Annotated in this window: 103 protein-coding genes and 1 pseudogene (2 of these 104 only partly in view); 46 read left to right on the top strand and 58 right to left on the bottom strand. The window is 67.3% G+C overall.

Annotation, left to right across the window (positions count from 1 at the left end; all coding sequences use genetic code 11):
- The 3 genes from OYT95_RS18865 to OYT95_RS18855 all read right to left on the bottom strand — a co-directional run.
- Nucleotides 1-264, bottom strand: partial view of a hypothetical protein gene (locus OYT95_RS18865; protein WP_235214572.1) — the start only. It extends 405 nt beyond the left edge of the window; only the first 264 of its 669 coding nucleotides appear in the window; its start codon is at nt 262-264; the stop codon falls past the left edge of the window.
- A gap of 71 nt (nt 265-335) precedes the next feature.
- Nucleotides 336-1,178 carry a glycoprotein gene (locus OYT95_RS18860; protein ID WP_268792192.1) on the bottom strand — a complete coding sequence of 281 codons (843 nt, stop codon included), beginning with the start codon at nt 1,176-1,178 and terminating at the stop codon, nt 336-338.
- A 300-nt stretch (nt 1,179-1,478) separates the two neighbouring features.
- Nucleotides 1,479-2,501 (bottom strand): FAD-dependent oxidoreductase, encoded by a 1,023-nt coding sequence (locus OYT95_RS18855; RefSeq protein ID WP_128640497.1) that lies wholly within the window; start codon nt 2,499-2,501, stop codon nt 1,479-1,481.
- A gap of 54 nt (nt 2,502-2,555) precedes the next feature.
- Here OYT95_RS18855 and OYT95_RS18850 point away from each other — a divergent pair, with 54 nt between their 5' ends.
- The 5 genes from OYT95_RS18850 (at nt 2,556) to OYT95_RS18830 (ending at nt 11,021) form a co-directional block, all read left to right on the top strand.
- Entirely contained in the window at nt 2,556-3,104 is a 549-nt protein-coding gene (locus OYT95_RS18850) for a TetR/AcrR family transcriptional regulator (protein WP_037240392.1), read from the top strand.
- A gap of 306 nt (nt 3,105-3,410) precedes the next feature.
- Nucleotides 3,411-8,009: a glutamate synthase large subunit gene (gene gltB, locus OYT95_RS18845; RefSeq protein WP_037240391.1), complete on the top strand. Its 4,599-nt coding sequence runs from the start codon at nt 3,411-3,413 to the stop codon at nt 8,007-8,009.
- Nucleotides 8,002-9,453 carry a glutamate synthase subunit beta gene (locus OYT95_RS18840; RefSeq protein ID WP_037240390.1) on the top strand — a complete coding sequence of 484 codons (1,452 nt, stop codon included), beginning with the start codon at nt 8,002-8,004 and terminating at the stop codon, nt 9,451-9,453. Before gltB ends, OYT95_RS18840 begins: the two co-directional genes overlap by 8 nt.
- A 181-nt stretch (nt 9,454-9,634) precedes the next feature.
- On the top strand, nt 9,635-10,549 hold the full coding sequence (locus OYT95_RS18835) for a cutinase family protein (RefSeq protein ID WP_037206801.1): 915 nt from the start codon (nt 9,635-9,637) through the stop codon (nt 10,547-10,549).
- A 22-nt stretch (nt 10,550-10,571) separates the two neighbouring features.
- The gene (locus tag OYT95_RS18830) at nt 10,572-11,021 is read left to right on the top strand and encodes an acyl-CoA thioesterase (protein ID WP_081792663.1); all 450 of its coding nucleotides are present in this window, start codon (nt 10,572-10,574) and stop codon (nt 11,019-11,021) included.
- A gap of 32 nt (nt 11,022-11,053) precedes the next feature.
- On the opposite strand, the gene OYT95_RS18825 is transcribed toward OYT95_RS18830, so the two are convergent.
- A complete protein-coding gene (locus OYT95_RS18825) occupies nt 11,054-11,719 on the bottom strand; it encodes a TetR/AcrR family transcriptional regulator (RefSeq protein ID WP_268792191.1) in 666 nt (221 codons plus the stop codon).
- Nucleotides 11,720-11,835: 116 nt separating this feature from the next.
- On the opposite strand from OYT95_RS18825, the gene OYT95_RS18820 reads away from it, so the two are divergent.
- A complete protein-coding gene (locus tag OYT95_RS18820; protein WP_268792190.1) occupies nt 11,836-12,279 on the top strand; it encodes a hypothetical protein in 444 nt (147 codons plus the stop codon).
- A 1-nt stretch (nt 12,280) separates the two neighbouring features.
- Nucleotides 12,281-13,120 carry an SDR family oxidoreductase gene (locus OYT95_RS18815; RefSeq protein WP_268792189.1) on the top strand — a complete coding sequence of 280 codons (840 nt, stop codon included), beginning with the start codon at nt 12,281-12,283 and terminating at the stop codon, nt 13,118-13,120.
- Between the two features lie 9 nt (nt 13,121-13,129).
- Here the strand turns inward: OYT95_RS18815 and OYT95_RS18810 are convergent, their stop codons facing one another.
- The gene (locus OYT95_RS18810; RefSeq protein WP_268792188.1) at nt 13,130-14,038 is read right to left on the bottom strand and encodes an SDR family NAD(P)-dependent oxidoreductase; all 909 of its coding nucleotides are present in this window, start codon (nt 14,036-14,038) and stop codon (nt 13,130-13,132) included.
- A gap of 31 nt (nt 14,039-14,069) precedes the next feature.
- Between OYT95_RS18810 and OYT95_RS18805 the strand changes: the two genes are divergently transcribed.
- The 5 genes from OYT95_RS18805 to OYT95_RS18785 all read left to right on the top strand — a co-directional run bounded on the left by OYT95_RS18805 (nt 14,070) and on the right by OYT95_RS18785 (nt 18,594).
- The gene (locus tag OYT95_RS18805; RefSeq protein ID WP_328286551.1) at nt 14,070-14,567 is read left to right on the top strand and encodes a hypothetical protein; all 498 of its coding nucleotides are present in this window, start codon (nt 14,070-14,072) and stop codon (nt 14,565-14,567) included.
- Between the two features lie 61 nt (nt 14,568-14,628).
- Nucleotides 14,629-14,922, top strand: coding sequence for a putative quinol monooxygenase (locus tag OYT95_RS18800; protein WP_005249047.1), 294 nt, complete (start codon nt 14,629-14,631; stop codon nt 14,920-14,922).
- Nucleotides 14,923-14,933: 11 nt separating this feature from the next.
- Nucleotides 14,934-15,629: a dienelactone hydrolase family protein gene (locus OYT95_RS18795; RefSeq protein ID WP_037240384.1), complete on the top strand. Its 696-nt coding sequence runs from the start codon at nt 14,934-14,936 to the stop codon at nt 15,627-15,629.
- 188 nt (nt 15,630-15,817) lie between these two features.
- A complete protein-coding gene (locus OYT95_RS18790; RefSeq protein WP_268792186.1) occupies nt 15,818-17,302 on the top strand; it encodes an Hsp70 family protein in 1,485 nt (494 codons plus the stop codon).
- A 71-nt stretch (nt 17,303-17,373) separates the two neighbouring features.
- On the top strand, nt 17,374-18,594 hold the full coding sequence (locus tag OYT95_RS18785) for an Hsp70 family protein (RefSeq protein WP_112301364.1): 1,221 nt from the start codon (nt 17,374-17,376) through the stop codon (nt 18,592-18,594).
- Here OYT95_RS18785 and OYT95_RS18780 read toward each other — a convergent pair.
- A complete protein-coding gene (locus OYT95_RS18780; RefSeq protein WP_037240382.1) occupies nt 18,591-18,968 on the bottom strand; it encodes a winged helix-turn-helix transcriptional regulator in 378 nt (125 codons plus the stop codon). The two genes, OYT95_RS18785 and OYT95_RS18780, sit on opposite strands and share 4 nt — an antisense overlap.
- Before the next feature lie 140 nt (nt 18,969-19,108).
- Here OYT95_RS18780 and OYT95_RS18775 point away from each other — a divergent pair, with 140 nt between their 5' ends.
- Complete coding sequence (locus OYT95_RS18775; protein WP_268792185.1) at nt 19,109-20,005, top strand: NAD(P)-dependent oxidoreductase; 897 nt, start codon at nt 19,109-19,111, stop codon at nt 20,003-20,005.
- Nucleotides 20,002-20,826 carry an NAD(P)-dependent oxidoreductase gene (locus OYT95_RS18770; RefSeq protein WP_112301366.1) on the top strand — a complete coding sequence of 275 codons (825 nt, stop codon included), beginning with the start codon at nt 20,002-20,004 and terminating at the stop codon, nt 20,824-20,826. Before OYT95_RS18775 ends, OYT95_RS18770 begins: the two co-directional genes overlap by 4 nt.
- On the opposite strand, the gene OYT95_RS18765 is transcribed toward OYT95_RS18770, so the two are convergent.
- From OYT95_RS18765 to lysX, 4 genes are read right to left on the bottom strand one after another with little or no spacing between them, the layout of a single operon-like run.
- Entirely contained in the window at nt 20,804-21,403 is a 600-nt protein-coding gene (locus OYT95_RS18765) for a histidine phosphatase family protein (RefSeq protein WP_112301367.1), read from the bottom strand. The two genes, OYT95_RS18770 and OYT95_RS18765, sit on opposite strands and share 23 nt — an antisense overlap.
- Nucleotides 21,404-21,408: 5 nt before the next feature.
- A complete protein-coding gene (locus OYT95_RS18760; protein ID WP_112301368.1) occupies nt 21,409-22,227 on the bottom strand; it encodes an alpha/beta fold hydrolase in 819 nt (272 codons plus the stop codon).
- A 14-nt stretch (nt 22,228-22,241) separates the two neighbouring features.
- Nucleotides 22,242-22,922: a DUF998 domain-containing protein gene (locus OYT95_RS18755; RefSeq protein ID WP_112301369.1), complete on the bottom strand. Its 681-nt coding sequence runs from the start codon at nt 22,920-22,922 to the stop codon at nt 22,242-22,244.
- Nucleotides 22,919-26,263, bottom strand: coding sequence for a bifunctional lysylphosphatidylglycerol synthetase/lysine--tRNA ligase LysX (lysX, locus tag OYT95_RS18750; RefSeq protein WP_268792184.1), 3,345 nt, complete (start codon nt 26,261-26,263; stop codon nt 22,919-22,921). Before lysX ends, OYT95_RS18755 begins: the two co-directional genes overlap by 4 nt.
- A 110-nt stretch (nt 26,264-26,373) precedes the next feature.
- Here lysX and OYT95_RS18745 point away from each other — a divergent pair, with 110 nt between their 5' ends.
- A complete protein-coding gene (locus OYT95_RS18745; RefSeq protein ID WP_005263380.1) occupies nt 26,374-26,601 on the top strand; it encodes an RNA-binding S4 domain-containing protein in 228 nt (75 codons plus the stop codon).
- Here OYT95_RS18745 and OYT95_RS18740 read toward each other — a convergent pair.
- From OYT95_RS18740 to rraA, 4 genes and pseudogenes are all read right to left on the bottom strand, one after another.
- Nucleotides 26,592-27,947, bottom strand: coding sequence for a dipeptidase (locus OYT95_RS18740; protein WP_268792183.1), 1,356 nt, complete (start codon nt 27,945-27,947; stop codon nt 26,592-26,594). The two genes, OYT95_RS18745 and OYT95_RS18740, sit on opposite strands and share 10 nt — an antisense overlap.
- 21 nt (nt 27,948-27,968) lie before the next feature.
- On the bottom strand, nt 27,969-28,463 hold the full coding sequence (locus OYT95_RS18735; RefSeq protein ID WP_268792182.1) for a hypothetical protein: 495 nt from the start codon (nt 28,461-28,463) through the stop codon (nt 27,969-27,971).
- Nucleotides 28,460-29,927, bottom strand: a pseudogene (locus OYT95_RS18730) (APC family permease). The gene OYT95_RS18735 and the pseudogene OYT95_RS18730 overlap by 4 nt, the downstream one beginning before the upstream one ends.
- 131 nt (nt 29,928-30,058) lie before the next feature.
- Nucleotides 30,059-30,529 (bottom strand): ribonuclease E activity regulator RraA, encoded by a 471-nt coding sequence (gene rraA / locus OYT95_RS18725; protein ID WP_268792181.1) that lies wholly within the window; start codon nt 30,527-30,529, stop codon nt 30,059-30,061.
- 41 nt (nt 30,530-30,570) lie between these two features.
- On the opposite strand from rraA, the gene OYT95_RS18720 reads away from it, so the two are divergent.
- Together OYT95_RS18720 and OYT95_RS18715 are read left to right on the top strand one after the other, a co-directional pair.
- Nucleotides 30,571-31,416, top strand: coding sequence for an SDR family oxidoreductase (locus OYT95_RS18720; protein WP_268792180.1), 846 nt, complete (start codon nt 30,571-30,573; stop codon nt 31,414-31,416).
- Between the two features lie 36 nt (nt 31,417-31,452).
- Nucleotides 31,453-32,130 carry a TetR/AcrR family transcriptional regulator gene (locus OYT95_RS18715; RefSeq protein ID WP_268792179.1) on the top strand — a complete coding sequence of 226 codons (678 nt, stop codon included), beginning with the start codon at nt 31,453-31,455 and terminating at the stop codon, nt 32,128-32,130.
- Nucleotides 32,131-32,160: 30 nt separating this feature from the next.
- On the opposite strand, the gene OYT95_RS18710 is transcribed toward OYT95_RS18715, so the two are convergent.
- Both OYT95_RS18710 and OYT95_RS18705 read right to left on the bottom strand, forming a co-directional pair.
- Nucleotides 32,161-32,565, bottom strand: coding sequence for a hypothetical protein (locus OYT95_RS18710; protein WP_112301375.1), 405 nt, complete (start codon nt 32,563-32,565; stop codon nt 32,161-32,163).
- Nucleotides 32,566-32,699: 134 nt separating this feature from the next.
- A complete protein-coding gene (locus OYT95_RS18705) occupies nt 32,700-33,605 on the bottom strand; it encodes an oxygenase MpaB family protein (protein ID WP_268792178.1) in 906 nt (301 codons plus the stop codon).
- Between the two features lie 115 nt (nt 33,606-33,720).
- On the opposite strand from OYT95_RS18705, the gene OYT95_RS18700 reads away from it, so the two are divergent.
- A complete protein-coding gene (locus OYT95_RS18700; RefSeq protein WP_268792177.1) occupies nt 33,721-34,626 on the top strand; it encodes an IclR family transcriptional regulator in 906 nt (301 codons plus the stop codon).
- A 39-nt stretch (nt 34,627-34,665) separates the two neighbouring features.
- Here OYT95_RS18700 and OYT95_RS18695 read toward each other — a convergent pair whose 3' ends face one another.
- The 7 genes from OYT95_RS18695 to OYT95_RS18665 all read right to left on the bottom strand — a co-directional run bounded on the left by OYT95_RS18695 (nt 34,666) and on the right by OYT95_RS18665 (nt 43,004).
- Nucleotides 34,666-36,444: an acetyl/propionyl/methylcrotonyl-CoA carboxylase subunit alpha gene (locus OYT95_RS18695; protein WP_268792176.1), complete on the bottom strand. Its 1,779-nt coding sequence runs from the start codon at nt 36,442-36,444 to the stop codon at nt 34,666-34,668.
- 26 nt (nt 36,445-36,470) lie between these two features.
- Nucleotides 36,471-36,743 (bottom strand): acyl-CoA carboxylase epsilon subunit, encoded by a 273-nt coding sequence (locus OYT95_RS18690; RefSeq protein ID WP_268792175.1) that lies wholly within the window; start codon nt 36,741-36,743, stop codon nt 36,471-36,473.
- The gene (locus OYT95_RS18685) at nt 36,740-38,362 is read right to left on the bottom strand and encodes an acyl-CoA carboxylase subunit beta (RefSeq protein WP_268792174.1); all 1,623 of its coding nucleotides are present in this window, start codon (nt 38,360-38,362) and stop codon (nt 36,740-36,742) included. The genes OYT95_RS18690 and OYT95_RS18685 overlap by 4 nt, the downstream gene beginning before the upstream one ends.
- A gap of 168 nt (nt 38,363-38,530) precedes the next feature.
- Nucleotides 38,531-38,920, bottom strand: a complete 390-nt coding sequence (locus OYT95_RS18680) for a DUF5313 family protein (protein WP_037238102.1) — start codon at nt 38,918-38,920, stop codon at nt 38,531-38,533.
- A 71-nt stretch (nt 38,921-38,991) separates the two neighbouring features.
- Entirely contained in the window at nt 38,992-39,753 is a 762-nt protein-coding gene (locus OYT95_RS18675; RefSeq protein ID WP_037238104.1) for a MerR family transcriptional regulator, read from the bottom strand.
- Nucleotides 39,754-39,792: 39 nt separating this feature from the next.
- On the bottom strand, nt 39,793-41,643 hold the full coding sequence (locus tag OYT95_RS18670; RefSeq protein WP_268792173.1) for an AMP-dependent synthetase/ligase: 1,851 nt from the start codon (nt 41,641-41,643) through the stop codon (nt 39,793-39,795).
- A 50-nt stretch (nt 41,644-41,693) separates the two neighbouring features.
- Nucleotides 41,694-43,004, bottom strand: a complete 1,311-nt coding sequence (locus OYT95_RS18665; protein WP_268792172.1) for an MFS transporter — start codon at nt 43,002-43,004, stop codon at nt 41,694-41,696.
- Nucleotides 43,005-43,075: 71 nt separating this feature from the next.
- Here OYT95_RS18665 and OYT95_RS18660 point away from each other — a divergent pair, with 71 nt between their 5' ends.
- Entirely contained in the window at nt 43,076-44,068 is a 993-nt protein-coding gene (locus tag OYT95_RS18660) for a GlxA family transcriptional regulator (protein WP_268792171.1), read from the top strand.
- On the opposite strand, the gene OYT95_RS18655 is transcribed toward OYT95_RS18660, so the two are convergent.
- Both OYT95_RS18655 and OYT95_RS18650 read right to left on the bottom strand, forming a co-directional pair.
- Nucleotides 44,046-45,446 (bottom strand): hypothetical protein, encoded by a 1,401-nt coding sequence (locus tag OYT95_RS18655; RefSeq protein WP_128640478.1) that lies wholly within the window; start codon nt 45,444-45,446, stop codon nt 44,046-44,048. The two genes, OYT95_RS18660 and OYT95_RS18655, sit on opposite strands and share 23 nt — an antisense overlap.
- 6 nt (nt 45,447-45,452) lie before the next feature.
- Nucleotides 45,453-45,851 (bottom strand): DUF7144 family membrane protein, encoded by a 399-nt coding sequence (locus OYT95_RS18650; RefSeq protein ID WP_037238113.1) that lies wholly within the window; start codon nt 45,849-45,851, stop codon nt 45,453-45,455.
- Between the two features lie 165 nt (nt 45,852-46,016).
- Between OYT95_RS18650 and OYT95_RS18645 the strand changes: the two genes are divergently transcribed.
- The gene (locus OYT95_RS18645) at nt 46,017-46,424 is read left to right on the top strand and encodes a DUF7144 family membrane protein (RefSeq protein WP_268792170.1); all 408 of its coding nucleotides are present in this window, start codon (nt 46,017-46,019) and stop codon (nt 46,422-46,424) included.
- Nucleotides 46,425-46,450: 26 nt separating this feature from the next.
- Here OYT95_RS18645 and OYT95_RS18640 read toward each other — a convergent pair whose 3' ends face one another.
- Nucleotides 46,451-47,059: a potassium channel family protein gene (locus tag OYT95_RS18640; protein ID WP_081792573.1), complete on the bottom strand. Its 609-nt coding sequence runs from the start codon at nt 47,057-47,059 to the stop codon at nt 46,451-46,453.
- 161 nt (nt 47,060-47,220) lie between these two features.
- Nucleotides 47,221-48,003 (bottom strand): MBL fold metallo-hydrolase, encoded by a 783-nt coding sequence (locus OYT95_RS18635; protein WP_268792169.1) that lies wholly within the window; start codon nt 48,001-48,003, stop codon nt 47,221-47,223.
- Between the two features lie 34 nt (nt 48,004-48,037).
- Between OYT95_RS18635 and OYT95_RS18630 the strand changes: the two genes are divergently transcribed.
- The gene (locus OYT95_RS18630) at nt 48,038-50,068 is read left to right on the top strand and encodes a phage holin family protein (RefSeq protein ID WP_268792252.1); all 2,031 of its coding nucleotides are present in this window, start codon (nt 48,038-48,040) and stop codon (nt 50,066-50,068) included.
- A 132-nt stretch (nt 50,069-50,200) separates the two neighbouring features.
- Nucleotides 50,201-51,550, top strand: a complete 1,350-nt coding sequence (locus OYT95_RS18625) for a diacylglycerol/lipid kinase family protein (protein ID WP_268792168.1) — start codon at nt 50,201-50,203, stop codon at nt 51,548-51,550.
- A 10-nt stretch (nt 51,551-51,560) separates the two neighbouring features.
- Here OYT95_RS18625 and OYT95_RS18620 read toward each other — a convergent pair whose 3' ends face one another.
- From OYT95_RS18620 to OYT95_RS18605, 4 genes are read right to left on the bottom strand one after another with little or no spacing between them, the layout of a single operon-like run.
- On the bottom strand, nt 51,561-53,276 hold the full coding sequence (locus OYT95_RS18620) for a SulP family inorganic anion transporter (RefSeq protein WP_268792167.1): 1,716 nt from the start codon (nt 53,274-53,276) through the stop codon (nt 51,561-51,563).
- A 10-nt stretch (nt 53,277-53,286) separates the two neighbouring features.
- Nucleotides 53,287-56,040 carry a cation-translocating P-type ATPase gene (locus OYT95_RS18615; protein ID WP_268792166.1) on the bottom strand — a complete coding sequence of 918 codons (2,754 nt, stop codon included), beginning with the start codon at nt 56,038-56,040 and terminating at the stop codon, nt 53,287-53,289.
- A 30-nt stretch (nt 56,041-56,070) separates the two neighbouring features.
- On the bottom strand, nt 56,071-56,913 hold the full coding sequence (gene ppk2 / locus OYT95_RS18610) for a polyphosphate kinase 2 (RefSeq protein ID WP_037238121.1): 843 nt from the start codon (nt 56,911-56,913) through the stop codon (nt 56,071-56,073).
- Nucleotides 56,914-56,938: 25 nt separating this feature from the next.
- Nucleotides 56,939-57,337 (bottom strand): DUF7144 family membrane protein, encoded by a 399-nt coding sequence (locus OYT95_RS18605; RefSeq protein ID WP_037238123.1) that lies wholly within the window; start codon nt 57,335-57,337, stop codon nt 56,939-56,941.
- Nucleotides 57,338-57,556: 219 nt separating this feature from the next.
- Here OYT95_RS18605 and OYT95_RS18600 point away from each other — a divergent pair, with 219 nt between their 5' ends.
- From OYT95_RS18600 to OYT95_RS18555, 10 genes are all read left to right on the top strand, one after another.
- Nucleotides 57,557-57,772, top strand: coding sequence for a three-helix bundle dimerization domain-containing protein (locus OYT95_RS18600; protein WP_037238125.1), 216 nt, complete (start codon nt 57,557-57,559; stop codon nt 57,770-57,772).
- A 90-nt stretch (nt 57,773-57,862) separates the two neighbouring features.
- A complete protein-coding gene (locus OYT95_RS18595; protein ID WP_037238127.1) occupies nt 57,863-58,312 on the top strand; it encodes a DUF6325 family protein in 450 nt (149 codons plus the stop codon).
- Nucleotides 58,313-58,375: 63 nt separating this feature from the next.
- The gene (locus OYT95_RS18590) at nt 58,376-58,753 is read left to right on the top strand and encodes an SHOCT domain-containing protein (RefSeq protein WP_037238129.1); all 378 of its coding nucleotides are present in this window, start codon (nt 58,376-58,378) and stop codon (nt 58,751-58,753) included.
- Between the two features lie 563 nt (nt 58,754-59,316).
- Nucleotides 59,317-62,001, top strand: a complete 2,685-nt coding sequence (locus OYT95_RS18585; RefSeq protein WP_245973402.1) for a LuxR C-terminal-related transcriptional regulator — start codon at nt 59,317-59,319, stop codon at nt 61,999-62,001.
- Between the two features lie 91 nt (nt 62,002-62,092).
- On the top strand, nt 62,093-62,317 hold the full coding sequence (locus OYT95_RS18580; RefSeq protein WP_112301390.1) for a hypothetical protein: 225 nt from the start codon (nt 62,093-62,095) through the stop codon (nt 62,315-62,317).
- A gap of 82 nt (nt 62,318-62,399) precedes the next feature.
- On the top strand, nt 62,400-63,947 hold the full coding sequence (locus OYT95_RS18575; protein WP_245973401.1) for a DUF1254 domain-containing protein: 1,548 nt from the start codon (nt 62,400-62,402) through the stop codon (nt 63,945-63,947).
- Between the two features lie 98 nt (nt 63,948-64,045).
- The gene (locus OYT95_RS18570) at nt 64,046-65,299 is read left to right on the top strand and encodes a cation:proton antiporter (RefSeq protein ID WP_112301392.1); all 1,254 of its coding nucleotides are present in this window, start codon (nt 64,046-64,048) and stop codon (nt 65,297-65,299) included.
- A 56-nt stretch (nt 65,300-65,355) separates the two neighbouring features.
- A complete protein-coding gene (locus OYT95_RS18565) occupies nt 65,356-66,312 on the top strand; it encodes an SCO6745 family protein (RefSeq protein WP_009476839.1) in 957 nt (318 codons plus the stop codon).
- A 47-nt stretch (nt 66,313-66,359) separates the two neighbouring features.
- Nucleotides 66,360-67,907, top strand: coding sequence for a DUF1254 domain-containing protein (locus OYT95_RS18560; RefSeq protein WP_268792165.1), 1,548 nt, complete (start codon nt 66,360-66,362; stop codon nt 67,905-67,907).
- 170 nt (nt 67,908-68,077) lie between these two features.
- Nucleotides 68,078-68,497 (top strand): potassium channel family protein, encoded by a 420-nt coding sequence (locus OYT95_RS18555; RefSeq protein ID WP_157174040.1) that lies wholly within the window; start codon nt 68,078-68,080, stop codon nt 68,495-68,497.
- Between the two features lie 72 nt (nt 68,498-68,569).
- On the opposite strand, the gene OYT95_RS18550 is transcribed toward OYT95_RS18555, so the two are convergent.
- The 4 genes from OYT95_RS18550 to OYT95_RS18535 form a co-directional block, all read right to left on the bottom strand.
- Entirely contained in the window at nt 68,570-69,100 is a 531-nt protein-coding gene (locus OYT95_RS18550) for a DUF1269 domain-containing protein (RefSeq protein WP_009476842.1), read from the bottom strand.
- Nucleotides 69,101-69,342: 242 nt separating this feature from the next.
- The gene (locus OYT95_RS18545; RefSeq protein ID WP_112301394.1) at nt 69,343-70,419 is read right to left on the bottom strand and encodes a 3-hydroxyacyl-CoA dehydrogenase; all 1,077 of its coding nucleotides are present in this window, start codon (nt 70,417-70,419) and stop codon (nt 69,343-69,345) included.
- A 55-nt stretch (nt 70,420-70,474) separates the two neighbouring features.
- Entirely contained in the window at nt 70,475-71,407 is a 933-nt protein-coding gene (locus tag OYT95_RS18540; RefSeq protein WP_112301704.1) for an alpha/beta hydrolase, read from the bottom strand.
- A 14-nt stretch (nt 71,408-71,421) separates the two neighbouring features.
- On the bottom strand, nt 71,422-72,891 hold the full coding sequence (locus tag OYT95_RS18535) for a flavin-containing monooxygenase (RefSeq protein WP_268792251.1): 1,470 nt from the start codon (nt 72,889-72,891) through the stop codon (nt 71,422-71,424).
- A gap of 159 nt (nt 72,892-73,050) precedes the next feature.
- Between OYT95_RS18535 and OYT95_RS18530 the strand changes: the two genes are divergently transcribed.
- Both OYT95_RS18530 and OYT95_RS18525 read left to right on the top strand, forming a co-directional pair.
- A complete protein-coding gene (locus tag OYT95_RS18530) occupies nt 73,051-74,298 on the top strand; it encodes a PucR family transcriptional regulator (protein WP_268792164.1) in 1,248 nt (415 codons plus the stop codon).
- Nucleotides 74,299-74,474: 176 nt separating this feature from the next.
- The gene (locus OYT95_RS18525) at nt 74,475-76,190 is read left to right on the top strand and encodes an alpha/beta hydrolase (RefSeq protein ID WP_268792163.1); all 1,716 of its coding nucleotides are present in this window, start codon (nt 74,475-74,477) and stop codon (nt 76,188-76,190) included.
- Between the two features lie 19 nt (nt 76,191-76,209).
- Here OYT95_RS18525 and OYT95_RS18520 read toward each other — a convergent pair whose 3' ends face one another.
- The 11 genes from OYT95_RS18520 to OYT95_RS18470 form a co-directional block, all read right to left on the bottom strand.
- Nucleotides 76,210-77,040 (bottom strand): alpha/beta fold hydrolase, encoded by an 831-nt coding sequence (locus OYT95_RS18520; RefSeq protein ID WP_112301398.1) that lies wholly within the window; start codon nt 77,038-77,040, stop codon nt 76,210-76,212.
- A complete protein-coding gene (locus OYT95_RS18515; protein ID WP_112301399.1) occupies nt 77,037-77,483 on the bottom strand; it encodes a MaoC family dehydratase in 447 nt (148 codons plus the stop codon). Before OYT95_RS18515 ends, OYT95_RS18520 begins: the two co-directional genes overlap by 4 nt.
- Before the next feature lie 35 nt (nt 77,484-77,518).
- On the bottom strand, nt 77,519-79,216 hold the full coding sequence (locus tag OYT95_RS18510) for a PHA/PHB synthase family protein (RefSeq protein ID WP_268792162.1): 1,698 nt from the start codon (nt 79,214-79,216) through the stop codon (nt 77,519-77,521).
- A 16-nt stretch (nt 79,217-79,232) separates the two neighbouring features.
- A complete protein-coding gene (locus tag OYT95_RS18505) occupies nt 79,233-80,804 on the bottom strand; it encodes a long-chain-fatty-acid--CoA ligase (protein WP_268792161.1) in 1,572 nt (523 codons plus the stop codon).
- Between the two features lie 36 nt (nt 80,805-80,840).
- Entirely contained in the window at nt 80,841-81,488 is a 648-nt protein-coding gene (locus OYT95_RS18500; RefSeq protein ID WP_112301402.1) for a CoA transferase subunit B, read from the bottom strand.
- A gap of 1 nt (nt 81,489) precedes the next feature.
- The gene (locus OYT95_RS18495; RefSeq protein WP_268792160.1) at nt 81,490-82,248 is read right to left on the bottom strand and encodes a CoA transferase subunit A; all 759 of its coding nucleotides are present in this window, start codon (nt 82,246-82,248) and stop codon (nt 81,490-81,492) included.
- Entirely contained in the window at nt 82,245-82,847 is a 603-nt protein-coding gene (locus OYT95_RS18490; protein WP_112301403.1) for an RBBP9/YdeN family alpha/beta hydrolase, read from the bottom strand. Before OYT95_RS18490 ends, OYT95_RS18495 begins: the two co-directional genes overlap by 4 nt.
- 28 nt (nt 82,848-82,875) lie before the next feature.
- Nucleotides 82,876-84,207, bottom strand: a complete 1,332-nt coding sequence (locus OYT95_RS18485; protein WP_037238143.1) for an MFS transporter — start codon at nt 84,205-84,207, stop codon at nt 82,876-82,878.
- A 122-nt stretch (nt 84,208-84,329) separates the two neighbouring features.
- Nucleotides 84,330-85,382: a 3-keto-5-aminohexanoate cleavage protein gene (locus OYT95_RS18480; RefSeq protein WP_009476856.1), complete on the bottom strand. Its 1,053-nt coding sequence runs from the start codon at nt 85,380-85,382 to the stop codon at nt 84,330-84,332.
- Nucleotides 85,383-85,432: 50 nt separating this feature from the next.
- Nucleotides 85,433-86,347 carry a TauD/TfdA dioxygenase family protein gene (locus OYT95_RS18475; RefSeq protein ID WP_037238144.1) on the bottom strand — a complete coding sequence of 305 codons (915 nt, stop codon included), beginning with the start codon at nt 86,345-86,347 and terminating at the stop codon, nt 85,433-85,435.
- 38 nt (nt 86,348-86,385) lie between these two features.
- The gene (locus OYT95_RS18470) at nt 86,386-87,360 is read right to left on the bottom strand and encodes a quinone oxidoreductase family protein (RefSeq protein ID WP_037238146.1); all 975 of its coding nucleotides are present in this window, start codon (nt 87,358-87,360) and stop codon (nt 86,386-86,388) included.
- Between the two features lie 137 nt (nt 87,361-87,497).
- Between OYT95_RS18470 and OYT95_RS18465 the strand changes: the two genes are divergently transcribed.
- Nucleotides 87,498-88,508, top strand: coding sequence for an AraC family transcriptional regulator (locus OYT95_RS18465; protein WP_268792159.1), 1,011 nt, complete (start codon nt 87,498-87,500; stop codon nt 88,506-88,508).
- Here OYT95_RS18465 and OYT95_RS18460 read toward each other — a convergent pair.
- Nucleotides 88,484-89,071 (bottom strand): GNAT family N-acetyltransferase, encoded by a 588-nt coding sequence (locus OYT95_RS18460; protein WP_268792158.1) that lies wholly within the window; start codon nt 89,069-89,071, stop codon nt 88,484-88,486. The two genes, OYT95_RS18465 and OYT95_RS18460, sit on opposite strands and share 25 nt — an antisense overlap.
- Nucleotides 89,072-89,260: 189 nt before the next feature.
- On the opposite strand from OYT95_RS18460, the gene OYT95_RS18455 reads away from it, so the two are divergent.
- The 5 genes from OYT95_RS18455 (at nt 89,261) to OYT95_RS18435 (ending at nt 95,497) form a co-directional block, all read left to right on the top strand.
- Nucleotides 89,261-90,622, top strand: coding sequence for an MFS transporter (locus tag OYT95_RS18455; RefSeq protein WP_268792157.1), 1,362 nt, complete (start codon nt 89,261-89,263; stop codon nt 90,620-90,622).
- A gap of 49 nt (nt 90,623-90,671) precedes the next feature.
- Complete coding sequence (locus OYT95_RS18450; protein ID WP_268792156.1) at nt 90,672-92,267, top strand: aldehyde dehydrogenase (NADP(+)); 1,596 nt, start codon at nt 90,672-90,674, stop codon at nt 92,265-92,267.
- Between the two features lie 25 nt (nt 92,268-92,292).
- Nucleotides 92,293-93,228 (top strand): 5-dehydro-4-deoxyglucarate dehydratase, encoded by a 936-nt coding sequence (locus OYT95_RS18445; protein ID WP_268792155.1) that lies wholly within the window; start codon nt 92,293-92,295, stop codon nt 93,226-93,228.
- Nucleotides 93,228-94,499 carry a glucarate dehydratase family protein gene (locus tag OYT95_RS18440; RefSeq protein WP_268792154.1) on the top strand — a complete coding sequence of 424 codons (1,272 nt, stop codon included), beginning with the start codon at nt 93,228-93,230 and terminating at the stop codon, nt 94,497-94,499. The genes OYT95_RS18445 and OYT95_RS18440 overlap by 1 nt, the downstream gene beginning before the upstream one ends.
- 104 nt (nt 94,500-94,603) lie before the next feature.
- Nucleotides 94,604-95,497, top strand: a complete 894-nt coding sequence (locus tag OYT95_RS18435; RefSeq protein WP_012690836.1) for a LysR substrate-binding domain-containing protein — start codon at nt 94,604-94,606, stop codon at nt 95,495-95,497.
- 4 nt (nt 95,498-95,501) lie between these two features.
- On the opposite strand, the gene OYT95_RS18430 is transcribed toward OYT95_RS18435, so the two are convergent.
- The 10 genes from OYT95_RS18430 to OYT95_RS18385 all read right to left on the bottom strand — a co-directional run bounded on the left by OYT95_RS18430 (nt 95,502) and on the right by OYT95_RS18385 (nt 106,493).
- Nucleotides 95,502-95,984 (bottom strand): carboxymuconolactone decarboxylase family protein, encoded by a 483-nt coding sequence (locus OYT95_RS18430; protein WP_005567250.1) that lies wholly within the window; start codon nt 95,982-95,984, stop codon nt 95,502-95,504.
- 150 nt (nt 95,985-96,134) lie between these two features.
- Nucleotides 96,135-96,353, bottom strand: a complete 219-nt coding sequence (locus tag OYT95_RS18425) for a hypothetical protein (RefSeq protein WP_268792153.1) — start codon at nt 96,351-96,353, stop codon at nt 96,135-96,137.
- A gap of 63 nt (nt 96,354-96,416) precedes the next feature.
- Nucleotides 96,417-97,361, bottom strand: a complete 945-nt coding sequence (locus tag OYT95_RS18420) for a PDR/VanB family oxidoreductase (RefSeq protein WP_128640461.1) — start codon at nt 97,359-97,361, stop codon at nt 96,417-96,419.
- A complete protein-coding gene (locus OYT95_RS18415; protein ID WP_052033496.1) occupies nt 97,351-98,553 on the bottom strand; it encodes an aromatic ring-hydroxylating oxygenase subunit alpha in 1,203 nt (400 codons plus the stop codon). Before OYT95_RS18415 ends, OYT95_RS18420 begins: the two co-directional genes overlap by 11 nt.
- Before the next feature lie 115 nt (nt 98,554-98,668).
- The gene (locus tag OYT95_RS18410; protein ID WP_112301414.1) at nt 98,669-99,424 is read right to left on the bottom strand and encodes a VOC family protein; all 756 of its coding nucleotides are present in this window, start codon (nt 99,422-99,424) and stop codon (nt 98,669-98,671) included.
- Nucleotides 99,421-100,569, bottom strand: a complete 1,149-nt coding sequence (locus OYT95_RS18405) for a PucR family transcriptional regulator (protein WP_052033497.1) — start codon at nt 100,567-100,569, stop codon at nt 99,421-99,423. Before OYT95_RS18405 ends, OYT95_RS18410 begins: the two co-directional genes overlap by 4 nt.
- A gap of 240 nt (nt 100,570-100,809) precedes the next feature.
- Nucleotides 100,810-101,700, bottom strand: a complete 891-nt coding sequence (locus OYT95_RS18400; protein ID WP_037238169.1) for a LysR family transcriptional regulator — start codon at nt 101,698-101,700, stop codon at nt 100,810-100,812.
- Between the two features lie 85 nt (nt 101,701-101,785).
- Nucleotides 101,786-103,321, bottom strand: a complete 1,536-nt coding sequence (locus tag OYT95_RS18395; RefSeq protein ID WP_268792152.1) for an APC family permease — start codon at nt 103,319-103,321, stop codon at nt 101,786-101,788.
- A gap of 198 nt (nt 103,322-103,519) precedes the next feature.
- Nucleotides 103,520-104,851 carry a flavin monoamine oxidase family protein gene (locus OYT95_RS18390; protein ID WP_268792151.1) on the bottom strand — a complete coding sequence of 444 codons (1,332 nt, stop codon included), beginning with the start codon at nt 104,849-104,851 and terminating at the stop codon, nt 103,520-103,522.
- Nucleotides 104,852-105,014: 163 nt separating this feature from the next.
- Nucleotides 105,015-106,493 (bottom strand): aldehyde dehydrogenase family protein, encoded by a 1,479-nt coding sequence (locus OYT95_RS18385; RefSeq protein ID WP_128640456.1) that lies wholly within the window; start codon nt 106,491-106,493, stop codon nt 105,015-105,017.
- Between the two features lie 436 nt (nt 106,494-106,929).
- On the opposite strand from OYT95_RS18385, the gene OYT95_RS18380 reads away from it, so the two are divergent.
- The 6 genes from OYT95_RS18380 to OYT95_RS18355 all read left to right on the top strand — a co-directional run bounded on the left by OYT95_RS18380 (nt 106,930) and on the right by OYT95_RS18355 (nt 114,127).
- On the top strand, nt 106,930-107,814 hold the full coding sequence (locus OYT95_RS18380; RefSeq protein WP_052033500.1) for a dihydrodipicolinate synthase family protein: 885 nt from the start codon (nt 106,930-106,932) through the stop codon (nt 107,812-107,814).
- A gap of 5 nt (nt 107,815-107,819) precedes the next feature.
- Nucleotides 107,820-109,499, top strand: coding sequence for an oxidoreductase (locus tag OYT95_RS18375; protein ID WP_268792150.1), 1,680 nt, complete (start codon nt 107,820-107,822; stop codon nt 109,497-109,499).
- Nucleotides 109,486-110,241 carry an SDR family oxidoreductase gene (locus tag OYT95_RS18370; protein ID WP_037238172.1) on the top strand — a complete coding sequence of 252 codons (756 nt, stop codon included), beginning with the start codon at nt 109,486-109,488 and terminating at the stop codon, nt 110,239-110,241. Before OYT95_RS18375 ends, OYT95_RS18370 begins: the two co-directional genes overlap by 14 nt.
- A gap of 190 nt (nt 110,242-110,431) precedes the next feature.
- On the top strand, nt 110,432-111,742 hold the full coding sequence (locus tag OYT95_RS18365; protein ID WP_268792149.1) for an MFS transporter: 1,311 nt from the start codon (nt 110,432-110,434) through the stop codon (nt 111,740-111,742).
- Between the two features lie 58 nt (nt 111,743-111,800).
- The gene (locus OYT95_RS18360; RefSeq protein WP_235214568.1) at nt 111,801-113,354 is read left to right on the top strand and encodes an APC family permease; all 1,554 of its coding nucleotides are present in this window, start codon (nt 111,801-111,803) and stop codon (nt 113,352-113,354) included.
- 2 nt (nt 113,355-113,356) lie between these two features.
- On the top strand, nt 113,357-114,127 hold the full coding sequence (locus tag OYT95_RS18355; protein WP_037238173.1) for an SDR family NAD(P)-dependent oxidoreductase: 771 nt from the start codon (nt 113,357-113,359) through the stop codon (nt 114,125-114,127).
- Between the two features lie 50 nt (nt 114,128-114,177).
- Here OYT95_RS18355 and OYT95_RS18350 read toward each other — a convergent pair whose 3' ends face one another.
- On the bottom strand, nt 114,178-114,620 hold the end of the coding sequence (locus OYT95_RS18350; protein ID WP_268792148.1) for a glutamate ABC transporter substrate-binding protein. 580 nt of this gene lie beyond the right edge of the window; 443 of the gene's 1,023 nt are visible here — the last part of the coding sequence; its start codon lies off the right edge, out of view; its stop codon occupies nt 114,178-114,180.

Raw genomic sequence — 114,620 nt, 5'->3', positions numbered from 1 at the left:
GCCGGACGTCGAGGCGAACACGGCGACCACACCGGCGATGACGGCGGTCACCGCAGCGGCGGCGCCGGCGACGACGAGCCTCTGATTACCGCGAACAGGTGGTGCAGGATCGGGCTCATCGTCCGCGGTCAGCCACGTCGGAGCCGGGGGTTGCTGTTCGGGTTCCGCGGCGGGAACCGTCGACCCCGGTACCGCGGCCGATGCGAAGGGCGGGAACCAGTGCGAGAAGCGGTCGAGGGGTGCCCTGTTCGGCGGTTCTGTCACAGTTGAATCCTCCACACCTCATTCCCTCGCGCGGAGCCGACCCCTGGCGGGCTCCGCGCGAGGAAATCGGATCACACGTGCAGCGTCGCCTGGCTGCGCACGTTCACGCCGCCGATCGTGGTGGCCGCCGGACCGCTGTCGGTGGACTGCAGCTGCGGCAGTTGCGGTGCGGGCAGAGACGCGATCGTCCGAACCAGTTCCCCGAAGGCCGGGTACCGGTCGGCCGCATCCGTGATCGCGGCGGCGACGGGTGTGACGTCGACGGGCGCAGACCAATTGGTCGGGTGCTCGGCGTTGGAGTCGGCCGAGAACGCGGAGACGGTGGCCGCCGTCGGCGAGGACGGGTCCACGGCGATGCCCGCGGTTCCGGTAGTGTCACCGACGCGCCAGCCGATGGTGCCGACGTAGCCCTCGGGGTTGCCGTACTGGCGTCCGTTGACGGCCACCGGCACCGCACCGACCAGCGTGTCGACGGCCGCATTGACCTCGACGACCGGCTTCGGCACCGGAAGTACGGGGGCGACGGGTGCCTGATGTGCCTTCGGCATGTCGTCGGGGTCGATCCACACGGTCGCCGGCTGGGCCGCCGGTGCCTCGACGACTCCCTCGGCGGCGGGCGCTGCCAGGTCGGGAGCAGCAGGCACGACCGTCTCGGCACCCGGCACCGCCAGCGGAGCCTGCGGGGGAGCGGGCGTCGTCGCGGCCGGAACGGCCGGGTCGGTGACGCCCGGCTGGGACGTGGTGGGCGGCGTCGTCGGGACCGTCACGCCGGGCTGCGACGTGGTGGGCGCAGCCGAGGGGTCGGTGACGCCCGGCTGCGACGTGGACGGCGGGGCGGTCGGAGCGGCGTGTGCCGTCGCGGCGCCGAGCAGTGCGGCGGCGGATACCGAAATCGCGGCTGCCAGAGCGTGCATGCGGATTCTCAAGTCTGTGACTCCTGAAGTCGAACGGGCATGGTGATCGAACGGACTGGTGCTGACGAAGCAAACGCAAGAGTGGTGCAGATCAGAGGCACCGGAAGAGGGAAGCGAGCACAGCAGAATGCGTCCACCGACCAGGTGGATGTGTTGTTTCCCCGATGAGATACGTCCGTGCTGCCGGCGCACTGCCGCAGCCGTCGTCCACCGCCCCCATGACCGCCCCCGGTTCTTTCTCGTCCCCCTACCGCGGCAAAGTACCAGACGGGCAAGCGTTCCCGCGCCCCCGCAGTCCGGTCAGGCCAGGCTCGCGGCCAGCTTCACCGACAGATCGCGCAGCGGATGGAGACGGCAGGTCATCGCGACGGAGGACATGGCTCGGGATCCACGCACCAGTCGCCGCGTCGCGGGCCGCCGTGCGCGGTCGTACCGGTGCAGCGCGGTGTGAATGTCGGTGTCGGCGGTGAGGAATCGGCCGAGCGCGACGGCGTCGACGAGGGCCTCGCAGGCGCCCCGACCGAGGTTCGGCGCCATTGCGTGGGCCGCATCACCGAGCAGGGCCGCGTTGCCCGACACGTACGACGGCAGCGGGGGCGACTCGTACAGGTCGTGGTGGAGCATCGCGTCGGGGGTGGCGGCATCCAGTACTGCCCGGACGTCGGCGTGCCAGTTCCCGAACCGCGACCGGAGGTAGTCGAGGCCGCCGGGGTGTCCGGCGTCGGTGCGGACGCACGCGAACCAGTTGACGAGATCGCCATCGCGCGGGGTGATGCCGAAAAGTGCGTCCGTGTCCCAGGTTTCGCTGACGGTGTCCCGATGTCCGGGCACCCACCCGCGCCAGGCGGTCGCGCCTACGTACCGCGGCTCGAACTTCTCGCCGAACAGTTGACGGCGGGTCGGGCTGCGCAGGCCGTCCGCGCCGATCACGACGTCGTGGTCCGTCAGCGCGTCGAGGGCGGGTGCCGGTGTGCCGAACGAGATCGTGCCGTCCGGCAGGGCCTCGGCCAGTGTGGCCAGCAGGGCGGGCCGCGACAGCAGGTAGGCGGTTCGGTTGCGGTTGTCGATGGTGCCGATCACGGATCCGTCGGGCCGCAGGAGCGAACCGCGGTGCTGGGGTGATCCCAGCGCGCGCACCCGATCACCTGCGCCGATCGCGTCCAGCGCCTCGAGGGCCTGCGGCCACATGCCGAGCGCGGTGCCCGACGTGGGCAGGGTCTCGGCACGCTCGAAGACCTCGACGTGCCAGCCGGCGCGGGACAGGTAGCGGGCGACGGCGAGTCCACCGATGCCGCCGCCGAGGACTGCTGCGGAGTGCGTCATGCTCGCCACCCTACTACGGATGTAGTGAATTTACTACCGTTGTAGTGTCGGGGCATGGCAGACAAACGGGAGCAGGTGCTCGACGCGGCCATCGCCCTGCTCGGCACGAGAGGGGTCCGGGCTCTCACGCATCGCGGCGTCGACGAACTGGTCGGAATGCCGCAAGGGTCCACGTCCAACTACTTCCGCAGCCGGGGCGCGCTGCTCGAGGGGATCGTCACACGGCTCGTCGAACGTGACCGCGAGGACTGGCAGAAGTTCGCGCACCTCCGGCCCGCCGGCACGGATGCGCTGGTCGAGGCGCTGGTGGCCTTCGTGACTTTCTCCACTGGTCCGGACCGCGTGCGCACGAGTGCCCGCTACGCGCTCTTCGTCGAGGCGTCCGTGACACCGGGCTTGGACGCGAAGATCGGGTCGGCGCGCCGAGCGCTCGTAGAATGGGGCGCGGACATGCTGGCCCTCGTGGGTTCGAGGAATCCGGCTTCCGACGCAGTGGTGATCACCGACTACCTGGACGGTGTAATCCTTCATCAACTCACCGTCCCGGATCCCGATTTCGATCCGACTGCGGGAATTACAGCGGTGCTCGGCGCTCTCACTTAACATGTACTCAGTGCAGTCGGACGAGGTCCGCCCTCGACAATGCCCAGTTCAGAGGGTAAATAGGCCAACCTAAGTTGTGTTTCGTCGGGGGTTCTGAATTATCGTTTTCGTTACACGTTGGACCCACGAAAGTCCGACCCGACCGAAAAGCCACGTCGCCCGGTGCGAGGACCACACCCAGCGTGCTGCAAAAGGGCGATAGCCGATCGGTGGTGCCGATCACGTCGTGACGGCACCTGCTTTGCAAGTTGATGGCCATCAGCGCTGCTGGTCGTCGGTGCATCTTTTGGCATACGAAGGCTAGGTATGAAGCAACTTCCAGGCCCCCAGGGGCTGTATCACCCGTCGAACGAGCACGATTCCTGTGGTGTCGCGTTCGTCGTGGACATGAAGGGCCGCCGCAGCAGGGACATCGTCGAGAAGGCGATCACCGCGCTGGTGAACCTCGAGCACCGTGGTGCCGCAGGCTCCGAACCCAACACGGGTGACGGCGCCGGCATCCTCCTCCAGGTCCCGGACAAGTTCTTCCGCGCCGTGGTCGACTTCCCGCTGCCCGCGGAAGGCACGTACGCCACCGGCATCGCGTTCCTGCCGCAGAGCAAGGCCGACGCGCAGCGCGCAGCCGACGCCGTCGAGAAGATCGTCGAGAGCGAGGGCCTGAAGGTCCTCGGCTGGCGTGAGGTCGCGACCGACGACTCGTCGCTCGGCGCCCTGGCCCGCGACGCCATGCCGACGTTCCGGCAGATCTTCATCGGCAGCGAGAACGACGCCCTCACCGGACTCGACCTCGAGCGTCGCGCCTACGTGGTCCGTAAGCGCACCGAGCACGAGCTGGGCAGCGAAGGCGCCGGCAAGGACGGCCCCGGCCGCGAGACCGTGTACTTCCCGAGCCTGTCGAGCCAGACGTTCGTCTACAAGGGCATGCTGACCACCCCGCAGCTCAAGGGTTTCTACCTGGACCTGCAGGACGAGCGCGTCGAGTCGGCCCTCGGCCTCGTGCACTCGCGCTTCTCCACCAACACGTTCCCGTCGTGGCCGCTGGCCCACCCGTTCCGGCGGGTTGCCCACAACGGTGAGATCAACACCGTCACCGGCAACGAGAACTGGATGCGTGCCCGTGAGGCGCTCATCGACAGCGACATCTTCGGCGGCCGCGAGCAGCTCGAGAAGATCTTCCCGGTCTGTACGAACGGCGCGAGCGACACCGCGCGGTTCGACGAGGTGCTCGAGATGCTGCACCTCGGTGGCCGCAGCCTGCCGCACGCCGTGCTGATGATGATCCCGGAAGCCTGGGAGCGTCACGAGAGCATGGACCCCGCACGCCGGGCGTTCTACCAGTACCACTCGTCGCTCATGGAGCCGTGGGACGGACCGGCGTCGGTGTGCTTCACCGACGGCACCGTCATCGGCGCCGTCCTGGACCGCAACGGGCTGCGTCCCTCGCGTCTCTGGGTGACCGACGACGGCCTCGTCGTCATGGCCTCCGAGGTCGGCGTCCTGCCGATCGACCCCGCCACCGTCGTGAAGAAGATCCGGCTGCAGCCCGGCCGCATGTTCCTCGTCGACACCGCCGAGGGTCGCATCATCAGCGACGACGAGATCAAGTCGGAACTGGCCGCCGAGCACCCCTACCAGGAGTGGCTCGATCAGGGTCTGACCCACATGGACGACCTGCCGGACCGCCCGTACACCTACATGTCGCACGAGCGTGTCGTTCTGCGTCAGCAGATGTTCGGGTACACCAACGAAGAGGTCAACCTCCTCGTCAAGCCGATGGCGCTCTCCGGCGCCGAGGCCCTCGGCTCCATGGGTACGGACACCCCGATCGCCGTGCTGTCCTCCCGGTCGCGGATGCTGTTCGACTACTTCTCGCAGCTGTTCGCGCAGGTCACGAACCCGCCGCTCGACGCCATCCGCGAGGAGGTCGTCACCAGCCTCGGCGGCACCATCGGCCCCGAGCACGACCTGCTGCACCCCACCGCAGAGTCCTGCCGGCAGATCTTCCTGCCGCAGCCGATCCTGCACAACGACGACCTGTCGAAGCTCATTCACGTCAACGACGACGGTGAATTCCCGAACTTCCGCAGCGTCATCGTCCGCGGTCTGTACCCGGTGGCCGAGGGCGGAGCGGGTCTGCGCAAGGCCCTCGACGACGTCCGCTACCAGGTGTCGGAGGCCATCGCCGGCGGTGCGCGCCTCGTCGTCCTGTCCGACCGCGAGTCGAACGAGACGTACGCGCCCATCCCGTCGCTGCTGCTGACGTCGGCCGTGCACCACCACCTGGTGCGGGAGAAGACCCGCACCAAGGTCGGCCTCATCGTCGAGGCCGGCGACGCCCGCGAGGTGCACCACATGGCGCTCCTCATCGGGTTCGGTGCGGCAGCGGTCAACCCGTACATGGCATTCGAGACCGTCGACGAGGCGGTGCAGAACAACGAACTGCAGGGCGTCACCCTCGACAAGGCCATCCAGAACTACATCAAGGCCGCGGGCAAGGGTGTGCTCAAGGTGATGTCCAAGATGGGCATCTCCACCCTCGCGTCCTACACCGGCGCCCAGCTGTTCCAGGTCATCGGCCTGTCGCAGGAACTGGTCGACGAATACTTCACCGGCTTGCAGTCGAGCCTCGGCGGCATCGGTCTCGACGAGATCGCCGCCGACGTCGCGGTCCGCCACTCCAACGCGTACCTGGACCGCCCCGAGGAGCGCGCGCACCGCGAGCTCGAGGTGGGCGGCGAGTACCAGTGGCGTCGTGAGGGCGAGTACCACCTGTTCAACCCGGACACCGTGTTCAAGCTGCAGCACTCCACGCGCACCGGGCAGTACGAGGTGTTCAAGGAGTACACGAAGCTGGTCGACGACCAGTCCGAGCGCCTCGCAGCGTTGCGCGGCCTCTTCGAGTTCAAGAAGGGCGTCCGCGAGCCCGTCCCGCTGGACGAGGTCGAGCCCGCCACCGAGATCGTCAAGCGCTTCTCGACGGGTGCGATGAGCTACGGCTCCATCTCCGCCGAGGCGCACGAGACCCTCGCCATCGCCATGAACCGCCTCGGCGGTCGGTCCAACTCCGGTGAGGGCGGCGAGAGCCCGGCCCGCTTCACCCCGGACGAGAACGGCGACTGGCGGCGGTCCGCGATCAAGCAGGTCGCGTCGGGACGCTTCGGTGTCACGTCGCACTACCTGACCAACTGCACCGACATCCAGATCAAGATGGCGCAGGGAGCGAAGCCCGGTGAGGGCGGCCAGCTGCCGGCGCACAAGGTGTACCCGTGGGTGGCCGAGGTCCGGCACTCCACGCCCGGCGTCGGGCTGATCTCGCCGCCGCCGCACCACGACATCTACTCGATCGAGGATCTCGCGCAGCTGATCCACGACCTGAAGAACGCCAACCCGCAGGCCCGGATCCACGTGAAGCTGGTGTCCGAGGTCGGTGTCGGCACCGTCGCCGCCGGTGTGTCCAAGGCACACGCGGACGTCGTGCTGATCTCCGGTCACGACGGTGGCACCGGCGCCACCCCGCTGACGTCGATGAAGCACGCGGGCGCCCCGTGGGAGCTCGGCCTCGCCGAGACCCAGCAGACGCTGCTGCTCAACGGTCTGCGCGACCGCATCGTCGTGCAGGTCGACGGCCAGCTCAAGACGGGCCGCGACGTCATGGTCGCCGCGCTGCTCGGTGGCGAGGAGTTCGGTTTCGCGACCGCTCCGCTGGTGGTGTCGGGCTGCATCATGATGCGGGTCTGCCACCTCGACACCTGCCCCGTGGGTGTCGCCACGCAGAACCCTGTTCTGCGCAAGCGATTCAACGGTAAGCCGGAGTTCGTGGAGAACTTCTTCCTCTTCATCGCCGAAGAGGTGCGCGAACTCCTCGCCGAGCTCGGCTTCCGCACCCTCGACGAGGCCGTCGGACAGGTCGACGTCCTCGACACCACGAAGGCGCTCGAGCACTGGAAGGGCAGCAAGGCCGGCAATCTCGACCTGTCGCCGATCCTGCACGAGACCGAGTCGGCGTTCATGGACCAGGACCTGTACTGCACGGGCACCCAGGACCACGGCCTCGACAAGGCGCTCGACCAGCAGCTGATCGTCCAGAGCCGCAACGCTCTCGACAAGGGCCAGAAGGTCACGTTCGAGTCGCCGATCACCAACGTCAACCGCACGGTCGGCACCATGCTCGGCCACGAGGTGACGAAGGCGTACGGCGGCGAGGGCCTGCCGGACAACACGATCGACATCACGTTCACCGGTTCGGCCGGTAACAGCTTCGGTGCGTTCGTCCCCAAGGGCATGACCCTGCGCCTGCACGGCGATGCCAACGACTTCGTCGGCAAGGGTCTGTCTGGTGGACGCCTCGTGGTGCGCCCGCCGCTGGAGACCGCGCCCGGCTTCGTCGCCGAGGACAACATCATCGGCGGCAACGTGATCCTGTTCGGTGCCACGAGCGGTGAGGCTTTGCTCCGCGGTGTCGTGGGCGAGCGATTCGCGGTCCGTAACTCCGGCGCCACCGCGGTGGTCGAGGGAGTCGGCGACCACGGTTGCGAGTACATGACCGGCGGAAAGGTCGTCATCCTCGGTGCGACGGGACGCAACTTCGGTGCCGGCATGTCCGGTGGCGTCGCGTACGTCTACAACCCGGACAAGGTGTTCGAGGACAACCTCAACACGGAACTGGTGGATCTCGAGGACCTGACGGGTGACGACTTCACCTGGCTGAAGGCCGCCATCGAGCGTCACCGCGACGAGACGGGCTCCGAGGTTGCCGCGCGCATCCTGTCCGACTGGTCGCAGCAGGTCAATCATTTCGCGAAGGTGATGCCCCGCGATTACAAGAAGGTGCTCTTGGCCATCGAGGCCGCGAAGAAGGATGGAAAGAACGTGGACGAGGCAGTGATGGAGGCAGCTCGTGGGTGATCCAAGCGGCTTCCTGAAGCACACGTCACGCGAACTTCCGGTTCGCCGGCCGGTGCCGTTGCGCCTGCTCGACTGGAACGAGGTCTACGAGGAGTTCTCGTCGGACACCCTGAAGACTCAGGCCAGCCGGTGCATGGATTGCGGTATCCCGTTCTGCCACAACGGCTGTCCGCTGGGGAACCTGATTCCCGAGTGGAACGACCTGGTGTACCGGGACCGGTGGCACGACGGCATCGAGCGTCTGCACGCGACCAACAACTTCCCGGAGTTCACCGGGCGGCTGTGCCCCGCACCCTGTGAGGCGTCGTGCGTCCTGGGCATCAACCAGGACCCCGTCACCATCAAGCAGGTCGAGGTCGAGCTCATCGACCGCGCCTTCGACGAGGGCTGGGTCAAGCCGGTCCACCCGACCCGTTCGACGGGCAAGAAGGTCGCCGTCGTCGGTTCCGGTCCCGCGGGTCTCGCTGCAGCGCAGCAGCTGACGCGTGCCGGGCACATGGTCACGGTGTTCGAGCGGGCCGACCGCATCGGCGGGCTGCTGCGGTACGGCATCCCCGAGTTCAAGATGGAGAAGCGGCACATCGACCGCCGTCTGGACCAGATGAACTCCGAGGGCACCGTCTTCAAGACGGGTGTCAACGTGGGTGTCGACATCACCGCGGACGCACTGCGCGCGCAGTTCGACGCCGTGGTCCTGGCCGGCGGTGCCACCGAGGCCCGCGACCTGCCGATCCCCGGCCGCGAGCTGGACGGCATCCACCAGGCGATGGAGTTCCTGCCGATCGCCAACCGCGTGCAGCTCGGCGACCTGGAGGAGCCGACCATCACCGCGGAGGGCAAGAAGGTCGTCATCATCGGTGGCGGCGACACCGGCGCGGACTGCCTGGGCACCTCGCACCGTCAGGGTGCCGAGAGCGTTCACCAGTTCGAGATCATGCCGAGACCTCCCGAGACCCGCGCCGAGCACACCCCGTGGCCGACGTACCCGCTGATGTACCGGGTCGCGTCCGCACACGAGGAGGGCGGCGAACGTCTCTTCTCCGTGAACACGGAACGGTTCGTCGGTGCCGACGGCAAGGTGACCGCACTGAAGGCCCACGAGGTCGAGATGAAGTCGGGTCGTTTCGAGAAGGTGGAGGGTTCGGACTTCGAGCTCGAGGCCGACCTCGTCCTGCTGGCGATGGGCTTCGTGGGACCCGAGAAGCCGGGCCTGCTCACCGATCTCGGCGTCGACCTCAACGAGCGCGGCAACGTCGCCCGCTCCGCGAAGTGGGCCACCAACGTCGACGGCGTCTTCGTGGCCGGCGACATGGGACGTGGACAGTCGCTGATCGTGTGGGCCATCGCCGAGGGTCGCTCCGCGGCCGCCGCGGTCGATGCGTACCTCGAGGGCGAGTCGGCGCTGCCGTCTCCGATCGAGACCACCACCGCCCCGCAGCGGTAGCTGTAACTGCTCGTACAATCCGCACCCCGGTAGGTTTTCCTACCGGGGTGTCGGTTTATCGTGCGGGGGTCACGTTCGGTCGGTAACGTTCATTTACCGATCGTGCATCTTTAGGTCACGTCGCCCTGGCAGCATCCCGTCTGCAGGACGGCGAAGGGGAGAACAGGTTGAGGCCATGGCAATGAAACGGGTTGTCGCATTTCTGACCGCAGTGGCTGCTGCGGCAGCCATCCCGGTGGTATCGGGAGTAGCGGGCACGAGCGCAGTGGCGAACGCTGACCCCTGCCCGAGTCTGTACGTGGTCGCGATTCCGGGGACGTGGGAAACGTCCACCAAGGACAACGTCAGGCCCACGCCGGGTCTGCTGTCCGCGGTGACGAACGGTCTGCCGTCGTCGATCCGCACCGACTACGTCACGTACGCCGCCACGGCCTTCCCGTGGGAGTCCGAGGTGTACGGGCGCTCGAAGGCGCAGGCGGTCAGTAATGCCAAGGGCATGCTGTCGTCGATGTCGCAGCAGTGCCCCGACACGAAGCTGTCGATCATCGGGTACAGCCAGGGCGCCGACGCCGCAGGTGATCTCGCTGCGGAGATCGGCACCGGCCTCGGTGTCGTCCCCGCCGACAAGATCGCGGCCGTCGGACTCGTCTCCGATCCGCGGCGGTCGCCGACCGACGCCCTCGTCGGCCCTGCCGTCGCCGGTAGCGGTGCCGGCGGTCCCCGCATCGGCGGGTTCGGCTGGGTCAGCCAGAACACCCGCACGTTCTGCGCGTACGGCGACCTGTACTGCTCCACGCCGAAGGAAGACTTCGTGACCCGGCTCGCCGGATTCCTCGCGCAGACGTCGGATCCGACGCCGACACTGTTCGGCCGCTACCAGCAGGAAGCGCTCGCGATCTGGAACGACATCCTCGCTGTCGGCGGTGTTCCGGCCCTGATGGCTCAGCTGGACGAGCAGTCCAACGAGAAGCGCATCGACGAACTGGAGCAGTTCTACAAGTCGCAGGCTCACCAGGACTACACCAGCTACGCGGTCGACGGATCGGGTACGCCCGCCACGACGTGGCTGAGGAACTGGTTGCGCGACATCGCGTGAGTTCGGCTGACGGCGGCAGGGGATGATGTCCGACGTGACTGACACCCCTGCCGCTGTCGTCGGCTACGACGCCTTCGTGACCGTCCGGTGGTCCGACATGGACGCCTTCCAGCACATCAACCATGCGCGGATGGTGACGTTGCTCGAAGAGGCCCGGATCGACTGGCTGCTCAGCGAGGGCAGCGAGAACTCGTCGCTCATCACGAGCGCATTCATCGCCGACATCCACCTGAAGTACCGGGGACAGTTGCGCCACTCCGACAGTCCCCTGCGGATCACGATGTGGATCGCCAAGCACCGGGCGGTCGACTTCACGATCGGTTACGAGGTCCGGGGTGCGCGTACCCCGATCACCGATCCGCCCGCCGTCACCGCCACCACTCAGATGGCCGTCGCGGATGTCGATGCCCAGCGGCTACGCCGCATCACCGCCACCGAGCGCGAGTACCTGAGCCGCTGGTCCCGCACGTGAGTGCGAAAGTGTGTTCCCGCACGCTTTCCCACTCACGTGCGGAGGTCGTCGGGGGCCGGTAGGGGGCTGTCGGGGTCGAGGACCGCGCCGCGGCTGCGCATTGTGGTGTCGACCAGCGCCCACGCCCACGCGGCCAGCTGTTCGGTCAGCGCGCCGACGTCGGTGCCGCCCGGACGTTCGATCCACTCCGCGGACACCGACTCGACCATCCCGATCAGCGCATTGGCCAGCGGTGTCGCGGTGGCGGGGGCGCCGAGGGCGTCCAGGTACGGGTGGAGCATGTCGGAGACCGCGGTGCTGATGGCCCGCCGCACCTCTCCGGCAGCGGGGGAGAACGACATCAGGTAGCGGTACAGGTTGGCGTGTTCGGTGACCCAGTCGAGGTGGGTGCGGGCGGCGCGGGTGAGGATCGCGTGCGGTGCGCCGTCGACGGTGATCACGGGCGCGTATTCGAGGAGCATCATCGCCGCGACCCGCCGGGCGACGGCGTTCTTGAGGTCGGTGCTGTCGTCGAAATGCCGGTAGATGCGGGTTCGCGCGACCTCGGCGTAGACGGCCATCGTCGCGACCGACACGTCGGGACCTTCTGCGCTGATGGCGACGAGTGCCCGTTCGACGAACTCCGAGCGCCGCTTCTCGCGTTGGCCGCGCCAACGGGCAGCACGCCCGTCACCGGCGTCTTGCTGGGGTTTCGTCATCGGATCGAATCGTAGTCTTCCCTGTCGGTGGGTTTCCGTATACCGTCGGCAGTATGCGGTACATCGATGTACCACACACTCTCCGCCTCGGACGTCGACACGTTGGGATATCCGTCTTGTCCATTCAGCTCTGCCTGTCCGAGCCCCGCAGTTCCGGGCGTTCGATGATCGGCTTACGAAGCACCACGGTGATCGTCGTTCCGCCCGCGATGGCCCTCGAGTACCTCGGTGATCCGGAGACCGTGCTCGATGCGATCGCGCTGCCGTCCCGTGCCCGGGTCGTCGCATCGGCCCCGGGTCGCCGGCTCGTCGTCGAGGCCGATCACGGCGTGCACGGATCGGTCTGGACGTTCGACGCGCTCAGCCCGGACGAAACGGAGCTCACCGTCGACTTCCGCTACCACTCTCCCGGCAGACCGGCCGGACAACTGCTCGGCGGTGTGGCCGCACCGGTGGTGTGGCAGGCGCTGCGACGCGCACAGGTGACGTTGAAGGACCGGATCGAAACCCTCTACCACGAGCCCGCCGACCCGGCCGGTCTCGACCGAAGGAGAGCATGACGTGGGATTCTCGGCAGCGGGCAAGACGGTCCTGATCACCGGGGCGGCAATGGGGATGGGACGTCTGTTCGCCCGGCTCGCCGCCGCCGAGCACGCGGGCGCGGTGGTGTTGTGGGACATCGACGCCGACACGCTCGAACGCACGGCGCAGGAACTGCGCGAATCGGGGTGCACCGTCAGCGCACAGGTCGTCGACGTCGCCGACCTCGAATCCGTCCGCACGGCGGCCGCCGAGGTGCGGGGTGCGTTCGGCCGCCCCGACGTGCTCGTCAACAACGCCGGTGTGGTGCGCGGCAAGTACTTCTGGGACCACGACCACGAGTCGGACACGAAATTCGTGATGGACGTCAACACACTCGCCCCGATGTGCGTCACCAACGAGTTCCTGCCCGCCATGATCGAGGACCGGGGCCGGGAGTGCCGCATCGTGAACATCGCGTCCGCCGCCGGGACCGTGGCGACGCCGAGGATGGCCGTGTATGCCGCGTCGAAGTGGGCTGCCCTGGGGTGGAGCGATTCGCTGCGACTCGAACTGGTCCAGGCCGGCCACGGGCACGTCAAGGTCACCACCGTGTGCCCGAGCTACATCTCCACCGGCATGTTCGACGGTGTGAAGAACCCCATGTTCGCTCCGATCCTCAGCCCGGAGGACGTCACGGCCCGGTCCTGGCGGGCGATGAAGCAGGGGAGGCCGCTGCTGATGCTGCCGCGGTCGCTGTATCTGTCGCGGGTGGCGAAAGCCGTCCTGCCCGTGCGTGCCTGGGACCGTCTGGCCGACCGGCTCGGTGTGTACCACAGCATGGACGCCTACACCGGCCGGGTGCAGGCCCCGACCCCCTGATGCTTCGGATCAGCCGAGGTCGAAGCGGGCGCCGAGCCGCATGCTGCCGGGGGCCAGGCGACTCAGCGCCCGCCCGAACTTGGCTTCGGGCGTGACGGGGACGACGGCCTTGTTGTGCTTGACGGCCCTCACGATCTGCGTCGCCACCCGGTCCGGGGTGAAACCGCGTCTGCGGTAGAGCTTGTCGGTCCGGTCCCGCTTCTTCGCCTGCTCCTCCGGTGTGGCGCCCGCGAAGTCGGTGGCCTTGACGATGTTGGTGTGGACGAGTCCGGGACAGATGGCGCTGACGCCGATGCCGTGGTTCACCAATTCCGCTCGGAGACAGTCCGACAGCATGAACACCGCGGCCTTGCTCGTCGCGTACGCGGTGAGTTGCTTCTGCGGCGTGAAAGCCGCGGCGGACGACAGGTTGACGATGTGCCCACCGGTTCCGCGGTCGATCATCTGCTGGGAGAAGGCGCGAGAGCCGTAGACGACACCCCAGAAATTCACGTCCATCACCCGCTCGAAATCCTTCTGCGGAGTCTTCGTGAACGTGCCCGAATATCCGATTCCGGCATTGTTGACCACGATGTCGGGGGTGCCGTGCTCGGCCTGCACCTTCTCCGCGAAGCGCTGCACCTCCTCCTCCACTGCGACGTCCACCTGATACGCGTGGGAGCCGCCACCGAAGATGGCCACCGCACCGCCGCCCTTCATCTGGGCGGAGTTGATGAGATCGGAGGTCTGCTGCGCGGATTCGAGGTCGCGGTCGGCGATCACCACGACGGCGCCTTCGGACGCGAACGCCAGCGCGGTCTCGCGGCCGATCCCGCTGCCGCCGCCGGTGACGACGACGAGTGTGCCGTCGAGGTCCCGCAGGCGGTGATGCTTCCGAGAACCGCTGCGCCAGCCCCTGACTTCGCCGAGAAGACTCATGTGACCATCTTGTCCGAGTACGGTCGTTTGTGTGCTGATCTGGTACGTCAGCTATGGATCGAACATGGCGACGACGCGTCTGACCTGCTACCTGCGTGGTGGTTGTCCGGCCGGGGGCAACCTCGTGCACGCGGGCGCCCGAGACGCGAGCGCCCCGCGCGAGTCGATTCCGGTGGTGATACCCGGCTCGGTGTTCTTCGCGGGAGAGTCGCGGATCTGGGGCGGCGGCCGCGCGTTCTACGACCCCGACGCGCCCGGCTCCGTCGCGGCCCGCGCATTCCTGGTGACGCAGGAGCAGTTCGAGGACATCCACGCGCAGGAACCCGCCTGCTACGACCGTCTGGTCACTCTCGGATCCCGCAACGGTGTCCCCATGTGCACGTTCACCACCCGGGCCCGCGGTGACGTCGTCGCCCGGAACGCACCGGCGCCCGCCTATCTCGCGACCATCGCGGACGGTCTCCGTGAAGCGCACGGCTGGGACGAACCGCAGGTCGCCGATTATTTGACGCGACTTCGGGTTTCCTAGCCGACCCAACTGTGCTTACGTGAGACGGGCCACACGAGGTGGCGTCCACGAAAGGGAGTCGATGTCCGATCTGCATGTCGTAGCGACCATTCCTGCCAAGCCCGGTTCCGAGGACACCGTCCGCGACGGACTGTCCGCGCTGGCCGCGGAGAGCCGCAAGGAAGAGGGCTGCATCTCGTACGAGGTGTTCGAATCAGCCGCCGTCGCGGGAACCTTCGTCACCGTCGAGGTGTGGACCGGTCAGGAGGCGGTCGACGCGCACATGAAGTCGCCGCACTTCCAGGCCGCGCTTGGGACGTTCGGTGAGCACCTCGCCGGGGCACCGGCGATCCACCCGCTGAAGCCGGTTTCCTAGAGTCGTAGTTCGTGACCACTCCACTCACCAGCATCACCCCCGAAGGTCCCGTCCGCGGCGGTGTCGTCGTCATCCAGGAGGCGTTCGGCGTCACCGGGCACATCGTCGACGTCTGCCGTCGTTTCGCTGCCGCCGGGTACCACGCGGTCGCGCCGCACCTGTTCCACCGGAGCGGCGATCCGGTGCTGGAGTACGACGACATGAAGTCGGCGATGTCGTTGATCGGTGAGCTCACCGCCGCGCACATCGGCGAGGACGTCGACGGGGCCGTCGCGGCCCTGTCGGCGGCCTCGATCGACCGGCGGAACACCGCGATCGTCGGATTCTGCATGGGCGGGACGGTCGCGTTCCACACGGCGACGCGACTCGACCTCGGGGCGGCGGTGAGTTTCTACGGCGGCGGCGTCGCGAAGGGGCGCTTCGGTTATCCATCGCAACTCGACGTCGCCGGGCAGCTCGGAACGCCGTGGCTCGGCCTGTTCGGAGACCGCGACAAGGGGATCCCGACCGAGGAAGTCGAGGAGTTGCGCGCCGCGGTCGCCCACGCCCCGGTCGACACCGAGATCGTCCGCTACGCCGAGGCCGAACACGGCTTCCACTGTGACGACCGTCCGGCCGTGTACAACGAGGCGGCCGCCCGGGACGGTTGGGCACGAACGCTGCAGTGGTTCGGCACCCACGTCGACGTTGCCGCCGGAACCGACTGACGGCGCTCCGGCCGCACCCCGGTGTACGCCGACGCCGTGTTTGTCGACCACTAGGACACGTAACGGCGTGTCGCGGATTCGGGTGGAAACCCGATGTGCGTCACGGGGGTACGGCCGAAAAGTGCCTGACGTGCCGTCCGGTCTGCTTCATGCGCGAGACCCGTGATCGAACCGTTATAGTCGGCGGCATGACTTCAGTTCTCGGTGTATCGGTAGGCGCCAGCGCGGTGCGCTTCGCGTGCCACGACGCCGTGACACTCGAAGCGCCGATCTTCCAATCGCGGTCGGTGACCGCAACACTCGAACGGCCGGAGGAACTCGCTGCCGAGTCCATCGGGACGGTGCTCGCCGAGCGCGACGAGACCGACGAAGTGCAGGCCATCGGTGTCGCGTACCAGGACGAGGCGCAGGCCGGTGCCGTGCAGGCCGCGATGGCACGGCTGAAGATCGGCAACTTCCAGTTGGTTCCCGAAGTGACGGCCGCGCTCCAGATGCTCGAGATGTCCGGAGAACTCGGCGACCACTCGACACTCGTGTTCTACGACCTCGGCAGTTCGGGTCTCACCGTCACCGTCGTCGACCGAGACACCGGCATGGTGCTGAGCAGTGCGCGGTCGGACCAGATCAGCGGCGACCTCGTCGACCGGCTGATCTGTGACAACCAACTCGAACTGCACCGCTTCGCGCACCCCGCCGACGCGGCAGCAACGCTCGCGCTGGCCGCGCGGTGCCGCGATGCGAAGGAGCAGTTGTCCACGCACGGCGCGGTGTGCATGCCGGGCGAGGGCGGCCTTCTCCTCCTGTCGCAGGACAGTTTCGATTCGCTCATCGTGGGCCCGGTGGAGACTTCGGCGCGCCTGACCCGCGAGGTTATTCGCCGCTCGGGACGCCTTCCCGACGCCGCGGTTCTGATCGGGGGCGGCGCGCATATTCCGTTGGTCACGTCCGTGATGGAGTCCTGGCTCGACCTTCCGGTGATCGTTCCCGCACAGCCCGAACTGGTGGCCGCCGAGGGTGCGGCCCTGCTGGCGCGTCCGACGTCCGACGAGTTCGTCGCGGCGGTGGCGCCGGAGCACCGGTTCGAGCCGGAATTCGAGCCGGAGGCGGAGTTCGAGCCGGAGGCGGAGTTCGAGCCGGAGCCGGAATTCGAGCGGGAACTGGAATCCGAGCCGGCACCCGAGTCGAAGTCGGCGCCGATCTGGAAGCGTCGTGGCCTCGTCCTCGCCGGCAGCGTCGTGGCCGTGGTCGCCGCGGTGGGTCTCGGACTCGGCGTCGGCACCGACCTCCTGCAGGGTTCGGAAGAGGAAGCGCAGCCGGCCGCCACGCAGTCGAACACGCAGGCGCCGGAAGCGCGGCAAGTGATACCGCCGCAGCCCACGACGACCGCGGAGGTGGCCCCGCCTGCGGACGCAGCCCCGTCGGTGGTCGACGAGCAGCCGGTGATCCCGCCGCAGACCGAGGTGCGCACCACGTACCAGCGGCAGGCGCAGAGTTCGACTCAGGCACCGGCCGCCCCCGAGAGTCAGAGTGTCGTGCCGTCCGACACGTCGGCTCCGCCGACCACATCGGAACCCGCTCCGCTCATTCCGGGTCTGCCGCAGATTCAGCTGCCGACGATTCCGCCGCCGGCGCCGCTCCCCATGCCGGAGTTTCCCCGGATACCCGGGCTCTGAGCACATATAACGAAGCCGGAGGCTGCGAGGCCCCGACACGCGTTCCGTGATCAAACCGTTATAGTCTTTCCATGGTTTCAGTTCTCGGTGTATCGGTGGGTGCCAGCGCGGTGCGCGTGGCGTATCCGGACGACGAGGGGGCCGTCATCCGGACGTTTCCGGTGGATGCCGCCCGCGAGCACCCGGAACACGTGGTTGCCGATGCCATCGAAACGGTGATAGCCGAGCGCCCCGTCGACGACGTGCAGGTCTTCGGTGTCGCGTACCGGGACGAGGCGCAGGCAGCTGCCGTGCAGGCCGCGATCGACTGCCGGCTGGTCCCGGAAGTGACGGCCGCGCTCCGGATGCTCGAGGCGTCGGGACAGCTCGGCGACCATGCGACGCTCGTGTTCTACGACCTCGGCAGCTCCGGCCTCACCGTCACCGTGGTCGACCGACTCACCGGCGCGGTGCTCGGGACGGCGCGGACCGACGAGATCAGCGGCGACGTCGTCGACCGGTTGATCCGCGACCACCAGCTCGACGAGAAGCGCATCGCGCCGCCGGCCGACGAGGTCGCGGAGTCGGAGCTCGACGCCCGTTGCCGCCGCGCCAAAGAGGAGCTGTCCACCAACACCGCGGTCTGCGTACCCGGGGACGGCGGTCTGCTCCTGCTCTCGCAGGACATTCTCGACTCGCTGATCGTGCGCCGCGTCGAGGCGTCGGCGCGCCTGGCCCGCGAGGTGATCGAATCGTCCGGGCGTGCTGCCGACGCCGTGGTTCTGATCGGGGGCGGCGCGCATATTCCGCTGGTCGCGTCTCTGATGGAATCGTGGCTCGCGCTCCCGGTGATCGTGCCGGCGCAGCCGGAACTGGTCGCCGCGGAGGGCGCTGCGCTGCTGGCGCAGGAGGACACTCCGGACCGCAACGGCGCCGAGAGGTTCGCGAAACCCGTGATCCGCGGTGGCGTTCTGGCGGGCGGTGCACTGGCCGTCGTCGCCGTGATCGGTCTCGGCCTCGGCGTCGGTGGCAGCCACCTGCAGAGCTCCGACGGTGACGCACGTCCGGTCGCCACTCAGCCGAGCAACGCGGACGTCTCTCCGTCGCCCGCGCCGGCACCGGCGTCGACGCCACCGCCGTCGGCCGCGGTGTCGGTTCCGGGCCCGGCCGAGGAGGAGGCGAGCGTGCCGGAACCCGCTCCCGCGCCTGCTCCCGCCCCGCGCCCCTTCATTCCCGGTCTGCCGCAGATTCAGCTGCCGACCCTCCCGCCGCCGCCGCCGCTCCCTCCGCTGCCCCGGATCCCGGGGCTCTAGCGGCCCGACGGATCGAGGCTCTCGCCGTTCGCCTCGATCTCACGGACGGCCACGATGTGGTCCATGTGCTCGGCGCCCCACGCGCCGAGCGGTTCGAGGGAGCGATTGAGGGAGACGCCGAGTTCGGTCAGCGAGTACTCGACCTTCGGCGGAACCTGGTGGTAGACCTCGCGGTGCACGATGGCGTCGGCTTCGAGTTCGCGCAACTGCTGGATCAGCATCTTCTCCGAGATGCCGGGGACCAGGCGCTTGAGGTCGCCGAACCGCTGCTCGCCGGCGTGGAGCGCCCACAGGATCAGCACCTTCCACTTGCCGCCGATGACGTCGATCGCCGCATCGATTCCGCAGGAGTAGGGACGTTGCTGTCTGCGCATGACGCTCCTCACTGACTTTTTGGTAAGTACCTGACTTTGAAGTGGGTACTTGTCGAGTGTAGTGCGCACGCTGAGACTGGAGAAGGCGTTGCTCCGCAGCGTTGCCCGGTCACTCGGGCACGGACGTCCGAAAGCGAATCATGCCTGCACAACTGCCTTCCGTCACCGTCGTCGGGCTCGGGCCGATGGGCCGGGCCATGGCCGGAACACTCCTCGATCACGCCGTGCCGGTCACGGTGTTCAACCGCACCGCGTCGCGCGCCGACGCCGCCGTCGCGGCAGGCGCCCGCCGCGCGATCACCGCAAAGGACGCGCTCGACGCCGCCGAACTGGTGATCGTCAGCCTCACCCACTACCGGGCGATGTACGACCTGCTCGAACCCGCCGCCGACCGTCTCGCTGGCAAGGTCCTCGTCAACCTCAGCTCCGGCACTCCCCGCGAGGCCGAGCGTGCGGCCGCGTGGGCGGTCCGGCACGGCGCCGAATTCCTCACCGGCGGCATCATGGTTCCGGCCACGCTGGTCGGCGACGACACCGCCTACGCCTTCTACAGCGGGCCGCGCGAAGTCCTCGACCGGTGGTCCGACACGCTCGCGCTCCTCGCGCGGCCGGAGTACGTCGGCGCCGATCCGGGTCTGGCCCTGCTCTGGTACCAGGCTCTGCTCGATCTGTTCATGACCACGCTGGTCGGCACGAGTCATGCGGCGGCGCTGATGAAATCTGCCGGGGTGCAGGCCGAGACGTTCCTGCCCTACGCCTCCGACCTGCTCGCGCAGATGCCGTTCTTCCTGGACGGTGCTGCCGAGGAGATCGACCGTCGCGAGTACCCCGACGTCGGGGCGAGCCTGGCCATGATGGCCGCCGGAATCGATCACATCGCGACCACCAGCGAGGACGCGCAGATCGATTCGCGACTCCCGGTGGCGGTCCGGGACCTGTACCGGCGCGCCCTCGACCTCGGCTTCGGCGGGCACGGTTCGGGCAGTGTGTACGAGGCGATCGTCGCGCCGGCGCAGCCCGCCCGGGGCGTCGCATGACCGGCACCGACGTCACGGTTCTCGGGCTCGGCGCCATGGGACGGGCTCTCGCGGCCGCGCTGCTGCGGGCTGGGCGGACGGTCACCGTGTGGAACCGCACGCCCGAGAAAGCGGACACGTTGACGAACTCCGGTGCGCACCCGGCCGAGTCCGTGTCCGCGGCAGTACGGGCGTCGCCGCTGGTGCTCGTCTGCGTGCTCGACGACGAGACGGTGCACGAGCTGATCGAGCCGGTCGCCGGCGACCTGCGTGGAAGAACGCTCGTGAACCTGACGACGACCACACCCGAGCAGGCGCGGGCGATGGCCCGGTGGTCAGGCGTGGCGCGAGTGGAGTACGTCGACGGCGGCATCATGGCGGTGCCCGACATGATCGGCGGCGGCGACACGTTCGTGCTCTACAGCGGCGCGGCGGAGGCGTTCGACAGGAACCGGCCGGTGCTGGAACTGTTCGGTCGCGCGGTGTTCGTCGGTGACGATGCCGGCGCCGCCGCGATGTACGACCTCGCGCTGCTCGGCGCAATGTACGCCATGTTCGCCGGGTTCGAGCAGGGCGCCGCGATGGTCCGCGGCGCCGGCGGCACCGCCGGGGAACTTGCCGCGATGGCGGCGCCGTTCCTGCGGGCGATGACCGGAAGCTTCGCGGAGTTCGCGGTCGGCATCGACACTCCCGCGCGGTACGAGCCGGTGCAGAGCGCGGAATTCACCGCGGCGGCGATCGACACGATCGCACGGGCGGGCGCCGAAGCGGGCGTGCCGACCGCTCTGCCGACCGCCGTGCGCGCCGTTCTCGCGGGTTCTATCGACGCAGCATGTCCCTGACGTGACCGGTCTCGTTGACCGACGCCACTCGCCGCTCACCGCTGCGGGAGACGAGCACCCGGGTCACGGACACGTACTCGATCGGGAACACGAGGGGTCGGTCGAGCCCCAGCAGTTGCTGCAGGAACACGTTGATGACACCGCCGTGGGCGAACACGGCGACGGTGTCCTCGTGGCCGGACTCGTCGACGATGCGGCCGAGGGACTCGAACACCCGCGCGCGGAACGCGTCGGCGTCGACGGACTTCGGGAACTCGCCGGCCCGAATCCGGGCGAACGCCTCGGGCGCCCGCGCCTCCGCCTCGTGGAACGGGATGTAGTGGTCGAGGTCGTAGTCGTATTCCGCGAGGCCGACGTACTCGGCGACGGGCAGGTTGAGGGCCTCGGCGACCGGCGCAGCCGTCTCGAGTGCGCGCCGCTGCGGGCTGCTCACGATCCGGGCAATGCGGTACGGGGCCAGCGCGGCAGGCAGCCGCTTGGCCTGGGCGTGACCTTCCTCGGTCAGTGCGGGGTCCGCGCGCCCGTCGGACGCGGTGACGAGCTCGGGCAGCGCGTGGCGGATCAGTAGCAGTTGCACGTCGATCAGCTTGCCAGCTCCCGTACCAGTGCCGCGATCTGGCCGGGCTGATCGATCATGGCGTGGTGGTGCGCGGGACGTACGACACGGAACGCGGCGCCCAGGAACTCGGCGAACTGTCTCTGCATGCGGATCCACGCCGATCCCCAGGGCGTCGGACGTCCGGTGTGGGCGGCGGCCACGACGACGGGTGCCGGCATCGTCGTGGTCTCGCGCAGTTCGGCCAGCTCTTCGGCCAGAGCCGGGTACGACGCGTTCTCGACGATCGAGGATTCGAGGTACGCGGGCTCGCGGTAGATCCGTTCGACCCAACGACGAGTGTCCGGCGCGACCCCGTCGGGCGGTGTCGAGTGGTTCAGGATCCGGCGGACCGTGGGGCCGAGGAGGCGTTGCAGCCCCACTCTGCTGGCCGTTCGGGCCACCCGTCTGCCCATCGTGACGCGCCACCGGGTCGGGATCACACGGTGCGGATGAGCCGTGACGGTGGCGTCCAACAGGATCACACCGCCGGTTCGGTCGGGGTACAGCCGGGCGAAGGCCTCGACGTAGATGCCGCCGAGCGAGTGGCCGACGAGCACTGCCGGAGTGGCCACGGAAAGCGCGTCGAGGACGTCGGCGATTCTCTCGGCCTCGCCGCGAGCGGACGGCCTCTCGGCGGAGGGGGGACTGAACCCGTACCCGGGACGATCGATCCGCACCACGAGGCAGCTCCCGGACAGCAGCTCGGCCACCTCGTCCCAGTCGAACCAGTTGCCGCCCAGACCGCCGTAGAGGACGACGGGTGGGCCCTCACCGTCGACCACCACGTGCACTCCCGCGACCATTTCCCCAGGACGTTTCACGTGGAACCATCCGTTTCCGGGGTGATGTGAATCACGCTGAGCGCCACGAAGATCAGCCATCCGCAGAACGCGAGCAGCTGGACGCGCTGGCCGAGTCCGAGCCAGGCGTCCTGTTCGTCGCGCACTCCCGCGGCCGTCAGCGTCCAGACCGTGCCCCCGACGAACACCGTCGCGACGGCCGCGCCGGTAATTTTCAACCAGGTCGGCCAGCGGTAGCGGAACGCGGCCAACAGGAACGCGAGACTCGACACCACACCTCCCGTCGAGGCGGATGCGCTGGTCACGGCGTGCAGATCATGGGTGAGCGGCAGGTGTCCGGCGGCCTCACGCGCAGCGCAGACGGGGTCGTTGGTGGCCGCGCAGCTCATCGGCAGACGCGAATCCGCGATGGTCGCGAGCGCGAACACGATCAGCGCGAGCCACCCGACCGCCGTCACCCAGCCCTGCGAGTACCGCGACAGTCCCAGCACCCCGGCCACGGCGACGACGCATCCGGTCAGCAGGTCGCCGGTCCGGAACCAGAATCCGTACGGCTGGTCCGCCGCGGCGAGTTCGCTCGCGAACCCCCGCAGCGGGTCGATGCCCGTGTCCAGCACGAATTCGAGCAGCCACGACGCGTAGCCGACGGCGCCGAGGATCAGCAGCGCCGCGACGGCCACCCGGCCACGGGAGGTCATTGCCTCGGCTTGGCCAGGGGGAACGCGAGTGTTTCACGGATGCTGCCGCCGGTGATGAGCATGACCACCCGGTCGACGCCCATCCCGAGCCCACCGGTCGGGGGCATGGCGTGTTCGAGGGCCTGCAGGAAGTCCTCGTCGAGTTCCATCGCCTCCTCGTCGCCGCCGGCCGCGAGCATCGACTGCTCGGTGAGACGGTTCCGCTGATCGACCGGGTCGGTGAGTTCGCTGTACGCGGTGCCGAGTTCGACACCCCACGCGACGAGGTCCCATTTCGCGGCGACGCCCGGAATCGTGGGGTGCGGCCGGGTGAGCGGTGACATCGACGTCGGGAAGTTGGTGTAGAAGGTGGGGAACTCGGTGTAGTCCTCCACCAGGTGCTCGTACATCTCCTGCGCCACGGCGCCCGCGTCCCAGGTGGACTGGTACGGGATCTCGTGCTCGTCGCACAGCCGTTGCAGTTCCGCGAGCGGCGTCTCGGGTGAGACGTCGACGCCGAGTTTCTCGGCGACCGCCTGGTGCATCGTCTTGACGGGCCATTCGCCGGAGATGTCGACCTCCACGAGTGTGCCGTCGGGGCCGGGGCGCATGATGATCTCGCGCCCGTATGCCGCGATCGCCGCGGTCTGGATGAGCTCCCGGCACAGCACCATCATCTTCTCGTAGTCGCTGTGCGCCTCGTACGCCTCGAGGATCGTGAACTCCGGGTTGTGTTTGAAATCGACGCCCTCGTTGCGGAACACGCGGCCGATCTCGAACACCTTCTCCATGCCGGCGACGCACAACCGCTTGAGGTACAGCTCCGGCGCGATCCGCAGGTACAGGTCCAGGTTGTAGGCGTTGATGTGGGTCAGGAACGGTGCCGCGTTGGCGCCGCCGTGCACCTGCTGCAGGATCGGGGTCTCCACCTCGAGGAAGCCGCGGCCGCCGAGCGAATCCCGCAGCGATTTCACGACGGCGCTGCGGGCCTCGAGCAGTCGGCGGGCGTCGGAGTTGATGGCGAGGTCGACGTATCGCTGCCGGACGCGGGTCTCCGGGTCGGACAGGCCCTTCCACTTGTCCGGCAGGGGGTGCAGGCACTTGCCGGTCATGCGCCACTCGTTCGCGAGCAGCGACAGCGCTCCGCGGCGGCTGTATCCGATGACGCCGGCGACCTCGACGAGGTCACCGAGGTCGAACTCGGCGGCGAATGCCCGGATGCGGTCGGTGCCAACCCGGGCCTCGTCGACGAGGATCTGGATGTCGCCGGACCAGTCCCGGACCACCGCGAACACGACCCCGCCGTAGTCGCGGATCCGGAGCAGCCGGCCTGCGATGCGGACCGTCGTTCCCTCCGGCGACTCCACGGCCTCCGTCACCGTGTGTGTCGGCGGATAGGCGACGGGGTAGGGGTCGATGCCCTGTTCGGCGAGGCCGGCCAGTTTGTCGAGCCGGACGCGGACCTGCTCGGGACGTTTCGGTCCGGTCGCCGCCGGTGCGAGGCCTTCGCCGGGTGCGCTGCCGTCGGAGTGCAGCCCTTCGGCGGCGACGAGGGCGGCGGGGACCGCGGCGTGGGTGCCGGTGTGCTCGAGGGCGTCCCGGGTTCCGGAGCGGCCGAACCGGGGCAGGGTCACGAATCCTTCCGCGACGGCCGACGCGAATCCGACGCGCAGCAGTTCCCGGTTGTCCTCGAAGCAGAGGTACCGCGGAACCCATTCCGGCTGGTACTTCACGTTGGACCGGTAGAGCGCCTCGAGCTGCCACCAGCGGGAGAAGAAGACGAGGATCGAGCGCCAGATCCGCAGGATGGGTCCTGCCCCGATGCGGGAGCCTTCCTCGAAGACCGAGCGGAACACCGCGAAGTTCAGCGACACCTTGGTGATGCCGAATTGATCGGAGGTGGTGGCCAGTTCGGACACCATCAGTTCCACCACCCCGTTGGGGGAGGTCGGCTTGCGGCGCATCAGGTCGAGGGAAACACCGGTGGGCCCCCACGGCACCAGCGACAGGATGCCGTCGATCTCACCGTCCTCGGCGATCGCCTCCACCAGCAGGCAGTCGCCGTCCAGGCGGTCACCGAGTCGGCCGAGGGCCATGGAGAATCCGCGCTCGGTCTCGGTGTCGCGCCACGCGTCCGCGAGCCGGATCGTTTCGGCCATCTCCTCCGCGGGGACGTCCCGGTGCCTGCGGATCCGGACGGTGACTCCTTGGCGCCGGACACGGGTGACGGCTTGCCGGACCTGCCGCATGTCGCGTCCGCTGAGGTTGAACTCGCGGGTGCGGAGGATGGCTTCGTCGCCGAGTTGGAGCACGGTGAGACCGGCCTTGTTGTACGCGGTGGCGCCGGTTTCGCTGGCGCCCATCACGGCGGTGGCCCAACCGTATTGGGACGCGAGTGCCTGCCACGCCTCGATCGCGTGGGGCCACGCCTCCGGGTCGCCGATCGGGTCGCCGCTGGCCAGGCACACGCCGAGTTCGACGCGGTACGTGATGGCCGCCTTCCCGCTGGGTGCGAACACGACGGCCTTGTCGCGGCGGGTGGCGAAGTAGCCGAGGGAGTCGTCCGCGCCGTACTGCAGCAGGAGTCCGCGCAACGCCGATTCGTCGTTGCCGGTGAGGGCGTTGTGGGACCGCTGGGCGCGGAACAGGGTGATGACGGCGGCCAGCAGAGCGATCGCGCCGAACAGGCCGAGGAGGGTGTTGACGAATCCGTGTGGCCGCCCGGTGAATTGTTCGTTGTCGGCGGCGGCGAGCGCGGTCACGCGGTTCAGCGCCCACAGGAAGCGTTCTCCCTGCGGCAGGGTGCCGGGGAACAGTTCGACGAGTCCCCACCCGAGGAGGGTGCCGATGGCGAGTCCGGCGATCAGTACACCGAGGGCTTTCCAGCCGGCGCCGCGCCGGACCCGGGTGTAGAACTCCGGGCGGGCCGCGATGAGGATGCCGATCAGCACCACCTGCACCACGGCGGCGACCATTGCATTCACGTTCCGGTCCGTGATGCTCACGACGACGTTGGAGATCAGGAACAGAATCAGGTAGATCGTCAGCAGCCACCAGGCGATCCGTTTGCGGCTCGCCAGCGCCGCCGCGAGCAGCGCGACCACCAGAGCCCACGACAGGCTGGTGTCGGGGGCGTCGAAGTAGTAGGTGTCGACGTATTCCCGCGGCACGTGCACGTAGTAGCGCAGCACCGGCGAGATGCTCCACAGGAACACGAGCACCGAGAAGACGCCCAGGATCAGTCCCGCGATGTGAGGAACCTGGTGCAGGCGCCCGTTCTTCGAGCCGAGGGCGGGGCGGGGCCGTGGTGCGGTGGGGGCGGCCGCCTCGGACGCGTGGTGTGTCTCGGTGCTAGCTGACATCGAGCGTTTCCTTCCCGGCGAGAGATACGTACCGATCACGGGAGACAGGTGTTCCAGTGTTCAGTGTGAGCCGTCGGGCCTCGATTTGGGTGGAGAGGGAAGATAGAGGCATGTCCGACATTCACGACGCCGTCCCGATCCGCGACGAATCCATCCGCCTCGGCCAATTCCTCAAGCTCGCCAACCTCATCGAGTCGGGTGCGGAGGCGAAGGAAGTGATCGCCGACGGACTCGTGTCGGTGAACGGTGAGGTCGAGGTGCGGCGGGGGCGGCAGTTGCGGGACGGGGACGTCGTGGAGATCGGTGGGATGACGGCCCGGGTCAGTTCTCAGTCCTGACGGTTCGCGGTCGCGAACCTCTGCAGGAACAGCGCCTCGGCGACGGCGAGGTTCTCGATCTCGCTGGGATCCACACTTTCGTTGGGGGCGTGGATGAGGCAGCGCGGTTCCTCCACCCCGATCAGGGCGATCTCCGCATTCGGGACGACGGCGGAGAAGACGTTGCACAGCGGGATGGAGCCGCCCTGCCCGACGGTTCCGAGTTCCTTCCCGAACGCCTCCTCCATCGCCGCGCCGAGTGCGGCGTAACCGGGACCGTCGGTGGTCGCCCGGAACGGGGAGCCCACCGCTTCGCGGTCCACGGTCACCCGCGCATTCCACGGGGCGGCGTTCTCGAGGTGGGCGGCGAGCGCGTCCTGCGCCTTCTGCGGGTCCATGCCGGGCGGCACCCGCAGGTTGAGGCGGGCCGATGCGCGCGGCTGGATGGCGGCGGCCGAGCCGACCACCGGCGGGCAGTCGATGCCGAGGATCGTCAGGGCAGGCCGTGCCCACACGGCGTCGGCGACGGAACCCGTACCGGCGAGACTCACACCGTCGAGCACGCCGGCGTCGGTGCGGAACTGTGCCTCGGAGTAGTCGACGCCCGCCCACCTCTGGTCCGAGTCGAGCCCGTCGACGACGGTGTTGCCGTCCGCGTCACGCAGGGTGGCGAGCATCTGGACGAGGGCGGCCAGCGCGTCGGGGGCCGGTCCGCCGAACATGCCCGAATGCACCTCCCCGGCCAGGGTCTCGACGTGGACCACGACGTTCGCGATGCCGCGCAGCGTTGTGGTGACGGTCGGGCTGCCGACCGCGGCGTTTCCGGTGTCGACGACGAGGATCATGTCGGCGTCGAAGAGTTCGGGCCTGGCCTCGACGAGGTTCTCGAGCCCGCCGGTGCCCATCTCCTCCGACCCTTCGGCGACGATTCTGATGCCGACGGGGAACGGGGTGCCGAGCGCGCGCAGCGCCAGCAGGTGCATCACGATGTTGCCCTTGCAGTCGGCCGCGCCGCGCCCGTACCAGCGGCCGTCCCGCTCGGTGAGGGTGAAGGGGTCGGTGTGCCAGAGCTTCTCGTCGCCGGGCGGTTGAACGTCGTAGTGGCAGTACAGCAGTACCGTCGGGGCACCCTCGGGCGCGGCCTGGTGGCCGACGACGGCGTGTGAACCGTCGGATGTCTCGAGCAGTTCGACCTGTCCGATTCCGGCTCCGATGAAGGCGTCCCGGACCCATTCGGCGGCGCGAACGCATTCCTCCGGTGGGAACTGCCGCGAATCGGCCACCGACCGCATCGCCACCAGCGCGGCGAGTTCGTCACGCGCCGCGGGCATCAGCTCGGCTACCTTGGAACGGATTTCGTCGGACATCAACGCCTCCTCGGGGTTCCCCTAATTCTCGTCCACGAGTTTCAGATCGGCGACGGCGGACTCGAATTCCGCCGACCTGTCCGGGCAGTACACGGAGATCGCCAGTCGCTCGCCCTCGACGAGGTTGCTGGTCGCGAGAATCGGACGCTGTCCGGGCCCGGCTGCTCCGCTCACCAGCTGCTGATCCAGCACGCCCGTCTTCAGGGCGTTGTCCGGATCGGTGCATGCCGCGGCTCCGTCGGTTCCGAGTACGCGGGCGGTCGCGTCGACGTCGAGCGGCCCGAGCCCGGCTCGTTCGAATCGTTCCGACAGTTCGGTGGCCTTGGCTACCGCCTCGGCGGACTGCTTGTGCTGGTTGAACACCACGAGACCCCAGACGAGGAGTCCGACGAACGCGGCGGCAAGGACGGAATACAGGATCCAGTGGGTGTTTTCAGGTCTCTTGTGCAGGTCGTCGACCGGGGCGGTGTTCACGGACTGGTCGTCGGGGCCCATGCGCCCGGAGGTGGTCATCATGCCTCCCCGGCGAGCGGGTCGGCCGCCAGGTCCTGTTTCCAGGACGGTTTGCGGAGCGCGAGGATCAGCAGCGGGACGCCGAGTCCGACGATTCCGAATCCGCCCCCGACGATGAGGACGTAGACGAGCACGCTGCCGCCGCCGAATTGGGAGGGCGGAACGAAGCCGATGCAGAAGGCGGCGAGGCTCGCGACGATGCCCACCCAGCACAGCACGAACAGCGCGGGCGCACGGTAGCCGCGGGGGTGGTCCGGCTGTTGCCTGCGCAGCCGCATCGCGGCGACGAACATCAGCACGTACACCACGAGATACACCTGGGTGGTGATGACGGAGAGGATCCAGTACGCGCTCGACACCTCGGGGATGAACGCGTAGAGAAGGGCGATCAGGGTGGTGACCACACCCTGCGCCACCAGGATGTTCTGCTGGATGCCGTGTTTGTTGAGCCGCTGCAGGATCGGTGGCAGGAATCCGTCCTGACGTCCGATCATGAGCAGTCCCTTGGACGGTCCCGCGAGCCAGGTGAGCATGCCGCCGAGGGAGGCGGCGATGAGCATGAGGGCGAGAACGGGAGTGGCCCAGCCGAACCCGAAGTGGGCGAAGAAGGTGTCGAACGCCTGCATCACGCCTGCGGTCAGCGACAGCTTCTCGGCGGGCACCACCCAGCTGATGGCGATGGCGGGAAGGATGAAGATTCCGAGGACCAGTCCCATGGCCACGAACATCGCCCGGGGGAACTCGCTCGCCGGTCTCCGCAGGCTGGAGACGTGGACGGCATTCATCTCCATGCCCGAGTAGGAGGAAGTTGTTGACGATCAGCACGAGACTGGCGATACCGGTCCAGGCGGGGAGCAGGGCGCTGAATTCCATCGGTGCGGCCGAGGCATTGCCCTGGCCGAGGAACACGATGCCCATCACGATGAGCAGCACACCGGGAATCAACGTGCCCAGTACCAGTCCGGCGCTCGACAGACCCGCGACGGCCTTCATTCCCCGGGAGGACACGAGAACACCGGTCCAGAACAGGGTGACGATGATGATGGCCGTGTACAGCCCGTTCGCGGCGAGGGCCGGATTGATCACGTACGCAAAGGTGCTCGCGACGTAGGCGAGGAGCGTCGGATAGTAGAAGATCGTCATCGCGAACTGGCACCAGACGGCCAGGAATCCCATCTTCGCCGAGATGCCTTCGCCCACCCAGCGGTAGACGCCACCGGACCATCCGGAGGCGAGCTCCGCGGAGACCAGCGACGTCGGCAGCAGGAAGACGATGGCGGGCACGACGTACAGGAACACGCAGGCGAGCCCGTACACGGCCATCGAGGGTGCCGATCTCAGGCTGGCCACCGAACTGGTGGTCATCATGGCCAGCGCGATCCAGGTGATGTATTGCTGCCGGGGCGCGGCTCGCACCGATCGGGGCGCGTCTTCCCGGCTGGTCTCTCCGGCGGCGTCGACACTCATCGGCTTCACCCTCCGTAGGAGCGGGTCGTGCGAACGACCGCTGGATTCCTCCGGATTATTGCGTCAGCGCTCGAAGCCTCGCAGCGGTTCGGGACCGATAGATACCGAACCGCCGCTCGGTTCTCGCCGGATCAGCGGACGACGACGCCGTCCTGATCGCTGTAGACGGTCTCGCCGGGGTTGAACGTGACGCCGCCGATCTCGATGGGGACGTTCTTCTCACCGGAGCCGGTCTGGGTGCTCTTGCGGGGGTTGGTGCCCAGCGCCTTGATGCCGATGTCGAGGGTCTTCAGGATCGCCGAGTCGCGGACCGCGCCGTTGACGATCACGCCGGCCCAGCCGTTGTCGACGCCGCGTCCGGCGATGATGTCGCCGACCAGGGCGGTGTGGATGCTGGCGTCACCGTCGACCACGAGGACGCCGCCGTTGCCGGGCTCGCCGAGGGTCTGCTTGACCAGCAGGTTGTCCTGGAAGCATTTGATGGTGGTGATGGGGCCGGAGAACACTTCACGGCCACCGAACTGGATGAACTGCGTGTCGCAGCTCCGGATGTCGGGTCCGATCTCGTCTGCCAGGTCAGCGGTTGCCACGGGTTCAGTCATACGCGTCAGGATAGAGGGCAGGCGCTGGGAGAATGCGGGCCATGACCATTGCAGTGACAGGAGCCACGGGGTCCATCGGCGGCAAGGTGCTCGAGCGGCTCGGCGGCGGCGCCGGGGTCCGGCTGATCGGGCGGAACGCGCAGCGGCTCGAGCCGCTGGCCGAGCATTTCGACTCCGCGTTCGCGGTGGCCACGTATGCCGACGGTCCGGCGATGACCGCCGCGCTGGACGGCGTCCGGTTGCTGTTCCTGGTCTCGGGCCACGAGAGCGCCACCCGCCGCGAGGAGCACCGCACCGCCGTGGACGCCGCCCGTGCCGCCGGGGTGGAGCGGATCGTCTACCTGTCGTTTCTGGGCGCGGCGCCCGAGTGCACGTTCACGTTCGGGCGCGACCACTACTTCACGGAGCAGCACATCCGGGAGAGTGGTCTGAAGTACACGTTCCTGCAGGACAGCTGGTACCAGTCGATGATCCCGCTGATGGCCGACGAGCAGGGCGTCATTCGGGGTCCCGCCGGGGACGGCCGGGTGAGCGCGGTGGCGCCGGACGACGTCGCCGATGCGGTGACGGCGGTGCTCACCACCGGAAACGGCGACCATGACGGCGTCACCTACCGGCTGACCGGACCGGAAGCGTTCACCCTCACAGAGGCCGCCGAGACGATCACGAGGGTGACCGGACGTTCGGTGCGGTTCGAGAACGAGACCCTGGACGAGGCGTACGCGTCCCGCGCTCACTTCGGGGCGCCGGACTTCGAGGTCGCAGGGTGGGTGACCTCGTACGCAGCGATCGCGGCCGGTGAGTTGGCCGTGGTGACGGGGGACGTCGAGACGCTCACCGGGCGGCCGCCGCAGACCTTCGCCGACTATCTGAACAGCTACACTTGACCCGTCCTGGCATAGCGAGCGGTAGATAGGTCTTTGATGGTCAGCTCATCCAAGGGTGCGACGCCCACCGAGGTCGGCAACGCAGCAGACTGGCGCCGCCTCGAACCCACGAAGTTGACGCCGATCCTCAGCGCCTCCCTCGACGCGTTCTACGAACACGGCTTCCACGGCACCTCGGTGCGCGACATCGCCCGCCGAGTCGGTGTCACGGTACCCGCTCTCTATTACCACCACGAGAACAAGGAGGCCGTTCTCCTGGCGCTCCTGGAACTCTCCACCAGCGACGTTCTCGAGCGCGCCCACGCCGCGAGCGCCGACGGCGGCGACGATCCGGTGCAGCGACTGGCCAACGTCATCGAGGCGATCGTGCTGCGGATGACCATGCGATCCCGGCTGGCGGCGCTCGAGAGCGAGGTGCGCTACCTGAGCCCGGAGAATCGGCAGCGTTACCGCACGGTCCGCAAGGGTGTGGAGGAACTGGTCCTCGAGATCGTCAAGGAAGGCAAGAAGCGGGAGCTTTTCGACGTGGCGGATGCCGCGGAGACGACGCGGGCGCTTCTCGGTATGTGCCAGTCGATTCCGCGTTGGTATCACACCGAGGGCAAGCTGACCCCGGACGCCGTTGCCCGCAAGTACGTCGAGATCGCGATGAAGACGGTGGGATCCACCGAGGCTCCCGTCAAACCGAAGAAGAGGCGCACCGCCGACGTCTGACCGGCGATGCGCCTCGGCAGGTTTCGGTTGTCAGCTCCCCAGGCCCAGCCCCGGTGACGGAACGGCGTCGAACTGCGTCGTCGTCTCGGCGGGGGTGCCGTTCGGTGGGGCGTAGGTGAACACGACTGTGTAGCGGCCGGCCTCGTGCGTCCGGATCGCTGCCGTCCCGGCACCGAGGGTGAGCGGGATGGTTCGTGTGTTCACGTCGCCGTCGGGCTCGGTGATCTCGAGTTCGACCGGAGTGGATCCGTCCGTGCCGGTCGGGGTGGGGGTGACCAGCGCGCCGAGCGTCACCAGATTGTTGGCGTGCACGGTCCCGATGGGCGGAACGACGGTGATCTGATAGGTGGTTGCGGCGGTTGCCGTGGGCGCCAGAGCGAGTGAGGCCGCTCCTGCCAGTGCGGCAATGGTCAGGGTCCCTCGCGAGAAGTGCACAAAATCCCTTCCTGTCGGCGGTCTCTACGCGCAGCCACGTTACGGCAGAACCGGGAGTTGCCCACCCTCATTCGCCGTGTGTCCGAGAATAGTTCGAACACACGGCTTTCCGTCGATCACATCTCCAAAGCGGTTCAGGATGCGGTGTTTTCCCGCGCGACCGTACCGTTGGTGTGCTGCACGGGGCAGGTTCTGGGGAAGGTGCCCAGTTTCTCCACTTCGTACCCGGTCGGGTAGCTGCGAATGTTGGGGAGGTCGCGGGCGAACTTGGGCTCGGTGCGCACGGGGTAGAACCGGACGAGGCGTGCGCGAGCCTTCAGCGCCCCGCGGGAGAGCGTCCGCACGAGGCGGGAGGGCCTGCGGTAGGCGAACGCGTCGAGAAGCGGATCGTCCATGAGCGCCCAGGAGAATCGCTTGATCAGGGCGGCGGGGGCGAGGTTGTTCGGCGGGAACGTGCAGAGGAGTTCGAGCGTGGAGTCGGCGACGGCGCGGCCACCCTGATCGAAGAGGAAGTGCTCACGCTCGTAGTCGTCGAGGAATTTCTCGAACGCCTCGAAGGTCTCGGGAATCTCCTTGATGCCCATGTACTTGCCGAGCGCACGGTAGTAGTTGGTGGACCCGACGATCTCGTTGCGGGTGAGTTTCCGCCAGCCGAAGTCGTCGATCCAGCGCACCGGGGTCACCACGAACGTCGACAGCACGTACCGCATGTCGTCGTTGGAGATGTCGTAGGAGCCGTGCATCTGGTTCATCCGGCGGATGCCGGCGCGACCGGAGTCGCTGGTGAAGCCGTGTTCGAGGACGGCGTCGAGGATCAGTCCGGTGTCGTCGTAGCGCTTCTGCACGCGTTCGGTGAACTCGCCGGTCTCGAACAGCAACCGGCCGATGGTGGGCACGGCGTACGTCCGGAACAGCGCGAAGCTGAGGGCTTGATTGATGTCCCAGGGAAATTCCTGCGTGGCGAGAATCCGGTAGATCTCTTCGTGCTGCGTCTCGGGATCGAGTCGCTCGGTCCGGTGACGTAGATCGAAGCGTTTCATGAGTTTCACTTCCTGCAGCGGCTGTGACAGATGACCAGGCAATTTAGCGATCGTTCAGACAGCTCGACTGTATCGCCCGTCACAGTGCGACGCCAGAGTGGCATTATGCAAACACATGGCGCGAAATTCACCGCAGACCGAACGCATCGTGATGCTGACCGAACTCCTCGCGGACGAGCCGGAGACGCCCCGGAGCCTCGCCGACATCGCCCGGCACCTCGGCGTCGCGAAGGCCACCTGCTATCCGATGGTCGTGGCGCTGACCGAGGCCGGCTGGCTCATCCGGCACCCCACCCGCAAGACCTACCGTCTCGGTCCCGCGCTGATCCCGGTCGGACGCGCCGCCGAGACGGCCACGGACGTCGTCAACCTCGCGCGGTCGGTGATGCACGAACTGGCCGACGCGTCCGACATGGCGTCCATCGCGTTCGTGCAATCGGGAAGCGACGTGGTGGTGGCGGAGGTGGTGCAACCAGTGGGGGGACGCCGCGGAACCCTGGGCCTGCGGCTCGGCGACAAGGTGCTGCTCGCGCCGCCCATCGGGTCGGGGATCGCGGCCTGGTATCCGCCGGAGCAGCGCGAGGAATGGTATGCCCTCGGCGGGCAGAATCTGGGTGTCGACGTGGACGTGCTGCGGGCGACGTACGAGCCGGCCCTCGCACTCGTCCGGGAGCGCGGATACGCGATGGAATGCATGGAACAGCAACAGCATTCACTGGCGGATGCCGTGTCGGAACTTCGCGGTCGCGGTGTGGGCGGGCACCGCTCGACCGTCGCGCTGCGGGAGGCGCGGAAACTGTTGTCGGCGGATGCGGTGGTCGGTGACATCGACCCGGAGGGCAGCTACCAGCCGCTGTCGATCAATGCCGCGGCGTTCGACCGGGACGGTGAACCCGCGGTCGTGCTGTGTGTGGCCGATGCGTCCCGTCCGATGTCGGGTGTGCGCACGGCGGAGATCGGTGAATTGGTCCGCGACGCCGCGGCGCGGGTGACGGCCGCCATGCACGGCCGCCACCCGTGAGTACTTGTAAACCGCGGGCGGTTGACAAGTACTCACAAGCTATTTCAGTTCGGCGAGGACGGTGCCCTGGGTGATGGCGGCGCCGGGTTCGACGGCGAGGCCGGTGACGGTGCCGGCCTTGTGGGCGTTGACGGGGTTTTCCATCTTCATGGCCTCGAGGACGGCGATGAGGTCGCCTTCGGCGACTTGCTGGCCTTCTTCGACGGCGACCTTGACGACGGTGCCCTGCATGGGGGCGGTGACGGCGTCACCGGAGGCGGCGCCGCCGTGGGCGCCGCCGCGGGTGCGGGCCTTGGGCTTCTTGCGGATCGCCCCGGCCGGGGCTGGGCCGGTGCCGAGGGTGAACTGGCCGGGCAGGGACACCTCGACGCGGCGGCCACCGACCTCGACGACGACGTTCTGCCGGGGCAGGGTTTCGTCCTCGTCGATCGGCTGGGTGCCGGTGAACGGTTCGATCTGGTTGTCCCATTCGGTTTCGATCCACTTGGTGTAGACGTCGAAGCCGGTGCCGTCGCCGATGAAGGCGGGGTCGGAGACGATGGCCCGGTGGAACGGGATGACGGTGGCCAGTCCCTCGACCTGGAATTCGGCGAGGGCGCGGCGGGCGCGGGCGAGGGCCTCGTCGCGGGTGGCGCCGGTGACGATCAGTTTGGCGAGCATGGAGTCGAACTGGCCGCCGATCACACTGCCGGTTTCGACGCCGGAGTCCATTCGCACGCCGGGGCCGGTGGGCGGGATGAACGTGGTGACCGGGCCGGGGGCGGGCAGGAACCCGCGGCCGGCGTCCTCGCCGTTGATGCGGAATTCGAAGGCGTGTCCGCGGGGGGTGGGGTCCTCGGTGAGGTCGAGGTGTTCGCCGTTGGCGATCTTGAACTGTTGCAGGACCAGGTCGATGCCGGCGGTTTCCTCGGTGACGGGGTGTTCGACCTGCAGGCGGGTGTTGACCTCGAGGAAGGAGACGGTGTCGCCCTGGACGAGGTATTCGACGGTGCCGGCGCCGTAGTAGCCGGCCTCCTTGCAGATGGCCTTGGCGGAGGTGTGGATGCGGTGGCGTTGGTCGTCGGTGAGGAACGGGGCGGGGGCCTCCTCGACGAGTTTCTGGAAGCGGCGTTGCAGGGAGCAGTCGCGGGTGCCGGCGACGATGACGTTGCCGTGCTGGTCGGCGATGACCTGGGCTTCGACGTGGCGGGCCTTGTCCAGATACTGTTCGACGAAGCATTCGCCGCGGCCGAACGCGGCGACGGCCTCGCGGGTGGCGGAGTCGAACAGTTCGGGGATTTCCTCGATGGTGTGGGCGACCTTCATGCCGCGGCCGCCGCCGCCGAACGCGGCCTTGATGGCGACGGGGACCCCGTATTCCTTGGCGAAGGCGACGACCTCGTCGGCGTTCTTGACGGGGTCCTTGGTGCCGGCGGCCATCGGGGCCTTGGCTTTTTCGGCGATGTGCCGGGCGGTGACCTTGTCGCCGAGGTCGCGGATCGATTGCGGGGAGGGGCCGATCCAGATCAGGCCGGCGTCGATCACGGCCTGGGCGAAGTCGGCGTTCTCGGAGAGGAAGCCGTAGCCGGGGTGGATGGCGTCGGCGCCGGACTTGGCGGCGGCGTCCAAAATTTTGTCGAACACCAGGTAGGACTCGGCGGAGGTCTGCCCGCCGAGGGCGAACGCTTCGTCGGCCAGGCGCACGAACGGGGCGTCGGCGTCGGGTTCGGCGTAGACGGCGACGCTGGCCAGGCCGGCATCGGCTGCGGCCCGGATCACCCGCACTGCAATCTCACCGCGGTTCGCGACGAGCACCTTGGAAATACGTGCACTACTCATCGAAATGTCTTCCCTTTTCTACAGTTTCAGTAGCCTGCGTTGACCAGGACGGCAGCGGCGGCTACTTGCCGACGCAGAATGAGGGCGGGAGTGCCCCACGAATCGTTATCGGACGCGGGCGCTTCCGCCGCGGAACCGGACGAGGCGATCGCAGCGAACACTGCGAGCACCGCGGCGATGTCCGTGTCGCTCGGGTTGCCCGTGAACGTCACGGCCGGCGCCGCCGGCGTCTCTTCGGCGAGGCCGGCGCCCAGCGCGATCTCGTCGAGCACCTCGTCGACAGACAACTCCGCGGTCATAGGGGGATGTTCCCATGCTTCTTGGGCGGGAGGGTGACCATTTTGCGTTCGAGCAGGCGCAGGGCGGCCACGATCTGTCCGCGGGTGTGGGACGGGGGGATGACGGCGTCGACGTAGCCGCGTTCGGCGGCGACGTACGGGTTGACGAGGGTGTCCTCGTATTCCTGTTGCAGTTGCAGGCGCAGCGCGTCGACGTCGTCGCCGTTCTTGGCGGCCTCGAGGAGGCGTTTGCGGTAGACGAAGCCGACGGCGCCGGAGGCGCCCATGACGGCGATCTGGGCGGTGGGCCAGGCGAGGTTGACGTCGGCGCCCATGTGCTTGGAGCCCATCACGTCGTAGGCGCCGCCGTAGGCCTTGCGGGTGATGACGGTGATCTTCCCGACGGTGGCCTCGCCGTAGGCGTAGAGCAGTTTCGCGCCGCGGCGGATGATGCCGTTGTATTCCTGGTCGGTGCCGGGCAGGAAGCCGGGGACGTCGACGAGGGTGATGATGGGGACGTTGAACGCGTCGCAGGTGCGCACGAAGCGGGCGGCTTTTTCGGAGGCGTCGATGTCGAGGCAGCCGGCGAAGACGGTGGGCTGGTTCGCGACGATGCCGACGGAGCGGCCGTCGACGCGGCCGAAGCCGACGACGATGTTGCCGGCGCGTTCGGCCTGGACCTCGAGGAATTCGTCGTCGTCGAGGATGCGGCGGATGACCTCGTGCATGTCGTAGGGCTGGTTCGCCGAGTCCGGGATGAGGGTGTCGAGTTCGAGGTCCTCGCCGGTGAGGGAGTCTTCGATGGACCCGGTGATCGGGTCGGTGGGCAGCATCCGGGGGGCGGCGGCCTGGTTGTTGGACGGCAGGTAGGACAGCAGGTCCTTGACGTAGTCGAGGGCGTCCTGTTCGCCGGAGGCGACGTAGTGGGCGACGCCGGATTTGACCATGTGGGTGTGGGCGCCGCCCAAATCTTCCATGGTGACGTCTTCGCCGGTGACGGTCTTGATGACGTCGGGGCCGGTGACGAACATCTGGGAGGTCTGGTCGACCATGACGACGAAGTCGGTCAGGGCGGGGGAGTAGACGTGGCCGCCGGCGGCGGGGCCCATGATCAGCGAGATCTGCGGGATGACGCCGGACGCCTGGACGTTGCGGTGGAAGATTTCGCCGTAGAGGCCGAGGGAGACGACGCCTTCCTGGATGCGGGCGCCGGCGCCTTCGTTGATGCCGATCAGGGGGCGGCCGGTCTTGAGGGCGAGGTCCATGACCTTGACGATTTTTTCGCCGTAGATTTCGCCGAGGGAGCCGCCGAAGACGGTGGCGTCCTGGGAGAAGACGCACACGTCGCGGCCGTCGACGGTGCCGTAGCCGGTGACGACGCCGTCGCCGACGGGGCGGTTGTCGGCGAGGCCGAAGTTCACCGAGCGGTGCCGGGCGAGGGCGTCGAGTTCGACGAAGCTGCCCTCGTCGAGCAGGGCGGTGATGCGTTCGCGGGCGGTGAGCTTGCCCTTGGCGTGGACCTTTTCGACCGCGGCTTCACCGCTCGGGTGCTGCGCCTCGGCCTGACGATTACGCAGGTCGGCGAGCTTTCCCGCCGTCGTGTGAATATCGGGCGTGACCGCCGAATCTGTGACTGTCATCTATGACTGCTCTTCCCGTCGAGGCTGTCGGAACCTGCGCTGCACCCTGTGGGGTACGCGGTTCGTGGGATTACCCACTCGGACGCCGCCACTTTAACGCATTACTTATCGATCGTTCACGTGCGCTGCGTCACTGTCGAGGCGCGAGTGTGATGCATCGTGCTGCTGCTACTGGTCCTCGGTGCGGCCGTGGCGGCGCTCGTAGTCCTCGCGCGTGCGGTCGGCGCGGCGCTGCGCCTTCTCGCCCACGAGGTCCGGGTCGAGGCCGTGGCTGAGCAGACGATGGCGACGGTAGATGTTCATCAGCGCGACCGCAAAGTAGAGCAGCGGGAGCAGCAGGAGGGCCATCATCGCCAGCGGAATCCAGATAGGACCGGGGATGAGGAGGAACAACGCGAGCACCGCGGCGACGGGAAGCATGAAACGGAGGACGTACCGCACCGAGGCCCCCGGCCCGACGAGGTCGTTGCGGACCCAATCCTGCATCGAATCCGGCAGCGTGCGACCGAACAGATACCCGACGTACTGACTTGGGCTGGGACGCTGCGAATCGGACATGGGTCTCAGGATAGTGCTGACAAACGGAGCGAACTCGACGACGGTGCGTGGTCGAGTTCGCTCTGTTCCCGCTACTGCTGCTCGGCGTTTGCGACGATGACGTCCCGGACGTACTGCGCCAGCCCGGGGGCGACGTCGTCGTAGTGCCGGCGAAAGCGGTCGTCGGCGAGGTACATCTCGGCGAGGTTCACCTGCATTGCGTGGTCGCAGTCGTAGAACCGTTCGATGCCGGCGCGGTGCTCCTCGGCGAGTGCGTTGGCCCGATCGGACCCGGGTTCGACGCCGTCGGCCATCGCCTGCGCGAGCGACGCCTCGAATGCGTCACCCTCGGCCTTGATTCGCTTCCAGTCCTCCTTGCTCATCTTCGCGGACCGCTGCTGAGACTGCTTCCACGCGTCGGTGTCGCCCCAGCGCTCTTCGGCCTCGGCGGCGTACTCCTCGCCCGGCCAGTTGTCGCCGAAAATTTCGTTCTGCTCCTCGGGGGTGAGCTGAATGCCCATGCTTCTCGCCTCCATCATCTTCTCCACGGCTGCAGCCATTTCGTGTAAGCGATCGATCCGTTCGCTCAGCAACGCGTGCTGTCGCCGTAGATGCGCGAGGGCATCGACGTCCGGGTCGTCGAGGAGGGCTGCGATCTCTTCGAGGGGGAAACCCAGTTCGCGGTACGTCAGCACGCGGTGCAGACGTTCCACGTCGGCATCCGAATAGCTGCGGTACCCACCGGGTGTGCGGTCGGACGGTGTCACCAGACCGATCTCGTCGTAGTGGTGCAGAGTGCGCACGCTCACTCCGACCAGCCTGGCGACCACGCCGACCGTGTGTTTCTCGCTCACGTCCTCTACCGTGCAGCCTGACGTCGCGTGAGGGTCAACTCAGGTGTAGAGATTCTCGAGTTCGTCGGAGAAATTGGTCATCACGACCTTGCGCTTGAGTTTCATGCTCGGTGTGATCTCGCCGTTCTCGACGGTGAGTTCCCGTTCGAGGATGCGGAACTTCTTGATCTGCTCCCACCGGTTCAGTCCGGCGTTGAGTTCCTCGACGTAACCGCCGATCAGGTTGCGCGTCTCCTGGGCGTTCGCGATCTCGGCGAAAGACTTGCCGCCCAGGTCGTGATTCTGTGCCCATTCGCCGATCGATTCGGCGTCGAGGGAGATCAGGGCGACGCAGTACGACTTCCCTTCACCGTCGACGATGAGTTCACCGACGTACGGGCAGATGCCCTTGAACGTGGCCGCCACGGCGGAGGGTGCGACGTATTTGCCGTTGGACGTCTTGAACATGTCCTTCTTGCGGTCGGTGATCCGCAGGTAGCCGTTGTCGTCCAGGTCGCCGATGTCGCCGGTGTGGAACCAGCCGTCGTCGGTGAGCGCTTCGGCTGTGGCTTCGGGGTTCTCGTGGTATCCACTCATGACGCCGGGACCCTTGATGAGGATCTCGCCGTCGTCGGCAATGCGGGTCTCGGTGCCCGGGATGGGCCAGCCGACGGTGCCGAACCGGTACGCCGCCGGGCGGTTGACGAACGACGCGGCACTGGTCTCGGACAGCCCGTACCCCTCGAGGACGACGATGCCGACGGCGTCGAACCATTGCGCGACATCACGATTGAGCGCTGCGGATCCGGAGATGAAGAACTTCAGGCGTCCGCCGAACCGTTCGCGAATCGTGCTGTACACCAGCCGATCCGCGACGGCGTGCTGAACCGAGTCGAGCAGCGACGGACTCTCGCCTGCCTGCTTGGCCTTCGACACCCGCAGCCCGACGCCGACGGCCCAGTCGAAGATCTTTTCCTTCGGGCCGCCCTCCTCGCGCACGGTGGAGACGATCCGCGCGTACGCCTTCTCGAAGATGCGGGGGGCCGCGCCCATGAACGTGGGTTTGACCACCGCGAGATTCTCGACGATCTTGTCGACGCGGCCGTCGACCGCCGTCGCGAAACCGATCTGCAGCGGCAGCGTGAGCAGGACCTTCCCGAACACGTGGGACAGCGGGAGCCAGAGGTATTGCAGGTCGTCGGCGTCGAGGATGCCGGTGGCGTCGATCGCGGCCGCCTCGTACGTCCACGCCGAGTGCGACAGCCGCACGCCCTTCGGTCTCCCGGTGGTGCCGGACGTGTAGATCAGGGTGGCGAGGTCGTCGGGGTCGATCGCCTCGATCCGGTCGTGCACGGCGTCGGGTGTCTCGGCGAGCAGTTCTTCGCCGAGGTCGTGGAGCTGGTCGAACGTGATCACCCAGTCGTCGTCGCCGGGGTCGCCGTCGATCAGGACGACCTTCTCCACGTCGCCGAGTTCGCCGCGGTTCTCGCGCAGCTTGGCCAGCTGCGCGTCGTCCTCGGCGAAGACGATGCGACTGCCGGAGTTGGCGACGATGTAGGCGACGTCGCCGGCCGTGGTGGTGGGATACACCGTGGTGGTGGCGGCGCCTGCGCACATGACGGCCAGGTCGGCGAGCACCCACTCGTAGCGGGTGGCGGATGCCAGCGCCACCCGCTGCTCGGCCTGCACGCCGAGGACGATGAGGCCGGCCGCGAGATTGCGCACCCGGTCGCCCGCCTCGGACCAGGTGACGCTGGACCATTGCTTCGGGTCCGCTGCGTCGACGTACCGGAACGCTTCGCGGTTGGGTGAGTGGGCCACCCGATCCACGAACAGTGCGGCTACCGACGGAGCCCGATTCTCGATCTTGGAGCGGTCAATGACCTCGTCCGACGCGCGCTGAGCTGCCATGTATCGATCTTAGGAACCGGGGCCGCTCGGGGGAGTGGTTTCGACGCAGGTCAACCGATCTCGGACGCCTCCTTGCGGGGTTTCGCGACGATGGCCAGAGACATGACCGCTGCGATCGCGCACAGTCCGCCCGCGACGTAGAACGCGGAGTCGTATCCGCCGAACTGGTCGCGCACCAATCCTGCGAGGAACGCCACGATGCCGGCGCCGATCTGGTGCGACGCCAGCACCCAGCCGAACACGATGGGTGCATCGACGCCGAAGTGCTTGCGGCACAGCGCAACCGTCGGGGGGACGGTCGCCACCCAGTCGAGACCGTAGAAGATGACGAACGCGATCATCGGCGGGTGCACGGTGTTCGCGAACAGGATCGGCAACAGCATCAGCGAGATCCCGCGCAGCAGGTAGTAGATGCCGAGGAGCTTGCGCGAATCGAACCGGTCGGTGAACCATCCCGACGCGATGGTGCCGATCACGTCGAAGATCCCGATCACCGCCAGCAGGCTCGCCGCCGCAGTCACCGGCATGCCGTGGTCGTGGGCGGCGGGGACGAAGTGGGTGCCGACGAGTCCGTTGGTGCTCGCCCCGCAGATGGCGAACGTGCCGGCCAGCAACCAGAACACCCGGGTCCGCGCCGCGGACACCAGCACCGTCACGGCCCGGCCCGCGGCACCGCCGCGACCGGTCGGGGCGGGTGGTTCCGCGACGTAGTCGGGTCCGGCGCCGTACGGGACCGCCCCGACGTCCGACGGCCGGTTGCGCAGAAACACGAGCACCAGCGGCACGACGGCGAGGGCCGCGAACGACACCGTCAGCGCCACGGTCTGCCAGTTGTAGTGCTCGGCGACCATTGCGAGGATCGGCAGGAACACCAGCTGTCCGGCGGCGCTGCCCGCGGTGAGGATGCCGGTCACGAGGCCCCGGCGGGCGACGAACCAGCGGTCGACGACGGTGGCCACGAAGGCGAGCGCCATCGAGCCGGTGCCCAGCCCGACGAGCACGCCCCACAGCAGCACCAGTTGCCAGGCGGCGGTCATGAAGACGGTCAGTCCGCTGCCGGCGGATACCAGGACCAGCGCCGCGGTGACCACCCGCCGCATCCCGAAGCGTTCCATGAGCGCCGCCGCGAACGGCGAGGTCAGCCCGTACAGCACCAGGTTGATCGACACCGCGGAGGAGATGCTCGCCCGCGACCAGCCGAAGTCCTCGTGCAGGGGGTCGATCAGGATCGACGGCGCCGCCCGGAAGCTGGCGGCGCCCACGAGGGCGAGGAACGCGACGGCGGCGACCAGCCAGGCGTAGTGGAGGCGCGGCGGGGCCGCCTGGGTGGGAGGTGCCGGGGGCGCGATGTCGGACGTCACGACGGTAAGTCTGCGGGACGGTCTCCCCTCGGAACAGTTGCCAGAATGACAACATGTGAAAGAATCTGGCCATGGTTGAACGTCATCGGGTGGTCGTGCTCGCCCTGGACGGTGTGATCCCGTTCGAACTCGGCATTCCGTCGCGGGTCTTCGGACGGGCGCACGACGCCGACGGGAACCCGCTGTACGAGGTGCAGACGTGCACAGCGGACGGACGGCCCGTGCGTTCGGACGCCGATTTCTCGGTGTCCGTCGATCACGGGCCCGAATTGCTGGCCGAGGCCGACACGGTCGTGATCCCGGCGTCCTACGAACTCGGACCGGCCTACGACGACGGGCATCTGCCCCCGAACCTCGAGACGGCTCTCGCCTTCGTCCGGCCCGGCACGCGGTACGTCTCCATCTGCACCGGCTCCTACATCCTCGCCGCCGCGGGGCTGCTCGACGGACTGCGCGCCACCACCCATTGGCGCAACGCCGAACACTTCCAGCGGACGTATCCGCAGGTCCGGGTCGATCCCGACGTGCTGTTCGTCGACGAGGGGCACATCCTCACCTCGGCGGGCGTCGCCGCCGGACTGGACCTCTGCCTCCACATCGTGCGCCGCGACCACGGCTCCGACGTCGCCAATCAGGTGGCGCGCCGATGCGTCGTCCCACCGTGGCGCGACGGCGGGCAGGCGCAGTACATCGAGCGGCCGATCCCGGAGTCCACGGCCGAGTCCACCGCGGCCACCCGGGACTGGGCGCTGGACCGGCTGGGTGAGTCCCTGACGCTGAGCCGGATGGCCGCGCACTCGAACATGAGCGTCCGCACGTTCACGCGGCGGTTCAGTGACGAGGTCGGCACCACCCCGAACCGCTGGCTGATCACTCACCGGGTCGACCGCGCGCGACAGCTCCTCGAGACCACCGACCTGTCCGTCGACGTCATCGCCCGCGAGGTCGGGTTCGGGACGGCGGTGTCGCTGCGTCAGCACATGGGCGCCGTGCTCGGCGTCCCCCCGTCGGCGTATCGCAGAACGTTTCGGGGCCAGTCGGTCACGACGAAGGCACCGGCGTAGATCCCGAGTCCTGCGCGGTGGCTGTGCGGGCCGGGCGGATGAGCAGTTCGAGTGCCGCCAGCGCGAGGAGGGCTATGAACACGATCCACAACACGACCAGTCCGGTGGGATAGCGCCAGAACATCAGCAGCAGAGCAGCGACGCCGATAATGAGGCAGCGCAGTGGAACTCGCAGCTGGTTGGCCCACCGTTCCACCTCGTTCGGCGGTCGGCCGGCGCCGGACTTGCGGACGAAGTCCAGCGCCTGCCCGTATCCGCGACGCACAGCGGTGGCGGACGACGAGCCGCCGATGAGGAAGGCGCCGATCGCAATCACCAGACCGAGAACCGCGACCGCACGCAGACTCGTCCGCAACGGCACCAGGACGGTGTCGATGACCGCCGTCGCCGCGTCGGGAGACAGGATGTCGGGTGGGACGCTGTCGAGGTAGATGGCGCGTCCGACGAGAATCCCGATTGCGAGGACGAGCATTCCCAGGGCGATCGACAGGCCGGCGAGGGAGAGCGCGCGCAGCCGACGGCCGGTGGGGGCGACGGCGACCGCGGCGGCGGCGCAGGCGATTCCCAGCCACGGCAGGATCGCCGACGCCTTGTCGAGGGCATTGACGGCGCGCTGCGCCTTGACCAGTTCGGGGGACTGGAACAGCACGAATTGCTTGTCCACCGCGGGGATCTTGTCGGCAAACGCGAATCCACGCTCGGTCAGCGCGGCCTTCACCTTGTCGATGACGGTGCCCAGAGAAATGCTGACGGTGCCGCTCTGGTCGACCTCCACCGAGCTGAGACCGTAGTTCCCCGTCATCACCGCCACGAGCGCGTTGTGCGCCGAACGGTTCGCCTGGATCCAGAGATCTTCGAACTGCTGCGACTGCACGAGTGAGCTGACGGTGTCGTGGACGAAGTTCTTTGCCTGGCTGGTGATCACCGGTGCGAGACCGATCACGGCCGCGTCCAGCCGGGGAGCGTTCGCTGCGAGATTCGAAACGTCGGTCAGTGCCTCGAGTGCGTCCTTGGTGAGCCCCTCGACGTCGACTCGGGTGAAGATCTCGTCGGTGATCTGGTTCGTGATATCCGCCTGGAGGGCCGGATTCGCTCCGAGGGGGGCGACCGTGCTCACGTAGCGGTCGGTGTCGAGGATCTGACTTCTCGTGAAGCGTGCGGTGACCGACGCGAGTGCGAGGACGGCGACCAGGACCAGCAGAATGGTGACGGCCGTCCAGCGCAATCCGTTCCGGGGTGGGCGGGCGACCGGTTCTGCCGGAACACCGGCGGCGGCGCCCGCGGCCTGTCCGCGCAGCGTCGCCACCTCGTCGCGCAACCGGAGGAGTTCGGTGCGTTCGTCCTTGTCGAGTGGGCCGGTGCTCGTGCCGTCTTCCATTGCGGATCAGATCACTTCGGGGTTCCAGGTGGCGACCGCCCAGATCACGACGGCGTTCAGTGCGATGATCGTGATCGACCACGCGGGGTAGTAGGGCAGCCACAGGAAGTTGACGAAGATCGACAGGGCGCACAGCACCATCGCGGCGACACGTGCCCAGGTGGCCCCGGTGAACAGTGCCGCACCGACGGCCGCAACGATCACGCCGAGCACGAGATGAATCCATCCCCAGGTGGTGACGTCGAATTGGTAGGTGTACTCGATGCCGACGACGATCACGTCGTCCTTGGCTATCGCGGAGATCCCCTGGAAGAACTCGAGCACGCCGACGGTGACGAGAAGAACCGCCCCGCCCATCGACGTTCCCTTTGCCACACCTTGCTTGACCAGCGATTCATCGGACATGACCGTTCCTCTTTCGTCACCGTACGAAATGAACTGGCGTAAGTAAGTATCCTCCGTCGGTTCCCCCTTTGTCTGGAAGATGCCCGGACGTACGCGTATTGACCTCGCTCTACGCGGCGACGGAAAATATTTGCAGGCCAAGGTATGTCCGGGAAGGGGATCGCGATGTCCGACGAGTCGTTGGTCAAGCAGGGGGTCGCGGCCGCGACGTCCATGGTGGCGGCGATAGTTTTGCTCACTATCGGAATTCTTCATGTGCTCTCGGGCATCTCGGCGCTCATGAAGGACGACCTCGTCGTCGCGGGCCCCGAGTACATCTACCAGTTCGACACGACGGCGTGGGGCTGGATTCACCTGGCCCTCGGTGTGATCGTTGCGGCCGTCGGTGTCATGTTGTTCACCGGGGCGACCTGGGCACGTGTCGGCGCCATGGTGATCTGTGCTCTGTCCCTCCTCGCCAATTTCCTGTGGCTGCCCCACTACCCGTGGTGGTCGGTCGTCATGATCGTGCTGGACGTGTTCGTGATCTGGGCTGTCGCGACCTGGAAGCCGGGCTACGAGGAGCGGCTCTAGGTCGCGAACCCGTCGAGTACTCGACGTCAGGGCGCTGCCGAGTCCCGGGCGATCCCGGGCTTCCGCCGCCAGCGAACCGACGCGGTCAGCACACGGATGCCCAACGAGATCAGGATCAGATTGCCGATGATCTGTGCCGACACCACCGCCCGCGCGGCCTCCGTGGTGGCCACGATGTCACCGAACCCGACCGTGGCGAACACCGTCAAGGTGAAATAGAGGGCGTCGAGTCGGGTCAGCGCTTCGTTGAAGTTGTCCGGCCCCGAGTACGAGAGCAGAAAGTACGTCGTCGAGTAGGCGACGAGGTAGACCCCCACGGTGACGGCCAACGCCTCTACTGCCTGTGCGACCGGGTACTCGGCATGCAGCACCCTGCGGATCTGCCAGACGTACACCGCGCAGACCACAGCGAGACCACCGAGCACCATGGACACGGTGCGCAGGTTGTCCACCGTGGTGAAGGGCAGTAGGAAATATGCGCTCACCAGCACCACCGTGGCGCACACCGGGCGCAGTACCGCCGGCACCAGCACACGCACCCGCGCATGTCGGGAGAGACTTCGCACGCCGTCCTCGGCCACCGTCACCGCCCGTTTCTCGTCGTCGGCTGCGCTCGGATCCGTTCGGGGCCCCACGTCGAGACCGCCCAGATCACCACCTGCTCGGCGATTGGTTCGAACTGAAGTCGCCACCTTCCAGTTTCCGCCGATCGAGGAGCCGACCAGAGCACATTGGTGGTCTTCGTGCTCCGGAGCGCAATTACCCGTCGATCGGCAGGGTTTCAGGGCAACCGAGTTCACACGCCGAGTTCGTCACCCGGATGCAACTCCACCGCAACGACACCCGCCCGCTCGGCGTGGTGGACGAACTCGGCGCCCGGACCGAAGAACAGCCGGGGGCGCACGGCGTCGAGGCCGATCGGCCACAGTGTGCCGTAGTGGATCGGCACCGCCACTCCCGCCTCCACCAGACGCGCGACGACCGCGGCCCGAGACGGGTCGAGGTGACCCTTGCCGAGTGTCGGACCCCAGCCCCCGACGGGTAGCAGCGCGAGGTCCACGGGGCCGACGTGGTCGGCGAGGTCCGGGTACAGGTCGGTGTCACCGGCAAAATAGGTCCGCCGGTCCCCCTCGACGACGTATCCGATCGCGGGCGCGAGCTCCGGGCCGCGCCGCCAGCGCCTGCCGTCGTGTCGGGCGGGCACGGCGCGCACCGTGACCTTGCCGATCCTTGTCTCGTCGCCGGGTCGCAGCAGCACCAGGCGGTCGGCGAACTGGCGCAGCGCGGGCAGGCCGTCGATCGCCCGCCACGGGGCCACGATCGGGACGTCCGGGTCGAGCAGCCGCAGCGACGGCAGGTGGGCATGGTCGGCGTGCAGGTGCGAGAGCAGTACGGCGTCCGGGTTACGCACGTGTGGCCCGATCGGCGCAGGCCCTCGGCGGCGGCGTAGGTGCGCGACGCGGTCGGTCAGCACCGGATCGGTCAGGACGACCGTCCCGCGGTCCACGATCAGCGCGCTGGCATGTCCGAGCCAGCGCACACCGGATGCGGCGGCATCCGACCACGGCGTTGTGCTCACACCCTTACGATTCCAGATGACGAAAGGCGGTGCGATGCGCACGGTGGGCGGCGTGGTGCGGGTGCTCGTCGAATTCTTCGTGCTGTGGGGGTCGTCGGCGCTCGCACTCATCGTGCTCGACCGCATCCTCGGCGGCATCACCCTGGACCGGTCGAGCTTCACTCCGATCCCGACACTCCCGGCCGCGCTGGTCCTCGCGTTGGTGTTCGGCCTGCTGAACGCCGCGCTGTGGCCGGTGATCATGCGGTTCATGTCGTGGATCGGCCCGGTGCTGCTTTTCGTCGGGGTATTCCTCGCCGGCGGACTGATCATGGTGTTGACGCTGTACCTGGTGCCGGTCGCCTCGGTGGACCAGCTGAGTGATGCATTCGTCCTCGCAGCGCTGCTCTCGCTGTTCACCTCCGTGGTTTCGGGAGCGATCGCGTCCCGCTCCGATACCGCGTACCGACTGATGCAGGTGCGCCGACAGCGGTTCCGGTTGCGTCGCAACGCCGCGCTCGTGGACGCGTCCCCGGGGCTGTTGTGCATCCAGATCGATGGCCTCGGTTACGACGTGCTGCGTCGCGCGATAGCCGACGGCGTCACGCCCGGGCTGGCGAAGTTGGTGCGCCGGACCCATCGGCTGACGCCGTGGCACACCGACTGGAGCAGTCAGACGGGTGCGACCCAGCTGGGCGTGCTGCACGGTTCCAACCACAACGTGCCGGCGTTTCGCTGGTACGACAAGACGACCGAACACATTTCGGTGTTCAGCAACCCGGCCGACAACGAGCAGCGCGAACTCGAACGCACCGACATCCCAGGCCTGCTGGCGCACGACGGTGCGAGCCGCGGCAACCTGTTCACCGGCGGCGCGCACGACAACGTGCTCGTCGTCAGTCGCATGCGCGGTGCCCGCCTCGGCGGCGGCGCCGGTTACAGCGACTATTTCGCGGACCCGGCGAGTGCGCTGCGCACGTTCATCCGGATGGTCGCGGAACTGCAACGGGAACTACGCCAGTCGCTGCGGCAGAAGCGAAAGGATATCCAGCCGCGGGTCCCGCGGGGCGGGGTCTATCCGTTCGTGCGTGCGTTCGCGACCGTGCTCGCGACCGACGTCGCCGCCGCCGCGGTGGTCGGCGATCTGATCAAGGGGCGCAGCGTCGTCTACGTCGACCTGATCGGCTATGACGAGGTGTCGCACCATTCCGGCATTTCCCGGCCCGAGACGCTCGCGGTGCTGACCAAACTCGACGACGTCATCGAGATGCTGCTCGCCGTGGTGGTGCAGGCCGACCGCCCGTACCGCGTCGTCGTGCTGTCCGATCACGGGCAGAGCCAGGGTGCGACCTTCCTGCAACGCTACGGGGAAACTCTGGGGCAGTTGGTCATCCGGTTGGCCGCGCGGCGAGAACCGGCCGCGGTGAGGCGTCGCTGGTACGAGCGCGAATCCGACGTCTCCCACCAGCCCGGGGCGGAGGGGCGCGGCTACGCCGCGGCCAGTGTGCACTCGCCGACGGCGGGCGAGGAGGCGCACCCCTCCGCAGGCGAGCCGATCGTGCTCGGCTCGGGCAACCTCGGTCTGATCTACTTCCCGCACCTGCCCGGACGCGCCGATGTCGATGCCATCGAGGCGGCCCATCCGGGCCTGCTCACCGGGTTGCGCGAGCATCCCGGGGTCGGCTTCCTGCTCGTCGCCACGCCGGACGGGTCGGTGGTGCTCGGGCCCCGCGGCCAGGTCGATGTCACGACCGGCGAGGTCACCGGCGAGAACCCGCTCGCGGTGATGGGATCCGACGCGCTGGCCAAGGTGCGACGCACCGACACCTTCGACAACGTTGCCGACATCATGGTCGGTGGCACGTACTGGCCCGACACCGACGAGGTCGCGGCGTTCGAGGAGCAGGTCGGCTCACACGGCGGAATGGGCGGACCGCAGAGCACTCCGTTTCTCATCTACCCCGCCGACCTGCCCGCACCGCCCGACCCGCTGCACGGGGCCGAGGCCGTCCACACGGTGCTCGTCGGCTGGCGGGACCTTTCGACGGGGCCGCGCGCACGCGACCTGTCGGGAACCGGCCCCTGACGGCTGGCGAAGACCTGTACCCCAAGACGTGCAATGTGCTGCGATCGCCTCCGGGCACGGCGGAAGATGGAAATACGACGGGACGTCGGGCCGTCGTGAGGAAGTACGCGCCGCCGGTGAGGGGGTAGTCACGTGAACAGATCAGGCATCCCCGATACCGACAACCGTGGCCGGCGCTGGTGGGCGCGTGTGGCGTTCGTGTTCGCCGTCGGTGCGGCCGCGGTGCCCGTGCTGTTCGCCGGGGTGCTGGGCACCGTGGCGCTGCTCATCGTGGGGACCGGTGGCGTCGTGGTCACGGTGGCGGCGTTGTATTGGTTCCTCACCCGGCGCGGAGTGCTCAGGTGGATCTCCCTGGGCGTGGCGATCGTCGCGCCGATCGTCGTGCTGACGCTGTTCATCCGCGCGCACCTGCTGTGGGTGGTGCTGCTCTCGTACGCGCTCGCGCTGCTGGCCGTCGTCTGTGCGCGCGCTGCTTTGCGTCGCAGACGTGCGGAGACGACCATGCCCGAATATCCTGCCCCGCCACCGCAGCACCCGTTCCTGATCATGAATCCTCATTCCGGTGGCGGGAAGGTCGCAAAGTTCGACCTGAAGCGCAGGGCCGAAGAGCTGGGCGCCGAGGTCGTGCTGCTCGAAGGGCCGTCCACCATCGACGTCACCGCACTGTCCCAGCGGGCGGTCGCGCAGGGGGCCGATCTGCTGGGGGTGGCGGGCGGAGACGGGACCCAGGCGCTCGTCGCGGCGGTCGCGGCCGAACACCACCTGCCGTTCCTCGTGATCAGTGCCGGAACCCGCAACCACTTCGCGATGGATCTCGGACTCGACCGCACCGATCCGTCCCGATCGCTGGACGCGCTCAACGACGGTGTCGAGTTGCGCGTCGACCTCGGCACCATTAACGGTCGCCCCTTCGTCAACAATGCGTCGTTCGGGGTCTACGCCGAAATCGTGCGCAGTCCCGCATACCGTGACGACAAGGCGGCAACTGTGCTGACGCTGCTCCCCGATCTGCTCACCGGGGACGCCGGGCCTCGATTGGTCGCGCGAATCGGTGAGACGGCCGTGGAGGGACCACAGGCGGTCCTGGTGAGCAACAATCCCTACGGCAACAGCGATCTGGCGGGACTGAGCCGCCGGGACCGTCTCGATCGCGGCGTCCTCGGCGCGGTCACCCTGTCGGTGGCGAACACCCGGCAAGCTGTCGGTCTGCTGCGTCGCACCAACGTTCACGGATTGACGCAGGAAACGGCGATCGAGGTGGTCGTGGACGCCGACACCCCGGAGATCCCGGTGGGAGTCGACGGCGAATCACTCCTGCTCCGTACTCCGGTGCGGTGCACCATCGAACCGGACGCCTTGCGGGTGCGGGTGCCCAGGACGAGGCCCGGGGTGCGTCCCGCAGCGCCCGCGTTCGACTGGGTTCGACTGTGGCGGGCGGCGTACGGCCCTCACCCTGCGTCCGGGTCGGCGTCCCGAGGCTGAACGTGTCGGTTCAGTCGTCGGTCGGATCGCCGGTGTGGTCGGCCCGACCGTGGAATGCGCTGACGGCGGACTCGACGGTGGGATAGAAGTGTGTCGCGTCGAACCTGTCGCCGACCCCGAACCGGATGAGCCGGTCCTTGATCGGACCTTTCATCTCCGCGAATGCCAACCGGATCCCGTTGCCCTCCAGGTACCTGTCGAGGTCGACGAGTTCGTCGACGGCGGTGGTGTCGAGACCGGTGATCGGTTCGGCCGCGACGATCACCCACTCGACAGGGCTCGGCGCGGTCGCCACCACCGAGCGCACGTATTCGTCGAAGATCTCGCCGTTCGCGAAGAAGAGGGGAGCGTCGAACCGCACGAGCACCAGTCCGGGGATGCGCTGCCCGCTGGGGTGGCGTTCGACGTCGTGGAAGCCGGGGCGATCGGTCGTCCGGACGAGTTCGGTGCGGTACGGCTGCCAGGCCTGCGCGACCACTGCGACGAAGGACAGCCCGATCGCGACGAGGATTCCCTGCAGCACGCCCACCAGGGCAACCCCGAGAAACGCCGCGATGGCGAGACCGAATTCCACGGTGCTCATGCGCCACATCCGCACCATTCCACCCACGTCGACGAGCGCCGTGGCGGCGACGATCACCACGGCCCCGAGCGTCGCGTCGGGGAGATAGGTGGTGACGCCGGGAGCGACGAGAACGAAGACCAGGACGGCGAGCGCGCCGACGACACACGCCAATTGGGTGCGGGCGCCGCTTTGTTCGGCAACCGGGGTTCGTGACCCGCTGGCGGAGATGGGGAACCCGCCGAACAGTCCGCCGGCGATGTTGGCGACGCCGACCGCCTTCATCTCCGTGCTGCCGTTCACGTCTTCGCCGTGCCGGGCGGCGAACGTGCGGGACAGTACACCCGTGTCGGCGAACGCGATCAGCGCGATACCGGCGGCGGGGCCGACGAGCTGCCCCACGTCGCCCCAGTCGACACCGCCGAACGACGGCAGCGGCAGGCCGGCGGGCAGGGCGCCGACCATCCCGATGTCGTCGGTGAGTCCGAGTGCGGCGGACAGGACGATCGCTGCGACCACGGCCACCAGAACACCGGGGATGCGGGGAATCCAGATGCGGAACGCCACGATGACCGCGAGGGAGCCGATGCCCACCGCGGCGGCGACGGGGTCGATGTCACCCTCGACGACCGCCTGTCCGATCCCGCCGATCTCGCCCAGAAGGCCGGAGGCGTCGACGGAGAACCCGAGCAGCTTGGGTAGTTGGCCGACCACGACGATGAGCGCGATCGCGTTCAGGTACCCGAGGCGGATGGGTTTCGACAGCAGTTCGGTCACGAAGCCGAGGTGCAGGAATCCGCCGACGAGGAGGATGACGCCCATGAGGACGCCCAGGATGCCGGCGAGGGCGAGGGCGCTCTCCGGGTCATCGGCCACGGCGAGGGGCAGCACCGCGGCGGCGATGAGCGGCGCCAGCGACGAATCCGGGCCGAGCACGAGGATTTTCGACGGTCCCACCACCGCATACGCGAGGAGCGGGATGATCGTGGCGTAGAGGCCGGCGTAGGCGGGCAACCCGGCGGCCTCCGCATACCCCATCCCGGCGGGAATGAGCAGGGCGGTGAGGACGAGTCCGGCGGTGATGTCCGAACGCAGCCACTCCCGGCGGTAGGCCCGGGCCGTGACGATCCCCGGTAACCGGCCGAGGCTTCCTGTCCAGGACATGGTCCGGGCCTCAGCGTGCGCGCTGGGGGTCGACGGCGGCGGGGGTGGTCATCGGTGTGGGCGGCACCGAGTGGAGGCGGCGCCGGATCGCCTTCTCCACTTCGACGACGATCGGGATGATCAGCGACCAGCCGAGGCAGGCGAGCCACTGGGCGCCGGTCAGCGACGTGGTCATGAGGAGGTCCTGGAGGAATCCGATCTCGACCGCGAACACGGTGACCACGACCGGGACGGACAGGATTTTCAGTGCGCCGAGGATCGGTGCGGTGAGCCCGGACTCGGGGTCGCGACGCATGACGAGTCCGGCGAGGATGGAACCGAACGACAACACCACGAACGCCGTCGTCATGGGGACGCTCGCCTCGGTGGTACTCATGTCGCCCGGCGCGAGGAGCATCGCGGCGAGCGTGACGGCGAACTGCAGGACGCCGTACGCCAGCCACTGCACGAACGCCCTCCGGTTGGCGATCGGCATCTGCGGGTCGCGGGGCGGCTTGTTCATCAGATCCGGCGCAGGTGGGTCGAGCATGATGACGGCGACCGGGAACAGTGTGATGAAAAAGTGCTGGAACAGCACCATCAGCGGGGTGAGCGCGACCCCGTCGTTGATGTCGAAGATGCTCGCGACGAGAAACAGCAGAACCAGCGAGAAGAGTTTCGACATCTGGTACCGGATGTACGACACGATCTTCTCGTAGATGTTGCGGCCCAAGCGGATCGCGGTGATCAGGGTTCCGAAGTTGTCGTCGGTGAGGATCATCTTCCCGGCCTGCTTGGTGACCTCGCTGCCAGATCCCATGGCGACGCCGATGTCGGCCTTCTTCAGTGCGGCGGCGTCGTTGACGGCGTCCCCGGTCATCGCGACGACCGCGCCGCCCTTCTGCATGATGTCGGCCAGGCGGAGCTTGTCCTGGGGGGTGACGCGGCCGAACACGTGCAGGTTCGGAAGTGCGGCCGCGAGGTCCTCGTCCGTCATCGCCTGGAGTTCGGGACCGCCGATCGCGCCCGGTCCGAGGCCCAGTTCGGCGCCGATCGCGGATGCGGTGATCGCGTGGTCGCCCGTGATCATGCGGACGTCGATGCCTGCTGTGTGGGCGGTGCGCACGGCGTCGATCGCTTCCGGCCGCAGCGGATCGATGATGCCGACCATGCCGACGAATGTGAGGTCCTCCACGAACGACATGGGGTCGGCCGCCGCCTCCACCTCCTGCCCGTCGAGTCGGCGGGCGGCGAATGCCAGTACGCGCAGACCCTTCTCGGACATGGTCCGGTTCGCTGCGGTCAGCTCCTCCCGGACCTCGTCGAGTGCTGCCACCTGCCGGCCCGGCCGGTAGGTGGTGGCGCATCGGGCGAGGACCACGTCGGGTCCGCCCTTGACCAGTTCCACGAACCGGGTGCTCCCGTCCACCTGGAGATGGTGGAACGTGGCCATGAACTTGTATGCGGAGTCGAACGGCACCTCGGCGACGCGGGGATACGTTTGCCGGGTGAGTGGGGCGTCGACGCCGACCTTGGCCGCGAGCACGACCAATGCGGCCTCCGTCGGATCGCCGACGACCTCCCCGGTGTCGGAGACGGTGGCGTCACTGTCGAGGCACAGTCCGTACGCGAGCAGGGTGAAGTCGGGGACGGCCTCACCCGCGACGTGGGTGATCCTCCCGGTCTTGCTGTATCCCTCGCCGTCGACGGTGTACCACCGGCAATGGAAATACAGCGACCGCGCTGTCATCTGGTTCATCGTCAGCGTGCCGGTCTTGTCCGAGTTGATCGCGCTGGTGGCGCCGAGGGTCTCGACGTCGGTGAGGTTCTTCACGACGGCCTTCGCCTCGGCCAGCTGCCGGGCGCCGAAGGCGAGCATCGCCTGCACGAACGTCGGCAGACCGGTCGGGATAGCGGACACACCCATGGAGATGCCCAGCAGCAGAACCGTCGTCAGGCTCTGTCCGCGAATCACCCCGAGGACGACGATGAGCGCGACCGCCGTCCACGCGATGATTCCGAGCACCTTGGTGAGCGAATTCAGTTCGCGCTGGAGCGGAGACTTGCTCGGTGCGACGGCCGACAGCATCGACGCGATCTGACCCATCTGGGTGTGCATGCCGGTCTCGGTGACCACCATGGTGGCGGTGCCCCGGGTGACCGAAGTGTTCTGGAAGACCATGTTGCTGCGGTCACCGAGGGGGACTTCGGCGGTGTCGAGGGTCTGAGGGTCCTTCGGGACGGGCGCGCTTTCTCCCGTCAACGCGGCCTCCTGTGCCTCGAGGGTCGCCGACGTGAGCAGTCGGCCGTCGGCGGGGACGACGTCGCCGGCCTCGAGGTGCACGATGTCGCCCGGTACGAGTTCGGTGGCGGCGAACTGTTCCAGCGCCCCGTCCCGGGTGACCCGAACCTGCGGTGTCTGCATCTTCGCGAGCGCGTCGACGCTGGCGCGTGCCTTCAGTTCCTGTTGCGTGCCCAGCACGACGTTGAGCACGACGAGTGCCGCGACGATGATCGCCGTCGGCACCTCGCCGATGACGACGCTGACGACCGCGACGGCGACCAGCATCAGGTTCATCAGATCCCTCAGCTGTTGCAGCGCGATCGCCCACGTCGACGGCGCCGGCTCGGAGGCGATCTCGTTGGGACCGTGCCGTCGGCGACGTTCGTCCGCTTCGCCGACCGTCAGACCCGCCAGCCGATCGGAGGCCAGTGCGGACACCACGGCGTCGGTGTCCTGGGCATGCCAGGCTGTCTGCGCCTGCGTGGGTTCCGTGGTGGCCATGACCGCTCGTCCTTCTCCTGCGTTCGGTCCTCAGTAGGGTGTGGGGATCCAGTGCAGGGGTTGCCTCGGCGGTGTGTAGCCGTGCGGGCCCCGCCGATCCGGCAAGGTGATGTCGGGGCGTTCCAGGGGTTCGTAGGGGATCTGGCTCAGAAGGTGGCTGATGACGTTGAGCCGTCCGCGTTTCTTGTCGTCGTTGACCGCGACGTACCACGGCGCCCAGCCGGTGTCGGTGAAGTGGAACATCTCGTCCCGGGCCCGCGAGTAGTCGTACCAATGGGTGTACGACTTCAGGTCCAGGTCCGACAGCTTCCAGACCTTCCGCGGGTCGTCGATCCTGCTCTGCAGGCGCAGCGTCTGCTGGTCCTCACTCACCTCCAGCCAGTACTTCAGCAGGATGACGCCGGAGTCGACGATCGCGCGTTCGACCGTCGGGACGAGTTGGAGGAACTGCTGCGCTTGCTCCTCGGTGCAGAAGCCCATCACCCGTTCGACGCCCGCGCGGTTGTACCAACTACGGTCGAAGATGACGACCTCCCCGCCGGACGGGAGGTGCGGTAGGTACCGCTGCACATACATCTGCGACTTCTCGCGATCCGTCGGGGCGGGTAGGGCGACGACACGGAACACGCGCGGACTGACCCGCTCGGTGATCGCCTTGATGACGCCGCCTTTCCCGGCGGTGTCGCGACCCTCGAAGACGATGCAGATCCGCGCATCCGATGCTTTCACCCACTCTTGCAATGCGACGAGTTCGCAGTGGAGCGGACGGAGCAGGCGGCGGTACTCCTTGTTCTTCATCGGTGCGCCGGGCTCGGCACCGTCCGGTCGGGGCAGATCGATCCCGGATTTCTCGTGCTTCGATTTCTTACCCACGGCTTCGACCCCGGCTGCCTGCGGCTCAGTACCGATCCGGCTGCCAGGTCGACAGGGCCCAGATCACCACGACGTCGAGCGCGATGATGAGTACCGACCACCACGGGTAGTACGGAAGCCACAGAAAGTTGGCGAGTATGGAAACGGCCGCGATCACGATCGCGGACACCCGCGCCCATCCCGCTCCGGTGAACAGTGCGAGGCCGACCGCTGCGACGAGCACACCCAGCACGATGTGGATCCAGCCCCAGGTGGTCAGGTCGAACTTGTACACGTAGTTCAGCCCCGTCACGAATACTTCGTTCTCGGCGACCGCGGCGATTCCTTGGAAGAACTGGATGATCCCGACGGTCACCATGATGATGGCCGCCCCGATCGAAGTGCCTGCCGCGACGCCCTGCTTGACTGACCTTGTCTCGGACATGACCGTCCCTTTCCCTACCGCGAGCCCGGCGGCCCAGTACCTCACATTGTCCGTCATTTCCACCTGGTGATAGTCGGGAAACTGTATTTCCGGACGGTGCCCCGGATACTGGATTCATTCCAGACGCAGGGACATTCACGGTCCTGGCGCCGAACTGAGTTGTTCGAGAGGCCGTTTCGTGTCTTGACGCTGGTTACGCAGCGGGAAGACGATGGTGTGATGATCGGTGACGACGAGTTGCTTCAGATCGAACAGGTCATCGAGCGCCTGACCACTCGTTATCCCACAGTGTCACCCGTGGACATCGAGCACATCGTTCGCACCGTTCACAAGCGGCTCGCGAAAGGCAGAATCCGTGATTTCGTCCCCCTCCTCGTGGAGAAGGCGGCACGACGCGAACTGTCGGACCGCGCAGCGACCGAAGCGGTCAGTTGACCTTGTGCTCTAGTCGCCGTGGCCCGTCGGGTGGATACTGACCAAGAGCCGTGTGGCTGTCGCTGCTGTCTTCAGAAGAGAGGTTCTGCAGTGAACGACACCGATTTCGACGAACTCGGGCCCATCGACTATCTCGTCGTGGAGTTTCCCGCCGACCGCAGACCCGACGGATCGGCGTTGCCCCTTCTGGTCGATCTGGTCGAACGACGCATCATCCGTGTGCTCGATCTGATCTTCGTTCGCAAGGAAGCCGACGGATCGCTGGTGGGGATGGCCATCGAGGACCTCGGGCTCGAGGGTGGTGTGGACGTGACGCTGTTCGCCGAGGCGGCGACGGGTCTGATCGACCGAACAGACCTCGAGGATGCGGCTGCCGTACTCGCCCCCGGGTGTTCCGGAGCCATTCTCGTCTACGAGAACTGCTGGGCCGCACCGTTCGCCTCCGCACTGCGCCGCGAGGGCGCGCAGCTGGTGGCCTCGGGGCGGATCCCCGTTCAGGGGATCCTGGCGGCGCTCGACGCGCTCGACGCCACCAATTGAGGTTCGAGGAGGCCGGAATCCTGGCCTTCTGATCGGAAACACCGAGTGGACGGAGCGTCGAAAATGGAAGGTTTCTGGGAGTTCTTCTGGTTCATCTTCGTCTGTTTCGCCTTCGCGGCCTATTTGTCCGTGTTGTTCTCGATCATCACCGACCTGTTTCGGGACCGCGAGACTTCGGGGTGGGTCAAGGCGATCTGGATCTTCTTGCTGTTCGTCATTCCCTTCCTGTCGGCATTGGTGTACGTGATCGCCCGCGGCGACGGCATGGCGAAGCGGTCGATGGCCGCCGCTCATCAGGTGAAGCAGGCACAGGACTCCTACATCCGGGACGTCGCCGGGAAGTCTCCGGCGCAGCAGATCGGGGACGCCAAGGCGCTGCTCGATTCCGGGGCGATCACCGACGCCGAATTCCAGGCGATCAAGACGAAGACACTGACGTAGCGTCGGTCGGCGGACGGCCGAGCGGAGGAGCGGTTACAGCGCTGCGCGCGAGTAGGCCGCACCGATGATTGTGCAGCGTAGAGGAACTCGCAGCTCGCGGTGGCACTCGCTGTTCGCCGGGGGGGTTCGAGTTCACCAACCCGCCGCCACTGAACTGGACGGCTCGACCGGCGACCCGGCGAAATCGAACTTGCACCCTGACCCCTCGTAACCGGATACATTCTCTGTCCCGCAACAGGTTTGCTCTGCTATCGGATTCCGACGTGGGCTCGGCCTCAGCCGTCCGGGGGCCGGGCGGTCAGCTTTCTTCGCGGCGACGGTGGTTCGTCTGGTGATGGCGCGTCTGACGGTGCCATGCCAGATCGCCGAGCCGACGGCAGGACAAATACGGTGCGAGGTCGGGCAGTCTCACCTGTGGTCTGGTTTCAGTCTTCGCGGCCCGGTCGCCGGTCGCATCCACCGAATTGGTGACGACCTGGGAAGCATCGGAGTTCAATGGAGGGGTCGAGCGATCACCCAGAATCGCCTCGGACGGACGCCGGTGCCCCATGCAGAACCCTGCAGTGCCTGATCCCGCGGTTCCCGATCGCAGGGGTCCCGGGTCCCTCGACCCGCAGCACCCGCGCCGCCCTGCATGTTCGGGTGACCCGCTGCTCACGGCCCGGTTCGCGGTCCCGGCGGCCCCGAAGATCCTCGTCCGCCGGCAGGGGCTGCTCGACCGGCTGACCGCCGGAACGGGCGGGCCGGTGACGCTCGTCGCCGGACCGGCCGGCGCCGGCAAGACGGTGCTCGCCGCCCAGTGGGCCCGCGAGCACACGGCGCTCCCACGCCCGGTATGGCTGACCGTGGAACCCGGCGACGCCCCGGGACTGTTCTGGGCCTATGTGCTCGAGGCGCTGCACCGGGGCGGGGTACTGCCGGTCGAGGTCGGGCGGCCGGCGCGGGCCGAGCAGGTCGACCACTCACTGCTGGTGCGCCTCGCCGACGCGTTGGCCGCCTCCCGGCAGCCGGCGATTCTGGTACTCGACCAGTTCGATGCGGTGTCCGCACCCGAGATCGCCGCCGGCCTGCACTTCGTCGTCACGCACGCAGCCGGCGTGCTGCGGCTCGTGCTCACCACCCGGACCGAGCCTCTGCTGCCGTTGCACCGCTACCGGGCGCACGGCGATATCACCGAGATCCGCAACGCCGACCTGATGTTCACCCCCGCGGAGGTCGAACTGCTGCTGCGCTCGCACGGGCTGGAGATCTCGCGGGCGGATGTTGCACTGCTGGCCGAACGCACCGCCGGCTGGGCCGCCGGGCTGCGCCTGTCCGCGTTGGCGATGCAGCGCAGCGCCGACCCGGAGGCGTTCATCGGCGCATTTGCCGCGGACCGCACCACGATCGCCGACTACCTCCTCTCGGAGGTGCTCGCCGCACAGCCGCCCGCGGCGCAGGAGCTGCTGCTGTGTGCCTGCATCACCGACCGGATCCACCCCGAACTGGTGGACCTGCTCACTGGCCGTGGCGACGGCGACTGGACCCTGGCACGCCTCGCCCGCAACCACGTCTTCCTCGATCGCGTCGACGGATCGGCCTGGTACCGGCTGCATCCGCTGTTCGCCGAGGTGCTCCGCGCGCACCTCTCCCAGCGGTACCCCGGCCTCGAACCCCGTCTGCGCGCCCAGGCGGCGCGCTGGTTCGCCGATACCGGGCGCGTCGCCGATGCCGTCACACAGGCCGCCGCCGCCGGTGACTGGCAGTTCGCCGCCGGTCAGCTGGTCGACAACCTTGCGGTCGGCCGGCTCCTCACCGGACTCGACACCGCACGACTCGCTCACGCGTTCGCCGCGATGCCGGCGGACCTGCCCGGCGCGGCTCCGGCGCTGGTGGACGCCGCCCTCCGACTCGCCGATGAAGACCTGACCGGTTGCACGGCCGCGCTGACCCGGGCCGATGAGTTCCTGCGCGCCGGGCCCGCGGCCCCGGCACCCCAGCTGGTCCGTTCGATGGTCGGGGTGCTCGCGGGACGGGCCGCCGGCGATCTGGCGGCCACCCGGCAGGCGGCAACCACCGCCGACCGGCTGCTCCACACGGTGCCGCAGCCCCTGCGCGGGCAACACCCCGAGATCCCCGCGATGGTGCTGGGCGGGCTCGGCTCGGCCGAACTCGGCGCCGGCCATCTCGACCGCGCCGAACAGATACTCACCGACGCGGTCACCGCGAGCGAGCAAACCGGAACCGAACAGCCGCTGCGGGATTCGCTGGGCTCCCTCGCCCTGGTCGAGCTGCTGCGGGGACGTCTGAGACAAGCCCTGGCACACTCGCGCCGAGCGCTCGCCGTCGCCGAGCGCTCGGCGGTGCCGCCGGACGACCTGGTCCGGCTCAGTCACCTCGTCCTGGCCGGAGTCGCGGCCGAACACGACGACCGCGTGGCCGCCCACACCCATCTCGACCTGGCAATCGAGCCCGGATCCCGGCCCGACCCCATGACGACGGCCACGGCCGCCGTCATCTGCTCCCGGCTTGCCACCGCCGACGGTGATTGGCGCGGCGCCCTCGAGATCCTGCGCACCGCGGAAACAGCTCTGGTCCACCCCCCGCCGCAGTGGGCGGCGGATGAATTGGTCATCGCCGCATCCTGCGCCCACCTCGCGCACGCCGACACCCGGGCGGCCCTCGATGTCCTCGACGCCGCACCCTCCGGCCGTCCGGAGCACGCCGTGGCACGGGCCCGGGTACAGCTCGCCACCGGTCACGACACCGCCCGCGCGCTGGAAGTCCTCGCGGACGTGCCGGCGGGCACATCGGTCCCGACCCGGGTGCAGGCGTGCCTGCTGCGGTCCCAGGCCGCTGCCGACGACGGGCACACAGACCAGGCCCGCCGACTGCTCCAGCAGGCGCTCGGCCTCGCCCGCCCGCAAAAGTTGCGGCGGGTCTTTGTCGAGAGCGGACCCTGGGTGCACCACTGGCTCCGGCAGAACCCGCAACGCGCGAACGGACACGACTGGCTGCCCACCCCCCTCGACCCTGGTCCGCTCCCGGCCGACGATCTGGCACTGCCCGCCGTGATCGAGTCCCCGACCCCACGAGAACTCGACGTGCTGCGCCAGGTCGCGGCGATGCTGACCACCGAAGAAATCGCGACAGAACTGTCGATCTCGACCAACACCGTCAAGACGCACCTGCTGCGCATCTACCGCAAGCTCGGCGTCACGCGCCGCCGCGAGGCCGTCCATCGCGCCCGCGACCTCGGGATTCTGTAGCGGCGGGTCGCCCATACCGGGTGATCCCAACAGGTCCGGGCGGGGCAGATGATGAAGACAACTCGCCTTCGGCTCCGAGAAACGAGCTCACATGCGTTACGAATTCCGTGTCGCTGGCGTCGTGTCGCAGGCACTGACCGACGCCTTCCCCGAACTCGACCACGTCCGCATGCCCGATCAAACCCTGTTCTTCGGTGCCGTGACCGACGAAGCCCACCTGTACGGGCTGCTCAACCGGTTCCAAAACCTCGGACTGCAGGTCCTCGAGATGCGGCAGGTCCCCGCCTCACGTGCCGGCCCACCCTCGAACGAATGAGCGTCTTTCGACACCGAACCTGCTCGCGCCCCGCCCGCCACAACGCATTCACCGCCTGACCATCCGAATCGGAGAAACCCAGATGAGCATCGACAGAAAAGTCTTGGAATCGCTCTCCGCCCCCGATCACCTCGAGACCCCATTAGGGGCACTCGAATTCACCGACGGCGCCCCGTCCAAAGAAACCGTGGAGAAGGCGTATGACCACCTCGATCTGATGCACGGAGTGAACGTTTTCCTCAACGCCTTTCCAGGAGCATCCACCTGGGCGATGCGCCAAGGTTTCCTTGGTATCGGCGCCGAAGACAACACGGTCGTGATGTTCTCCGAACTGATGGATTCCCAGTCCCTGTTCCTGACCGCCAACGCCGACACCGTCTATTACCTCTCGTTCGTGGATCTCACTAGCGGGCCGATGGTGGTCGAGACGCCGCCGATGGCGTTGGGCGTCTTCGACGACATGTGGTTCCACTGGATCATCGACTTCGGCCTCCCCGGCCCCGATCGGGGCGAGGGCGGCCGGTTCCTACTCCTTCCCCCGGGTTACGACGGGCCCCTGCCCGACAGCGGATTCCATGTGGGCCAGTCGCAGACCAACCGCGCCCTGCTGCTCGGCCGGTCGTTCATGCAGGACAGCGACCCGAAGCCGACGGTCGAGGAGATCAAGGACCGGCTGAAGATCTACCCCTACGTGCCGGGTACATACGGGACCAGTGTCGCGACATTGCTGGAAGGAAAGGTCCCCCCGGGAAAGTCGGCGACGCCGCCGAAAACCAACTTCGTCGAGGCCAGCGGGAAGGCGTTCAACACCATCCCGCCGTCCGACTTCGGTTTCTACGAGACGCTCAACGCGATGGTCCAGGAAGAGCCCGCCACCGCCACCGACCCAGAGACGATGGGACAGCTGGCCGCGATCGGGATCGTCAAGGGTGAAAAGTTCGACCCGGACGAGCGGATGCGCAAGATTCTGGAGGAGGCGGCCGCGGTGGGCCATGCGACCTCGCGGTCGTTGATGTTCGACGCCCGCGAGTCGGAGGGACATATCTACTACCCGGGATCGGCGTGGACCGCCATGCTCTTCCCCGGGGGCTACACCTTCGAAACGCCGCCGCCGCTCGTCACCGAGGAGGGCATCAAACCGTTCCCGCCAGGCGGCGCGAAGAAGCTGCACCTGCGGACGTTGTTCTTCTACGGCTACACCGGCATCACCCCGGCGATGTGCATGCGCCTGACCGGTATCGGATCGCAATACCTGGTGGCGTTCAAGGATTCCGAGAACAACTACTTCGACGGCGCCAAGCACTACACGGTGACGCTGCCGCCCGACATCCCTGCCGCCCGGTTCTGGTCGGTGACCTTGTACGACAACCAGACCCGGTCGATGCTGCAAACACCGCAACGCTTCCCGAGGTCCGGCAGTCAGAGCTACCCCACCCCGTCCGCCAAGGCCGATGCCGACGGGTCGACCACCGTACACATCGGCCCCGAGCAACCAGACGGCGTGGGCGGGGGCAACTGGGTCCAAAGTGATCCGGGCAAGGGATATTTTGTCATCCTGCGCCTCTACAGTCCGCTGGCGTCCTTCTTCGACAAGACCTGGCGACCCAGCGAGGTTGACCAGGTGCGTTGAGGCGGTGGCACCGTGACATGGGCATTGCTCGCAATCGCGGGTGTGCTGCTACCTGGAGACCCGGCGAGGTTGACCGGGTGCGTTGAGGCGGTGGCACCGTGACGTGGGCATTTCCTGAAATCGCCGGCGTACTGCTCGTCTTCGCCGCCATCTCCGGCCGCATCGAGGGCACACCGATTACGGCCCCGATCGTCTTCACCGGCAGTGGCCTCCTACTCGGGGGCATATCGGTGGGGCTGATCGACGTCGAGTCCACCGGCGAGATCATCAAACTCCTCGCCGAGGTGACGCTGGCACTGGTGCTGTTCTCCGATGCCTCCCACGTGGACCTGCCCGCACTTCGCGCCGAAATCTCTTTGCCCGCACGACTGCTCGGCATCGGGCTACTGTTGACCATCGCGGCAGGTTTCGGCGCCGCGGTGGTGATGCTCGGCGACCTCGCCTGGCCCGAGGCGCTGCTCCTCGCGGTGATCCTCGCCCCCACCGACGCCGCGCTCGGGCAGGCCGTGGTCACGCTCCCGCTTCTCCCGTCCCGGGTACGCCAGGGCTTGAACGTCGAGAGCGGTCTCAACGACGGGATCTGCGTGCCGCTCTTTCTGATCGTGCTGGCGATCGCTCAGGCCGAGTCGGGGGCGATCGGGGGCGGCGCGGCCGTCCGGTTGGTCGCCGAACAGATCGGGTACGGCATCGTGGCCGGCCTCGGCGCCGGGGCGGTCGCCGCCACGATCCTGATCACCGCCCAACGGCGCGGAACGATCGACCCGTTGTGGGCGCAGATCGTTCCCGTCGCCGCCGCCGTGCTCGCCTACACCGTCGCCGTGCCGCTGGGCGGGTCGGGCTTCATTGCCGCGTTCGTCGGCGGACTGACCTTCGGGACCATCCGCCGCCGCAAGGCGGCCGGCAGTGACGGTGCGGGTCTCCTCGACGAGTCCGGGGACCTGTTCAACGCCGTGACCTTCATCGTCTTCGGCGCCATCCTGCTAGGCCCCGCCCTCGGTCACCTGTCCTGGGCGGTGCTCGGTTACGCGGTGGTGAGCCTGACCGTCGTCCGCATGATCCCGGTGGCGTTGTCGATGATCGGGATGCACGCCCGCGCAACGACCGTCGGCTTCATCGGCTGGTTCGGCCCACGCGGGCTCGCCACCATCGTCTGCGCCATTCTCATCCTCGAAGAACCGGGCGAACTACCCCACGAGGAACTGCTCCTGACCACCGCGATCGTCACGATCGGCCTCTCGGTCCTGGCCCACGGACTCAGCGCCTCGCCGCTGGCCAACCGCTACGCCACCTGGTTCCGCAACAACCCCCGCGGTGAGACACAACCAGCCCAGCAAACGACACCCTCGACATGACACATGACACATGACACATGACAACCGGGCACCGAACACACAAGGGAGAAGATCCGATGGCCACAGAATTCCGGGAGAGGGCCCGCCGGCTGCGCAACGCACTCGAACCCGTGGCGGCCGGGGTGTACTTCGCCCCCGAGGCGCACGCGGCGTACGAGAAACTCGGTTTCGCGGGCAGTCCCGTCACCCACGAAGGCGCCGCCCGCCCGGAAATGACGGCGTACTTCACCAGCCGCAGCGCCTGCATGGGCGACGTACCGGGGGAAGTGGTCGCCGCCGCCTTCGGCTGCTTCAACCCGAAGGCCGTCGTGCCCGCCGTCGAGAAAGGACGGCAGCTCGCCGACCGCGAAACAATCCTCGCAGCCCGGGAAAAGGGGGCGACCGCCATGCTGGCGCGGGTGCTCGGCGATAAGCCCGAGGGGCTCGCTCGGGTGACCGACCTGCTCCGCCGCGGCGCCGACGCGGCCCGGTGGGAAGCGCACCCGATCTACGGGGGCCTGCGCTCGCTCGGCTTCCCCGGCACCCCGATCGGTGACTTGTGGCGGGCGGCGGACCTGCTGAGGGAGCACCGAGGCGACAGCCACGTCATCGCCTGGGCGGTCGGCGGCGTCGACGCGGTCGAGATCCTCCTGCTGACCGAACAGTGGTGGGGACTCCCGGCCCGCGCCTACGCCCCGACCCGCGGCTGGAAAGCGGCCGATATGGACGCCGGCTTCGAGCGACTCGAGAAACGTGGACTTGTGACCGGCGACGAGAAGCTCACCGACGCCGGCCGCGCATTCCGCGAGGAAATCGAGGTCCGCACCGACGAACTCGAACGGTCCGTGCTGGACGCGCTCGGCGACGACCTCGACGAACTGCTCTCACACCTCGACCCCTGGTCCGAGGCCGTCGTCGCCGCCAAGTCCTACCCCAAGCGGATCGCCGGTATCTACAACGTCGGCGGCGGGCCGCATTTCGGCTCCGGATTGACCATCGACACCGCGGCCGAAAAGTATGAGAACAAGGCATGAACCGCCCTGGCCGATAGCCAGCGTTAAGAGTGGAAGGGAACCGTCAGATGAGTGTCGACCGAAAAACCCTGGAATCGATCTCCGCACCGGACCGCATGCACACCCGCCTCAACGCCCTGGAGTTCACCGACGGCGCGCCGGCCAGGGACACAGTGGAGAAGGCGTACGACCACCTCGACTTTCTCCACGGAGTGAACGTCTTCCTCAACGCCTTCCCGGGAGCATCTACCTGGGCGCTGCGCCAAGGCTTCCTCGACGCCGGTGCCGAGGACAACTCAGTACTGCTCTTTTCAGAGCTGTTGGATTCCCAGTCGCTGTTCCTGACCGCCAACGCCGACACGATCTACTTCTGGTCGATCGTGGATCTGAACGGCGGGCCGATGGTGGTCGAGACACCGCCGATGGCGTTGGGCGTCTTCGACGACATGTGGTTTCACTGGATCAGCGACTTCGGACTGCCTGGCCCCGACCGGGGCGAGGGCGGCCGATTCCTGCTCATCCCGCCGGATTACGACGGTCCCCTGCCCGACAGCGGAGTCCATCTGGGCCACTCGCGGACCAACCGCGTCATGATGATCGGCCGTTCGTTCATGCAGGACAGCGACCCGAAACCCACGGTCGTGGTGATCAAGAAAACGCTGAAGCTGTACCCGTACGTGCCCGGTGGGTACGGCACCGCCGTCGCGACCCTCCTGGAAGGGAAAGTCCCGCCAGGGAAGTCGGCGGCGCCGCCGGAGACCCGGTTCGTCGAGGCGAGTGGGAAGGAGTTCAACACGATTCCACCATCGGACTTCGGGTTTTACGAACTGCTCAACGCATTGGTCCAGGACACACCCGCCACCGCCACCGACGCCGAAACCCTGGGACAGCTGGCCGCGATCGGCATCGTGAAGGGTGAAAAGTTCGACCCGGACGAGCGGATGCGCAAGATCCTGGAGGAGGCGGCCGCGGTGGGCCACGCGACCTCGCGGTCGTTGATGTTCGATGCCCGCGAGGCGGAGGGGCACGTGTATTACCCGGGGTCGGCGTGGACCAACATGCTCTTCCCAGGCGGCTACACCTTCGAAACGCCGCCGCCGCTCGTCACCGAGGAAGGCATCAAACCCTTCCCGCCCGGCGGTGCGAAGAAGCTGCACCTGCGGACGATGTTCTTCTACGGCTACACCGCGATCACCCCGGCGATGTGCATGCTGCTGACCGGCATCGGGTCGCAATACCTGGTTGCGTTCAAAGATAGCGAGAACGCCTATTACGACGGTGCGAAGACGTACACGATGTCGTTGCCGCTAGACATTCCAGCGGCCCGATTCTGGTCACTGACCTTGTACGACAACCAGACCCGGTCGATGCTGCAAACACCGCAGCGCTTCCCGAGGGCCGGCAGCCAGAGCTACCCGTCCCCGGCCGCCGACGCCGATGCCGATGGGTCGACCACGATCCACTTCGCCCCCGAGAAACCGGATGGTGTCGGCCAGGGAAACTGGATCCAAACCGACCCGGACAAGGGATTCTTCATCATCCTTCGGCTGTACAGCCCGCTGCAATCCTTCTTCGACAAGACCTGGCGACCGAGCGAAATCGAGCGGGTGCAGTAACGCGGTAGGGAAGTCTTCCGCGAGTGTCCCAGGGAGGCGACCTGATGTTCGACCACTCACCGGCGCCGACACGCGCGAGCCGGCGCGCACAGCTGCGCGGAGCGATTCTGCGTCCGATACTGACAACGGCACTGCTACTTGCGCTGTATTTTACTGTGCCACTGGACAATGTGAACGATCCACGGAGCTGGCTGCTGCTCGTCGGGGCGATTTGCGTGTTCGGTGCGGTGACCACGTGGCAGTTCCGCCGGATCCTGCGATCGCGGTACCCGGTGCCCCAGGCCGTCGAGGCGATCGCCACCGTCCTGCCGCTCTACCTGCTCGGATTCTCGATCATGTACTACCTGATGGCGGCGGTGAACCCGGGCAGCTTCTCGGCCGCGCTGTCCCGGATGGCGTCGCTGTATTTCACCGTCACCGTCTTCTCGACCGTCGGATTCGGGGACATCCTGGCCGTCTCGGACACCGGGCGGGCGGTGGTCACCACCCAGATGGTCACCAACCTGGTGCTCTTGGGGATCGGCGGCAAACTCCTCTACGGCGCCATCGAGCGCTCACGGAAGCGCCGAGAGCCCACGGACCCCGTCTAGAAGAATCGGGCTCGCCCTCGACGTCGTGCGACCGGAGGCGCGAGGCGTCGAACCGTCGTGTCGGTGCAATTCTCAGGACTTGGATGCCTCGTCGATCTCCTTGCTGACCTGCTCCGTGTCCGCCTCGAGCTGCTTCTTGGTCACCTTGGAGGCGCGTTCGAGCGCCTTCTCGACGCGCGCCTCGAGGTCCGTCGCCGCAACGACGATCAGTCCGCTGTCACCCGCGTCGAGCAGCTCACCCACCTCCTTGAGGTCGGAGCGGCTCATCCCGGCCGCGACGTGCCCGCCGAGGGCCCCGAGACCAGCGCCGCCGGCGCCACCCAACAACAGCCCGGCCCCGAGCCCTACGGCTGGGAACAGGGCAACGAGCGCACCCCCGACCAGGCCGATGCCGAGTCCGCCCCAGGCGCCCTGCCGGGTCGGCTGCTCATGCTTCTTGACTATCTTGACCTTGCCTTTGTCCGTTCTGGTGATGACGGCGGCGTCGTAGGTATCGACCAGGCCCGTCTCGACGTAGAGCTCGTGCACGGCGTCGTAGTCGGCGATCGCGGCGTCCTGCGAGTCGTAGGTCGCCGCCAGGAGGGCGAATGTATCGAGGGCCATGGTTTCCTCCAATTGATGTGGATGACGGTGGGTCAGTGAAGGCGCGGGCTAGGTCGGCCACCAGGCCGGTGGGTCGCCCGGCTCGGCCAGTAGTTGGCCTTCGCGCGGAATGGCTCCGACCAATCGCGGATATCGATTGACGTCACCTCGATCCGGTTGTGCATGCTGTAGCCGCCTCGCATTGTTGTCCGGCATCCAGCCTCGACACCCGCAGCGCCGGTCACATCCCCCGAAACGGGTGACTACCAGGCGACCACCCGGGTAGTGGGTGCGTGCTCATGAGGCTTACCGACATGTCGCGATTGCTCGTCGGGGTTGTTGACCCCTGTGCTGCCACATCGCGCCGGTGGCCTATTGGCCGACGTGTGGAGCAGTAACGCCTTTTCCGCAATGTCGGAGGCTGCGGAAATGTCTGGGGGAGAAAGGAAGTCGTCGGTGCCGTAGGCGGGATCGGGATAGTTGTAGTATCCCCGTCCTGTCTGCAATCCCAGCAGACCCTGATCGAGGAAGTTCTTCTCGATGTAGTGGGCATTCCGGAGCATCTGCTCGTCGTTGTTCACATGCCCCCAGTGGTCGAGAACATTGAACACGGTGGTCATACCGACGACGTCCATCAGCCCCAATGGGCCCATGGAGCAGCCTCGATTGACGATCATGTAGGTGCGGTCGACGTCCTCGGCGGTTGCGACATCGTTTGTCACGAGGGTTTGTGCGGCATTCAGCAGGGGAACGAGCCAGGTATTGATGGCGTACCCATTCTGCTGCTTCTGTATCGGGACGGGGACCATGCCGATTTCGATTCCGAACTCCGTTGCCGCGATCAACGTATCTCGCGCGGTTTCCGGGTGCGCCATGATCTCCACTGCATTCAGTTTCCAGATGAGATTGGCGAAATGCATCGCGCAGTATTTTTCCGGACGGCCGGTCGCTGCTGCAAAGTCCTGCGGCAACAATGTCGACGAGTTCGTCGCGATCAACGTGTGTTCGGGGAGGTGCGGTGCCATGGTCTCGTAGACGCTGGTCTTCACGTCGGGCCTCTCCGATACCGCTTCGATGACCAAGTCTGCATGCTGAACGGCCTCGGAAATATCGGTGCTGTAGGTCAACCGTTTCCGGGTCTTCGCGATGTCCTCGTCGGTGGCGGCGACGTCCACGCGGTAGATGTCGGCGTACATTTCGTGCGCAGCACGGCAATTGTCGATGGCCTTCTGGTGTAGGTCGTAGACGACTACGTCCTTCCCTTTGAACGCGCTGTGCCATGCGACCTGCCCGCCGAGGACGCCTGCGCCCAATACGGTGACCCGATTCAGGTCTGACATAACTTCTCCATTCGTGTTCGGTGATGCATATTTCTGATGTGCGGTGGGTGCCGTCTCACATCGTCAGCGACGGCGTGCTGCGGACGGGGTCGAGGACTCGGTGCAGAAAGGCGAGCTGGTCGGCCAGTGCCTGCTGCTGCCAGGGCCCCTGATAGACGTCGAAGTGATCGACGGGGTACTCGCGCAGTTGCGCGAGAGGACCGGCCTTCGCGGCGGTCCGGCGCGCCGCGTCGGGCGGCGCGATGCGGTCGCGCGTGCCGACCTGCACCAGGATCGGGCAGGTGAGATGACGGGCGAAGGTAGTGGGCCGGTTCAAACCGACCTCCAGTGCGGTGCGTGCACACACTTCGTTGCGCCAGGTCGCGCCCGCCATGGAGGTGTAGGCCTCCTCGGCGCCAGGCGTGCTGATGATCGCCGCCGACCCGGGCTGACCGACCACCGGAACGTGGTGCGGCGCGCGCTTGGTCAGCACACGGGCGACGTCCCGCAGCCCGTGTCCGGTGGCGCGAACCAGCTGGCCGGGGCCGGCGTAGCGGGCGATCTGCACCAGGGCGGCCAGCCCGTCGGTGGCCGGTGTCATGGAAACGACCGCCGAGACGCGCCCATCCTCCGCCGCGACCGCGATGACGTGACCACCGGAGTACGACGTCCCCCACAGTGCGATCCGGTCCGGGTCGACGCCCGGCAGGCGGCGGGCCGCATCGATCGCGGCACGGTAATCCTGTCGCTGACGCCGGAACGAAACATCCTGGCGTGGACTGCCGTCCGAGTCACCGAAGCCGCGGTAGTCGAAGACGAACGCATCGATGCCTGCCTGAGCGAATGCCTCGGCGTAGCCCAGCAGGCCGGTGTCCCGGGTGCCGCCGAAGCCGTGTGCCATGACCACGCACGGCCGGCCGGGTTCCCGGTCCGGCGCGTCGGTGGTGGCCGAAACGTGCCAGGCCGCACAGGTGACGCCGTGGCTGGTGAAGGTGATCTCGTTCTTCATCGTGCTCACTCCGATCACGAGGCCAGCAGAGCCGGCTGGCTGGCGGTGAACCGCAGGTCGCGGTCCTCGATCGGCCCCTCACGCAGCCGCTCGACGTCCTTCTCGTAGGCCATCGCGGCCGTCCACGGGCCGCTGGTGCCTGCACGGGGGAACGCGGCGACCGCACGCTGGACGTATCCGGAGGTGAGGTCGAGCAACGGGACCCGTTCCATGCCCGGATCGGTGAGGACCGGTTCGACGGTGGTGTAGCCGCGCTCGTCCATGTGGTCGAGCAGTCGGCAGAAGTGCTCGCTGATGAGGTCGACCTTGAGCGTCCAGGAGATGTTCGTGTAGCCGAGTGCGAACACGAAGTTCGGTAGGCCGCTGAGCATCATCGACTTGTAGACGGTCGTGTCGGGCGGATTCACCGGCTCTCCGTCGACTCTGATCTGGATCGCACCGAACGCGAGCATGTTCAAACCGGTGGCGGTGACGACGATGTCGGCCTCGAGTTCCTGGCCGGACTCGAGCCGGATCCCGGTTTCGGTGAAACGCTCGATCCGGTCCGTCACCACCGAGGCCTGGCCTGTCGAGATCGCCTTGAACAGGTCGCCGTTGGGCACTATGCACAGGCGCTGATCCCAGGGGTTGTAGCGGGGGGTGAAGTGGGTGTCGACGTCGAAGTTCTTGGGCAGCTGGCGGCGGACGTTGGCGATCAACAGCTTGCGCATGAGCTTCGGGGAGCGGCGGCAGGCCTTGAAGATCCCGCGGTGCATCATGATGTTCTTGCGCCGGATGATCGGGTAGGCCCGCTTCGGGCCGATCAGCTTGTTGAGCGTGTTCGCGATCGCGTCCTCGGCCGGCAGCGAGAGCACGTAGCTCGGCGAGCGCTGCAACATCGTGATGTGCTGGGCGGTGCCGGCCATCGCGGGGATCAGCGTTGCCGCGGTCGCGCCGCTGCCGATGACAACCACCTTCTTGCCGGAGTAGTCGAGCTCTTCGGGCCAGTGCTGGGGATGAACCACCCGGCCGGTGAAGTCCTCGATGCCGTCGAACTCGGGCGTGAAGCCGGTTTCGTGGTTGTAGTAGCCGGTGCCGGAGAACAGGAATCGCGCAGTGATCTGCACGGTCTCGTCGCTGCCGGAACGTTGCGCGGTCACGGTCCAGCGCCCCGCCGACGAGGAGAACTCCGCCGACGACACCCGGTATCCGAATCGGATGTGCTCGTCGATGTGGTTCTCGGTGACGGTCTCCTGCAGGTAGTCCAGGATGATGTGCGCGTCGGCGATCGCCTTCTTGTGCGTCCACGGCTTGAATCCGAAGCCGAAGGTCGGCATGTCCGAGTCCGAGCGGATCCCCGGGTAGCGGAACTGGGTCCACGTCCCGCCGATCGCGTCCTTACCCTCCAGGATCGCGAACGTCGTGTCGGGCCGGCGGGTCTTCAGGTGGTAGGCCGCACCGATTCCGGAGATGCCGGCGCCGATGATCAACACATCGAAGTCCATGGTCTCCACCTCGGGGATGGTCGTGATCGTCACTGGGGTCTCCTGGTCGCTGTCGTGCGAGGTTGTGATGTGTTTCACAGTAGGTCTGCACCCGCACCCAGCGACATGTCCGCTCGCCTAATCCTTGCCTCCGGCTATGTGCGGTAGCACACTCGTTTCATGATCAGCGGAACGACCCCGACTGTGATCGTCGGTCTCATGGGTGATGTCGCCGAGTCGATGCTCGCCGAACTCGATCAGTTCGTCGAAGACATGGACGCCGAGGAGGTCAAGCTGGCCCCAGCGCTGGGCGCCGATGCAGCAATCGCGGCGGAGATGTCGGCAAGCAACCGCGCGAACGTCGCGCGCCTACTCACTACACTCGCACGCCGCGACGGCCGCGCCGCACCGATCGACGTCCCACCGGAGGCGCTGGATGTGGTCCGCACCGTCGTTCGCCGCGGCATCGACCTCGACGTGATCTTCCACGCCTACCGCCGAGGGCAGAACCTGGTGTGGCAGAGCTTCATCGCGCATGCCGCTCGGATCGTCCCACCGGGCCCGCAGCTCGTCGAGTTGTTGGAGGCGTTTTCGCAGCATCTGTTCGAGTACGTAGACCACGTGATCGGCCGTGTCATTGCCGACGCGCAGCGTGAGCGCGAGGAGGTCCTCGGTGGTGCGCTCGCACGCCGTGCCGAGACCATTCGTCTGATCCTCGACGGTGCCCCGATCGACAGCCGCCGAGCCGGCGAACGCCTGGGGTACGAACTGGCCCGGCGCCATACCGCACTCGTGTTGTGGGCCCAACCGCCCGGCGAGGTGCAGGGCGCGCTGGAGTCCGCCGCCACCAGCCTCGCCCGCGCCGCCGGTGCGCGCCCCCCGCTGACCCTCCCCGCCGGGATCTCGACGCTGTGGGCATGGTTCAGCACCGACTCCGACCCCGCGCTCGACGCACTGCGCGACGCGCTCACCCGAGCGCAACCCAATGTCCGCGTCGCGGTCGGCCCCACCCAGCCCGGCATCACCGGGTTCCGCCGCTCACATGATGCGGCGCTGACCATCCAGCGGCTGCTCAGCGGGCATCCGAGCGGCGCGCGCCTGGCGCTCTACCGCGACCTCGAAGTCACGGCGCTGGCAGCGCAGAACCCAGACCGCGCGGCCGATTTCGTCGCCACGACGCTGGGCCCGCTCGCCGCGGACACACCCAGTGCAGCTCGGCTCCGCGAGACCTTGCGGGTGTTTCTCGACGAAGCCGACAACGCACCCCGCGCCGCCGTCCGCCTGCACACCCACCGCAACACCGTCCTGCAACGCGTCGCGCGTGCAACCGAACTCCTCGGTCACCATCCCGGCGAACGCCGGCTGGCGCTCGAACTCGCGCTCGAGCTCGCCCACCAGATCGGGCCACGGGTCCTCACCCGGACCTGATGAACGATTCAGGATCCCGGGGTCGCGTGCGGACACCGGTCTCACAGGTCGCCGATGACGCCGGGGTGAGCGGATTCGGCCGAAATGCGAACATCCCACGTGGGCTTCGGTGTTCGGGACGTGGTGTGATTGCGGATTGCCGTCGATAGCGACTCTGTGACGGCTACGCTTGGTAGGTGCCGAACGATGTGATCGATGGTGCACCCGAGCGCGAAGCCGGTCCTGTCCGGCCACCCGGGCATCGTCGCTGGCTTCCCGACCGCTATGCCTTCGGGGGGCTGGTGGTCGCGGTGCTGTTCGTGTGGCTGTCGTTGACGCCGACGCTTCTGCCCCGTGGTCCGTTCTTCCAGGGTCTCGTCACCGGCGTATCGGCGGCCCTCGGGTACGCCATCGGGTTCCTCGGCTCCAAGCTGGTTCGTCATCTCGTGCAGCGGGAGGCCCCGACCCGCGTGAAGATCATGGTTCGCCGGGTGGCGTTTGTGGCCGGAATCGTCGGAACCGCGGCGATGCTGGTGTGGTTCTGGGATTGGCAGTCGCAGTTGCGGGCGATCATGAGTGCCGCACCGTTCCCGTGGTTCGGCTATCTCGTCATGGTGTTCGTGGCGGTGCTGATCTTCGTCTTGTTCGTTGCGATCGCCCGGGTGCTGCTGCGGGCGGTGTGGTGGGTCGAACGCAAGATCAGCCGGGTGGTGCCGCGGCGGATCTCGGCGACGGTCATCGGTGTATTGGTGGTGGCGCTGCTGTTCGCACTCGTCAACGGCGCGATGGTGCGCGTGATCATGTCGGGGCTGAACAACTCGTTCGCCGCCGTCAACCAGGAAACCAAGGCGGGCGACGAGCCGCCGACGTCGTCGCTGCGTTCGGGCGGGCCGGACTCGCTCGTCACGTGGGATTCGCTGGGACGGCAGGGCCGCTCGTTCATTTCGCGTGCCCCGACCGTCGGCGAACTGTCGGCGTTCAATGGTGGGCGGCCGGCGCTGGAGCCGATTCGAACCTACGCCGGGCTCGCCAGCGGCGGCGATTCGATCCGGGAGAACGCACAGGTGGCAGCAGACGAACTCGAACGTGCGGGCGGGTTCGACCGCGCGGTGGTGGGGGTGGCGACCACAACCGGGACCGGGTGGATCAACGAAAGTCTCGTCTCCTCACTGGAATACATGTACAACGGCGACACTGCGATGGTCGGGCTGCAGTACTCCTATTTGCCGAGTTGGCTGTCCTTCCTGGTGGACAAGGAGCGTGCCCACCAGGCCGGGGAGGCGTTGTTCGACGCGGTGTACGACAAGTGGAAGGCCCTGCCGGCGGAGACCCGTCCGAAGCTCGTCGTGATGGGCGAGAGCCTCGGCTCCTTCGGTGGCGAAAGCGCATTCGGCAGCGTCGATGATGTCGAGGCCCGCACCGACGGGGTGCTGTTCACGGGACCACCCAATGCCAACGAGATCTGGACGGATGTCACCACGAACCGCGATCCGGGCTCACCCGAATGGCTGCCGATCTACGAGCAGGGCGAGACCGTCCGCTTCGGAGCACGCGCACCGGAGGACCTTCCGCGCCCCGATTCACCCTGGGGGATCCCACGCATGGTCTATCTGCAGCACCCATCGGATCCGATCGTCTGGTGGTCGCCCCAGCTGCTGCTGAGCGAGCCGGACTGGCTGAAGGAGGACCGTGGCTACGACGTCCTCGACAGCACACAGTGGTTCCCGTTCGTGACCTTCCTCCAGGTTGCGGCCGACATGGCGGTATCGACAGGTGTTCCCGACGGGCACGGGCATTCGTACGTCGTCGACATCGCCGACGCGTGGAGCGCGATCCTGCCGCCCGAGGGCTGGACCCCGGCGGACAACGACCGCCTGCGGACCGTGCTTGCCGAGATGGGCGCGGACGGCTGACTGCTGTGCCGGCCGGCGGCTACGGTGCCGTCAGGAAGGACGTGACGGCCGGGATGAGATCGGGTGCATTGGTGAGGATGTCGAGGTGCCCGCCGCGGTGGAGGTGCAGGGTCGCGTGCGGCAGGAGCGCGTTCATGATGTGAGCGTTGGCAATGGGAATGATCGGGTCGTCGGTGCCCGCGAGGATCAGCGTGGGCTGTCGGATGAGGGGAAGCAGCGGCAGGCTCGTCCACGCCGCTCCCGCGATGAGCTGATGGAGATAACCGATGCGCGAGCCCGAGTGCATCTGCTTTCCGAAGACTCGCGCCACGGCTTCACCCCCGAGGCGGGCCGTGCCACCGTACAGGTCGCCGGCGATGGCTGCCGCGTAGCGGGTGTCGGTGAACCGCCTCGGCGTCAGCATCTTCGCGAGCACACGCGGGTGCCCCGGAATCATCAGGGCGCCGGTCCCGGTGGCGACGAGGACGACGCGCCGGCAGCGCCGCGGGTTCTGCAGGGCGAACTGCTGGGCCAGCGCTCCGCCCCAGGACAAGCCGAGGATGTCGACGACATCGACCCCGATCTCGGTGAGGAGGCGGCTCAGGCCGCACGCGAGGGCAGGAATCCCGTACGGGACCGGTGATGCCGGCGAACCCCCGGTCCCGGGGACGTCGAAGCTGATGATCGTCGCTGTCGGGTCCATCGCGGCGACCAGCGGGTCCAGCACTTCCAGGCCTGCTCCGATGCCGTTGCACAGGACCAGGGGCACACCGGTCCCGCGGCGGACCCGCACCCGGATCGGTCGACCACCGACCGGAACAACCTTGTCGTCGAATCGATCGCTCCGGCCGAACAATTCGGTCACGCTCACGTGTAGAGCACCACGACGTCCGCGATGCACACCGGACGCGTTCCGCCGTCGATCTCGTAGGTCAACCCGAAGACTGCCTCGATGCCGGCCGGTTTCCGTTGCGCGGCGATCACGGACACGGTGACGCGCAGCGCGGAACCGACGGGCACGGGCGCCGGGAACCGCACCTTGTTCAGGCCGTAATTGAGGGCGGCGTGCACGCCGTCGACGGTGAGAACTTCGGCGAGGATGCTCGGGGCCAGCGACAGCGTGAGATAGCCGTGCGCGATGGTGCCGCCGAAGGGGCCACTGGCCGCGCGTTCGGGATCCGTGTGGATCCACTGGTGGTCCCCGGTCGCGTCGGCGAACAGATTCACCTGATCCTGCGCAATTTTGAGCGTGCCCGTGGTTCCGATGGTCTGTCCGACGAGCCCGAGGAGATCGGTGGGCTGTGTGAGATGCATGGGTAGGAATGTCCCTCTGTGGTGTTTAGAGCGGGTCAGTTGTGGTGGACGTAGGTCCCCGGGGCGGGCCCGAGCGGGGGGAACTGCCGGGCGCCGAGGCTGCCGGGGGTGTCGATGTCGGGTCCGCTGCGCTCGGCCAGCCAGCGCGCGTAGTCGGGCCACCACGAGTCCGGTGCGGTCTCCGCTGCGGCAAGCCATTCGTCCGGAGTCTCCGGGACGGGCTGCCCGAATCGGAAGGACGCCCGTGGATTGCCCGGCGGGTTCACGAGTGAGGCGATGTGACCGTTCGACGACAGCACGAACCGGGAGTCCTTGCTGCCGAGGAGGCGAGCGCTCCGGTAGGTGGACTGCCACGGGCAGAGGTGGTCGGCGGAGCCGCCGACGACGTACGCGTCGGCGGTCACGGTGGCCAGGTCGACGGGTGTGCCGAGCATGGTCGCCGCGCCCGGCATCGTCAGCGCGTTGCGCAGGCCGAGCAAGACGAGATCGCGGTGCAGTGCCGCCGCCATGCGGGTGGTGTCCGAGTTCCAGAACAGCACGTCGAAGGCGGCGGGAGCCCGGCCCTGCACGTAGTTGTTCACCCAGTACCGCCAGACCAGGTCGGTCGGACGCAGCCAGGCGAACATCTCGGCGAGGGTGCGGCCGTCGAGATATCCCTTGGCGGCCGAGTCACGGATCGCGGCCGCGGCGGCGCGCTCGCTCATGACGGCCGCCGCGGTGCCGGCCCGGGTCTGGTCGAGCACGGTGACGGCCAGGGTGAGGCCGGCGATGCGGTCGCCCTCACCGATCTCGGTGAGATGCGCTGCGACCATCGCCGCGAGAATCCCGCCCGAGCAGGTGCCCAGGACGTGGGCGCTGTCGGTCCCGGCGATGCACTGCACCGTATCGAGCGCCTCCACGATCGCCGCGCCGTAGGTGTCGGCATCCCAGTCCCGGTGCCGGGCGTGGGGGTTGCGCCAGGAGATGGCGAAGACCTGCTGACCCTGCTGCAGGAGATACTCGATCAGGCTGCGGCCCGGTGCGATGTCGAGGATGTAGTACTTGTTGATGACGGGCGGGACGATCAACAGCGGTGTGGCGTGGACCTTTTCCGTCTGCGGCGTGTAGTGGATCAGTTCGAAGGTGCGGGTCTGCAGGACGACGGCGCCCTTCGTCGCAGCCACGTCCTCCCCGACGGCGAACGCGTCGGGCTCGACCATGGCGGGCACGCGCGGTTTCGACCGCAGGTCGCGGACGAGCGCGCGGACGCCGCGTGCCGCGCTGAGGCCGCCCGTGTCCACCATTGCCTTCCATCCCAGCGGGCTGAGCAGTGGATTGTTGGTGGGGGACAGGCCTTCGACGAGGTTGTCGAGGACGAACCGCATCCGCTCGTGGTCACGCCAGTCGAGTTCGGCGTCGTCGAGCAGGGCCGCAGCGGTGTGCGACGTCGCGAGGTACGCCTGCATCGCCCGGCGCAGGGCCGGATTCTGCTGCCACGCGGCGTCGCCGAAGCGCCTGTCCGCCTTCGTGGGAGAGCGGTCCGAGGTGCCGACGGCGATGGCGCCGAGTTCGCGGGCGAGGGCACCGCCGCGCCGCGCGAGGGTACCCGGGCGGCCGGCGAGGCTCCGCCCGAGACGGGTCCACGAGCTGTCGGGGAGCATGCGAGCCGCGACACCGCGGGTTCCGCTGGTGAGGAGAAGATCGAGGGGAGCGGTGAGCTCGTCGGGGACAGTCGGGAGGGGAGTGGTGCTCACACTGGTGCTTTCGGTATCAGAGGGCGGCCGGGGCGCGGCCGAGTTCGCGTTTGAGGATCTTGCCGGTGGCGGTCATCGGCAGGGTGGTGACGAATTCGACGCTGCGGGGGTACTTGTAGCTCGCCATCTGCTGCTTGGCCCAGGCGATCAACTCGTCCGGGGTGACCTGTGCGCCGGGCTCGAGGATGACGTACGCCTTGATCTCCTCGCCGTGACTGTCGTCGGGGACGCCGACGACGGCGGCCAGGGAGATGGCATCGTGGCCGAGGAGGACTTCCTCAATCTCTCGGGGATACACGTTGAATCCGCCGCGCACGATCAGGTCCTTCGCCCGGTCGACGATGTAATAGAAGCCGTCGTCGTCGACGCGGGCGAGGTCACCGGTCCGGAACCAGCCGTCGCGCAGCACTTCCGCGGTGGCGTCCGGTCGGTTGTAGTACCCCTTCATGACGTTGTGGCCGCGCAACGCGATCTCGCCGATCTCACCGGACCCGGTGACGGTGTTCCAGTCCTTGTCGACGAGCCGGGCCTCGATTCCCCACACGGGGACGCCGATCGAACCGGGCCGGGGCTCGCCGCCGGGGTCGCTGAACGTCGCGAGTGGCGACGTCTCGGACAGTCCGTATCCCTCGAGGATCTGCACACCGAAGCGGTCGGCGAACCGGGTGAGGATCTCCACCGGCAGCGCGGCACCGCCGGAGATCGCGAGTCGCATGTTGCCGGCGATGCGGTCGATGTCGGCGGGGTGTCCGTCGAGGGCGCCGAGCAGACCCCAGTACATGGTGGGCACGCCGGCGAAGACGGTGATGTTCTCCCGCTCGATGAGGTCGAGTGCGGCGGCGGCCTCGAACCGGGGCAGCAGCACCAGGGTCGCCCCCACCGAGATCCCGGCATTGAGGGTGACCGTCTGACCGAACGAGTGGAACAGCGGCAGCGTCACCAGATACCGGTCGTGGGTGGCGGGTGTGCTGTCGAAGAGGCGGTTGGCGGTCAGCGCGTTGAGCACCATGTTGGCGTGGGTGAGTTCGGCGCCCTTGGGTTTTCCGGTGGTCCCGCTCGTATACAGGATGACGGCGGTGTCACCGGGTTCGCGGACGACGGTCTCGGAAGCGGTGTTCTGCAGCGCCATCGCGTCGGCCAACGTGCCGATGCCGTCGATCGCGGCGGGAGCGTCCGGGTCGGCGGTGATGCGGAACATGCTGCGGCAGTGCGGGCTCTGCGCGAACGCGGAGCGCCCGTACTCGCCCATCGGCAGGTCGGGGGTGCCGTCGTAGCAGAAGTACGCCTTGGCGTCGGAATCTGTGAGGTGGTAGGCGATCTCGCGGTCCTTGAGGAGCACGTTGAGGGGCACGACCACGGCGCCGGCCTTGAGGATGCCGTAGTAGACGACGGGGAACTGGGGGATGTTGGGACAGGAGAGCGCGACCGTGTCGCCGGGTTCGATGCCGCACGACACCAGCAGGTTCGCGACCTGGTTCGACCGGGCGTCGAGGTCGGCGTAGGTCATCCGCTCGTCACCGAGAACCAGGGCGTCACGGTCGCCGAACCGGCGGGCGGAGTCTTCGAGGAGTACGGAGAGGTTGAGCACGGGACACTTTCTCGTGGTGGGAAGGTGGGAGAAGCGCTACGAGAGCGGCGCTGCGGTGGCGGCGCGGACCAGGTCTTCGGTGACCCCGGGCGCGCACTCGCGCAACACGAGACCGGAGTCGGTGACGTCGACGACGGCCAGGTTGGTGATGATCCGGTGCACGACGCGGCGGCCGGTGAGTGGCAGCGTGCAGCGTTCGACGATCTTCGGGGCACCGGACTTGTCGCAGTGCTCCATGAGCACGATGACCTTGCGGGCGCCGTGCACGAGGTCCATTGCGCCGCCCATGCCCTTGACCATCCGTCCCGGAACCATCCAGTTCGCGAGGTCGCCGGCCGCGGAGACCTGCATTCCGCCGAGGACGGCTGTGTCGATGTGGGCGCCGCGGATCATTCCGAAGCTGAGCGCCGAGTCGAAGAACGACGCGCCCGCGTTGACGGTGACAGTTTCCTTGCCGGCGTTGATCAGATCCGCGTCGACCGCATCCTCGTCCGGGTAGCGACCGGTGCCGAGGATCCCGTTTTCGCTGTGCAGCGTCACCTGGACCCCGGCGGGGAGGAAGCTCGGGATCAGCGTGGGCAGCCCGATGCCGAGGTTGACGTACTCGCCCGGCGACAGTTCCTCGGCGGCACGGGCCGCCATGTCCTCGCGCGTCCAGCCGATCGTCTCGACGATGGTCGTCATGTCAGTCCTTCCTCGCGGCGACGGTGCGCTTCTCGATGTGCTTGTCCTGAAGACCGGTGTGGACGATCCGGTCGACGAAGATCCCCGGCAGGTGCACCCGCGCCGGGTCGAGCACGCCGGGTTCGACGAGCTGCTCGACCTGGGCGATGCAGATGCGGCCGGCCATCGCGGCGAGCGGGTTGAAGTTGCCTGCGGCCTTGGCGAACACGAGGTTGCCCTCGCTGTCCCCGATGAGGGCGTGGACGAGTGCGAAGTCGGCGGTGATCGATTCCTCGAGCACGTATTCGCGGCCGGCGAACTCGCGGATCTCCTTGGGCGGGGAGGCGACGGCCACCGATCCGTCGGGGGCGTACCGCCACGGCAGCCCGCCGTCGGAGACGGGCGTCCCGACCCCGGCGGGGGTGAAGAAGGCGGGGATCCCCGCACCGCCGGCACGCAGCTTCTCGGCCAGGGTTCCCTGCGGCGTCAGCTGGACCTCGAGCTCACCCGACAGGTACTGGCGCGCGAATTCCTTGTTCTCCCCGACGTATGACGCGGTGACGCGTCGAATCCGGTTGCGGGTGAGCAGGATCCCGAGCCCGCGTTCGTCGACCCCGCAGTTGTTGGAGAACACCTCCAGGTCGGTGGCGTCACCGTCGGCGATCGCGGCGATCAGCTCGTCCGGGATGCCGCACAACCCGAACCCGCCGACCGCCAGCGACGCACCGGACCCGATGTCCGCGACGGCGTCGGCGGCCGAACCGAAGACCTTGCGCGTCATCGGGCATCTGCGTTCGCGAGACCGGGGACGACCGTGCTCTCGATGAGGTCTCGGAGCAGTTCCTCGGCGTACGGCCAGTACCCGTAGCCTGCGGCCGGATTGAGGTGGCCGACGGCACCCAGGTCGACGAGCTTGCTGCCCCACGACTCGGCCATCCCGGCGACCCGACGGAATCGGGCCATCGGATCGTTCGTGCTGGCGGCGACGACGCTGGGGAACGGCAGCCGGCCCCGGGGGACGGGATCCCAGCCACCCTGCTCGAGTTCGCCGGGGGTGGGATACCCCGCGGGCAGTGGTTCCTCGAGGTCCGGTGGGGTGGCGAGCAGGGCGCCCTGGATCGGGCGGGTGGACTGCTGGGCCCAGTGGACGGTGATCGCCACTCCCGCACTGTGGGCGACCAGCACGACCGGGCCGTCGATGTCGGCGAGGACGGCGTCGAGTGCGGCGACCCGGGCCGCGAGGCTGAGCTTGTCCTGTTCGAGCGGCGGCACCGTCCGCACGGTGTCGAGTCGCTCGGCGAGCAGCGTCTGCCAGTGGTCGGCGACGTGGTCGCGCAGTCCGGGCACGATCACCACGGTCGGTGAGGTGGAAGTGGTCACGGTCGACTCCAGTTTCTTCGGAGGTGGATCAGGCGGGTGCGGCGGTGAGGGCGGCGAGCTTGCGGCGTCCGGCCGGGTAGGCGCGTTTGCCGAGGACGAGGGCGATGATCGCGACGATGTAGATCAGGGGCGCGATCTGCAATGCGGTGACGAGGCCGAAGCGGTCGGCCAGCACCCCGACGACGAAGGGTCCCAGTGCCAGTCCGAGGAGATTGTTGGCCAGGGTGAGGGTGCCGAAGGCCGAGGCCCGCACCGACGAGTGGGTGAGGTTCGCGACCATCGCGGCGATGGGGCCGGACGAGCCGGCGGAGAAGAAGGCACCGATACCGATCAGGACCAGTTGGGGCGTGCCGGTCGGCAACTGGAATCCGGCGCCGAGGAAGACGAGGGAGATCACGCCGAAGACCACCGCGGTGGTCCATTTCCGTGCGGGATCGTTGCGGCTCACGCGGTCGGTGATGATGCCGCACACCACCATGCCGCTGCCGACGAGGAGGACGAAGATCGACGCCATCGCACCGGCCTTGTCGAGTGCGAGGCCGTAGGACCGGTTGAAGAAACTCGGCAGCCACGCGAGCAGGACACCGGCAGTGAACATCTGGAGACCACCACCGATGTAGGCGAACACGACGGCGGGGGTGGTGAACAGGCTCGAGATCGGCGCCCGGAATCCGGCGGGGCCGGGTGCGTCGGCCGGGTCGTCGTCGGCCGCATGCTGAGCAAGTTTGCGTTCGGAGACCAGAGCCCGGAACAGGGCGACGAGCATGAGCCCGAAGACGGCCATCGCGGCGAACGACCAGCGCCAGCCGAGGTTGACAGCGATCACGCCGCCGAGGGCGACGCCGATCACGGACCCGAACGATCCGCCGCCCATGAAGGCGCCGCTGAGCGTGGAGTGCACTCGCGGGGCGAACACGCTGAGAACCACCGCGATGCCGACGCTGCCGTAGGCGGCTTCACCCACGCCGACCAGGAAGCGGGCCCCGAGCATCTGCTCGTAGCTGCTCGCCACCGCGCAGAGCAGTGTGGCGATGCTCCAGAGCACGGCCATCAGGACGAGGCTCTTCACGCGACCCCACCGGTCGGCGAGCAGCGACAGCGGGAGGGTCAGCAGTCCGACCATCAGCGCGACGACGCTGCTGAGCGACGCCAGCTGGGAATCTGTCAGCGTCCATTCGGTTTTGAGGAGCGGGAATACGGCGCTGAGGACTTGCCGGGACATGTAGTCCGACAGCAGCAGACCGAAGGTGAGTGCGAAGACGATCCACGGGTAGAACCGGGACCGGGAGGCCGGGGCGGTGTTCCCGGTGGTGGCATTCGGGGTGGTGGTGTTCAGGGCGGTGGTGGCAGGCAGTCCCATGAGGCCTCCTATGGCCGTCAGGAGTGATAAAGGGTGGGGGAGAGAGCCGGCCGTGCTCGTGCGAGCAGCGGTCTTCCCGGCTCTCTCCCCGGTCGTGACCGAGATCCCCCAGGCGCCGGAACTCAGGCGTGGTGGGTGAAGCCCACCTGGCCGGGACGGCGGTTGGGCGCGTAGCCGAGCTTGGCGAGGGTCTCGTCGGCATCGGCATAGGTCTGGCCGATCCGGTAGATGTCGCGGGCCTCCTTGCCGGTGGCCACCTCGCGACCCAGTTCACCCGCGACGCGGACCAACTGCTCGACCTGCTGGACGGAGGTCATCTTCTCGCCCTTGCGTCCCCAGATGGTGTCTTCGTTACCGCACCGGGGGTGCAGGCCCATCGCGATCGCCATCGCGTTGACCGGCAGCACGCTACGCATCAGGGTCTCGAGGGTCAGGCAGGCACCGTCCGGGACTCGCTGGATGAAGTTCATGATGTTGTACGGATTGGGGCCGTCGAAGCCGCCGCCGATGCCGACCCAGGTCAGGTTGAGCGGACCGGTGTAGATCCCGCGCCGGATGAGCCGCTCGACGGTCTCGAGCTGGGGGATGCTCGAGAGCTGGAAGTGCGGCTGAATTCCGGCCGCCTGCAGGCGACGCAGATGCTCCTCGACCCACGCCGGGCCTGCCGGTACCGTCATCTCCCGGTACGCCTCGGCGAGCTCGGGCCGCTCCATCGAGGTGCCGGCGATGTCGTCGGCGGTCATGAGTTCCATGATGTTCATCTGAGAGGTGTTGATCGCGATCGTCACCTGGTCGGGTGCGGGATCGAGGTCGGCCAGCATGTGCCGGGTGTCGTCCGAGAGCCACTTCGCATCCGCCCCTTCGCCTTCGGGTGCGAAGGAGATCGATCCGCCGACCTGCAGGATCATGTCCGGCACCGCCTGGCGCAGTCCGGCGAGCAACTCGTTGAACTTCGAGAGCCGCTTGGAGCCCTTGCCGTCGAGCTCACGGACGTGGATGTGCAGGACGGTGGCGCCGGCCTCGTAGCAGTCGACCGCCTTCTGGACGTGCTCGTCCATCGTCAGCGGCAGGTCTTCGCGGAAGTCGTCCGGCTCCCACTCGGGGCCGTACGGGGCACAGGTGATGACCAGCTTCTCCTGGGTCTCGGGGAAGAGGGCGTCGTCGTGGAAGTGCATGGGTGTTCTCCGTTCGAAATCGGATCTGATGAATTGGGGCAGTGAGAAATTCAGAAGGGCCGGTCGCCGATGATGCCGGCGCGCTCCATCTTGCGGACGGCGGGCCAGTAGTCCTGGACCGCATAGTGCTGGGTGGACCGGTTGTCCCAGATCGCGACGCTGTTCTTCGTCCAACGCCACCGCACCTGGTACTCGGGAATCGCCGCCTGGCTGATCAGGTAGTTGAGCAGGTTGCTGCTGCCGGGTGCGTAGTCGATGCCGTACCGGATGTGCTCGGGGGTGTGGTAGTTGACGAAGTGGGTCGCGAATGCGTTGACGAACAAGATCTTTTCGCCGGTCTCGGGGTGCGTGCGCACCACGGGGTGCTCGGCGTCGGGGAACCTCTCGTGCAGCGCCTGCCGCTGTTCCGGCGGCTGCGCGGCACCGAACGAAGCCTCGATGCTGTGCCGGGCGCGCAGTCCGTCGATCTGCTTCTTCACCGCGTCGGGAAGCTTCGCGTAGGCCAGGGCCATGTTCACCCAGATGGTGTCGCCGCCGATCGGCGGCGTCTCCACGCAGCGGAGCACGCAGCCCATGGGCGGGTTCTCCCGCCAGGTGGCGTCGCAGTGAAAGGCGTTCTCGTAGTGCTCGGCCGGGCTGTCGAGGTCCTTGTAGATTTGCACCAGCCCCGGGTGGTCGGGGTCGCTCCCCACGGCGGGGTGGTCCTCGAGCGGGCCGAACCGCTCGGCCAGCGCCACGTGCTCGGCGCGGGACATGTCCTGGTCGCGGAGGAACAAAACCTTGTACTCGAGCAGCAGTTCCCGCAGTTCGGCGAACAGGGCGTCGTCGCGGGCGGCGTCGCCGAGGTTCACGTCGAACAGTTCGGCGCCGATCGAGCAGGTGAGCGGTGCGAACCGGAAGGACCCGGAAGGGGAGAGGATCGTGTGCGGTTCGGGCGAGTGGGTCAGTTGCGCGGTGTCGGTCATGGTGGTGTCTCCGTCGTGGTGAATGTGGTGGCGCGCTGTCAGAGTCGGAACACGGAGGAGCCGATGCTGCGGCCGGATTCGAGATCGTGGTGCGCCTGGACGGCGTCCTCGAGCCCGTAACTCTGGTTGATCTCGATCCGGATCCGGCCGGCTTCGACGTGTCCGAAGAGTTCACCGGCGAGTTCGGCGCGCTCCGCCGGGTCGGCGATGTAGTCGGCGAGCGCGGGGCGGGTGACGAACAGCGAACCCTTGACCGCCAATTGCATTGCGTTGATCGGCGGAATCGGTCCGGAGGCCGTTCCGAAGCACACCAGCAGACCGCGCCGGGCGAGGCAGTCGAGCGAGGTCTGGAAGGTGGACTCGCCGATGCTGTCGTACACGACCGGAACGCCGGCGCCGTCGGTGATCTCGCGAACCCGCTCGGCGACGTTCTCCCGGGTGTAGACGATCACGTGCTCACACCCGTGGGCGCGGGCGATCGCGGCCTTCTCGTCGGTGGACACGGTGCCGATCACGTTGATGCCCAGCAACTTTGCCCACTGCGTGAAGATCAGGCCGACGCCGCCGGCCGCCGCATGCAGGAGCACGGTGTCGCCCGCCTTCAGCGGGTGGATGCGCCGCAGCAGGTAGGCCGTGGTCAGACCGCGCATCGTCATCGCGGCCGCGGTGTCGAAGCGGATCGCTTCGGGCAACGGGATCAGCGGTGCGGCCGGCATCACGCGTTCGGTGCTGTAGGCGCCGAGGGGGCTGCCTGTATAGGTGACGCGGTCACCGACCTGCACGTGGGTCACGCCGGAACCGACCTCTTCGACGACGCCTGCTGCCTCCACGCCCATGCCCGCGGGCAACTCGGCCGGGTACAGGCCGGTGCGGAAGTAGGTGTCGGCGAAGTTCAATCCGACGGCCTCGTGCCGGATCCGGACACCGTGGGGGCCGGGCTCCCCGACCTCGACGGTCTCCCACTTCATGACCTCGGGGGCGCCGTGCTCGTAGAACCGAACCGCTTGTGCCACAGTACTTCTCCTCTTCGATGTGATGACCGCCGCGCCGGTCCCTTGCTGTGATGCACCTAACAGTAGGGCTGCGATCAGGCGGCTGCTTATCCCTTCGTGACAGGCGGCGTATCATTTCGGGACATGTCGGAGGCGGTATGAAACCCCTTGCGCGGTATGCGTCGTTGAACGGGTACGTAGAGCTGTGCCGGTCGCTCGGACTCGAGCCGGCACCGCTGCTGCGCTCGGCCGGTCTGGACCTCTCCGGGCTCGGCCTGCAGGACCGCTGGATTCCGGCCGCGTCGATCGCGCGGTTGCTCGAGCAGTCGGCCGGCGCATCCGGGTACGAGGACTTCGGGCTGCGCCTTGCCGAGCGCAGGCAGTTCTCCAACCTCGGCCCTCTCAGCCTCGTCGTGCGCGAGGAGCCCGACGTTCGCAGTGCGCTGCGCGTCCTCACCCGTTACGAGCACACGTACAACGAGGCGCTGCGGACACGGATGTCGGAGCGCGGCGGGCTGGTGACTGTGCGCGTCGAACTGGACGTGGGGGAGACGACCGAGACCCGGCAGTCGGTGGAACTGGCGGTCGGGGTGCTGCACCGGCTGCTGCGCGGGTTCCTCGGTGGCGGCTGGAAGCCACTCGACGTCTGCTTCCCTCATCCGCCTCCGGCAGACACGGCGACCCACCGGCGTCTGTTCGGGCCGGTCGTGACTTTCGAGAACGAGTTCGCGGGCATCGTCATCGAGGCCGGCGACCTGGACGCGCCGAACAAGATGTCCGATCCATTACTCCGTCCCTACACCCAGCAACTCCTCGAATCCTGGGAGCCGTCGGACGACGTGACGATCGTGAGCCGGGTCCGCGAGCTGATCGAACTGCTGTTGCCGACCGGACGGTGTTCCGTCGAGCAGGTGGCCCGCAGTCTGGGGGTCGACCGCAGAACGGTGCACCGCCGCCTCGCCGAGAGCGGGGAGACGTTCTCGACGGTCCTGGACGCGACCCGCGCCGAACTCGCCGAACGGATGGTCGCGAACCCCCGGCTGAGTCTCACCGAGATCGCGGACATGCTGGCGTTCTCGGCGCCGAGCAACTTCTCACGCTGGTTCAGCGGCCGGTTCGGGTGCAGCCCGAGCCGCTGGAGAGCTCAGCGGGCGGGCGACACCGGCTGAATCGGCTCGCTCTCGTCCAGATCGAGCCTGCTGATGTAGTGGGCGCCGTCGTCGATCGGATTGTCCGGTGGGAGGTAGCCCTCGCCGACGCGGCGGAATCCGGCCTTCTCGAGTGCGCGCCACGACGCCCGGTTGGGAACGACGACGGGGACGACGATCGCGGTGGCGTCGGGTAGGTCGGCCCGGCACTTGGCCACGAAAGCGCTGATCATCGCGGTTCCCAGCCCCTGGCCGGTGTGCTGCGCGTCGCCGACGTAATAGTCGATCGAGATGCTCCCCGGTGGGATCTCGACGACGGCCGTGAGGAGCGCGAGGTCCTCGGGATAGTCGGCGATCCGGTACCGCTGGATGAATCCGAACGGCAGGCCGCCTCGCAGGACGAGGAAGTCCTCGCAGGGCTCGGTGCCGTCGATGCTGCCGCCGAAATCGCGCTCGATGTCGGCGTCCGCGGTGTCGTGGTTCCAGAACCGCGCGACGTGCGGTTCGCGGAGCCATCGTTGCAGTTGAGGGAAGAATTCACGGGTCGTGCGGACGAACTCGAAGGTGACTGCGTCAGCGCTCACGACAGGGAAACTAGCAGAAGCCCCGTCGATTCAACTTCGGCATCGATAACGAGAATCTTTGACTTGGACATGTATCGAACATGCCTCTAGCGTGATTCCTATGACTCAGGTCACGCCTGGTAGCCGGGCGTGATCGGAGTCCTCCAACGTTCCCCGCACCACCAGCGCCAGCACAGAGAGGAGTCACCGATGACCCTCCCCCTCGCCGTTTCCCCGGCGGTCGACAGCGCGGTCTCCAAGATCTTCCGTCGCGTCGTTCCGCTGTTCATCGTCATGCTCATCTGCAATCAGCTCAACAGATCCAACATCGGTTACGCGCAGACGCATCTCGAGGCGGACGTGGGCATCGGCGCTGCGGCGTACGGCTTCGGTGCGGGTGTTTTCTTCATCGCCTATGCGATCTTCGAACTGCCGTCGAACGTGCTCATGGAGAAGTTCGGCGCCAAGGTGTGGCTCACCCGCATCATGATCTCGTGGGGCCTGGTGTCCGCGGCGATGGCGTTCGTCAACGGCCCGGAGATGTTCTACGCCCTCCGATTCCTCCTCGGTGTCGCGGAGGCCGGCTTCTTCCCGGCCATCATCTTCTACTTCACCCGCTGGCTACCGAACAACCATCGCAGCCGCGCCACGGCACTGTTCATCGCCGGGTCCTCCATCGCGGCTGCCATCTCGGGACCGCTGTCCGGACCGCTGCTGTCCCTCGACGGACTCGGTGGGCACCACGGCTGGCAGTGGATGTTCGCGCTGGAGGGTCTGCTGTCGGTGGTCGTCGGTTGCTTCGCCTACCGTCTGCTCGACTCGAAGATCGACGACGCGAAGTGGCTCACCGGCGTGGAGAAGCACGACCTGCAGGCGGTCATCGCCGAGGAGGACGTGCTGCGCAGTGAGGCGTCCGCGAAGCGCGGCGAGTCGGGTTCGCGCTGGAAGCTGCTCCTGCAGCCGCGGATCCTGGTGTGCTGCGGAATCTTCTTCGCGATCACCATGGCGATCTACGCCAACACGTTCTGGTTGCCGTCGATCATCCGGCGCATCCCGGGCACCAACGACATCACCGTCGGGCTGCTCTCCTCGTTGCCGTGGATCTGCGCGATCTTCGCGATGTACTTCTCCAACCGCTCCGCCGACCGCACCGGACGGCACAAGCCCTACCTCGTCGCCGCGCTGCTCATCGGCGGTATCGGCACGATGGCCGCCGCGTTCGTCACACCCTGGCTCGCGCTCCCGCTTCTGTGCGTCGCGACGATGGGATTCAAGAGCGCGAGCCCGCTCTTCTGGTCGATTCCGCAGCGCACGCTCCACCCGATGGTGCTGGCGCCGGCGATCGCGATCATCAACTCGCTGGGCAACCTGGGTGGCTTCGTGGCCCCGTTCGGCTTCGGGGTGATCAAGGAGCAGACCGGCACGGTGACGATGGGCCTGGTCGTGCTGTCGCTCTTCGCCCTGGCCGCGGCCGCGGCGGTGACGTACTTCCGGCGAGACAAGGAAGACATCGACGACGTCGCGGACCTGGCAGAGGTGGGCTCCGACGAGACCGCCGTGGCAGCCAAGTGACCTCTCACCGGCACAGACGAAACGCAGACGAGAACTCGAGGACTGAATCATGACAGCAACGGTAAACCGGACCGCCGTGACCGGACAGATGATCATCGCAGGGAAGCCCGTCCAGGGTTCCGGCACGACGATCCACGGCATCGACCCCACCACCGACGGACGGCTGGAACCGGGCTTCGCGCACGGTGACGAACGGGACGTCGACGCCGCCTGCGCCGCCGCCGCCGAGGCGTTCGCGCCGTTCGGCGCCACGAGCAGCGAGAAGCGCGCCCAGTTCCTCGAGGCGATCGCCGACAACATCGAGGCCCTCGGCGAGACGCTCATCACACGGGCGTGCGCCGAATCCGGACTTCCCCAGGGCCGCATCACCGGTGAGGTGGGCCGCACGTCCGGACAGCTGCGGCTGTTCGCCGGCGTCCTGCGGGACGGCGGCTGGAACGGTGCCCGCATCGATCCCGCGATGCCCGACCGGACGCCGCTTCCCCGTGCCGACATCCGCCAGCGGAAGGTGCCGCTCGGACCCGTCGCGGTGTTCGGCGCGAGCAACTTCCCCCTCGCCTTCTCCGTGGCCGGCGGCGACACCGCGTCCGCGCTGGCCGCGGGCTGCCCGGTCGTCGTGAAGGCCCACGACGCGCACCCCGGCACCTCCGAACTCGTCGGCCGTGCCATCGCCGACGCCGTCGCGAGCACCGGCATGCCTGCGGGCACGTTCTCCCTGCTGTTCGGCTCGGGCCGCGGGCTCGGCACCGCACTCGTCACCGACCCGCGCATCAAGGCCGTCGGATTCACCGGATCCCGTTCCGGTGGAACCGCTCTGGTCGCCGCGGCCGCCGGGCGTCCGGAACCCATCCCGGTGTACGCCGAGATGAGTTCGATCAACCCGGTGTTCGTGCTCGAGAACGCACTCGCCACCCGCGGCGCCGACCTCGGCCGCGCGTTCGTCGGGTCCCTGACGCTCGGATCCGGCCAGTTCTGCACCAACCCCGGACTCGTCATCGCCGTCGACGGTCCCGGCCTCGCCGAGTTCGTTGCGGCCGCGAATGCCGCGGTCGCCGAGGCGGTGCCGACGCCGATGCTCACCCCGGTCATCGCCGGCTCCTACGCCGACGGGGTTGCCGCACTCGAGGGCGCGGCCACCGTGGAGGCCCGCGGCGTCGAGTCCGACGCCCCCAATTCGTGCCGTGCCGCCCTGTTCAGCAGCGACGCCGACACGTTCCTGGGATCGGAGGTGTTGCAGCAGGAGGTGTTCGGCTCGTCCAGCCTGATCGTCAAGTGCCGCGACGCCGAGCAGGTGCGTGCCGTGGCGGCGCGGCTGGAAGGCCAGTTGACCGCGACGGTCCATGTCGACGACGCCGATCTCGACGAGGCCGGACGACTGCTGCCCGTCCTCGAGCTCAAGGCCGGCCGGATCCTGTTCAACGGCTGGCCCACCGGGGTCGAGGTCGGCCACGCGATGGTGCACGGCGGCCCGCACCCCGCGACCTCCGACTCGCGCACCACGTCCGTGGGCTCGCTGGCGATCGAACGGTTCCTGCGTCCCGTTGCCTACCAGGATGTTCCGAGTTCGCTGCTCCCCGCCGCCATCGCCGACGGCAACCCCGACCAGTTGTGGCGTCGCATCGACGGCCGACTCACTCAAGCCTGATTTTCCCTTCGTGAAGGAGTTCCCCATGCTCGACGGCGTCCTGTTCTTCCCCGTCACACCGTTCACCGCATCCGGCGACGTCGACTACGACCGGCTCGCCGAGCACGTCGCCAAGGGTGTCGACGCCGGCCCCGGAGGCGTCTTCATCGCCTGCGGCACTGGCGAATTCCACGCCCTCGGGCTGGAGGAGTTCGGCAAGATCGTCGCCAAGGCGACCGAGGTCGTCGCCGGACGTGTCCCCGTGTTCGCCGGGGCGGGCGGCTCGGTGCAGCAGGCCAAGGAGTTCGCCGCCAGCGCGAAGGCCAACGGCGCCGACGGCATCCTGCTGCTCCCGCCGTACCTGGTGACGATGCCGCAGGCCGGACTGGTGGAGTACACCCGCGCGGTCGCCGACACCACCGACCTCCCGCTCGTCGTGTACAACCGCGGCAACGCCCGGTTCGACGAGGCGGCCGCCGTGGAGGTGGCGCAGTTCCCGACCGTCGTCGGGTTCAAGGACGGCACCGGTGATCTCGACAAGGTGGGCCGCATCGTCCGTGCGGTGAAGGACGCGCTCGCCCCGTCCGGCAAGCCGTTCCTGTTCTTCAACGGCATGCCCACCGCCGAGGTCACCCAGCAGGCGTACCGCGCGATCGGTGTCACGCTGTACTCGTCCGCGACGTTCGCGTTCGCGCCCGAACTCGCTCTCGGGTTCTACGACGCGCTCGAATCCGGCAACGAGGAACTCACCGCCGCGCTGCTCCGCGACTTCTTCCACCCCCTGGTGCGCCTGCGTGACCAGGTGCCCGGATACGCGGTGTCGCTGATCAAGTCGGGGGTCGCGATGGAAGGCATCGACGCCGGGTCGGTGCGGCCGCCGCTCGTCCCGACGAGCGAGGCCCACGTGCGGGAGCTCGCGCAGATCACCGCAGCCGGCCGCGCCGTTCTCGCCGACGCCCTCGCCGTGCAGGCGGCGGTCTGATGGCTGCCGCACCCATCCGGATCACCGGCGCACGGATCACGCCCGTCGCGTTCGTCGACCCGCCGCTCCTCAACACCGTCGGTGTGCACCAGCCCTACGCGCTGCGCGCGATCATCCAGCTCGACACGGACGGTGGCCTCGTCGGACTCGGTGAAACCTACGCCGACACCGCCCACCTCATCCGGCTCGAAGCGGCCGCCGACGCGATCGTCGGGCTGGACGTGTTCGCGCTCAACGCGATCCGCGCGGCGATCGACGAGAAGATCGCCACCCTGACCGTCACGGGCGGTGACGGTGTCGCGGGCATGATCACCACGGCCAGCACCACCGACCGCGTGTTCTCCCCGTTCGAGGTGGCGTGCCTCGACGTGCAGGGCAAGGCCCTCGGCCGGCCGGTGTCCGATCTGCTCGGCGGCAAGGTGCGCGACGCCGTTCCGTTCAGCGCCTACCTGTTCTACAAGTGGGCCGGGCACCCCGGCGCCGAGCAGGACGAGTGGGGCGAGGCGATCGACCCCGACGGTCTGGTCCGTCAGGCGCAGAAGATGATCGGCGAGTACGGCTTCGAGGCCATCAAGGTCAAGGGTGGCGTGTTCTCACCCGACGAGGAGATCGCCGGCATCAAGGCGCTGCGTGCCGCGTTCCCCGACCTGCCGCTGCGCCTCGACCCCAACGCCGCATGGACCGTCGACACGTCGATCAGGGTCGCGTCGGAACTCGACGGCATCGTCGAATACCTCGAGGACCCGACGCCGGGCCTCGACGGCATGGCCGAGGTCGCGCGGGAGGCGAAGATGCCGCTCGCCACGAACATGTGCGTCGTCGCGTTCGATCAGCTCCAGCCCGCCGTGCTGAAGGATTCCGTCCAGGTCGTGCTGTCGGATCACCACTACTGGGGTGGCCTGCAGCGGTCACGGTTGCTCGCCGGCATCTGCGACACCTTCGGCCTGGGGCTGTCGATGCACTCCAACTCGCACCTGGGCATCAGCCTGGCCGCGATGGTGCACCTCGCCGGCGCCACCCCGAACCTCACGTACGCGTGTGACACGCACTGGCCGTGGAAGACCGAGGACGTCGTCGAGCCGGGTGTGCTGAAGTTCGTCGACGGCGCGGTCCCGGTGCCGACGACGCCGGGACTCGGTGTCGAGATCGACGAGGACGCCCTCGCCGCCCTGCACCAGCAGTACCTCGACTGCGGGGTGCGCGACCGCGACGACACCGGATACATGAAGTCGGTGGACCCGACGTTCGAGAACACCTGCCCTCGCTGGTAGCTGTCTCACGGAAGGCGCCGACCGCGGTCTCGGTCGGCGCCTTCCGGGTGGGCTAGATTGAGTCTTCGGGCTCGGGCCCACCTCGAGGCAAAGGAGTGGATCGGATGTTCTCCCTCGCGCGGCTGTCGTGTTTCATCGCCGTCGCGGAGGAACTGCATTTCGGTCGCGCCGCGGAGCGCCTGCACATGACGCAGCCACCGCTGAGCCGTCAGATCCAGCAGCTCGAAAGCGAACTCGGTGTGCAGTTGATCGACCGCACCAGCCGATCCGTCACCCTCACCGCAGCCGGTGCGGCGTTCCTCCCCGATGCCCGGCGCATCCTGAGTCTGTCGGAGAGTGCCGCCCTGACTGTGCGGCGCGTACCCGCCGGCGACCTCGGCACCGTCGTCGTCGGGTTCACCGGAGCATCCGCGCACGCGGTGCTGCCGAGGTTGCTCGAGGCCGCACGCGACAGGCTGCCGGACGTGAAAATCGTTCTGCGGGAGATGGTCACCTCCGTGCAGATCGAATCGCTGATCAGCGGTGAACTGGACCTCGGGCTGATTCGTCCCATCCTCACCCGTCCCGGAATCGACACCCGCCCTATCCACCACGAGCGGCTCGTCGCCGCGCTGCCCGCCGGTCACCCCCTCGCCGACGCCGAGCAGTTGGCGGTGGAGGATTTCGACGATCAGCCCGTCGTCATGTACTCGCCCGTCGATGCGCGGTACTTCCACGAACTGCTCATCAGCACGTTCACGATCGTCGGTGCCTCCCCGCGCTACGTCCAGTACGTCACGCAGGTGCACACCATGCTGGTGCTCGTCCGTTCCGGGCTGGGCATGGCCCTCGTCCCCGAATCCGCGCAGACGATGCACCCGGAAGGGGTCGTGTTCCGCCCCGTCTCCGCGATCCGCGACCGGCCCGTCCAGATGAACGCCGCCTGGCGCTCGGACAGTCGGAACCCCGCGCTGCGCAGGCTCATGGAGGACGTTCTCCCGCAGCGGGAGTGGGAGTGAGTGCTTACAGGGTGAGCTTGCACGTCTGACCGATGTCGAGCACCCGCAGCACCCGGCCCGTCCCCAGCCACAACGCGCACGACAGCGCCAGGTCGGTCAGGATCTCGTCGGAGAAATGTTCGTGACACCGCGCCCAGAAGTCCTCGTCGTCGCGGAGTGCCGTGTGATCGGTGGCGAACCGGTGCGCGAATTCCGCCGCGGTCCGCTCCTCGGCGCTGTACCCCGGCCACGACTCCCACTCGAGAACGTGATCGTAGAAGTGCTCGTCGATCCCCGCATCGGCGCCGCTCCTGTCGCGGGTGCCGAGGCACACGGCGCACTCATTGGCCTCCGCGACCGCCATCCGCGCGATCTCCCGGACCCGTAACGGTAATCGGTTCCGGTTGTACACGGCGTCCGTGAAAGCCCCGAGCGCACCACCCAGCTCGGGCGAGATCGACAGCCAACCTGCCACGTCATCGTCACTGTAGCTACCTACTCGACTCATCCCCGAATGCTACAGCGGCAGGTATCGCGGGCGGAAGATCTGACACGTGTTCTATGTTGGTGATCTCATGCTGGTGGGACGCGATGTGCCGCGGCGAGACGGCGAGGGGCAGTGCAATCCGCTGTCGCGGACGCTCGAATGCGACCGTGCCTAGTCCGGACACATCGCCGCGAGTTTGAGGGCGCACAACTCGTCGAGCCGGCGTCGGACGCTGTCGTTCACGCCGTGGTGACGTGTCAGGAGACGTTGCAGTTGCCGGTAGAACACGGTCGGGAAGACGCCGAACTCGGGCAGAATGTGTTCGTCCCCGCCTCCGAAAGGCGCCCACTTGACCGCGAAGTCGAGCATGGCCAGTTCGTCTTCGGTCACGTCGCCTCCGTTCTTTCCAGTCCTGATGTACGGGTGTGCAGGACCCCGCCCCGGTGCCCGGCGCTACAGGTCGAGGACCAGTCGTGGTCCGATGGCGCGGGAGACGCAGATCATCATCGACGTGCCTGCCTCCCGTTCGTCGTCGCCGAGCAGAAGGTCGCGGTGGTCGGGCACCCCGTCGAGCACCTTCGTCTCGCAGGTGCCGCACAGCCCCTCTCCGCAGGAGGTGGGGACGACGACGCCGACGTCGGCCAGCGCGTCAACGATCGACTGGCCCGGCGCCACGGAGCAGACCACGCCACTGCGTTCGGCGACGACGGTGAACGCGGCCGTCGGCCCGTCGGTGATTGCGCCGGAGAACCGCTCCAGGTGCAGTGACCCCGGGGGCCACGGCTTGCACAACTGCTGCACGGCGTCGAGCAGGCCGGTGGGGCCGCAGCAGTAGACCTCGGTGTCCGGCAGAGGTGTGCCCAGCAGCGCGGGTAGGTCGAGGCGCCCGAGTTCGTCCTCCGGGACCAGCTGGACCCGGTCTCCGTAGCGCTGTAGCTCGCCGGCGAAGGCCATCGAGTCGCGGTTCCGCCCGCCGTAGACGAGCTTCCACTCGCGTCCTTCCCGCTCGGCTTGTCCGATCATCGCGAGAATTGGCGTGATTCCGATTCCGCCGGCGATGAACAGGGCTCGGTGCCGGGCAGCGAATGTGAAGTTGTTGCGCGGGCCCCGAACGGCGACCTCGTCGCCGACGCGAAGTCGGGTGTGCACGTGCTCGGAGCCACCGCGGCTCTGCGGCGCTCGCAGCACCGCGATCTCGTAGGCCGCATCGTCCCGTGGGTCACCGCACAGCGAGTACTGGCGCACCAACCCGTTCGGCAGCAGCACGTCGATGTGCGCTCCGGGCTCCCAACCGGGCAGCGGTGTGCGATTGCGACGCTCCAAGCGCACCTGCCGCACACCCGCTGCCAGTGAGACGACGGCGGTGACCTCGAGAGAAAACTCGGAGTCACTGGTCATCGCGGCCGCCGAAGGAGATGGCTTGTGCGATGTCCCAGCGCCCGGTGAGGTAGGCGGAGGCGAGCTGGGCCTGGAAGGCGCGGACGCCGTCCTCGCGCGCGTCGAAGGGCCCGGGCCGGTAACCGTTGCTCAGCAGGCCCTGGTACACGGACTCGCAGGCCGCGAAGTCCTGGCGGTTGGTGATGTCCCAGAACCCCGCGGCGTACGAGGGGTCGAAACCCGGACGCTCGGCCACGTGGCGGGGGAACAGCCAGGAGCACTCCACGAATGTCTCACCGGGCGAGAGCGGCACCAGACGGTGGGTCATCACGTAGTCCGGCTGCAGGGTGAGCAGCAGATTGGGTGCGAGCATGAAGTAGATCGTGCGTCGGGCCTGCTCGTCGCTGATCCCGGCGATGCGCTCCCCGCCGCTGCGGCCGTCGAGGCTCATGGTTTCCGCATTCTCGCGCAGCTCCAACGGTCCGCCCAGCCACATGCCGGTGTGCCGCAGGCCCATCGCCGTCTCCGGCGGGCTGACCCGGCAGAGCTCCGGGTGGATCGAGGGGCAGTGGTAGCACTCGAGGTAGTTCTCGATCACCAATTTCCAATTGGTCTGGAGCGTGTAGCTGTGAGACTCGCCGACGACCATGTCCGTGGGATCCCAGGGGGCGACGACCTCGGTCAGATTGCCGACCCACTCACCGAAGTCGGGGGCATCGTCGGAGGCGTTGACGAAAATCCAGCCGAACCACTCGACTGCGCGCAACCCGACAAGCGGCCATTCCTCCTTGGCGAAGTTCTCCGTACCGGTGAACTGAGTCGCGGAGCGGAGGTCACCGTCGAGTTCGTAGACCCACGAGTGGTAGGGGCAGTGCACCACCCTCTTGTTGGTGCACGAGTCCACCGGCAACAGCTCGTGCCCCCGGTGCCGGCACGCGTTGTAGAAGGCGTGGATGGCGCCGGCGGCATCGCGGGTCAGCAGGATCCCCTGGGTTCCGACCCGGACGGCGCGCTGGTCGCCGGGGGTGCCGACGTCGCTGCTGCGTCCCACGCAGACCCAAGCGGCCTCCAGCAGGTGCTTACGCTCCCAGTCGAGGACATCGGGGGACAGATACGCTTCGGCCGGAAGCGTCCGTGCGTCGGAAAGTTGTTCCCGGAGCACGTGGTCCAGCGCAGCAGCAGCGAGGGGTGCGGGCGGGAGGGTGGTGGTCATGTCGTCTCCATCGTCGGGAGTGCCGGATCAAGTGACAATGAACTTAATCACTATTTCAGCCCGCCAACATATGCGTGTGCACAGTTTGACTAACGCTGCCTGTGCGTGACCACAGTCAATGGGTGCTGGATACGTACCGTCTGAGGAGATCGTCGGAGGCCGGCGTCTGGATTCCGAACGCCACCCCGTACGGGTCGGCGAGGATGGCGAAGGGACCCATTTCCGATTCGGTGGCCGGTACCCGGACCCGCGCGCCGAGGTCGCTCAGGCGGGCGACCTCCGCTTCCAGGTCCAGGACTCGCAGGAAGGGGATCCAGTGCGGCGCAACGGCAGACGGCAGGACGTCGAGCATGTCCACTACGCCGGCGCCTGGACGGTCTGCGAACACCAGGAGGCGGTAGTTGCCCGGGCCGGGCGCCGGCTCGTCGATCACCTGGCAGGACAGGGCCTGGGCGTAATAGGTCGCGGCTTCTTCGGCGAGCGGTGTGTACAGATCGACGAAGGCCACGTCCCCCAGTTGCTGACTCGACGGTCGGGGCCCGGTCGGGTCGGTCAGGGCGAACAGTGCCCCGTCGGGTGCGGAGTACACGGGCTGGTGCCGGCCGTCGACGGGCACGGTGCCGGCCGGGCGGGCGCCGAGGTCGAGTGCCCGGCGGCCGGCGCCGGCCGGGTCGGTGGTGCTGAAGCAGGGCACCCAGCATCCGGACGGTGGCGCGGGAACGTCGTCGGCCGGTACGAACGAGATGCGTTGTCCGGGGCTGTCTCCCGCCGGTTCGTGGTTCATGGCGAGGGTGTAGAAGGCGCGACTGGCCGGTGTGTCACCGCCCACGAAGAGGACGGTGTCGAGGGCGATCTGGGCGTTTCCGGTCATTCTGGGCCCCGCCCGTCGAGTAGTGACGACAGGTCGGCGGCGGAGCCGAGTTCCCAGCCGGTCGTGGCGAGCCAGAAGTGTGTGCGGCTGCTCGGCGAATCGATATCGCGGCCGGTGAGCTCCTCGATCAGTTTCAGCCGGTTGCGTAAGGTGTTGCGGTGCACGAACAGTGCCGTCGCAGTCGCGGCCGGTGCGCAGTCCTCGGCCAGGTAGCGGCGGAGCGTGGTCACGAGCGAGGTGCCGTTCTTCCGGTCGTATTCGAGGAGTGGCGCCAGTGCCTCGGCCGCTAGATCGCCCAGTGGCATCCCGGCCTCGATACTGGCGATCAGCAGCGCCGTGGCGAGGTCCTGGATCCGGTGCACGTGCACACCGTGGCCCTCGGCCAGGGCGTTGCGCGCCTCGAAATAGCCCAGCCGAAGACCGCGGACCCCGACGCGCGCCTTGCTCACCCCCACGCGGGCGTCCGGTCCCAGGCTGGTGAGGTGCTCATGGCACAGTTTGGCCACGAACAGTCCAGCCCCTTCCGGGACGACCAGGACGACGCGGTCGTGCACGATGGCACGCAGGTGCGGGTCGTGCTGCTGGCTCAGCAGGGTGTGCAAGTTCCACGGGTAGGAGCGGAGCCGTCGAGGCGGACAAGCCACGGACCCGACGACTACCTCGTGTGCCCTGCCGGCGTCCAAGCCGTGCTCGCCGAGCCGTCGCGCGGCCTCCTGTTCACTGGACTGACCGGCGATCACGTCCTCCAGTACCTGGCCGAGCAGCTCCCGTCGCCCGCTCAAGACGGCGTGCCGGCGGGACAGCTCGATGCCGGCCAGCGTCGCGGCGAACGCGAGCAGCGCCGGTGGGATGTCCTGTCCCCGTGCGCACAGCACCGCGACCGGCTCGCCTTCCAGTTCCACCGGCCGGAGCATGCAGCCGGCCACCAGCTCCCCGGACTGGGGAGAGGCGGCAACCAGTTCCTCCGCCGACCACTCCGACCGCGCCGGCACGCTGACCAACACTCCGCCGCGGAGATCGATCACGGCCACCGGTGCGGCCGAGAGCCCGTGAAGCGCGGTCACCAGCGCATACAGCGGCCGCTCGGCGGTCAGCGCGTCGGCCAGGACCCGATGGTCGGCGAGGTCAGGGTCGGCCGACGTCATAGCGTGCATCCTACGCACGGGCGACGTGGGCCACGCCAGTCGATGTCGGCGCGGAATCGGTGGACGATTCCTCCACGAACCGCGGAGCCGAACGCGGAAAAGTGCGGGCTACTCGACGTCGACACGATCGCCGCTGCGGTTGAATTCAGAGTGCCGCCGATACCACCAGAGGCGTTGTCCGCGAAGAATGCGGGCAAGCGCGGCCTCCGCCGGGCACGGGCATGTCGACTTCTCGCTCGTTCAACGCGGCTCCATTTCCGAGTTGGCGAGACCCGCGTCGAGGACGGCCTCGCGCAGGAATCGCAGGACCTTCCGAGTGATTTCCCAGCGCAGCTGCGCGGCAGGCAGGACCGTCCAGTAGTGCCCTGTGTACGTGACCTCCTCGGGGAGGACCCGGACCAGGGACGGGCGCCTCTGTGCGATGTAGGAGGGCATGACGGCAATCCCCACCCCGGCCAGGGCGGCTTCCTCGTGTACCAGGAGGTTGTTGGACTGTAATCGGATGATGTTGGGCAGCATCGGCCTGAGAGCCACAAAGTCGGGCACGGCTGCGAGGGGGTCCTCTGCGTACCAGCACAGGACGTGCTGTTGCAGGTCCTCGATCCGTCTGATCTCGGCGTGTTCGAGCAAGTAGTCCTCGGTAGCGTAGAGCCCGATCTCGTAGGTGACGAGTTCCTGAATCCTGACCCGGGAAGACGTGGGTTTGGTGCGGACCACCGCCGCGTCGTAGGACACTCCGTCACGGCTCGCGAGGGAATCCGCGGTCACGATACGCAGGACGACCCCGCTCTCGGCGATCAGGCGACCGCAGCGCGGCGCCAGGACTGTCGCCGCGAATCCGTCCGGGGCGAGAATGGTCCATTCCTCCGGGCCCGAGACGATCGGGTCGCCGTCCGCGAACACATCGACACCGAGGGAGACCATGCGTGCTGCCGGCAGGAGACCTTCGCCCGTGGGTGTCAGCTTCCATCCAGTCCCACTTCGGCTGAAGAGTCGAGTGCCGAGCGCTTTCTCCAGTCGACTTATCCGGCGGCTGACGGTTGTGTAGTCGACCCCCAGTTCCTGGCCGGCGCGGACCAGAGTCTTGGCTTCGGCCACGACGTGGAAGTACTTCACGTCTTCCGCATCCACTCTCAACCGGTCCCTCATTCTGCTCTCACTTCGATGCGTCCCCGACTGTCGGCGCAACCTGCCGGTCATCGTCCTCGCAGGGTCCTCACAGAGGTTCCTTCTCGAGTTCACTCGGCGTCGTCGAGTCACGGTTCGTCGAGTGGGTGGGAGAGGAATGCATCTGCCGCATCTCGTTCTCGAGGGCGAGGGCGTCGGCGCCCTGGGGCATCGCCGGAGCGGGAAGTCGCCACAGCATGGGAAGTTTGTCCTGGACCACGCGCCGATACGCATACAGCACGACCGAGAACAGCAGGACGGCCACCGCGACCAGAGACTCCCGGGCGCCGCCGTAGCCCAGCAGTTCGGGATTCAGGACACCGATCGCGGTGATGAAGACGTTGAACGCCACCAGGACTGCCACGACGGGAATCCACGCGCGGTGTCGTCTGATCGGCCGCGGCCAGTTCGGTCGGTCCCTGCGCAGCAATATGAAAGCCGACAGTCCCAGGATGATCGACAGAAGGTAGCCGAGGTTGCTCGCCAGCAAGATGCTCACCGGGTGGCCCACCAGGACCATGACGGTCGCGTTGAGGAGCACGTCCAGGGTCAGGGACCGGCCAGGCACACCCCACCGGTTGACCCAGTCGAGTTGCTTGATGGTCATGCCTTCCTGCGCAAGCCCGAACAGCGCGCGGCCCCCGTCGGCGGTCGTGGAGATGATAGAGATCAGCAGGGCCGACGCGATCACGATCGTTCCGATCCAGGCCGCGCCGCCGAACGCCTGCTCGAATGCCACGGCGACATAGTTCACCGGGTTGTCTCGGACCACGCCTTCTCCGAGACCACCCGCGAGGGCGGTCGGGACGACGACGAACAGCACGATCATGAACAGCGAAATGCGCGACATGGCCTTGGACGTGTCGCGGGCGGTGTCCTTGTATTCGGGTGCGAACGAAGCAACGATCTCGCCCGCGTAGATCGTCCACGCGGTCACGTAGAACACGACAGCGACTGTTCGCCAGTCGCCGGCGACCGACCAGGACAAGTTGGCCGTCGACCAATGGATCGAGGGGCTGACCAGGCACGCCACCGTTATGACGGCTAGACCTGCGACAACCAGCAGTCCGAGCACCTTGTTGACCGTGGCGCCGAACTTCAAGCCGAAGTAGTTGAAGGCCCAGGCGAACAGCATGGCACCGAGAGCGAAGAGGTGCTCGAGCCCGAGGTGGTTGCCGAAGATGCCGAAGGCGAGGGTGTTGTCCTGGAACCAGGTCGCCTCGATCAATTCTCCGAAGACGACCGAGGCCATGGAGATGGACAGTGACCAACCGAGCCAGTAGCCGAACGCGGCGATGGCTCCGAGTGGGGCGAAGTACTTCTTCCAGCCCTCGATGGCATAGCGTGCGACTCCTCCGGAGTCGCGGGGGAACATCGCCGCCATCTCCGCGAAGACCTGGCATTGCAGGAAGCTGATCACCGCTCCGATGAACCAGACGGTAATTGCGGTCCAGGCGCCGACGACGCCGAGAAGGTAGCCGAATGTCACGAACAACCCAACTGGCAGGGTCAGCGCCATGGCCATGCCATCGCGCCAGGTGAGCTTCTTGGCGAGTCTTCGATGGTCCATGCTGTCTTCGGTCATGTCTCGTCCTTCGTTTTATTGTCCCCCGGTTGATAGGTCGATGCGATCGTCTGGATCGGACCATCTGGTGACCTGTATGGGCAGCAGGGCCGGGACGGCAGGCCGCCGCCGGCGTCCCGGCCCTTTCATGCCCAGGCCTTCACCCCTGACTTCGCGTCCATCCGAGTCGCGCGAAAGTGGTACAGACCGTGACCGGGGTCAGCTGGGATTCCCAGAGATCCGCGCGTGAACCTCTCGATCAGCCCGGATTCCGGATTCGATTGCGCCATCGATGAACCCGTTCCATCCATTGGCGAGATCCGAACCGGCAAAGAAGACCCTGCCCTCGGGCTTCTGTAGCTCCGCGAGCAACCTCGTTGTCTGGCCCGGTCTGAACATGCACCACGTGCCGCGCGAGAACTCGTCACTTGCCCAGTCATGTCCGGTGGTGGCGACGACTTCCAGATCCCCGAACAACTTTTGGAGTTCCGCACCGACTTGGTCGATGTCGCCGGCGTTCAAATCAGCTCCCTCGGGGCCGAATGCGATGAGCAACTGACCGTCATCGAGGACCTTGTCTGTCACGACATAGTTGATCAAGTGGTTCTCCGGAGCAACAGCGAAGAACGGCTTGGGCAAGTCCCCTCGAACGTGCACCCACGCTTTCGAACCACGGCCGGGCTGGCCCTCGGAAATCCCCGCTTGTTTCGCGGCGGACAGTGGGGGACTGAAGTCAATGGCACCGAAGGTATTCAATGGTGCCGCGACGACCACATACCGAGCCTGCAGGGTATCCCCTTGTCGAGTGGTCACGACCACGCCGTCATCCGATTGTTCCACTGCGGCAACCGGAGTGCTCAGCCGAATTTCGGCTGAGGAGTCGTCCGCTATGGCCTGGATCAGAGATCGTGTTCCGTTCTTGAGTTTGTAGCGCCCGACCGTATCGAATACTGCATTGATATCGAAGCCGCTGAGCGCATACCAGCGCAGCGCGGCAACGAGGCCGACGTCTCCGCACGGCGCGGAGCCCATGGCTGTCCACAAGCCGTTGGCCAGATCTTTCTCTTCGGGGGTCAGGTCGAGTCCGTCGATCCGATCCTGGATCGACAACTTGTCGATCACCTCTAACGCATCCTTGTGGAAGAAGGGCTCGAAAGGTCGCTCGAGAACCTCCCGAGCGTCCTGAACGACCATCTCCATGAGGGACTCGATGGCCGACGAGGCCTCCTCGTAGGGAACGCTCTTCCGCCGGCCGCCAGTGACCGTGGCCGCGATCTCGGGCGCGGACACCCCAATGGTTTCGACGAGCTCGAGGTTGTAGCGGGAGATCTCCGCGAACGCATGTGGCTGGAACCAATGGACCCACGTGCCCCCCAACTCCAGGGAGTGTCCCGGCAGGGCGTCGTCCTTGTACCAGGTTCTGCCGCCGATACGATCCCTGCCTTCCAGCACCACCACGTCGTACCCCCGGCGGCTGAGTTCCCGAGAGGCGGTAATGCCGGCGAAGCCGGCTCCAATGATCACAACATCACACGACTGATTGTTTCCCATGTCCTCATCCACTGATAGAAAGAATGTGTTTATCGGTGACAAACCGATGTGGTCGCCTTCGGAACGAAGTCAAGTCCCGGGATCGGGGACTACTGTCCTCCGGTTGTCTCGCTCGGCCCTCGAATATGCGCTCCCTCTTTTGCTCCCTCTTTTCACGAAAGCTTCAGTCCCCGTTCTTGACGATGTGAATGACGCTGGTGTCGGTGAACTCCAGGAGCCCTTCCATGCCGAACTCGACGCCGAGACCCGATTGCTTGCGTCCGCCGAAGGGAACGTCGGGCAGAACGGCGCAATGCGTATTCACCCAGACGGTTCCGCTCTCGAGGCGCTGCGCGACAGTAGTGGCGCGCTCCACGTCGGTGCCCCACACCGAATTGCCCAGACCGTATTCGGTCCCATTGACCCGCTCGATGACCTCGTCGAGGTCGTCGTACTTCAAGATGGCCCGGACCGGCGCGAACGTCTCCTCGGAGACGAGCGGACTGGCGTGGTCGATGTCGCGGACGACGGTGAGCTGCACGAAGTAGCCGGGGGTGTCGAACACGTGGCCGCCGGCGATGATCTTCCCGTCACGCGCTGCGATGTCGAGCGCCGTCTTGGCAGCCTCCAACTGCTTGGGGTTCTGCACCGGACCGTATTCGGTGTCCGGGTCGAGCCCGTGTCCGACCTTGGCGTCGGTGGCAAGCCTGGCGAACTCCTCGCAGAACTCGTCGTATTGCGAAGCGTGCACGAAGATCCGCTTGATGTTGATGCAGACCTGGCCGGAGTTCCAGAAGGCCCATTCGAAGATGCCTTTGGCGACCTTCGGTACGTCTGCGTCGTCGAGCACGACAGCTCCGTCGTTTCCGCCCAACTCCAGGACGACGCGCTTGAGGGTCTCTGCGCTGCTGGCCATCACCTTGCGGCCCGCAGCGGTCGAACCGGTGAAGGAGATCTTGTCGACCTCCTTGTGGGCGGTCAGGTAGGGGCCCAGATCGCCGCCGTCGCCCACCACGTTGACCACTCCGGCCGGAACCAGGTCCTGGAGCATCTCACCGATCAACATCGCGTTGAGCGGCGTGGTCGGTGCTGGTTTGATCACTATCGTGTTGCCCGCAAGCAATGCCGGCGCCACCTTGTAGATGGTCTGGAAAAAGGGGAAGTTCCACGGGATGATCCCGAGCACCACGCCAATGGGCTTGCGGTGGATCTCGATCCGCGAGTCCTCGTCGTCACGCACCACCTCGGGGTCGAGGCGCAGGTCGGCGATGTGACGCATCCAGATGAGGGCCGAGTCGACGTCACCGTCGGCCGAGGCGGCCGGCTTGCCTGTTTCCAAGGTGATGACCCGCGAGATCTCCTCCCGCCGCGCCTCGATGCGCTGCGCGAGCTGGTGCAGGATTCGTGACCGCTCGTCCACGGTGGTGTTCTGCCACTCTCCGAAGGCGCGGGTCGCGGCCCGGTATGCCTCGTCGGCCTGCTTCTCATCCGCGACCGGTGCCGTCGCAATGGCCTCACCGGTTGCCGGGTCGAGGACCGGCTGACTCGATGCCCCCTCGACGAGCTGCCCATCGATCAGCTGCTTGAAGGTCTGATCTGCCAGGTCGACCATGGCGACCGGGGTGTCCAGCTGGAGGGGTGCGGGCGGTGGGGCGGTGGTCATGTCGTCGTCTCCATCGTGGGGGAGGGATCTGCCATTCAGGGGCATCGTCGGCCGCACCTGCATCGTCGGATGCGGAGTGCGCAGCACCGGCGGACCGTCGATAGGTGAAGGTGATCTGCTCGGCTGGATCAAGTGACAATGAACTTAATCACTAATTCGACCCGACAACATATGCTCGTGCACAGTTCGGAACGAACATTCTGTGCGCACCCACACTCGGGTGGCGCGAGATGCGTGCCGCGCGAAGTGGCGGACCCGGAACCCATCTCTGACCTGCGATGGCTGCACGAATGCATATCGCCGTGCAGGACTGTCCCTTGTTCGGCAACCGCGCTCGTTCCTACCTTTCTTCCAACCGCAGCAGAAAGGGAACATCATGGTCCAGAGCGACTCAGTCTCGTCAGTGCGTGGTCTGATTCCAGCCCACCTCACTCCGATGTCGAGGGGCGGAGCGATTCACTGGGATGCACTCACCACTCACCTCCGGTGGCTGGCGGCAATACCGGGAGTCGAGTGGATCACCACCACTGCCCACGCCTCGGAGGTCGCGACCCTGACCACCGAGGAACGGCAGCGGATGATCGAGCATGCCGTCTCCGTGGTTCCGGAATCCATTGGTGTGGTTGCCGGCGTCTACGACGACGGCAGCGCCCGGGCCGCTGCCGAGGCGCGACGTTCGGTCGAGTCCGGAGCGAAGGCGCTCTTGGTGTTCCCCTCGGGAGTCTTCGCCGGAGGGTCGCAGCGGCGCTCGGAATCCCAACGCTCCCACTATGAAGCGGTCGCTGAAGCCGTGGACGTGCCCCTGATCATCTTCAAGTATCCGGTTGGCAACCCTCTCACGTTGCCGCTCGAGACCACGCTGGAAATTTGTCAGACCATCCCGACCGTGGCGGCCATCAAGGAGTGGTCCTACGACATCGTCGAGTACGAGGACACGTGGCGGGCGATCAAGGCCGACGCTCCCCATGTTTCGGTCCTGAGCAGCTTCAGCCGCGCCCTCTTTGCATCCCTTCTGGTGGGCAGCGACGGTGTGCTGAGTGGTCACGGCAGTATCGTCGCGGATCTGCAGAGTGAACTCCTTGCCGCAATGCAAGAGGGAGACCTGACCGGTGCGCGGAAGGCCTGGGATCGCATCTACCCCCTCGCCGTTGCCTGCTACGCCGATCCCTTCTTCGATCAGCACAATCGGATGAAGGCGGCCCTGGGCATCCTGGGTCGAATCCCGCGCGACGCCACGTATGTGCGGCGCCCCTTGGTGGAGGTCGACGACGCCGAGCTCGCCACACTCGAGGCTGCCTGCGTCAGCGCTGGGCTCGTGTAACGGCTATGTCCTACGTCCACCTCTTCAGTCCGAGCGCGATCGGCGGCGTCGACATCCGTAACCGAGTCGTGTTGCCCAGCATGACCACTCGGCTGGCCACCCCCTCCGGAGAGGTCACGCCGGAGCTCGTGAGCTACTACCAGGAGCGGGCCAGGGGTGGCTGCGGTCTCGTAATCGTCGAGATGGCCTCGCCGCAGCGTCGCGGTCGGCACCGAGGGCGCGAGCTGGGCATCGACTCGGACGAGTACATACCCGGGTTGCGCTCCCTCGTTGCAGCCATCCACGAGCAAGGGGCCCGGGCCGGCATCCAACTCGGTCACGGCGGAGCGCGGGCGCTCCCGACGGAACTCGGTGGGCGCCCCCTGGCCGCGACCGCGGGGCCGGTGCCGGTGTTCGAGACGGCCCGCTTCGTGAACTTTCCCGAGCTCTTCGACGAGGACTCGCTGGAGCAGCTCGTGGTCGATCACGTCGACGCGGCCAGGCGGGCTGAGGAGGCAGGTTTCGACGTGGTCGAGCTTCACGGTGCCCATGGGTACCTGCTGGCGCAGCTGATCAGCGCCGACGAGAATCGGGTGCTGTCGGACGCCGCGGCCCGGTACGACTTCCTCGCGTCATTGGTGCGCCGCATCGTCGACGCCGTCGGAATTCCCCTGAGCTATCGCCTCAGCGGTCAGGACTACTACTCGGCCGGACAAACCGTGGACGATTCGCTCGCGTTCCTTCCCTACCTGGAGGACGCCGGCGTCTCCGCCGTCTCGGTGACCGGCGGGCACTACAAGTCCGTCGATCCCGAGATCATGATTCCGCCGATGCCGTACGAGGACGGCGTATTCCTCGACGCGGCCCGGATGGTCAAGGCGCACACGCGCCTGCCCGTCATCGCGGTCGGGCGGGTGAACACCCCGGCCGTGGCCGAGGACGCGCTCGCACAGGGGTGGGCGGACTTCGTCGCCGTGGGGCGCGGCCAGATCGCCGATCCCCACTGGGCGCGCAAGACGCAGCAACAGCAGCAAGTGCGAGAGTGCTTGGCGTGCAATCACTGTGTGCGGACCATGCGCTCGGGTAAACAGCTGGCCTGCGCGGTGAACCCCACCGTGACGACCACCGACCGGCCTGCCGCTGGAACCGCTGCGCAGCGTCGACTCGTGTTCGGTGCCGGGCCTGCCGGCCTGACCTACGCAGTCGAATCGGCACGAGCGGGACACGAGGTGTATGTCATTGCACGGGACCGCGCCTGGAAGGCGGCGGCAGCGCCCACCTTCAACGGCTACCGGCCTGATCGACAGCGGATGCACCGCTACTTCGACGGACTGTGGAAGGAGGCCGTCGACGCCGGCGTTCACATCGCCCCGGAGGGGGAGCGGGAACCACCGCCCGAATGGCGTACCGACATCGACATCGTCGCCGACGCCAGGGGCGCCACCTATGTGGGCAACCTCGGTCCTCTCGTCCGCATCCTCATCCGAGTCCTGTCCCGCGTACCCCTGCCGAAGCGGCTGATGAAGAGCGACCGGCTCCACCACATATTGCTCTACGACCTGCGCAACCCCCGGAGCAAGGAGCCGATCCGCATTCCGGGAGCTCGCACCATCAAGATCGGCGACGCGGCACAGCCGGGCGAGCTGGCCGCCGCCGTGCACGACGCATACATCCACGCTTGGAAGGAAGACAATGATGACCAGTAACCCGATGCGGTGCATCGTCACCGGGGGCAGCCAAGGCATCGGCGAGGCCATCGTCGAGAAACTCCTGTCAGATGGAGCTGCTGTCGCCGTAATCGACCGGCAGGAACCCACTGCCCGGCTGAAGGGCCGGGTAGCTTTCGCCGAGTGCGACGTGAGCGATTCCGCTGCTATGGAGGCCGCAGCTGCGGCACTGACAGATGCATTGGGAGGGCCACCCGACACGGTGGTCGCAAATGCAGGCAGGTGTGTATCCGGTCGGTTGGCGAGCGACCCGGTCGACAACCTCGTCAACCACTTTCAGATCAACACCGTGGGGGTGCTCAACACGTTCCGTCCCCACATCTCCCCTATGCGCGCCGAAGGGGGCGGGTCGCTGATCGCGATCACCTCGAACTGTGCGCACAAGCCGCGGCTCGACCTCGGCGCCTACTGCGCCACCAAGGCCGCCACCAAAATGATGGTCGAATGCCTCGCACTCGAGCTCGCAGCTGACGGAATCCGCGTGAATGCTGTCGCTCCGGGGTCCTGTGACACCGAGATGCAGCGTCGTCAGTGGGAAGAACTCGGTGTCCCGAAGGATCGACAGGTCGTCGGCGACCTGACGTCCTATCGATCCGGCATCCCGGCGGGCAGGCTGGCGGCGCCACACGACATCGCACAGGCTGTCGGCTTCCTGGCCTCACCGGCTGCCGAGTTCATGCGTGGTGTGACGTTGGTCGTCGACGGCGCGCAGTCACTCTGATCCGACAAGACGACGACGCGCACCATCGACCGTCCTCGCCACCACAATCACGCCCACCGGCCGGACCGACCGCGAGCAACCCACGTCTCCACACGGGGGATTGCCCATCCGCTGCCGGGAACTCCGGCGCCCAGGGAACCACCGAGTGCACCCGGAAACGGGTCCTCCCTACATCCTCGGAGAGTTCGTCATGACCGACACCCAGGACCCCACGGCGAACTCCGTGGCCGCGTCGCAACGCGGGACGGCCTCCCCGCCATCCACCCGCAGGGCGATGCTCGGCCTCGGCCTCGGCAACACCCTCGAGTGGTACGACTGGATGGTCTTCGGTCTCCTCGCCGCGTTCATCGGGCCGCAGTTCTTTCCATCGCAGGACCCGGTGTCGTCCACCCTCGACGCGCTGGCCGTCTTCGCGGTCGGGTTCTGCGTCCGGCCGCTGGGCGGGGTCCTGCTCGGTAACGTCGCCGACCGCATCGGCCGTCGCCAGGTGATGCTCTGGTCGGTCGGCATCATGGCGGTCACCACCCTGAGCATCGCGCTGCTGCCGTCCTACGACTCGATCGGCGTCTGGGCCGGAATCCTGCTGCTGGCATGCCGGCTGCTACAGGGCCTGTCCACCGGTATCGAGGCGCCGCTGTCCACGGCGTACGCCGTGGAGCTGATGCCGGCCGGACACGAAGGCCGGGCGGCCGGCTACATCAGCTTCTTCCAGAACTTCGGCATCCTGCTCGCCTCATTGGTCAGCTTCGCGACCAGCTACGTCATCGGGGGCGACGCCATGTCGACGTGGGGCTGGCGGGTCCCGATGCTGGTCGGCGCCGCGATGAGCTTCTTCGTGCTCTACCTGCGGCGTGCTCTCCCCGAGACGCTGTCGGAGGAGGAGAAATCCGAACACACGTCGGGCACGTGGGAGGGCGTCCGACGGCACTGGCTCGGCCTGGCCGCGATCATCTTCGTCGTCGGCGCCGCGCAGGCCTACAACTACGCGTGGAACGTCGGCCTGCCCAGCCTGGCCCGCGGCGCCTACGGCGAGAACCCGACCACGATCTTCGCCGTCACCAGCGTGCTCGGCGTGATCATGCTGGTCGGGTCGATCGTCACCGGCCGGATCGCTGATCGGGTGCGCCTGTCCCGCGCATTCGTGGTCACCCGTCTCGCGGTCGTCCCCGTCATCTTCCTGATGCTGCTGTACGCCGGCCCTGGCTTGCGCACCTTCACCGTGGTCCTGCTGCTCGGCGGAGTACTGCTGGCGGCGAACATGACGCTCTACAACGTCGTGTCCACGTCGCTGATGCCCAAGTACTGCCGGGCGACCGGCACCGGGCTGGGCTACGGTGTCGCCGTCGCCGCCTTCGGTGGCACCGCGTCCTATCTGATCGTCTGGCTGCAGAGCCGTAACTTGTTGTGGGCCTTCCCCGTCTACACCGCTCTTCTGTCGGTCATCAGCGTTGTCCTGTACGTCGCGGCCCGTCGCCACAGCGGCACATTCGCCGGAGATTGAGCACCGACGCGATGAACACGAGGACCCTCGGCAATCCGGGCTACGAAGGAGCACAACGATGAGCGACAGCGTCGACCAACATGTACTCGCCAAGACACTGACCTGGCGCGATGGCATGGCCCTCGGGCTTGCCCTACCTACCGGGTTGTTCGTGACATTCGGATACCTTCTCGGCGTCGTCGGTGCCTGGGTTGCAATCGCGGTCTGGTTCTCCGGGGCTGTCATCAGCTATCTCCAGTGCCGGGTCTTCGCGGAGATGGCATCAATGTTTCCGCGCGACTCCGGGGGAGTAGCGCGCTATGCCATCGAGGGCTGGAAGAAGTACTTCGCCCCGCTCGGAGCCATCGCCGCGTTCGGCTACTGGATTGGTTGGTCTCTGACCATCTCCATGGCGGCGGTCGTGTTCGGAGAATTGATCGAGGCGACCTGGTTCCAGGACAACACTCTCGACTTCGGCATCTTCGGCAACCACCTCGGGCTCGAGCACCTCTTCGCTCTCGGTGCCATGCTGTTCGCCTGGGCCTTCAACTACTTCGGCTTGAAGTTCGGTGCCGCGGTCAACAAGGTGCTCGGACTGCTGGTTGTCGTGGGTTTGACCGTGGTGTCGGTGGCGTGCCTGGTGAGCCCGTCGATCGATTGGTCGACGGCCAACTTGTCCTGGTCGGTCGCCGGCGACTGGCGAACAGTCGCTGTCGTGTTCTACGTGACCGCGTGGGCAGTCTATGCAGGGGAGATCGTTGCTTCGTTCGCACCCGAGTACAAGGACACCGCCCGCGACACTTCCAAGGCCATGTCGCGCATTTCGTTGTTCATGATCGTGTTGTTCGTCGTCGTCCCGACTGCTCTTTCGGGTGGTCTCGGCGAGGAAACGATCCGCGACAACCCGGTGACCTATGTCGCCGTGGCGTTCGGCCAGGCCTTCGGCGGCGCCTCGTGGATCGGAACCATCGTGATCGCGTTCTCGCTTCTGGTGGGAATGATTTCCACGACTGCGGACGGGGGCCGCGCGCTGTTCGGGCTTGCGCAGGAAGGCATGACCATCAAGCAACTCGACTGGGTCAACCGGTGGGGTGTGCCTGGCCGGTCCCTGACCCTGGACGTGCTCCTCAACGCGACCGTCATGCTCTTGGTGGGCCACCCGGTGAGTATCTTGCTGGCGAGCAACCTCGGCTACCTGCTGTCGATCATCCTGGGTCTGTCGGCATTCATATTGCTGCGCAGGGACCGACCGAACTGGCCGCGGCCGATTCGGCGGAGCAATGGCTGGATTCCTGTCGTGGCAGTCCTGGTGGCGTTCAACGTCTTCATCACCGTGATCGGCGTCCTGAATCCCGAACTGCTGGGCTACGGCGGCGCCCGGGAGTCTGTGATCGCGGTGGCCATTCTGTTGTTCTCGGTCGTGCTGTATGCGTATCGGCGCGTGGTCCAGGACAAACTTCCCATGCTGTGGCGACTTCCCGCTCCGGCGATGCCTCAGGGCGCCGACGCGCTCGCCCTCGAGTTCGAAATGCGTGCGACCACGCGTCCCCCGACCGTCCACGACGTGCACGACGAGAACGATGCGGCCTGCGCCGGCCGACGCCGAATTCATCCAAGCGAGGAAAGGAAGTAACTGTGAACAACTCGGAAACCGGTGTGGACCGCCGCGTTATCGTCACCGGCGGTACCAAGGGGATCGGTTACGCCTGCGCAGAGTTATTTGCACGGCGGGGCTACCAGGTGCTGATCTGCTCGCGCAATACAGCCCAGGTCGAGGCGGTGGCCGCGGAGTTGAACCAGCACAACGGTCAAGTTGCCGGAATGGCAGCCGATCTGGCGGATCGGGACGTGGGTGACAGCATTGTCGGTCGGTGCATCGATCTCTTCGGTGGGGTCGATTATCTTGTCAATAATGCCGGCGTCTATGAGCCGATCGCCATGGTTGACATGACGGCCGAGGGATGGGACGCCAGTTTGCACAACAACTTGCGTGGAGCGGCACTCACCTCTGCCGCGGCGGCGCGTTCCATGCGGTCCACCGGCGGCGGATCGATCGTCAACATCGCCTCGGTCAACGGGCTGGCGGCCGAAGCCAACTTCGCGCCCTACAACGCCTCGAAAGCCGGACTGATATCTCTGACGCAGACCAGCGCCATCGAGTGGGCCGATGACAACATCAGGGTCAATTGTGTTGCGCCCGGCTGCATACGAACATCGATGGTTGATCCGTTGGTCTCCGACCTATCCGATGAGGTCATCGCACGCTACGTACCGATGCGCCGACTCGGTTTGCCGGAGGAGATCGCATCGGTGGTGGCCTTCCTCTTCTCCGACGACGCTAGCTACATCACGGGGCAAACCATCACCGTCGACGGCGGCACACTGACCCGCCAGCCGATGCTGTGAAGGATTGACCTGCCGGGGTGGCTGCCGCGGTCCGACGTTCTCATGCCCCCTCAATCGCGATAGGTTGCCGGGGGCGGGCCCGCGACGGGTTCGAGCGGGGCCGCTATCCACCGGTCGTAGATGCTCATCCACGTTCCGTCTGCACGTAGTCGGTCGAGGGTGCCGTTGACGAACCGCACCAGGTCCTCCTTGTACTTGTTGACACCGATGGCCCAGTGCTCTTCTGTCTCCAGCCGTGGCCCCACGATCTGAAAATTCGGGTCCTGGGAGGCGAGCCCGGCGAGGAGCGAGTCGGAGGTGCTGGTCGCGTCGGCCTGCCGTTTCTGCATGGTGACAAGGCAGTCGTCCCAGTCGGGGACCGCGATGATCGTGGCGTCCGGCGCGACCCGTTGGACGGTGCCGAGCGAGGTAGTGTCGAGAAAGGTGCAGACCCGTTTTCCGGCCAGGTCCGCCGGTCCGGCGATGTCGGAACCGCGAGGGACCAGAATACGTT

Source organism: Rhodococcus sp. JS3073 (assembly GCF_026810085.1).
Taxonomy (GTDB): Bacteria; Actinomycetota; Actinomycetes; order Mycobacteriales; family Mycobacteriaceae; genus Rhodococcus_F; species Rhodococcus_F wratislaviensis.
This window is presented reverse-complemented; position numbering and strand designations above follow the sequence as displayed.

Excerpts from the sequence above, each read along its gene's own strand:
- OYT95_RS18545 (WP_112301394.1), bottom strand. The coding sequence starts at position 70,419 with ATGTCAGACCTGAATCGGGTCACCGTATTGGGCGCAGGCGTCCTCGGC.
- OYT95_RS18495 (WP_268792160.1), bottom strand. The coding sequence starts at position 82,248 with ATGACGCGCAAGGTCTTCGGTTCGGCCGCCGACGCCGTCGCGGACATC.
- OYT95_RS18680 (WP_037238102.1), bottom strand. The coding sequence starts at position 38,920 with ATGTCCGATTCGCAGCGTCCCAGCCCAAGTCAGTACGTCGGGTATCTG.
- OYT95_RS18705 (WP_268792178.1), bottom strand. The coding sequence starts at position 33,605 with ATGAAACGCTTCGATCTACGTCACCGGACCGAGCGACTCGATCCCGAG.
- OYT95_RS18810 (WP_268792188.1), bottom strand. The coding sequence starts at position 14,038 with ATGAGTCTTCTCGGCGAAGTCAGGGGCTGGCGCAGCGGTTCTCGGAAG.
- OYT95_RS18435 (WP_012690836.1), top strand. The coding sequence starts at position 94,604 with ATGTTCTCCCTCGCGCGGCTGTCGTGTTTCATCGCCGTCGCGGAGGAA.
- rraA (WP_268792181.1), bottom strand. The coding sequence starts at position 30,529 with ATGACTGAACCCGTGGCAACCGCTGACCTGGCAGACGAGATCGGACCC.
- OYT95_RS18685 (WP_268792174.1), bottom strand. The coding sequence starts at position 38,362 with ATGACAGTCACAGATTCGGCGGTCACGCCCGATATTCACACGACGGCG.
- OYT95_RS18670 (WP_268792173.1), bottom strand. The coding sequence starts at position 41,643 with ATGGCAGCTCAGCGCGCGTCGGACGAGGTCATTGACCGCTCCAAGATC.
- OYT95_RS18790 (WP_268792186.1), top strand. The coding sequence starts at position 15,818 with ATGACTTCAGTTCTCGGTGTATCGGTAGGCGCCAGCGCGGTGCGCTTC.
- OYT95_RS18565 (WP_009476839.1), top strand. The coding sequence starts at position 65,356 with ATGGCCACAGAATTCCGGGAGAGGGCCCGCCGGCTGCGCAACGCACTC.
- OYT95_RS18860 (WP_268792192.1), bottom strand. The coding sequence starts at position 1,178 with ATGCACGCTCTGGCAGCCGCGATTTCGGTATCCGCCGCCGCACTGCTC.
- OYT95_RS18660 (WP_268792171.1), top strand. The coding sequence starts at position 43,076 with ATGGTTGAACGTCATCGGGTGGTCGTGCTCGCCCTGGACGGTGTGATC.
- OYT95_RS18720 (WP_268792180.1), top strand. The coding sequence starts at position 30,571 with ATGACCATTGCAGTGACAGGAGCCACGGGGTCCATCGGCGGCAAGGTG.
- OYT95_RS18475 (WP_037238144.1), bottom strand. The coding sequence starts at position 86,347 with ATGACCGACACCGCGCAACTGACCCACTCGCCCGAACCGCACACGATC.
- OYT95_RS18365 (WP_268792149.1), top strand. The coding sequence starts at position 110,432 with ATGACCGACACCCAGGACCCCACGGCGAACTCCGTGGCCGCGTCGCAA.
- OYT95_RS18800 (WP_005249047.1), top strand. The coding sequence starts at position 14,629 with ATGTCCGATCTGCATGTCGTAGCGACCATTCCTGCCAAGCCCGGTTCC.
- OYT95_RS18480 (WP_009476856.1), bottom strand. The coding sequence starts at position 85,382 with ATGCACTTCCACGACGACGCCCTCTTCCCCGAGACCCAGGAGAAGCTG.
- OYT95_RS18405 (WP_052033497.1), bottom strand. The coding sequence starts at position 100,569 with ATGACGTCGGCCGACCCTGACCTCGCCGACCATCGGGTCCTGGCCGAC.
- gltB (WP_037240391.1), top strand. The coding sequence starts at position 3,411 with ATGAAGCAACTTCCAGGCCCCCAGGGGCTGTATCACCCGTCGAACGAG.
- OYT95_RS18740 (WP_268792183.1), bottom strand. The coding sequence starts at position 27,947 with ATGTCCGACGAAATCCGTTCCAAGGTAGCCGAGCTGATGCCCGCGGCG.
- OYT95_RS18530 (WP_268792164.1), top strand. The coding sequence starts at position 73,051 with ATGATCAGCGGAACGACCCCGACTGTGATCGTCGGTCTCATGGGTGAT.
- OYT95_RS18370 (WP_037238172.1), top strand. The coding sequence starts at position 109,486 with ATGATGACCAGTAACCCGATGCGGTGCATCGTCACCGGGGGCAGCCAA.
- OYT95_RS18575 (WP_245973401.1), top strand. The coding sequence starts at position 62,400 with ATGAGCATCGACAGAAAAGTCTTGGAATCGCTCTCCGCCCCCGATCAC.
- OYT95_RS18780 (WP_037240382.1), bottom strand. The coding sequence starts at position 18,968 with ATGCGCAGACAGCAACGTCCCTACTCCTGCGGAATCGATGCGGCGATC.
- OYT95_RS18445 (WP_268792155.1), top strand. The coding sequence starts at position 92,293 with ATGCTCGACGGCGTCCTGTTCTTCCCCGTCACACCGTTCACCGCATCC.
- OYT95_RS18825 (WP_268792191.1), bottom strand. The coding sequence starts at position 11,719 with ATGACGAAACCCCAGCAAGACGCCGGTGACGGGCGTGCTGCCCGTTGG.
- OYT95_RS18755 (WP_112301369.1), bottom strand. The coding sequence starts at position 22,922 with ATGACCTCCCGTGGCCGGGTGGCCGTCGCGGCGCTGCTGATCCTCGGC.
- OYT95_RS18450 (WP_268792156.1), top strand. The coding sequence starts at position 90,672 with ATGACAGCAACGGTAAACCGGACCGCCGTGACCGGACAGATGATCATC.
- OYT95_RS18650 (WP_037238113.1), bottom strand. The coding sequence starts at position 45,851 with ATGTCCGATGAATCGCTGGTCAAGCAAGGTGTGGCAAAGGGAACGTCG.
- OYT95_RS18615 (WP_268792166.1), bottom strand. The coding sequence starts at position 56,040 with ATGGCCACCACGGAACCCACGCAGGCGCAGACAGCCTGGCATGCCCAG.
- OYT95_RS18580 (WP_112301390.1), top strand. The coding sequence starts at position 62,093 with ATGCGTTACGAATTCCGTGTCGCTGGCGTCGTGTCGCAGGCACTGACC.
- OYT95_RS18715 (WP_268792179.1), top strand. The coding sequence starts at position 31,453 with ATGGTCAGCTCATCCAAGGGTGCGACGCCCACCGAGGTCGGCAACGCA.
- OYT95_RS18630 (WP_268792252.1), top strand. The coding sequence starts at position 48,038 with ATGCGCACGGTGGGCGGCGTGGTGCGGGTGCTCGTCGAATTCTTCGTG.
- OYT95_RS18390 (WP_268792151.1), bottom strand. The coding sequence starts at position 104,851 with ATGGGAAACAATCAGTCGTGTGATGTTGTGATCATTGGAGCCGGCTTC.
- OYT95_RS18455 (WP_268792157.1), top strand. The coding sequence starts at position 89,261 with ATGACCCTCCCCCTCGCCGTTTCCCCGGCGGTCGACAGCGCGGTCTCC.
- OYT95_RS18605 (WP_037238123.1), bottom strand. The coding sequence starts at position 57,337 with ATGTCCGAGACAAGGTCAGTCAAGCAGGGCGTCGCGGCAGGCACTTCG.
- OYT95_RS18775 (WP_268792185.1), top strand. The coding sequence starts at position 19,109 with ATGCCTGCACAACTGCCTTCCGTCACCGTCGTCGGGCTCGGGCCGATG.
- OYT95_RS18645 (WP_268792170.1), top strand. The coding sequence starts at position 46,017 with ATGTCCGACGAGTCGTTGGTCAAGCAGGGGGTCGCGGCCGCGACGTCC.
- OYT95_RS18700 (WP_268792177.1), top strand. The coding sequence starts at position 33,721 with ATGGCGCGAAATTCACCGCAGACCGAACGCATCGTGATGCTGACCGAA.
- OYT95_RS18535 (WP_268792251.1), bottom strand. The coding sequence starts at position 72,891 with ATGGACTTCGATGTGTTGATCATCGGCGCCGGCATCTCCGGAATCGGT.
- OYT95_RS18550 (WP_009476842.1), bottom strand. The coding sequence starts at position 69,100 with ATGGCCCTCGATACATTCGCCCTCCTGGCGGCGACCTACGACTCGCAG.
- OYT95_RS18695 (WP_268792176.1), bottom strand. The coding sequence starts at position 36,444 with ATGAGTAGTGCACGTATTTCCAAGGTGCTCGTCGCGAACCGCGGTGAG.
- OYT95_RS18440 (WP_268792154.1), top strand. The coding sequence starts at position 93,228 with ATGGCTGCCGCACCCATCCGGATCACCGGCGCACGGATCACGCCCGTC.
- OYT95_RS18485 (WP_037238143.1), bottom strand. The coding sequence starts at position 84,207 with ATGGGACTGCCTGCCACCACCGCCCTGAACACCACCACCCCGAATGCC.
- OYT95_RS18655 (WP_128640478.1), bottom strand. The coding sequence starts at position 45,446 with ATGGAAGACGGCACGAGCACCGGCCCACTCGACAAGGACGAACGCACC.
- OYT95_RS18515 (WP_112301399.1), bottom strand. The coding sequence starts at position 77,483 with ATGCATCTCACACAGCCCACCGATCTCCTCGGGCTCGTCGGACAGACC.
- OYT95_RS18430 (WP_005567250.1), bottom strand. The coding sequence starts at position 95,984 with ATGAGTCGAGTAGGTAGCTACAGTGACGATGACGTGGCAGGTTGGCTG.
- OYT95_RS18395 (WP_268792152.1), bottom strand. The coding sequence starts at position 103,321 with ATGACCGAAGACAGCATGGACCATCGAAGACTCGCCAAGAAGCTCACC.
- OYT95_RS18785 (WP_112301364.1), top strand. The coding sequence starts at position 17,374 with ATGGTTTCAGTTCTCGGTGTATCGGTGGGTGCCAGCGCGGTGCGCGTG.
- OYT95_RS18360 (WP_235214568.1), top strand. The coding sequence starts at position 111,801 with ATGAGCGACAGCGTCGACCAACATGTACTCGCCAAGACACTGACCTGG.
- OYT95_RS18620 (WP_268792167.1), bottom strand. The coding sequence starts at position 53,276 with ATGTCCTGGACAGGAAGCCTCGGCCGGTTACCGGGGATCGTCACGGCC.
- OYT95_RS18735 (WP_268792182.1), bottom strand. The coding sequence starts at position 28,463 with ATGATGACCACCTCCGGGCGCATGGGCCCCGACGACCAGTCCGTGAAC.
- OYT95_RS18415 (WP_052033496.1), bottom strand. The coding sequence starts at position 98,553 with ATGACCACCACCCTCCCGCCCGCACCCCTCGCTGCTGCTGCGCTGGAC.
- OYT95_RS18380 (WP_052033500.1), top strand. The coding sequence starts at position 106,930 with ATGTCGAGGGGCGGAGCGATTCACTGGGATGCACTCACCACTCACCTC.
- OYT95_RS18770 (WP_112301366.1), top strand. The coding sequence starts at position 20,002 with ATGACCGGCACCGACGTCACGGTTCTCGGGCTCGGCGCCATGGGACGG.
- OYT95_RS18850 (WP_037240392.1), top strand. The coding sequence starts at position 2,556 with ATGGCAGACAAACGGGAGCAGGTGCTCGACGCGGCCATCGCCCTGCTC.
- OYT95_RS18410 (WP_112301414.1), bottom strand. The coding sequence starts at position 99,424 with ATGACCGGAAACGCCCAGATCGCCCTCGACACCGTCCTCTTCGTGGGC.
- OYT95_RS18760 (WP_112301368.1), bottom strand. The coding sequence starts at position 22,227 with ATGGTCGCGGGAGTGCACGTGGTGGTCGACGGTGAGGGCCCACCCGTC.
- OYT95_RS18690 (WP_268792175.1), bottom strand. The coding sequence starts at position 36,743 with ATGACCGCGGAGTTGTCTGTCGACGAGGTGCTCGACGAGATCGCGCTG.
- OYT95_RS18745 (WP_005263380.1), top strand. The coding sequence starts at position 26,374 with ATGTCCGACATTCACGACGCCGTCCCGATCCGCGACGAATCCATCCGC.
- OYT95_RS18385 (WP_128640456.1), bottom strand. The coding sequence starts at position 106,493 with ATGACCACCGCCCCACCGCCCGCACCCCTCCAGCTGGACACCCCGGTC.
- OYT95_RS18835 (WP_037206801.1), top strand. The coding sequence starts at position 9,635 with ATGAAACGGGTTGTCGCATTTCTGACCGCAGTGGCTGCTGCGGCAGCC.
- OYT95_RS18830 (WP_081792663.1), top strand. The coding sequence starts at position 10,572 with ATGATGTCCGACGTGACTGACACCCCTGCCGCTGTCGTCGGCTACGAC.
- OYT95_RS18420 (WP_128640461.1), bottom strand. The coding sequence starts at position 97,361 with ATGACCAGTGACTCCGAGTTTTCTCTCGAGGTCACCGCCGTCGTCTCA.
- OYT95_RS18540 (WP_112301704.1), bottom strand. The coding sequence starts at position 71,407 with ATGAAGAACGAGATCACCTTCACCAGCCACGGCGTCACCTGTGCGGCC.
- lysX (WP_268792184.1), bottom strand. The coding sequence starts at position 26,263 with ATGTCAGCTAGCACCGAGACACACCACGCGTCCGAGGCGGCCGCCCCC.
- OYT95_RS18465 (WP_268792159.1), top strand. The coding sequence starts at position 87,498 with ATGAAACCCCTTGCGCGGTATGCGTCGTTGAACGGGTACGTAGAGCTG.
- OYT95_RS18590 (WP_037238129.1), top strand. The coding sequence starts at position 58,376 with ATGGAAGGTTTCTGGGAGTTCTTCTGGTTCATCTTCGTCTGTTTCGCC.
- OYT95_RS18375 (WP_268792150.1), top strand. The coding sequence starts at position 107,820 with ATGTCCTACGTCCACCTCTTCAGTCCGAGCGCGATCGGCGGCGTCGAC.
- OYT95_RS18600 (WP_037238125.1), top strand. The coding sequence starts at position 57,557 with ATGATCGGTGACGACGAGTTGCTTCAGATCGAACAGGTCATCGAGCGC.
- OYT95_RS18855 (WP_128640497.1), bottom strand. The coding sequence starts at position 2,501 with ATGACGCACTCCGCAGCAGTCCTCGGCGGCGGCATCGGTGGACTCGCC.
- OYT95_RS18500 (WP_112301402.1), bottom strand. The coding sequence starts at position 81,488 with ATGACGACCATCGTCGAGACGATCGGCTGGACGCGCGAGGACATGGCG.
- OYT95_RS18560 (WP_268792165.1), top strand. The coding sequence starts at position 66,360 with ATGAGTGTCGACCGAAAAACCCTGGAATCGATCTCCGCACCGGACCGC.